The following is a 115,343-nucleotide window of genomic DNA, read 5'->3' on the forward strand; positions in this document are numbered from 1 at the left end:
GAGTGGAGTCTGGCGGGAGGTATGCCGATGGGCACGGGAAGCGTGGATGGGTGCGCTTCCCGGCCCGATTCTTATTAGCTGCCCTGCGGAAGTTTGTACAAGCCCGAGTCGCGAAGATTTCTCACTTCATCATGGGCCTGGCGGATCTGGGCTGATTGGGCAGCAATGGCGGACCGCACATCCACCGGCAACTCGGCAAAGTCCCGTTGAGCAGCCTCGAATGCGGCCTTCGCGGCATCCTCACCACGCTCCGCTTCCTCCAGGAGTGCCTGGTCGTCGTTGCTGGTAAGCGCAGTGCGGAGCCCTATCCAAGCCCGGTGCAAGCTGCCCGCGGCAGACCCGTTTCCATCCACCTCGGACTCGCCGAAACGGCGTTCCAGCTCCTGGAGTTGGGTCACAAATTCGTGTCGCTGGTGGCTGTAATTGGCGAACACCTGCTTCAGTTTCTCCGCGCGTGCGTGCTCTGCGGCCTGTTTGAAGCCTTCTTCACCATCCCGGCTGATGCCAATCAGATTGTGAAGGAGGGAGAGAATGTCTTCGATGGGCTTGATATCCTGGTTTGAATTCATGGTTTTTTGGGGTTCTCATTGTATCGTGAGGACGAGGTCTGCCCGTCCTGCTTCACCAAGGATCGCATCCCGCCAGCTAAATGCGTGCTGCTGAGAGCGCCGGAGAAACTCGACAAACTTTTTCCAACCACCCAACCGCTTGAAGGTCAGGCTTCGATTCTTAAAACTGGCTCCAAGCCTCCGTTGAATCAAAAACACCCTCTTGCCAGCCCAACCAAATGCTGATGACCGTCCCTCCCAAGACCATGGAACTGTTGGTGGTGAGTGCCGCAAATGGCGCAGAGGTAACAACCCAGGTGGCGGTGGCCGGTCGCGCTGTGTTTGGTGAAGCGGCCGTGCGCGAAGTGGGGGGGGGGGGCAACCTGCTGGAGGAGCCTGCGGTGCACCATGCCCAAATGGTTGTGCTTGTGGATCCAGATACAGGAACGGTCCGTGCTGCGGGAAGCGCTCTCGACTCCCAGCAGCTTCCACGTTGGGCAGTGATCGTATTGGATAACTCTGAGCTGATATCTTCAGGAGCGGGGTTGGCCCGGGCGCTTGGCGATGCCTGGAAGATTTATCAGGCAGAGCGGGAGTGTGCCCGCCTTCGCGGAGATCTCAAGGCGGTGGCGCGAAGGGTAAATCATGATCTGCGGTCTCCATTGGGAGGCATCACCACCACAGCCGAGTTGATCAAGGAACTGCTGGGCGAGTCTAATGCCGAACTGGCTGCCTTGACGGACCCTCTCTTTGATTCGGCCCAGTCCATGATCCGGTTGATGGACCGCATCAGCTTTATGGCCCGGGCGGTGGCTGACCCCCCCTCTGGCGCTCTGGTGGCGATGACGGAAGTGGTGTGGGCAGCGGAACAGCGTCTGCAGCGTCAACTCATGCGGAAAAAGATCACCATACGTCGTCCCGCGAGCTGGCCGGAGGTGTCGGGCGTAGCGGCCTGGCTGGAAGTGGTGTGGCTCAATCTGATGAGCAATGCCATCGAACACTCCGTGGCTGAAACGGAAGTGCAGCTTTTCTGGGAACTCGCGGGCACCCGGGCAGTGCGATTCGGTGTACGTGACACCGGAAAAGGAGTGCCTCCCGCCAAGCGGAGTCAGCTCTTCTATCCCTTCCACCTGCTCCAGCAGCCCAACAGCCCTCATGGCCTGGGCCTGCCGATTGTGCAACGGCTGGTGGAGATGCAGGGCGGAGAGGTGGCGTGCGACTTTCCTGAAACCGGAGGAAGTGTTTTTTCCTTTACTCTCCCGGTCTGAAATACAGAAGCCTCCGCAGGCGGGGCTGCGGAGGCTGTGCAAGACATTTGCCGAGGGGCGTTTAGAAGGCGAAGCGAACGCCTGCGCGAATCAGCGTGAAGTCACTGTCATCGCGTTCAACAAACGTGTAGCGGGCATCGGTGAAGATACCAAAGTTCGGGCTGAAGCGATACTCGATGCCGACTCCGACGTGGCCCTGAAGGAGGACGTCGTCGGAATCTTTAGGATCATCGTCGTCCTCAACGCGGTCTTGGAAGTCATCGAAGTCGTCGCTGTCAATGTCGTCCGCATTGAAGGTGATGCCGATGCCGGTAAAGCCATAAACTGCAAAGCCTGACTCTCCGAGCGGAGCGCGGAGAAAGACATTGAAGGTGGCGGTGCCCACGGTGTCTCCATCCGTGTCAAAGAGGGAGCCTTCACCACCAATGCCGAACCAGCGTGTGATGAAATAATTCACTCCCAGACCGCCGCCGAAAGCGTCATCACCGATGAGCCGCTCGTTGCCGGAACTGGTGACACCATATTGACCAAAGAGGTCAAACTGGAGTTCATGAGCGTTGTAAAGTGAGACAGGGGCTGGGGGAGGTGTGATCTCCGTGGGTGCCGGGGTGCCTGCCATGGCGGTGCTGCCAAGGCCGCCAATCGTGGCGAGGAGGAGGAGGAGGTTGCTCTTCATAATGAGGTTGCGGGGCTTCAGGTTGGAGTGGGGGTTGTTGTTTTTTCGTTCTTCCTGCCGTGTGAGGGTCAGGAAGGAAGGGGAACTTCAGAGCTGAAGGGGGCACGCATGCCCGCAGCGGCGTAGTGGATGAGGGAGCGAACCAGCTGCTCACCCGTGAGCCGGGCGGTGTGCGGCATGCCTGTCATGCTGGCGAACTGGCATGTCTCAAAGCTGCTCCAGGTATATAAGGCATGGTGCAGAGTGCCAAACATGAAGCTGGTGCGCCAGAACAGCTCTCCCGCAGGCAACCCAGGCAAGGCGCGAAGGAAATGCGGATTGAAGGAGGAAACTACCTCCGCGAACACTCCCACGAGGAATGTTTCCAGCTTGGGGTTGGGCTCTTGAAGGCAGCGCCCCATCAGGCGGAGAAAGTGGCTTGTGCAACCGCCGGTGCGAAGCTCGTCCACCGACGGGCGGATGAAGGCATCCAGGATGTCTTCCAAGGGGACGGGGGACTCGCCAGCATATTTGACAGCTGCCTCAAGCCGGGTCAACCGCCGATCATTAAGGGGGGCCAGCCGGCGGAAGAACACGGCCTCTACCAGGCCATCTTTGCCACCAAAGTGGTAGTTCACCGCAGAGACGTTCGCGGCAGCGGCTTTGGTAATGTCCCGTACCGAGGTGCCGTCAATGCCTCGCTCGGCGAAAAGTTGTTCAGCGGTGTCCAGGAGGGTGAGGCGGGTTATTGCGGACGGGACCTTCGCTACAGCGGTCGGGGCGCTCGTGGCAGAGAGGGTGAGCAGGGTGGACACGGTTTCAAACAAACGTTTGAAAAGCACTTTCGTCAACTGCCAACTGATGAAAAACCTGTTTGCCCGGTGCCGATAGGTCTCTAAGGGTGGATGGATGAAGCTGCTGGCAATCGCCTTCTGGACGGTACTGTTTGGGATGACAGGGTGGGCTCAGCAGCCGCCGCCTAAACTGCCGGACATAGGCACGATGGTGAAGCCCGCGGAACCGGTGGAGCCGGTGCTCCCAGATTTCTTCTCTCTGGCCCAAGTGGCGGAGCAGGCCCAAAACACGGATCTGGAGATGGAAGTGCTCCGGGCTGATGCAGAGGGCGTGAAGGTGGAAAGCGGAGTGACCGCCCGGCTTGGTAAACTGGCTGCCGAGATAACTGCACGAAACGCAGAGACGGCGGCCATCCTGGGTGCCTCTCCAGGCCTGGATGCGCTACAGTCACAGGAAGCTGTGTGGACAGAGATGCGACGCTTGCTTGGCACGTGGCAAAGTGAACTGGCTGCCCGGGCGGATCACCTGGAGAGGCGTGACCAGCGTCTGAGTAAACTGGCGGAGACCTGGCAGAAGACTTTGGATGAAGCAAAGAAGGCAGGGGCCATGCCGGAAGTTCTAAAGCGGATCAGTGCGGTGATGGATCAGATCCAAAAGACGCGCGTTGCGGGTCAAAAAGCCAGTGGCGGGATTGTGGCGTTGCAAACGAAAGTGAGCACTGAAGATGCCCGCGCCAGGGAGATGCAGGTCGCCATCACCCAGGCGCAGAGTCGGGCAATGCGGATGCTTCTACAGCCTGATGCACCGATGATCTGGAGGTCGGACGCGCTCCAGCGTTCGGCGGATGTGATGAGACTGGAGGCTGGCGAGGCCCTACCGGTACAGTGGTCAGCTCTGGGGGAGTACCTGCTGCGCCAACGGGGTGCCTTGGTATTGCACGCACTGATTGTCACCGCTTTTTTTCTGCTCATCACCTGGATGCGACGCCATGTGGGGCAATGGGCGGTGGGGGATGAATCCCTGCGTGGGGCAGCGGTGGTCTTTGGCGTGCCGAAGAGCACCGCGCTGGTTCTTTCCGTCCTGGTCAGCGGCTGGATCTATCCCCAGCCTCCCCGAATCCTCTGGGCGGTGGTGGGAGGCGTGGCGCTGGCGCCGACCCTTTATGTGCTGCACCATCTGGTGGCGGGATCGTTGCGGAAGCTCCTCTATGGCCTGACTGGTTTTTATCTCTTCGGTGTGATCTTGAACCTCGCTGCGCCCTGGCCGGTGATGACTCGTTTTCTTTTCCTGGGGGAAACGCTGGCGGGCGCCTTGTTTTGTCTTTGGTTTTTGCGTCGCGCTGCAAAGCCCGATGATGCCTCATCACGGCTCTGGTCCATTACCCTGCTGGCAGTGAGGATGGCCATGGCGGTGTTTGGCGTGGCGTTTGTGATGAATGCCCTGGGCTACGTCGGGTTGGCGAGATTCCTGACAGCCGGTCTGTTCAAAAGCACCTACCTGGCGCTCGTCCTCAACGCAGCGGTCAATGTGGTGGACGCGCTGGTAGGTTGTTTCCTCCACTTCCGGCCGGTGGCGAAACTGCGTGCCGTGCAGCGACACCGGCCCATGTTGCGTCGCCGCAGCAGCCGGCTGTTGCGCTGGCTCGCCGGGTTCTGGTGGGTCACCTCCACCCTGGAAGTGCTGTCCCTGAAGCGACCGGTGTTCGAAGCCATCGAGACCGCCCTGACGAGCAACTGGATTCTGGGATCTGCCACTCTTTCAATTGGCGGTGTCGTCACTTTTGGATTGATGGTGACGGGGGCGTTTCTGCTGTCCCGGATGCTGCGTTTCGTGCTGGAGGAGGACATCTATCCCCGGGTCCGTCTGGCACGAGGTGTTCCCTACGCGATCTCCACGATGCTGCACTATGTGATCCTGCTGGTGGGATTTGTGCTGGCGGTGGCGGCACTGGGGTATGACATGACAAAGTTCACCATCCTGGCCGGTGCGTTCGGCGTGGGGCTGGGTTTTGGGATGCAGAACATCGTGAACAATTTCGTCTCTGGCCTGATCCTGCTCTTTGAGCGTCCTGTGCAGGTAGGGGACATCATCCAACTGGAGGCCGTCACCGGAGTGGTGACGCATATCGGAATCCGGGCCAGCATCGTCAAGGTGGGGGATGGTTCTGAAGTCGTGGTCCCCAACGGCAAACTCATCGCAGACCGCTTTACGAACTGGACGCTAACTGACCGCAAAAGGCGCCTGGAAGTGGCGGTAACGGTTGGGAAGGATGCCGACCCCCAACGCGTGATGGAGGTTATCAACGGGGTAGCAGTGGGCCATCCGCTGGTGGCGACTGCTCCTGCACCGCAAACCTGCCTCACCGAGTTCGTGGCCGGGGGCATTAAGTTTGAGCTGCGAGTGTGGACAAACCGGTTCGAAGACGCCCGCCCCCTCTGTAGTGACTTGAATGTTGCAGTCCATAAAGCCCTCACGGAGCAGGGGATAGCGCTGCTTTAACAATAGCTAAAAATTTACCCTCAACGCTGGTCGTTCTGGCGATGTCCCATTGGATGACTCCCGAACTCCTGAATTGAGGTTCTTATGCATGCTAGTAGATGGGTGACATGTCTTCGTCCGGTCGCCGGATGGGCCGTTGTCGTAGCTTGCTGGTTCGGCCTGGGGCTGAGATGGGTTACGGCGGACCCGGTGGTTGAGCTGAAAGACCTTGAAGCGAAGGCTCTGGCTGGGGAGGGGGCAGCGCAGCTGGCTCTGGCGATTCGGTACGACGGTCGCGAGCGGTCCGATGATCATGATATGGGCAAAGCCTTTCATTGGTACAAAGAGGCTGCCGCCAAGGGCTATGCGGAGGCACAGGCAGCTTTGGGGCTCATCTACATGAAGGGTGAGGGTACCCCTGAAGATTATGCTGAGGGGGCGAAGTGGTTTCGCCAGGCCTCCGAGCAGGGGCATCCCGTGGCTCAAATGAACCTCGCAAGCTGCTATGCCAACGGACATGGGCTCCCCCGAGACCTCAAGGAGGCGGCCAGATGGTTCCGCGAATCGGCGGAGCGGAATGAGCCGATGGCTCAATATTATCTGGGAATATTGTATGGTCGGGGCGAGGGGGTGCCGCAGAGTTACATAGAGGCCTACAAGTGGCTCACTGCTTCCGCTGCGCAGGGGGTGAAAGAGGCTCGCGAAAGCTTGGAAACGCTGGACTCCGTGCTCAGTGCAACGGAGTTGGAAGCCGCAAGGAAAGCGGCGGCGAGCATGCGGCTCAGTCTTGTGGGGCGATAAGGGGCGCGAAGTGCCCGGTCGCAATCACGCTTGCCTCTATTGGGGCGTGGTCCTAGCATCAGGCCCATGAACGCATCCCGGTATCTCCGACCCCGCCTTCTGCATGGTGCCGTGGCCTGTCTGGCCGCAACCATCTCTTTCGCCAGCAGCCGACTTGCTGCTCAGGCTGCTGCTCCTCTCTCCACGGTGGAGACGGCTCTGGCTACTCCGGGCAAGCGCCCTGACCCCGCCAGGTTTGAAAAGGATCTGGCCAAGTTTGACGCCGAATTCAAGGCGAAGCCGGTCAAGGGAGGGATCGTCTTCACGGGCAGTTCTAGCATCCGTCTCTGGAAGACCGAGGAAGCGTTTCCCAATCTGCCGGTACTGAACCGTGGCTTTGGTGGATCGGTTGCGAATGACCTGGTGGTGCACGCGGAGCGTGTGGTGCTGCGGTACGAACCCAAGGTATTGGTAGTTTACACAGGCAGCAATGACTTGAATGCGAAGCTGAACCCCGAGGAGGTTCTGGCCGACTATACAGCCTTCCTGAACCTGGTGCACGAGAAGCTGCCTGACTGCCGGATCGTCATCAATTCGGTGAAGATCTCGGAGTTGCGTCTCAAACAAATTCCCGCCGTGAAGCAGCTCAACAGCCTTTTGCAGGCATGGTGCGAGGGCAAAAACTGGGTTCGGTGGCTGGAGTCGATGAACTACCTGATGGACGAGAAGGGGTTGCCCAAGAACGAGTTATTTCGCAAAGATAAGCTTCATCTCAACGAAGCCGGTTACGCGAAATGGAACGAGATCATCGAGCCTGTCATCAAAGAGGAGTGGACGAAGGCCGGAGGCAAGGCCTGATGAAGCGCGTCTTATTATTTGCGGCTGCCAACAACTGTTTACTGGAGTAAAAAGTTCAGTTCGATTGATTAATGTCTTGGCACGGACGATGCAGTTTCATAATAATGAGGCGTCCTGAAAAACTATCCTAAATTCCCCGGAATAAAGGATGGCTGAAAGGGCGAGCCAACTGATTTGTCAGGTGTCGAATGGTGTTGTGTTGTGTATGATGAAGGCGGTCCAGGTGGGCCGCCTTCATCATTTTTCACGCTTGGGTGAAGCGGGCCGCTGGAGTTCAAACACCCCATTGTCGATGTTGCAGCGGTAAGTTGCCTTGAACTCGGCTGGGGTGGCCTTCCCTTCATAGTGATAGACTCCGCCGACGAGGGCTCCAAGATCCTGCTGGCCCGTCACCCGGCCCCGGCGGTCCACCAGATGGCGTGCCGTGTAGCCGCCACTCAGCACTCTGGCCCACGTGGCGTGGTAGCGAAAATCGTAGGCAGTGTTCTTTCCTTGCTCCTCTACGGGGGTGACGATTGCCTTGAGCTTCCCATGATGCCCGTTGTGCCGGCTGTACCAGAGCCCTTCCCAGGCCCCAGTCAGATCCTTGGGCGGGTTTTGGGTATCACGGGCAGCAGCTTTGTTCCAATCACTCTGGTAGCCTAGGGAGCAGCTTGAAAGTAGGGACGCACTGAGAGCGAGGATCAGGAGTGTGAGGCGAGCAGGCATGGTGATAGGAAAGTGAAGCAGATGAAGCGCGATGAACCATGCACCGGAGGTCGCTGGTGGAACCAGCGTCTTGCCATGCCCCGGGCAGACCGCTACGCTGCATGCTGATGAATGGAGCAAGCGATGTCAAGGATCTGGTGGTGGTGGTGGTGGGTGGAACGACTGGCCTGGGGCTCTCAGCGGCCAAGGCGCTGTCGGTTGCCGGGGCGCGTCTGGTTGTCGTGGGGCGGTCTGGCGACAGTTTGGAATCGGCACTGCTTGTGCTGGGGAGTGGAGCGTGTGGCCTGGCGGGTGACGCCGTGCTTCCTGAGACATCTGAGCGTGCGGTGGAACTGGCAGTAAAGCAGTTTGGCCGGCTGGACGGGCTCTACCATGTTGCTGGAGGCAGCGGTCGTTCCAGAGGTGATGGGCCTCTCCATGAACTCACGGACGAGGGCTGGGACTACACACTCGACCTTAACCTTAAATCTTTGTTCAACTCCAATCGGGCAGCCGTGAGGCAGTTCCTAAAACAAGGGGGTGGGGGCGCAATCCTGAACATGGCAAGTGTGCTCGGGTGGTCGCCGTCGCCAAAGTATTTTGCCAGTCATGCCTATGCGGCAGCCAAGGCCGGGATCGCCGGTTTCAGCAAAGCCACTGCCGCGTACTATGCGCCTCACAACATCCGGATCAATGTGATCGCTCCCGCTCTGGTGGAGACACCAATGTCCCGCCGGGCAGTGGGAGATGAAGAAATTGTTCAGTTCGTTTCCAGCAAGCAACCTCTTGATGGGGGGCGGGTGGGAGTGCCGGGAGACTTGGATGGTGCTGCAGTCTTTTTGCTCTCCCGTCAGGCGCGGTATGTGACGGGTCAGGTACTTGCGGTTGACGGCGGATGGAGCGTCACGGAGGGTCAGCGCGGCGGGGCGTCCAACTGATCCCGGCCGTTATCGCAGCAGCTTCCCAGCATGGATCTCATTGGAATCGACATTGGCGGCACCAACATCAAGGCCGGACTTTTTGACAGTGAAACGGGTCAGTTTCTGGAGCGCGCCACCTTGCCCACGAATGATGGGATCATGGTGGACGGAGTGCCCGCCTGGGCTGAGGCCGTGAAGACTCTGATCGCAGGCTTCGAAGGTGCCAGAGGCCGCTCTGCGATACCGGTGGGAATCTCGGCGCCTGGACTGGCGGCCCGTAACGGGCAGACCATCCAGTGGATGCGAGGACGCATGGCGGGGCTGGAAGGCTTTACCTGGGCTGCTTTTCTGGGCCGGGAAGTGCAAGTGCTCAACGATGCGCATGCTGCCTTGTTGGGAGAGGTCTGGAAAGGGGCCGCAGAGGGATCACGCGATGTGGTGATGCTGACCCTGGGTACGGGCGTAGGGGGAGCGGTTATTTCAGATGGGCGACTGCTTCGCGGCCATCTAGGGAGGGCTGGTCATCTGGGACACATCACCGTCAACTTTATCGGGCCGGGCGACATTGTGGGGACGCCGGGCAGCCTGGAGGACGCTGTGGGGAATGCCACGGTCGCCCTGCGCACGCAAGGCGGCTACCAGAACACCCGCGAGCTGCTGGAAGCGGTGCAAAGGGGAGATGGCATGGCCAGGGCAGTTTGGGAAAAGTCCATGCACGCGCTGGCAGCTGGGATGGTCTCACTCATCAATGCCTTTGACCCGCGGGATATCATATTGGGTGGCGGGATCGCTGCGGGGGCTTGGGAGCTGGTGATGGCGGGTGTCCGGCCGCATCTAAACGCCTCGGAGTGGTGTCCGACCGGGGAGCGTGTCAGGATCGTCCAGGCAAAGCTGGGAGAGTGGGCGGGAGCTTACGGTGCGGCGAAGACTGCCAGGCTGGGGGGCGTTGCGCGTTCCGACCCATGACGCGCTGCCAGATAACGAAAGAGCCCTGCTCCCGGAATTGGGAAGCAGGGCTTGAAAGCACAGGCGCGACAAGCCTGATGGCGGATTAGACCGTCCCGTAGATGGTACGGCCGGTGCTGCGAAGGTCGTCGCAGGCCTGCTGGAGGCGCTTGGCGAGGCTGATCTCAGCCTTCTTCAGGTAACCACGGGGATCGTAGAGCTTCTTGTCACCCATTTCACCGTCGATCTTCAGGACGCCGTCGTAGTTTTTGAACATGTGTTCCGCGATGGGGCGGGTAAAGGCGTACTGGGTATCCGTGTCAATGTTCATCTTGATGACGCCGTAGTCGAGCGTCTCACGGATTTCTTCCAGCGGAGTGCCTGAACCACCGTGGAAGACGAGGTCCATCTCTGCTTGGGCACCGTACTTGGCCGTTACAGCGGCCTGGCCATCACGGAGGATGGTGGGTTTGAGCTTCACGGCACCAGGCTTGTAGGCACCATGAACGTTGCCAAATGTGGCGGCAAACATGAACTGGCCAATGCCGTTAAGGGCTTCGTACACCTGCACCATGTCTTCCGGAGTGGTGTAAAGTTTCTCATTGGGCTGATCACCGTGGTCCACGCCATCTTCCTCACCACCAACGACGCCGGCTTCGACTTCGAGGATGATTTCGTTGGCCACGCACTCCGCAAGGAGGGTCTTGGAAAGTTGCAGGTTCTCTTCAAGCGGCAGCTCGGAGGCGTCCAGCATGTGGGAGTTGAAGAGGTTGCCATTGCCTGCGGCACGACGGGCGGCGGTGGCGGCGATGAGGGGTTTGAGGAATGTATCCACCTTCTTGGGCTGGCAGTGGTCCGTGTGGAGGGCCACGAGCACATTGTAGCGCTCGGCCAGTCGATGGGCGGCTTCTGCGAGCACGATAGCCCCCAGGGCCATGTCTTTGACGGATGTGCCGGAGGCAAACTCGCCACCACCGGTGCTGACCTGGATGATGCCGTCGGACTTGGCGTCTGCAAATGCCTTGAGCGCGCCATTGATGGTCGTGATGGAGGTCACGTTGATGGCGGGATAGGCATAACCGCCTTCCTGGGCGGCAGCCAGCATGGCGCGATATTGTGCAGGTGTAGCAATAGGCATAGGCTAACCCTTAGAGCAGAATTCGGGCCGCCGCAACCCGCAAGACCCTTGACCAGAGCGCAACTTTTCCGATTGAGATGTGTTTCGTCCCCTTGTGAAGATGAAGTTGCCCTTGTCCAGCGTTGCGTTTTACACCAGCATGCTAATGGTCTTCTCCATGAGAAGAGCGGCAGCAGTAGCAGCCATTGGGATGGCCTTCATGTTGGGAGGTCCCGCTAACTTGCCTGCACAGGGGCCTCGTCCGCCTGAGGGGGGAGCAGAAGGGAGCGGGCCCGGACCTGGACCCCGGCCTCCCAAATCCGGAATGGACGGCAGGGACCGTGACAGGGATGGGCGCTCTGGATTTGGTCGTGGCGGCGATCGGGATCGCATGGATGTCTTCCGCACCATGACGGAGGAAGAACGCCAGCGGGTGCGAGACGCCTTTGAGAAGGCCTGGCAGAATCCTGCTGTCACCGCAGCCAGGGAGCGGTACCAAAAAGCGAACGATGAGTACCGAGAAACCTTACAGAAGGCGCTCAAGGAGGCTGATCCCGTCGCGGTGGAATTGCTTGAGAAGCACAAACCCAAGGGCGGCCCCTTTGGTATGATGCCCATGCCGGATCCGAATGATCCTGAATTTGTCAAAAAGGCGATCAACAGGCTCGGAATGGAGCTGCATGCCCTCTCCCGGGGGGAGAATCGGCGGTTCCCTACCAAAGAGATTGCAGAGAAAGTACAGGCCGACCCTGCTGTGAAAGCTGGGATTGAGGCGCTCGAGAAGGCCGCACCTGCCGGACGCTTGGAAGCTTGGGGCAAGCTGGTATCCATCCTACAGGAAGTGGCCCGTAAAGAAATGCCGGTCCAAGAGGGCGGTTGGCGCCCAGGGCCGGGACCGGGGGCACCTCCCGGTCCTCCGGGGCCACCGCCTTTTGAAGAGCATCGGCCAGATAAAAGACCGGAAGCGGGCTCTGACTCACGCCCGGGCCCTGGCGGGAAGTGATCTGCTTGCGTGTTGGAGAGCAGAGGGTCACGGCCAGCATGCATCCAGGATTTCCTCCTGGATGCGGTGCATCTCGGTCCTCTCCGCAGGCTCATAGTCGCTCCAGCCAGCCAGATGCAACAGGCCGTGTACCATATAACGGGCCACCTCGCGGTCGTAGCTCTCGTTGTGATCAGCGGCTTGCTTTTGCGCGGTGTCCAGGCTGATGAGAATCTCGCCGTGATGAAAGGTGATCACGTCCGTGGGGGTCGGATCATCAAGGAAATCACCGTGGACCTTGGCAATGGTCCGGTCTGAAACGAGGACGAAATCCACCTCGTTAAGCTGCGAAAGGGGTGACTCGGATTCGCGGGCCGCAGCCAGGCACTTCGGAACCGCCTGGAGAGCTGTGGTTTTCCAGCGGGCTGTCGCGGCGGGAGGGCGTCGGTAGCGGCGGTCAATGCGAATGCGCATCGGCAGAAGGTGCCCGGTCAGGCCGCGTGATTGACCTTGGTGGGCTGGGGTTTCGTGCTGCCGCTGGATCCTTCAGAATCTTTGGACTCCCTGGCCTCTTTCGCGTGTTTGCGTGCCACTTCAGAGGGCGTTTCCTCACGAGGCGCCTTGGGATAGTGAATACGGCTGTGAAGCATGCTCATGAGAGTCTTTACGAAGCTGGCCTTGATGTCGCCAAGTTCTGCCAGAGTGAGATCGCACTCGTCAAGTTGATGGTCGAGAATGCGGTTGCGCACGATCTCTTCCACAAGCTGCTCTACGCGGGTAAGTGAAGGTTTGGCCAAGGTTCGGCTGGCACTCTCCACCGCATCCGCCAGGGAAATGATGGCAGCCTCCTTGAACTGTGGGCGCGGGCCGGGATAGCGGAAACCATCTTCCGTCACTTCCGGCACATCGTCTTCGCGAGCCTTGTCCTCCTCCACCAGTCGCAGGATTTCCTTCTTCTGATCCAGAGCACGGCGATAGAAGAAATAGACGAGTGAGTTACCGTGATGCTGCTCAATGACGTCGATGATGCGGGAATTGAGGCCGTGTTTGATGGCAATGTCCACGCCGTCCTTTACATGGGCGATGAGGACCAGCGCACTCATGCGCGCGGTCAGGTCATCATGCGGATTGTCATCGGGATCCATATTCTCGATGAAATACTCCGGCTTGGTGAGCTTGCCGATGTCGTGAAAATAAGCACAGACGCGGCACATGCTGGCATTCGCCGCGATCGATTCTGCCGCTGCCTCAGCCAAGTTGGCTACCACCAAAGAGTGGTGATAAGTTCCCGGAGCCTCAATGCTGAGGCGCTTCATGAGCGGATGGTTCAGGTCTCCCAGTTCCAGCCAGGAGATCGTCGTGGTCATCTGGAACAAAGACTCAAGCGCAGGCAAAAGAGCGCCGGCCAGCATGGCGGTAAGAATGCCAGAAAGAAGGGGGGACAGGAAGAGCAGAGCCTGGTGGTCGCTGTTCAACGCCACGCTGGTCTGGCTGAAAAGAACCATGAAAATCGAGGCCGCAGCACCAATGTACAAACCGCTGGTGAGCAGGCGGCTCCGGCGGCGGATGCGCTGGGTGACATAAACGCCGACAAATCCGACGCTGAGGCCGGTCGCAATATACGGGAGAATGGTGTCAGGCGGCACGAGGCAGGAGCCGAGAAGCGTCGCATAAACGGCACCAAAAAGGGAGATACGCCGACCCGCCAGCATGCAAAGGATGACCGGGCCCAAGGCATGAGGCACCAGCAGGAGCGTGTACGAAGGGGGCCAACCACGATGATGGCCGTAACTCAGCACCACTCCCACGGCGGCCAGATGAAGCACGACTGCGCAGAAGACCAGCAGCACGTGGCCATTAGGGCGGACATCGGCAGGCAGACTGAGGTACCAGTGCACCGCTGCGGGTAGGAAGACCGCAGCGGTGAAAATGAAGCTGGCACCCGTAGCACCAGGGAGGTTTGCCCCAAGAATCTTCATCAGCACCGTGATGCCGATGAAGGCGGAGACAAACAGTCCGAGTCCAACCATCGGATTGCAACGCAGAGTCTCCCAGAACTCTCCCTGCAAATGCTTACGGCGAGTCTTGCCACAAGACAAACCTTTGCGCGTAAGCTGCGCCCGCTTGATGAAATCGAACATAGAGATGGCTTAGCCGGGGGGATTCTAAGGGATTCCCTTCCGAACACAACCTTTTACTTGCTATTCCCCAGTTCCCCGATGGATGCGATAGGCTTCGATGATCCTTTGAACGATCGGCAGACGTACCACATCTGTAGGTTCGAATCGGATAAACGACAGGCCCTCGACTCCCGAAAGAATGTGCATGGCTTCCGCCAGGCCTGAGCGAACCCCGCGCTTCAGATCCACCTGGGATGGATCCCCGGTGACGACGCAACGAGATCCTTCCCCCAGACGGGTCAGGAACATGAGCATCTGCTCGGTGGTGGTGTTTTGAGCCTCATCCAGAATGACAAACGAGTTTTTCAAGGTGCGACCACGCATGTAGGCGAGGGGGGCGATCTCTACGATGCCTCTTTCGATCATCTTCTCTGCCTCATCCGTCTCCAGCATCTCGTAAAGAGCGTCATAAAGGGGGCGAAGGTAGGGGAAGACTTTCTCATTCAGGTCGCCCGGCAGGAAGCCCAGAGCCTCGCCGGCCTCCACAGCAGGGCGGGTTAGCACCAGCCTCTGCACAGTTTTATCTCGCAGGGACTGGAGTGCCTGCGCCATGGCGAGGTAGGTTTTGCCCGTTCCAGCGGGTCCAATGCCGAAAACCACTTCGTTTTCCCGCATGGCCTTGAGGTAGTCAATCTGACCACGGGTCTTGGCCAGAACCGGAGGTTTTCTGGAGGATCCCAGCAGCTTGAGCTGCAAGATCTTTTCCGCTGGGGCTTCCGTCCAGGGTTGGCGGGTGTTGCTGATGACCATCTGGAGCATGCCAAGGCTGACCTCGGCCCCGCCACGGCGAACTTTCTCGAGTTCTGCCAGGACTTCCTGAGCGGCGGTGATGCGGTCTTCCGGGCCGTCGAGCTTGATCCAGCCATCGCGGGAGGTGACCTGGATGTCGAAGGCCTCAGCCAGTTTTCGAAGGCTGCTGATGTCGTTTCCTATGACTGAGTGGAGAAACTGCGGGGTTTCGTAAGTAAGAGTGACAGATGACATTTTGTCAGAATTGAAAGAAGCGGATTGGAGGAGGTGGCCACGATTTGATGCTCTGGACACAATGCCAGAATTCTACCAAGGCCACGAGGAAAACAGCAGGGACTGAACGTCAGTCTCCTGTCGAGTGCATCAAGATGGACATGGGGGGATCCTCAACGGTAGCCGTAGGCGAGTGCCCAGGTGACTCCGCGTTCTTTCTTGCTCTTTACGCTGAATACGACCGTGTAGGTGCCAGTGGCTGGCGGGTTCACACGCACAGAGCATGTAAACTTCCCAGTCTTGCGTTCCATGTGGACTGGCTGGCCCTTGGAATCGAAGACGGCGAGTTCAAGCTCGCAGTCTTCGTTGGCGGTACCAAGCCAGAAAGCATATTCATTGCCCTTGAAGAGTTGATGGCGGACGGCCAGTTTCTGACCGGACTCCACCTCGCCATTCCAGTAATCCTCACGAACGGTGTAGCCCTGCTCCACGTACGGCGTGGCGGCCTCCATGGCATAATCATGTGCCTCGTCCACAAAGGCGTAGGCACTGGTCAGGGCCACAAAGAAGAGGGCGCAGAGTACTGCGCACTGAAGCTTGAGCTTGTTCATTTGAGGTAGCGGGAAACTGGAGGACCGGATGATTACCGGGACTTTTTGACTTGAAGGATCAAAGTCAGCAGTTCTTCGCAGGTCGTGTGAATGGTGTTGATCTTCTCAGGCGTAAAACTGCCATCGGGCGAGTCCATGGACTTGCGGATGGTCACTAGACCCTTGGAGATCGCAGTCACAAGACGGTTGTTCTTGGCTGAGTCTGACATGCCATTCACCGACTTGGCGAAGTGATCCACCAGCATGGGCTGGTTGAGAAGCTCAGCCCGGTCATTGGTATAAGCTTTGGACACGACAGAGGTGGCAGAAGAGGTGCCACGCAACCAGCCGCCAAGGCTGACGCACTGGGCCAGATCATTATCACGCATGCGCTCCATTTCAGCGCGAACGGTGGCCTGAGTCTGGTCGAATTCCTTGCGGACAGCCTTCCAGTCATCCTTCTGCACTGCATCAAGAATGCTTTGCGCATGAGGGCGAACGGCCTTGGTCAAGCCGAGACTCTGAGCGATATTAATGACTTCCCGACCGATTTCCTCCACCGCCTGCTTGTCCTGGGCCTGCACAGCCACAAACCCCTCGGCGACGACGGTGCCAAACACCAACGAAAGCTCCATCCGGTCAGAGGAGTCGGGGGTGGAGAGCTTACGAAGTTCGTCTTTCCAGTTGGGATCCCCCAATTTGTCTAGAACGGCAAAGATCTCGCTGGGCACAGGCACCACCACTTCGTCCATGACGTAGCCAGGGAACTGGGCCGGGTCGAACTTCTGAGCGGTCCCCTGGGAGAAGGCGGAACCCGCCAGCATCAAGGAGGCAAAAAGATAAAAAGTCTTCACTTTCATGGTCATTCGGGCAATCTCAGACAGCGACATGCAAGAGGCTGTCATAACGAAGCGCAGAATAGTTGAGGTGCAACCGTTTTGCGGACGTTGATTCCATACTGCTTGAATCTCACAAGAACCGGACCTTGCGCGTAAATAAGATGGGAGGCGACATGAATGTACAGATCTTGCAGACGAGCCCCATATGGGAGGACAAGCTGGCGAGCCAGGCGGGAGTCATCGCGATGCTGGAACGCTGCCCTCCGGTCCCTGGGAGCCTTTTGGTGCTGCCGGAGATGTTTTCCACGGGTTTCAGCATGAACGTGGCGGTGACGGCCCAGACTGAGGCCCGGGAGGATGAGGCCTTTCTTTCCGGAGTGGCCATGAAACACCATTGTGCCGTGATGGGTGGGGTCGTTTCTCCCCTTGTGGAGGGCAAAGCGCAGAACGAATCCGTGACCTTCGGCCCGGATGGGGAGCTTTTGGCCCGCTACGCAAAACAACAGCTCTTTTGTCTCGGCGGCGAGGCTGACTGCCACACACCGGGTGAGGCGGTGATCGCCTTCCCCTTGCAAGGATTTATGGTAGCGCCCTTTGTCTGCTACGACCTCCGGTTCCCGGAGTTGTTCCGTGATGCAGCCATGGTGGGGGCGAATCTGCTGGTGGTGATCGCCAGTTGGCCGGTGAAAAGGTACCATCATTGGCTGACGCTTCTCCAGGCCCGCGCGATTGAGAACCAGGCCTATATGGTGGGAGTCAATCGGGCGGGGAGTGATCCTCACCTGCACTACAATGGCCGAAGCGTAGTGGTAAGCCCTCACGGGCACATCATTACTGATGCGGGAGAATCCGCCGGATCGGTTTCGGCCCGGTTGGACCTTGCTGATCTGCAGGAGTGGCGGGAAGTCTTTCCGGCTCTGCGAGATTCTCGATGGTAGGAGAGTGCTTGTTTCCAAATACTGCGGAGCTGGGCAGGGATGTTGCGTCGTTTTCTGCTGGGAAATGGGCGTGGATCTGCGTTTGATGAGGTGAATGCTCCGCCTCATGCGTCTTTACCCTCTCACTCTTGCCAGCACGGCCTTGCTGTCGCTAACCCTGATCCTCGGACGCGATGATGCTCGGGCTCAGAACGTGGATCCCGCCGAGGCGTTCGCGCCTCCCGCCGTGACGGAATATCTTGGGCGCACGGTGGCCCAGACCATGCATTGGAGCGGATCGGGCTGGCTCATCCGCCACAAACGGGAGAGGGAGGAGGCGGCGAGCCTGATGCGGGAAAAGCTGGAGCTGAAGCCCGGCATGGTGGTGTGCGACTTGGGCTGTGGGAACGGCTATCACACCTTCCCCATGGGTAGGGCAGTGGCTCCTGGCGGTAAAGTCTATGGCGTGGAGATTCAGGAACCATACCTGCGCATGCTTGAGGAGGGCGCGGTAAAGGCCGGAGTGACGAACTTTGTGCCGGTGTTGGGCAAACTCTACGATCCGGGGCTGCCAGATGCCACTTTTGACCTCATGCTGCTCGTGGATGTTTACCACGAGTTCTCGCACCCGGAGCAGATGCTGTCGGCCATGCACAAAGCATTAAAGCCGGACGGCGTGGTGGTGCTGGTCGAGTTCCGGGCGGAAGACGACACGGTGCCCATCAAGCCGGAGCACAAGATGACAAAGGCCCAGATCGACAAGGAGATGACTGCCAATGGCTACAAGCTGGTGAAGTCCTTCGACGGTCTGCCCTGGCAGCATATGCTCTGGTACGGGAAGGGGGAAAGCTCGGGCAATCCGAACAAATCGTGAAAGTTTCCGGTTGGAGAGGCTGATTAGGTGATCCTTCCCCCACAGCATCGACATTCTTCAACCACTGACCTTCATGCGCCGTTTTCCTCTGTTACAACTGACCGTCCTTCTTGGTGCGACTCTCTTGCAAGCCGCTGACCCCGTGACGCTCACGGTGGCCGACTTTACCGACGGCAAGGGCAACCCTGTGCCAGCGGGCTGGAAAACTGAAGACGATGGCTCGATTCATCGTGTGGAGAAAGCAGGCAACATCATCTCCAAGAAAGAGTATGCCAATTTCGAAGTGGAATGGGAATGGAAGCTGGCCGCAGGTGGCAACAGCGGCATCAAGTATTGGGTCAACGAGTTCCCCAAAGGAGGCTGGTTGGGTGTGGAATATCAGATGATCGATGATGCCAAGCATGCGGACGCAACCAAGGGGGCTGGCACCCACAGCACGGCTTCCTTCTATGACATCAAAGCGCCTGCCGCAGACAAGGCTGTAAAGCCCGCGGGTGAGTGGAACCACAGCAAGGTGGTGGTGAAGGACGGCAAGATTCAGCACTGGCTGAACGGCAAACTGGCAGGCGTAGTGGACACCAAGTCTGAAGAATGGAAGGCGGGCATCGCCAAGAGCAAATTCAAAGCTGTGGAAGGCTTTGCCCCCGGAAAAGGTCGCCTCATGCTGACCGACCACGGTGATGAGGTCTGGTGGAAGAACATCAAGGTCACGGAGCTCTGAGCGCCTGCGGCGCAGACAGAAGACTTTAAGACAAAAGACGAAAGACCTGAGAAGAGGTCTTTCGTCTTTTTGTAGCAGCTTGGAGAAGTCTGATCTGACTCAGGTCTTTTGTCTGGAGTCTTGTAGTCTTCTGTCTTCGTCTTCAGCATACCCCGCTGACCAGGCACACAATATCATCGGGCGTGGTCACAATCTCTGCGGCACCATTTTCGCGAAGTTCGGTCTCGCCGCGGAAGCCCCATTTGACACCGACGGCGAGCATGCCGGCATTCACCGCGAGTTGCATGTCGATCCCTGAGTCGCCGACGTAGGCGCATTCGGAAGGTTCTACACCGAGGGTCTTGCAGATCTCAAATGCGCCTGCGGGGTCTGGTTTCTTGGGCACGCCGGAACGGGCCCCCAGCACGATCTCGAAGGGTGTGTCCGGGAAGAAGTGTTTGCAGCAGAGAAGTGTGAAATCGTGGGGCTTGTTGGAGAGAACTGCGAGCTTCATGCCTCGTTCGTGCAGTCCCTGGAGGGCTTCTTCAATGCCCACGTAGGGGCGGGTTTCACTCTTCCAGGTGTCGTGGTAGTGCTTCTGGTACTCGTTGACACGGGCCTCTATGTCCTCGGTAGCGAGCATTTCTGGGGGTAGGGCGCGTTCTACGAGCGCCCGGACGCCGTCTCCGACGTATTTAGGGAAGACCCCGAGAGGTTGCCGTGGGTAGCCACGGGCCTCTAGCATGCGGTTGATGGCTTCTGCCAAGTCTGCCAGAGAATCAATGAGGGTGCCGTCCAGGTCGAAGATGAAAGCTTTCATGAGAGTCGGATTCCGTCACCAAGCGCAGACCGGGCAAAATGCCAACCGAAAAGGCTGGTGGGGGAGTGATGGGGATGAGAAGGTTGGCACGACTCTCGCTCAAAAGCTTCACATCTCTTGATAAAACCGTTGCAAAAGTCTCCTGTTACAAGCATCAATTAAACATCGTACAAATGGCTGCGCCTTTTCCAGATGTCCATTCTGCAAGTCAGGCGAAGGCCGAGACGGGCAGTAGTGTGCCTGCGGCTGAGGCGAAGGTCGTGCCGCCGGTGATTTACCGCCCTAACGTGGCGGCCATCATTCTCAACATGGACAATTCCATGCTTGTGGCTCAACGCTCCGGTCTCCGGAGCGCCTGGCAGTTCCCTCAAGGAGGGGTGGACCCCGGCGAAGGCCTGGAAGAGGCTCTCTTTCGTGAAGTGGAGGAGGAAGTGGGGATCCGACCGGAGAATATACAGCTCCTTGACCGTAAAGGGGGCTACCGCTACGATTTTCCCAAGGGGCGTCTCAAGTACGGAATCTACGGAGGGCAGGAGCAGGTTTATTACCTGTGTCGTTTCCTTGGTAAGGACCGGGACATCAATCTCGATACAGAACACCGCGAGTTTGACCGCTGGCGGTGGATCAAGCCGGAGAAGTTTGACATGGAGTGGGTGCCGCGCTTCAAGCGCGACGTCTATCTGCGTGTGTTTCGAGACTTTTTTGGAATGGAGAAGTAGCCCCCTCGATCGCAACCTTTAAGGGCCGGACCTTCGGACCCAGATTCAGGAGCAGGCGTTGGACTTGAACAAGAGCATACTTCGGACCTGGGGCACTCTGGCGGGTGTTTGGGAGCAGGTGAAGTCGTTCGCCTTGGATCACCCGCTGGATCCATTTCCCCTGCGTCACACCCTGCGCGGTTACAATACCGTCAAAGCCAAGGCTGACCTGAAGGCGGGAGTGACGGTGGCGCTGTTGGATCTGCCGCAGGGAATGGCCTATGCGGTGATAGCGGGCCTGCCCCTCTGGTATGGGGCCACGTGTTCTGCTGTGGCCGCACTGGTGGGGCCGCTGCTGGCCAGCTCCCGGCACACCATTCTGGGGCCGACGAACGCCACTGCCTTCATCACATTTTCCTACTTTGCATCGCACCCGAGCATCAATCAGCTCGCGTTGATGCCGATGCTGGTTTTCCTGGTGGGGGCGCTTTTGCTGCTGGGGGGCTATTTCCGCGTGGCCGATCTGGCGCAGTACATCAGCCGAACTGTGATTGTGGCTTATGTGACGGGTGCCGCGTTGTTGATCATGGTGAATCAGCTTCCGGCTCTGCTGGGGGTCACGATCCCGAAAGGGGGGGCATCGCGAACGCTGTTTGGCACCTTGGGGGCTCTCCTGGATCGGTTGGGAGAGGTGCAATGGACATCAATCGTTCTTACGAGTTCCACCATCGCACTGTTCGTTTTATTGAAGCGATGGCGTCCCCAATTGCCCACCTTTGTGATCGTGCTGGTGGCCATGTCCGGACTGGCCGCCTGGATGAAGTCATCCGGCTTCCCTGTTGTGACCTATGCGGATGCGAAGTTTACCATTTACGATTTGCTTCCGCCATTCCCGGACTTCCTTTCAAAGGATGTGGCCGTACAGTTCAGCCAGTTGTTTGGTCTGGCGGTGGCTATCGCTTTCGTGGCCACGCTGGAGCAGAGTGCGATGTCGAAGACCATCGCATCCCGCGGAAATTACCGGGTCGATGCCAACCAGGACATGTTGTCTCTCGGAACGGCGAACCTGGCGTGTGCCTATCTGAGCGGCATGCCTGCCAGCGGATCTCTGACTCGCTCGGCCTTGAACTTCGAGAGCGGGGCGAGGACGCCGCTTTCGAGCATGATCAACGGCTCAATCTGTCTGGTGGGTGCCCTTACCATAGGTCCACTGGTGGCGTACATCCCACGGGCAGTACTGGCCACCCTGGTAATCTGCATCGCGATATCACTCATTCACCGGCGTCAGATCCGCATTTCCCTCCGTGCCACCAAGTCGGACGCGTTGGTTTTCGTGGTCACCCTGGCGTCCACGCTGCTAGTGCCGCTGCATGTCGCCATCTTTACCGGCGTGGGCGTGTCCATCATGCTCTACCTGAGGAAGGCCAGCCAGCCCTCGCTGGTGGAGTATGAGTTCAACAAGGAGGGGAATCTGGCCGAGGCACAAGGCAAGGAGAGGCAGAACCCCTCCATATCCATCGTGCATGTAGAGGGTGACCTCTTCTTTGGGGCAGCTGAGCTCTTCCGTACGCAAATTCAGAGAACTTGTTCTGATCCCAATCTCAAGATCATCATCTTGCGGCTGAAGAATGCCCGGCACCTTGACGCGACCAGCGTGATGGCACTGGAGGAGTTGATCCGGGTCATGAAGCAGGCCAACAGACATCTCATCATCAGCGGAGCGATGCGGGATGTGGTGCGCGTGCTGAAAAACAGCGGCTTGATTGAGGTGCTCGGGAGGGAGAATCTTTTTATGGGAAATGCCTCCAATCCCAATCTTTCAACCCGGGATGCGCTGAAACGAGCCCAGGAAATTCTTGGCTTCCGGGAGGCCGATGTGCACATATATTACGATCCAAGACACAGTCGCAAGGGGGATGGCGGCGGTTCTGCGGGTTCGCCCGCAGGCTAGTCACTATTTTGTTGCGGCTGCCGCTGATCGGGTGAGGATGAATTTCCCATAGAATGAAACGATTCCGAGAGTACTTGCCGCTCCCTCTTCACATCAGCCTGCCGCTGAGTGTGCTGGTGTGCTGCATGATATTCATCGTGGTGAATACGCTGGTCTTGCTGCATCTGGGTGACAACAAGGAACTCCGGGATCAGGCGCTGTTGGGGGGGAAGCAGGTGGCCCGACTGGCCAGAGTGGCGGGCCGGGCCTCACTTGAGAATAAGGATCAGCTCAATTCGCACCTCGAGATCCTGGCGAGCTACAGCCGGGTGAAGTGGGCAGGGATTTGCGATGACCGAGGGGTGCTTGTCGCCTGCACGGACGGGGACATCGTGGGCAAGACGGTGACCGAGGCCGAGGGCCCTTCATCTGGAGCCGTGGTGATCAAGACTCTGAACACAGGATCACCCCACAAAGACAGAGTCTCTTCCACAGGTCTGGTCATGACCTATCCCGTAACGGCTCACAGTCCGGACGCCAAACAGATGCGTGTGGCGGTGCTGGAGCGCGACATGCGAGATGTACTGGCGGGCCAGCGGGAGAACACCATCTGGGAGGCTGGTGCGTCAGCGGGGGTCTTGCTGGTGGTGTGTGCGGTCTTCTGGTGGTGGTTGCGTAATTTTCTGCGGAAGCGCATGGACCGGGTGCTGGATCTCATCCGGAATCGTCAGGACAGTCTCACTCCAGTGAGCGTGCTGCCGGGTGCAGATGAGTTTTCCCGGCTTTCTGCCGCCCTGCAGGAGCAGGAGGCGCTCTTTCGCCAGATCGTGGACAACATTAATGAGGTGGTGTGGGTGCTGGATGGTAACCGTCAGGTGATCTACGTGAGTCCGGCTTACGAGCGCGTCTGGGGGCGCGAACGGGACGGGACCGTGAAAGGGAATCCACTATGGAACCAGTACATTCCGCAGGAACATCTACAGAAGCTGAAGGTGCTGTTCGAGACGCTCTACAGTGATGGCAAAGCGGTCCATTTCGAGTACCCGATCATTCGGAAGAGCGGGGAGCGTGGATGGATCGAGGCCAGTGCCTTTCCTGTAATGGCACCCGGGGGCGGCATCCATCGAGTTGTGGGCATCAGTCGCGATGTCACGGATCGCAAGGCGCTGGAGGAACAGTTTCTTAACATCAGTGAGCAGGAGCGCCGGCGCTTGGGGCATGACCTCCATGACGATGCCTGCCAGCGACTGGCGTCGCTCAAGATGCGGTGTGAGGTGCTCGTGGCCTCCCTTCGCAATGAGCACTCCTCCAGCCTGCCGCTCGCCCAGGAGTTGAAGACTCAGCTCACTGGGACCTCCGCCTTGCTGCGAGACATCGCCCGCGGCCTCTCTCCGGTGGAAATGGATGGGGAGGGGTTGATGCTGGCGCTGCGCAAGCTGGCAGATCTTGCAGAGACGATCTACGAGGTGCCGTGTTTCTTTGAGTGCGAACACACTGTGCTGGTCAGCAACACGGATGCGGCGAACCACATCTACCGAATCGCACAGGAGTTTATCAACAACGCGGCCCGGCATGGCCACCCGACCCGGATCGACATGACGCTGGAGACTGACTGGGAGTCGGTGAGTCTGACGGTCACCAACGATGGTGTACCTTTCACGGAGCCGGAGAATGCACCGGGCATGGGGCTGAAGATCATTCGCTACCGCGCGAATGCCATCGGGGCATTTGTGAGCATCCGGCCTCGTAATCATCCTGAGGGCGGCACCATTGCCGAGTGCATTGTGTCCCAAAACGTGTGCAATCCAGATGATGGGAAAGTGGCTGAGGCGATGCGGGCGGCTGTTGCAAGGGATGTGGCCCTTTGAGAGGTGAGGGAGAGGGCTTGTCAATGCCCTGCGGTGTTTTTAAGGGAATTATAGTTGTTTTCAAACCCAGGTTCCTTCCTAGGTTCGCGACCCCATGTCGATCAAGATTCGTTTTAACTCCGCCGTCGCCACCGGTCTGGTGCTTGCCAAGGTAGGCAATCCCCAGCGTGATGAGCCATTGCAGACGTCCAAGGAGGTTTTTCACATTGAAGAGGGCGACCAGGCCACGCTCACCGGCATTTTCCTCAAGCCCTTCAAGAACCTGATTCCGCATCGTTTCACGCATCATTCGTCGCTCGACCAGCACGAGATGAACACGATCGCGAAGGCGATCTTTGCCTCCAGTGACGGGTTGCTGGAGAAGGGGTGCGACATTGCCAAACGTTTGTACTCGAAATCCTACCACCCGAACATCAAGGAGGGGGACTTGTGCATCTCCTTGATCAAGGACATTGAGATGGAGAGCAGCAAGGTGCAGGCCATTTGCATCCTCAAGTCTGAGAGCGTGGTGCCCTTCCTGAGCATCTCCACACGTGATGGTGATCTGAAGCTGTCCACGGAGCATGGCATCAATCCCGAGAAAATCGACAAAGGCTGCCTGATTGTGGATTTTTCCTCAGAGGATGGCTACTATGTGCTCACCTTTGACCGGACAGGCACGGACTCACGCTTTTGGGTGCGGGACTTCCTTGGGTTGCAGGCGGTGACGGATGCGGCCTTCCTGACCAAGTCCTATGCCGACATGGCGGTGGCCTTTCTCAAACAGGAGGTGCCCACGGAGACCGAGGCGGCGGAATCCAAAACGACGGCGGCCCATGACGCGATCAGCTTCTTTGAGACCCGCGAGACGTTTGACCTCAAGGAGTTCGAGGAAGAAGTGCTGAAAAAGCCGGATGTGGTGGCGAAGTTTGCCGAGCATCGCGCCAAGGTGGAGGAGGAACAGGGGCAGCCACTGGAGAAGTCCTTTGCGATTGCGAAGAAGCAGGTGTCTAAAGCGAAGAAGAAGATCGGCAGCGTGCTCAAGCTGGATGCCGGTATTGAGGTGCACCTCAAGCCTGCCTTCGGGGCCAAGGAGAATAACCCTTTGCTTGAGCGTGGCTTTGATGAGGACAAGGGCATGAAGTTCATCAAGGTGTACTTCCACAAGGAAGAAGCCGGATCGTAGTCCCTGGTTCTTCAAGGATGCCCGGACAATCTGAGGGGGGGCGGCTTCTCAAGGCCGATCCCGCTCCGTTTGGTGCCGGATGGTGAGGCACGATATCATGTTGACGGACTGCAGCCTCATTTGATGACGGGGCAAATTGGGTGTACGGTTTCCTCCCAACCGCATCTTTAGCAGCCACAATGAAGAGCCAGAAGCAACGAAACCGATCACCTCGCCCCTTCAAAAATGGCAGATCTGATGGGCGATGGGGGGGCAATCAAGGGGGTGGCTTCATCCCTTCGTCGAACCCCACCTCAAAGCCTTTTGTCAAAGGGAGGACGAAAGAGGTGGGCGGAGCGCCCAATCCGGACGGGGCGACAGAGGAATCATCTCCGCCTCCCGAGGCAGCGGCGTAGCAAGCACGATGGAGTCTTGCCTCGCAGGAGTCGTTCGGAGAGTCGGACTACGGATCAGGCGGGTGGGGGTGTTGGCAAATGCTTCTGCAGGGTCTTTGCAAACTCAGGGCCGACGCAGTTCTCCTCGTGTTTGAAGTAGGTATATGCTTCGGACCAGGTATTTGCCTGTAGCTGCTCCTGTGTGAACTCGGCGCATTGCTTGATCTGCGAGGGTTTGTAATCTTCCCGCCTTGGGCGTAGATAGCCGAAACTGGCGGTCGCTACACGAGGTGTCTCGAACTCTTCGGAGTCGGCCAGGCAGAGTGCGGCATTGTGCTCGGAGAGGATGCCGTACACATCATCGGTGAACCAGGAGTCGTGGCGAAACTCGAACGCGAGTCTTCTGCCAGCGGGGGTGCTTTTCGAGCGTACCGGTTTCTTCGCCGGTGAGACAGTAGCGAGAAACGTCTTCAACCGTTCCGCATCGACTTTGAAGGTGGGTGGCAGTTGAAACAACACCGGACCAAGTTTGTCGCCCAGTCCGCCAACCGAGTGGAAGAAGTCTTCCATGGTGTCGCCGCAGTCCTTGAGCTTGGAAAAGTGGGTGACTCGCTGTGGGGCCTTCAGGCTGTAGCGGAAATTCGCTGGAGTTTCATTGAACCAACGCAAGATCGTGTTTGCGGAAGGAATGCTCCGGAAGGTGTAGTTGATTTCCGTGGAGTTGAACTGGGACGCATAGTAGGTCAGCATTTTTGCCTTCGACAGGTCCTCAGGATAGAACTTGCCCTTCCATTCCGGGTACTGAAAGCCTGAGGTGCCGATCCAAGTGTTGCCAGCAATCATAGGGAACGAATACGTCAGAAGGATAAACGATGCGATCTCCAAGATGAACGATTCGGGAGATCTGCCATGGACAGGACTCGGTGAGTATCTTGGGGAAAGTGGCCCGAAATTCATCTTTGAGGGTTGGGCGATGGGGGTGAAATTTCGTTTGCGTCCTCTCCATTCAAGGTTTGCGTGCGCTCATGTCCTCCGCCGAAACATCTGCTCCCTCGCCGGGTCTCTTTTTTGAGACGATCAATGCGTATCAGAGAACGGCTGCGTTGAAGGCGGGGGTGGAGCTCGGCGTTTTCACGGTTCTTGCATCGGGCGTGGCCACTGCGGAGGGAGTGGCAGAGCGTTGCCAGTGCCCCGTGCGGGGCGTTCGCATTCTCTGCGACTCGCTGGCCATCTTTGGCCTTTTGACCAAGGTGGATGGGAGGTATTTCCTCACGCAGGATTCAGCATTGTTTCTGGACCAGAACTCGCCGGCCTATCTCGGCGGAATGCTTCAGTTTATGCTCGCTCCCAGCATCATAGAGGCGTTCAGTGACCTGGCGTCCACAGTCCGCAGTGGCCGGGTGCACACCACCAAGGACGGGACCACGGCACCGGATCACCCGGTGTGGGTCGAGTTCGCCAAGGTGATGAGGCCCATGATGCAAGGAGCCGCCCAAGCGGTGGCGGGACTGGTCCCACCAGTGCAGGTGGATGCGACCCGCCAGGCCAAGGTGCTGGACATCTCCGCCAGTCATGGTGCCTTTGGCATTGCCTTTGCTCAGCAGCATCCTGGAGTGCATCTCGTCGCGCTGGATTGGGAGGCTGTTCTGGCAGTGACGGAAGCCAACGCGAAGTCCGCGGGATTGGCGGATCGTTTTAGCAAGTTGGTTGGAGACGCCTTTACGGTCGATTTGGGCACTGACTATGACGTGGTGCTGGTGCCCAATTTCCTGCATCATTTCAATATCGCCGACTGTACGCGCTTTCTGAAGCGGGTGAAGGCGGCGCTCCGTCCCGGAGGGCGGGTCGTCATTGTGGAGTTTGTGCCTAACGAAGATCGCATCACCCCGCCACCGTCAGCATCCTTCAGCCTGGTCATGCTGGGCACCACGCCAGAAGGGGACGCCTATACGTTTGGTGAATACCAGGGAATGCTTGCGGGTGCCGGCTTTCGTGACGCTGTGCTCCACCCCTTGCTGCCTACGGCGCAGAGTGCGGTGATCGCAGTGGCGTAGCGTTTCTCGCAGCTATCGGTTGCATACGGCCGGTGCCTTCCCTCAGACTTGTGAGTTCGTTCACCCAAAATCCCTGAATCATGAGCACCGAAATCCAGCAACTCGAAGAGCAGATCTACGAACTGACCAAGAAGCTGACGGAGCTGCGCAAGCAGTCTGGAGGCGAAGGCACAGTGGTGCCGAACTACACGTTCGACACCGTTACGGGATCAGTGGATCTAGCATCGTTGTTCTGTGGTAAGAATCTGCTCTTTGCGATCCATAACATGGGGCAGGCCTGCCGGTATTGCACCCTCTGGGCAGATGGCCTGAACGCCTTCCTGCCGCATCTGGAAGACCGTTTTGCAGTGGTGCTCCTTTCCAAGGACAGGCCGGAAGTACAGCAACGGATTGCGCACTCCCGGCAGTGGCGCTTCCGTATGGCTTCGCATGGCGGAGGCCGTTATCTCAAGGAGCAAACCGTGCTCCCTGGAGAGGACAACATGCCAGGAATGGTGTGCTACGAGCGCGGGGAGGATGGACGCATCTTCCGGAGGAGTTCAGCCATCTTTGGCCCGGGCGACCTCTATTGCAGTATCTGGCATGTGCTGTCTCTTGCAGGGATAAGCGATGGTGAATGGACTCCCCAGTACAGCTACTGGAAGCGGCCTTCAGCTGAGGCTATGGAGGATGGTGGGGAGAATTTAGATGGTGGGTGTTGTGGGTAGTTGATTGTGGGCTGGATTCTGGGACGGGCGGTTGCAGGCCCGATAGCGTCGACGGCTGATCAAAATCGGTGCCGCGGTGCTGAGAAGTCGAGGACGTTGCGTATTGAATGAGGTTCACTCGATGGCTATTCCTCGTGAACCCGAGATAGGCTTGTGTCTCGGAAACCTTGGAGTTGAATCTTGTTTGTTTCAGATTCGACCATTGATGAACCCGAATCGGCGTGCGTTGAGCATCCTGATGTACCCGGACGCCAACTGGACTTCACGATAAGTGTGTAAAAGAGAGGCGTGGGAAGGCGATTGGACGTCCTTCCATTCTGGGCGCACCCATATACGGCTGAAGATGGTGGTGGTTCAACTTTGGAGTGCTCAGTTCGCAATGCCATGAATCGCGAGGAGTCTTTTCTTGTGAATCAATCATCGTGACAGGTTGCGCCTTGATGCATCGTTACCCTGCTACGATCTCCCTCTCTATGACGAATGAATTTCCCAGCGGGCCCTGGACGGGCTACTATCAACATCCGACCGGCCAGCGCGGAACGCAGGATCTTGTGTTGACGTTTGAGGACGGGCGCATGTCTGGTGCTGGCGCTGATGAATTGGGTGTGTTTCGCATTGAGGGAAGCTACAACGAGGCCAGCCACGAGGCTGACTGCTCAAGAGTTACCCTAGTGGGCACCGCGTCCAGTACCGTGGATTCAGAGAGGGCCCGGTCCCTGGAATCTGGGGGACGTGGAAGATCCAGGGCAGCTGGTCGGGGGGCTTTCACATTTGGCCAGTGTCGTCTGGGAGCAGTGCCACCAAGGACGAACGGACGGCTGAGCCGATGAAGATCCCTCAGAGAGTGTTGCATGGTGCGGGTGCTGAAGACTGAGTTGTGGGGCTTGTGTGCAATACCTTTGTGACTAGGGGCGTAGCCTTGGGAGCATTCTTTCCATCCATGACACCCGCTCCATCTTCCCGCCGTTTGTTTCTGAAATCCTCTGCCACTGCAGTGACGTGCGCTTTGCTGCCGATCCAGCTGCCAGCGGTTGACGGAAAGGGAAACGTGGGGGGGAAACTCATCGCTTATGTAGGCACGTTCAGCTCGCCATTGCAGAATATGAAGGCCACCCAAGTGGATCTGCCTCCGGGGAATGGCAGGGGCATCCATCTGTTTCAGGTGGATCGCACCACGGGAGCGCTGACTGCTGCGGGGATCCATGAAATGGGCACCAGTCCGTCCTGTCTGGTGCTGAATCGTGCGGGGACGCACCTCTACTCGGCGAACGAAACCGACAGAGTGGGTGCCAATGAAGCTGGCACGGTCAGCAGCTTCACGGTGAGTCCTGAGAACGGCAGTTTGACGCTGCTCAACTCCGTTAACTCTGGTGGCAAAGGGCCTACCTACGTCAGCCTGCATCCTTCGGGCAAGCACCTCTTTGTGGCCAACTACTTTGGCGGCACCGTGGCAGTATTACCGGTGCTGCAGGATGGCCGACTGGGGGAGGCGTCCGATGTGAAAAAGGACGAAGGCATCGTCGGCCCACGTCAGGCCACGAATGCACCTCCCGGCAGTTTTGCATTCAGTGGGCACGACCAGACCCATTGCCACATGATCGCTGCCGATCCTTCGGGCCGGTATGTGCTCCACGTGGATCTGGGCCTCGATCAGATCCATGTCTGGAAGTTTGATGCCGACAAGGGCACGCTGAGCCCAAATGATCCGCCGCATGTCTCCCTGCCTCCGGGAGATGGGCCGCGTCACTTTGCCTTTCATCCGGAGGGGCGCTGGCTCTACTCCCTTCAAGAGGAGGGCTCCACCATCGTGCTTTTTGACTACGATGGCGGAGCAGGGAAACTCACGGCCCGGCAGACCCTTTCCAGCCTGCCACCAGGCTATACGGGGAGCAATTTTTGTTCGGGGATCCATGTCTCCCCAGACGGTCGGTACGTTTATGCAGGGAACCGGCTGCATGATGGCATCAGTATCTTCGCTGTGGGCACGGACGGTACGCTCACTTACGTGACAGAAGAGTGGACTCGTGGAAACTACCCACGCAGTTTCAACTTCGATCCCTCCGGGAAGTTTCTGTACTGCTGCAATCAACGGGCGGACAATGTGACTGTCTTTCGGGTGGACCAGCCATCTGGTGAATTGAAGTTCACTGGTCACTACACTCCGGTGGGCAATCCTTCTTGTGTGGTGTTTGCAGAACTGGCTGGTTAGTGTGGAGGACGCTCCTGCGACACGAGGCCCCGTGGGCTCACTTGCAAGTCGAAGTCATTTTTTGGGGGACTGCCCGCATCGCGGCGGATGAGACTCGTGTCTGAGCGGCGAACGCGCCCCTCCTGCCCAGCTATGCAGGGTATCTTCCAAAAAAACCTGGAGCGGCTTCTGGCTTGCTCTGTCCGTGAGTCCTGCACCGCTTTTGCAAACTCAGGCTGCTGAGTACCAGTGGTGGCAAGTCACTCCCGGGAGGGTGGATTCGTGAGAGCGGGGGAGTGTTGCGCCGGACGTTGTTGCATCATGTCGCCTTGGGTTTGGAATGGCCTTTTCTGCGTGCTGATCCGTTGGGAGGGAGGAGTTCGCGAGAAAGTTCGGATTTTTGTCCTTGTGCCGCAGGCTCCTTCGTCATGAGACTGAGCGCCGGGAGCCCTGCCTGATCACTCACCCCAGACCAAACTGAACTGAACTTAAACCTGCTGCCTTATGTCCCCCGAAACCAACACCCCCGCGACCAACACGATCAAGCTGCACCGTGTGCTGCGTGCCACGCCCGAGCGCGTGTACCGTGCTTTCATCGATCCTGACGCCATGGTGAAATGGCTGCCACCCTATGGGTTCACCGGCAAGGTCCAGCACATGGACGCCACAGTGGGCGGGTCATACAAGATGTCTTTCACCAACTTCTCCACGGGATCGAGCCATTCGTTCGGCGGGAAGTACCTTGAACTCAAGCCCAATGAGCTCCTTCGCTACACCGACGTGTTCGACGATCCGAACCTTCCCGGTGAGATGATCACGACGGTGACCCTCAAGAAGGTGTTCTGCGGCACGGAGATCACAGCCGTGCAGGAGGGTGTGCCAGGCATCATTCCCGCGGAGGCCTGCTACATGGGCTGGCAGGAATCTCTGGAGCAGCTTGCGAAGCTGGTTGATCCGGAGATACCGGACCAGGGCTAACAGCCATGGGAGCCATTTATTTCTCGAGTGATGATGGACGGGGGGCCGGTTGATCGCCGGTTCCCCGCTGTCTTTGCAGCATTGTGGTTGGTCTGCGTGACGGTGTAGTAGTTCGGCGTCTTCGGACCGACCGCTGCAAACGTCTCAGATTACCCTCAAAGGTACGAGGAGCCTGCGTGGGGCCGCGAAAGCGGCGCTTCACGCACGTAGTCCAGAGTCCCGCAAGCGGTACCAGGCTTTGCGAGTCTTCAGTAAGATGACTCACCACCAGCTCCCCGGGCACGTTTACCCTCGATAGCCAAAAAACCGCCGACTGGTGATGACGTCCGCGACTGCCTGCGGCACCATCTGCCGCCAGGACTCATCGCCCGCCGCGATCTTGGCCAGGGCATCTCGGGAAAAGAAGCGGAGGTAGTCGGGGTTGTAGTTGTCCAGTTCCACGAAGCTGCCGCGGTCTGCCAGATAGCCGTAGAGCTTCTTCAACTCGGGTGCAACCTCCAGTGTTTGCACCGTTGTCAATCCAGATGAGGACGCCCCTTGCAACGGATAGACATAGAGCTTGAGATCGTTTTTGAAGAGACGACCGAAGGACTCCAGAATGCCACCTGGAAGCTGGGTGTAGTAGCGCTCGTCGAACAGCTCCACCAGACTCGGGACGCCCATGACGATGCCGATGCGCTCTTTGGTGCGCCAGGAGAGGTAGGCGGCGAGGCGGTAGTACTCAAAGTAGTCCGAGATGAGCACCGTGACTCCGCAAGCCGCGAGGACATCCGCCCGCGCCAGAAAGTCGCGTCGATCCAGCTCGTTGCCGCCTGCCATGAGGTTTCGCATGGTGAGCTCGAAGATGGGAAGCACCTCCTTGCCCTGAACGGCGGGGTCTTGGCGAAACTTGTCCAGAGCGCACTCCAGCATGTTCAAGTTAACATGTGTAGGAGGGCGGAAGCTGCCGCGCTCGACCATGACGGCCTTCTTGTAGAGCACGTCGGAAGGTTGCAGGATCTCTCCAGTGGCACCAAACATGGCGGCGCCGCTAAGGCCCAGTTGGACCAGTTTGAGGCTGATCAAACGGTTGTCCACCGAGCGGAACTCAATGCCCTTGAACTCGATCGCATCGATCTCAATCCGGCCTGTGGTTAGCTTGTCCAGCAAGCTCTCCACAAGCTTGTCAGGATCGTGATGCAGGAAAAAGGCTCCGTAGAGCAGGTTTACGCCCACCACCCCCAATGCCTCCTGCTGGAGAGCGGCCTCAGAGTCTAGCATGCGGACATGCAGCAGGATCTGGCTGGGCTCATCGCGGGGGCGGGACTGGAACTTCACGCCCATCCAGCCGTGACACTCATTCCCACCTTTGAAACTACGGGCCACGACGGTGTCGGCAAAGGCGAAGAATGCGGTGCTGTCCCCGCGTTTTTCGCTGAGGCGGTCCACGTTCAGCTGAAATTCATAGTCAAGCATCGACTGGAGCCGGGAGCGGGAGACATACCGTTCCGTGCCGCCGTAGATGGCATCGCTCACCACCATGTCGTACGCGGAGATGCTCTTCGCCACCGTGCCTGCGGCTCCGCCGACACGAAAAAACCATCGTACCACTTCCTGCCCGGCTCCAATCTCTGCCATCGTTCCGTACCAGCGGCGGTCCAGGTTGATCTTCAGCGCCTTCTGATGGGTATCCAGTTCCTCGTCCTTCATAGATTCATGCACAGCCGTCCCACAGCGAAACAAAAAGGTGACTGGCGGCCTACCCCACACAGGGTAGGCCTGAGATGAAATTCAAACCAGCCAAAGTCATTGGAAGCGTTCTGGGGCAGCTTTGCAAGCTCATTCCCGGGCACTTGGTCGCGAACCTCTGCGCTCAACACCACCACGGCAGCCAGCCGCGCACCTTCAGTTCCTGGAGTCACGTGGTCAGCCTGCTCTACGCGCAACTGACACACTCCATCAGTCTCAACGATGTGTGCGACAGCTTGAGGCATCATGCCGGGGCCCTCGCTGCCATCCGCGGAGCGACACCGCCAGCCCGCAACACCCTGTCCCATGCCAATAAGAATCGGGACAGCGACCTGATGGAGACCCTCTTTTGGAAGATGTTGGATCATCTCCAGCATCGGCACCCCGGGTTTGGCCTGCGCTATGAAGGACTGCCCCGGCGGTTTAGACGGGCCATCTACGCCATCGACTCCAGCACCATCGCCCTGGTGGCCAACTGTATGAGTTGGGCCAAGCACCGGCAGCGCAAGGCGGCGGCCAAGCTCCATTTGCGTCTCAACCTGCAAACCTTCCTGCCAGCCTTTGCCATCATCGAAGAAGCCTCTCATCATGATGACTCGCGCTCCCGCGCGCTTTGTGCCAGCCTCAAAGACGGGGAAATTGCCTTGTTTGACAAGGCTTACATCAACTTTGCCCACCTCTGGGAGTTGACCGGGCGGGGCATCTTCTGGGTCACCCGTGCCAAGGACAACATGAGCTACCGGGTGACGCGCAAGCTCCAGGCACGGCCGCAAGGCAAGGTGCTGCGCGATGACCTCATTGTGCTCAAAGGAGCCAGGAGCCTTTCGCAACATCCCGGCCCGCTGCGCCGGGTGGAGATGCTCGTGGAGCTTGACGGCAAGGAAGTGCGCATGGCCTTTATCACCAACCAGACAGAATGGGCCGCCAGCACGGTAGGAGAACTCTACCAGAGCCGCTGGGGCATTGAAGTGTTCTTCAAGCAGATCAAGCAAACGCTCTGCATCTGTGATTTTTTGGGACATAGCAAAAACGCGATCCGCTGGCAGCTCTGGGCGGCCCTGTTGCTCTATGTGCTGCTGCGGTTCCTGGCACAAGTATCGGGCTGGCCGCACAGCTTCACCCGCCTCTTCACGATGATCCGAGGGGTGACTTGGAGCCGGGTGGATCTGCTCAGATTGCTGGCGTTCTATGGGACAGCAGGCGGTCCATGGAAGATGCGAGCCAGCCCGCAAAGCGTGTATCTGCCTGGGCTGGAGCCCCCCGTCTATGGGACAGCAGGCGTCGCATAACGGAGCAGGACCGCCCCGTTTGAGAAATCACTTTCGCAAAAGGCACTTCAAAACATCACCAACTCAAGCCTCTGGCGCTGCTTTTGCAGGGCTATGGGATGACTGTGAGATTCATGATGTGAGCACAACCGCCGGGGGTACAGTTAAAGGGAACGCCTGTGCGGGCTGTGGTCGATCAAATTCTGTGGGATCAACGCTGAATTCACACAAGGGGGCGAGGGCTGAGCATCGTTTAGTGAGCGCTTGGGGCGTTTGTGCTTGTCCCTGGTGGCCTTTTCCGGGACGATCTCGACATCCCTTATGAAGCCCAAGTCGAAGAGCGCTGACACATCTGAATGGGAGACATGGCTGGCGGCGCATCAGGCAGACGCGGGTGAAGTGTGGCTGTTGATTGCCAAAAAGAGCTATCGCGGACCGGGGCTCTCCATCAGTGATGCGCTGGACGTGGCGCTCTGCTTCGGCTGGATCGAAAGCCATCGCAAGGGGTATGATGAAACCCATTTGAAGTCTTGACCGATGCGGGACGGATGCAGGAGGCAGGGTTTAAGGAAATCGAGCTGGCGAAATCCGATGGCCGCGGGGCGGAGGCGTACGAGTCGCAGAGCGAGGCCGCGATCCCGGCCGACATGGCTCCCGCCCTGGCTGCCAGTCGGTCAGCGGCAAAGGCCGTTGAGGCGCTCTCCAAAAGCGCCCGCTACGGCCTCATCCTGCCCGTGCTGAAGGCAACCACGTCCCAGGTCCGCTCCCGTTGGCGGGGCAGAAAATGGGGCCAGCCCGGCAGGGTGAGGCTGGTGTTCTGTTGGGGAATGGCACGTACAGCCAAATTATGGTTGCAGTTTTGCTCGAGTTTCTATCACAATAGTGGCATGAATCTCCTCCAAAAAAGGGCTCTCATCTTCTGCGCCATCGTGCCCTGCATCTCCCAGGCCTGCCTTTGGGACAGCGATACACTGGCCACGGAAAGTGCACGTTTTCCCAATGTGGCAGGGATTATGAGCGGGGTTTTTCCGAGGCACTCGAAGGAGTATCACACCTGGCGGATCCAGCAGAAACAGCCTCTGGTGGAGTCAGGAAAAGCGGGCGCGGCTGACTATGACGATTTGGCGGTTTCGCAGCACAAGCTCGGTGACCACAAAGCCGCCATCGCCACCATGTTGGCCAAGGAGCAGAGGGTGTCAGGGTTGTACGAGACCTATTCGAACCTGGGCACTTTTTACATCTACGCAGGCGAGCTGAACGTTGCTCAGAAATGGATCGAGAAAGCGCTGGCCATCAATCCGAATGCGCACTTTGGTCGCGAGAAGTACCAGCGTTGGCTGGTGATGTGGCTGCGGGAGAGGCGCAGTAAAGTCTTGACCGAGGATGAGCAGAAGATGGCCTCGCGCGACTACCGAGGGGAGGTTCCCAGTGGGTTCGCCGCGTTTGTTGCGCGCCAGCAAATGGGAACGGTCACCGGGGACCCTGAATTTATCAAATTCACGGAAGTGCAGCAGGATGCAGCCATAGGCGGCGTGATTGGGATGATGTACTTTGCTGAATTTGACAATCCGATCCTTCAGGAGGCCCTCGGCGATCTGCTCTCGTACGGCAAGATGGATGGAAATGCCTCCCAGCTCGCAGGGTTGTGCTATCTTCACGCTTCAGAGAAGGTGACCGATCCCGAGGACAAGGCCAAGTTGAAAGCCCTCATGCACAAGGCGGTCAGTGCATCCCACTTGCGCGAGGAGAAGGAACTGAAAAAGGCACTGGATAGTGCTCTGCTGAAAGGTGAGAACCTCAACAAAACTGTGAGGGCCGACGAAGTCGCCTGGATCGCTGCTGGCAAAGATGCTGCAGCGGAATTTCAGGCGAAGTACCTGCAAGCGCGCAAGTGACTGGCGGGTGTTTCTGCCTTGTGATATGCAAAAAGCTGGGGGGCGTCACCAGGTCGCCCGGTGTCTGGCAGGGGCGGTGAGTCCTTCGCCCAACACTTCCGTGCGGGTGGACCAGATGGGGGCCTGCATGCTTTGTTTCAGTCCATGCTGACCTGCCTGGTGAGGGTCGAGAAGCCCCCTTGAGACGGCACCTGCTGGAGCAGTCCCGGGCTCCGGCTGCTGCCCCAAGATTGGACATCGACTTTCAGGAGCAAGACGCCGAGAGTCGATTGGCGATGATTTGGGTTGCGAGGTCTGTTGAACTAGGCCTCACGCCTGGTCGTTTGTGCGCCCGTCCAGGCAAGTTTGAGTCGCACAATCCGGTTGTTTTTTGTGCCAGCCTACTGTAGCAGGGCGTTCTGCCCAGCCTAGGGAGCTGGGCTGGACGGTAGGGCCACCATCCATTTAGATGCGCATACCGGCGAGCGGTGGGTCGTTTTGGACCGGCCGGTCAAGGGACGGTTCTGTGCCAGGAACTTTCTCACTGAACCGCGAATGCCACTTGATGGCGAGTTCAAGGAATGTGCCAAGGCTGTCTTCGAAACTGAGCGCGTCCAGCGAGGTCAGCGGCTGGCCGAAATTCAACCATACGGTCTCGTCGACTGGGTCGATGGCGAAGCTGGCTCCGCCTGTGTGCTGCAAGGCTAGATTGTGGGAGAGCAATGCGGCATAGAAGGCCTCCCGGGCATTGTCTGGTATGGGGCAAATCTCCGCTGTGAAGAAGAGGTTCGGGGAGTCGGCGGGCAAGTGCACCGCGCAACGATGATCTTGTTCTAAGACAAGCTGCCATTGACCAAATTCGTCGAGCTTGCCAGCTCCAAGAGCATGGTTTTCACAGAGCCTGGTGATCCAGGTGTTTACGAGGTCTGTCATGATATGGCGATGGGTGTTGGTGAGGTGAATCCTCAGTTGAGCTCGGCTCTAATTTCCCCAGAAAAGAAGTCGGCCCCTGGTGTGGTGCGGCAGAGTGCCGCGAAACCTGAACCCAGTGCAAGAAGGTACTCACGATACCCATCATCGTCGGTGTGGAGGCGGGTGAAGACGCTTTGAATGGTCGCCAGACCGTTGTCGACGAAGAAGTCCTGATTGCCCTCTTCAATGTTCACAAGAATGGCGTTCACTTCATCGACGCTGTGATGGTGCAGCAACTCGCGGTGGTCGCCTCCCAATACTCTGGTGAAGTAGGCTACGTCTCCAACACAGATGTCGGACACCATCGCATCGCGGATACGTGTAGCCACCAGTTGGTCAGAGTGGGGAATGCCATTGAGACGGGCTGCCCTGGTTTGCCCCCCAGCGGCCATCTGGTTAAGGCTGGCGTCCAATCGTCCCTCCAGAAATTGATCTCGAGCCTGAGCATCGTCCCTGAGGTGGTCGGCGATGAAATCCTGTCGTGTGGTAAGCTGTAGGGGCGTCGAGAGGGGATGGTAGCGCAGGTGAATCCCGGCCAGATCGTCGATGTAAGCAGTGATGAGGTGCTGGATGTCGTCCTGAGCCAGCGCGTTGATGACTTCGTGGAAACCTTGTTCGAACGCGTTGGCACCAAATTGCTGGGCGGAGCCCAATCCATCATCCGAGGGGGGCATCGCGTTGTCGATGTCCAGGTGCTGCTGCTGGTGCATTCCCTGAATCCAGACAAAGCTCTCCCATGCAATTTCAGATCGGGTGCCTGCGGTTTCGTGCAGTCGGTCCGTGGTGCCGTTCACGGTGAACTTGGTTGTCCTGACGGTTTCCCCTCGATTGAGAAGGCCGCCCTGTAGTTGCATCGCTTGGGCAAGGGCTCTGGACTGCTGTCTGGCTTGATTGATGTCGCACTGACCGCCTTCCAAGGGAGGGTGCGTGATGAAGTCCAGGCATTGAGGATCAACGGTCAGTTCCAGGTCGGTGAAAAAGGGCCTGCGATTGCTGACATAGATGTTTGTCTGGTGCAGATCGCGCGCGCCCATGAGCATGAACATGGCAGCCTGACGGCCATACTCCCTGTAGAAGGTCTCAGCTTCAGGGGGCGTCATCTGGAAGTGCTCGATACCTGCATGAGGCAGATACTCAACGTAGCCGTACTCATCTGGACCTTCGGGACCCTCAAGAAAATTGTAGGTGGGTATCGCATCGTTCCCCAGTTGGGCGTTGACGATCTCGGCGAGGCTGGTGCTTTCTCCATGGAACGCTCTGCTGCCCACCAGCAGGGCATCGATACGCACATCCCTGGGTTTATAGACAAGCAGTCGATCATCTCCTTCCTGGTCGGTTGGACCGAAGTTGAGTATCAACACACGCTCTCCTCCCTTGTGTGGATCACTGCCGGTGATGGTGAGGCCGGTGAGGCCGGGAGTAAGATCATCACCCCCAAAGAAGCGGGTTCCAACTGGGTTGCCCTGACGACGAAGATCCTGATGGAGATGATTGAATGTTCTGTTCAGGAAAGCCATGCCATTGTCCGCTGCTCTTTGCAGCAAATGTCCCAAGATGGGGTAAGTGACTGTTTTGATCTGTTCAAGAGTCCCACCTCCAGAATCTACTATGTTGCTAACGGTCTCCCCATAGGAAAACCTGCCTCTTCCGGTGATGCGCCAGTCTGTTCCGAGCATCTCCAAGATCTTGTCATCAAATTCCTTTGATGCCATTTGTCCGGCCACACTGGTTAGCAGGCTGTTGTCCTCAGTCCCATCTACCGTGTAGGTGGCCAGAGCGATCTCTTGGAGCATATGAAGCATCTCCTCCCGATACAATTCAGCTCGCTCAGCATCTGGGAAGCTGCCAGACTGAGCTGCAAGATTGTAGGCTTTGAGCGCGGCCTGAACTCTTGCGTAGGCGGCAATATTTTCATTGGGATCCTCCATGTGATGGAGTGTTGCCGCGGCATGTTGAAGCTCCCGTGCCGCGGCTATCGTTGCCTGCATCAATTGATAGGTGAGGGGGAGGACGTTGTCCTCTTGAGGAATTTGGAGATGGGCAGCTAAGACATTCTCGGCAATCTCCTCGCCAAACTCCCGTGCCAGCAGATTGCGGTAGGAGTTGGTTAGTTCACGATTGTTCTGGTTGTCATCGGGGAGTCCCAGGTTCCCGGTAATGATGCCAGCTTGCTCGATATCCTGGCGCACCTGTCTGGCAAAGCGAGATGCCAGGCCTGGATCGGCTCCAGGATTCTGTTGCTCGATCTCGACCAGCGCGAGCAGGCATTGACCCATGCCAACGTTGTGGGAGCCTATCACGGCGAGACGGTTGATTACGGCGGTGGATGCTTCGTGGTGCCTCAGTTCGTCCAGGGAATGGATGAAGTTTTGGGCAAGCAGAGGCTCTTCTTGATGGTCGAGAAGGTGGATGAGCCTGCATGCAGCAGTTGGTAGATTGACTGCAAGTTCGAAAATCAGGTCGGCGGACTCCTGTTGAGGGTGTTGGCCCAAAGCGATCCGGGTTGAAAAGTCGGCGAGCTGAAGGAGTTCATCCACGTACCCCGGATAAGCTTCCATCAGAGGGGGCACAGCTAGCGGATAGTGGTCGAAGATTCTGGCAAGTCCTTCAGCCACTTGGATCCCTTGCGCTTGATCGGCACCCTCGCGGGCAGCTTTGTCCGCGAGGGAGACTGCGGCTGGCAGATCCTTTACGGCAAGACGGGCGATGGCCTCAGATACCCCTGCAGAGAGGTTAGGATGGTCCAGCAGATCCATCAGGACCCGTGTGCGAGTTGGATTCTGAAGGGCAACCATCAGCAGCTGACTGGTGATCTTTGGGGCGTCCTGGATCTCTTCATTTTCAGCTTGGGCATAGATCCGCTCTGCGAGGTCATAGTTTTCGGAAGCCATCAACCTTGCCAGGTGAACCTGATCCCGGTCGGTCATCAAGTGGACGTCCGCCATGTCGGCCGATGCGAGAATAGCCCGCGCAGTGTGCATCACTTGAGGAAGGATATAGCCGCCGTTGTCATCTGCTTCCCGGAGATTGCGAAGGCGTTTCTTGGAAACTCCGGTCGCGATGAAGTCTCTTGCGTCCAGATTTTCGTTGCCTCTCCTGTGCACTGCAAGCTGCTTGTCTTCGGTGGTTGCGATGCGGACCTTGTTCCAGACGCCCGTCGCTCCCTCAGCGTGCCTTTCTTGCCGAATGGTCGCACCTTGATCAACCGAGTTAGCGACGAATACTGCTCCAAAGCGGTCGATTTTCATGTATTGGCTTTTGTGTGCGAGGTTGGGCGGTGGATTCTGGTCGAATCCGGTGACGGGATGCATGTGCTCGCAGGTACATCAGCCTTTCTCCGTGGAGTTGTTACACCACGAAGTGAAGTTTTGGTGTAGGGTGACTGGATGCAACCACAGCTTCTCCATAGGGAGGTCAGAATGGACTCACATTCAGGCTCGTAGTGCCGAAGTCGGTTGACCAGCCAGAAGTGATTGCCCGCTCTGGAGATGCGAATGCGAGCGTGCTCCTTATCCCTCTTCCCTTAAACCTTATCCCTTTCCCGTCCCTCTCTCTTCCTCAACTGCCCGCATGCGGCATCGATGTCCGGTCCGCGAGCCCTACGCAAATGAGCCACGGCTCCGCATTCCCGCAGGGTAGCCAGGAAAGACTCCGTTTGCTCCATACTGCTGGGGGCATAGGTCCGGCCTTTGAGACTTAGTCCTGTGGGATTGTAGCGCAGCAGATTGATGTGCATGCGCCGGTCCTTCATCAGGTTTGCCAGATCCCGGGCTTGATTCAGGGAATCATTTACGCCTTCCAGCAGACAGTACTGGATGGTGGTGATACGTCCGCTTTTCTCCTGGTAGCGGTCAGCGGCCTCCAGGATGTCCTGCACGGGGAACCGTCGCCCCATGGGGAGAATGGCGGTACGGGTTTCGTCATCCGGAGCATGCAAAGACACGGCCAGATGCACCCCCAGATTGGCCTCGGTGAGTTCCTCGATCCCGGGGACAATCCCCACCGTGGAGATCGTGACCTGCCGCCAGCCCAGTGCACCCAGCCGGGGATCGGCCATCCTTTCCACGGCGGGCAGGACATGTCGCAGGTTCAGCATCGGCTCGCCCATGCCCATGAAGACGACGGTCCGCAGTGCGCGCCCTGCCCCCCGGGCCTCCCGTCGCAGATGAATGAACTGCTCCACAATCTCTCCTGAAGTGAGGTTCCTTTCGAACCCCGTCTGCGTGGTCGCACAGAAGTCGCACCCCATGGCGCAGCCCACCTGGCTGGAGATGCAGCCTGCCGCCCGCTCGGGGTGGTAGTCTGGCATGAGGACGGACTCTACGGTGCGGCCGTCTGGCAGCCGCAGGAGCAGCTTGCAGGTGCCGTCTTCTGACACCTGCCGCTGTGCCAGTGTGGCCACGGTAGCGGGGAAGGTGGAGTGTATGTGTTGAACCAGATTGGCCGGCAGCCGGTCCTTCGGCTGGAGCGCTGCGCCCCTGGTGCCATACACGTCCCGGAGCACGGGCAGGGTGTGGGCGGGCTTGTACCCGTGCTCCACCATCCAGGCCGACAGCTCCTCTGTGGAGAGGTCGAGGAGCGGGCGCGGAGCAGGGGAGAGAGGGGGCATGGCGAGCCAGTAGGTTAGCATCTCCCAGGCAGGTTCCAACCCGGGAAAACCTCCGATCGAGGATCTGGGAGAAGTTGAAAGGCTGCACCAGACGGTTTGCCGTTTGGATTTAGTGCAGCTTCGTTCGTGAGAACGCGCAGGGTCACAGAGCCGGGCATGACCCGTTTACCCGTCGCATTCTCCGGCTGCTCGTGCTTCCGGATCCGCCTTCCCATCTAGGTGGATAGGCGCCACGAAAGTCCGTCGTTGCTCTCCCGGGTGCCTCCACGCTACCATCCGCCAACTGGTCAAAGGCCGCTTGCTCCGGCTTGCTGCCATAGTGTCCTCCTATGAGTGGCATAGGGACAATCAATAGGACTTTCAGTTTCAACTTCTTAACTTGGGGTGCGGTTCTTGGTGGTGTATTGCCGGAATGGCAATTGCAAGCCAGGAACCTTGTCTGAGATTGCGCTGCGGCGCGTATATCTTGACTCACGACATCGCCATCTTTTCAACGCCGTCGTATTCCCACTCCTCACGAAATCAATTCCATGAGTACCGAAGCCAAATGCCCTGTTCTCCACGCCACCTCGGGTGGCGGCACGACCAACCGCGACTGGTGGCCCAATCAGTTGCGCGTGGATCTTCTCAGTCAGCACTCTTCCAAGTCCAACCCCATGGACAAGGACTTCAATTACGCTGAGGAATTCAAGAGCCTTGACCTCGCCGCAGTGAAGGCGGATCTCGCGGCACTCATGACGGATTCACAGGACTGGTGGCCAGCCGACTTCGGCCACTATGGCCCCCTCTTTATCCGCATGGCCTGGCACAGCGCCGGCACCTATCGCACAGGCGACGGGCGTGGGGGTGGTGGTCGTGGGCAGCAGCGCTTTGCGCCGCTCAACAGCTGGCCGGATAACGTCAGCCTCGACAAGGCCCGCCGGCTTCTCTGGCCCATCAAGCAGAAATACGGACGCAAGATCTCCTGGGCGGATCTTATGATCCTCACCGGCAACGTGGCGCTGGAGACCATGGGCTTCAAGACCTTCGGCTTTGCCGGTGGACGTGAAGACACCTGGGAGCCCGACAACGATGTGTACTGGGGCCGTGAGACCACCTGGCTGGGCGGCGATGTGCGCTACAAGCATGGCTCTCCCGGCGTGGTGGAAGACCATGGCGTGCTGGTTTCTGATGACACGGCGGATGGCAAGATTCACAGCCGGAACCTTGAGAATCCCCTCGCCGCCGTGCAGATGGGCCTTATTTACGTGAACCCGGAGGGTCCCGATGGTAATCCTGACCCTGTGCTGGCTGCCAAGGATATCCGCGACACCTTTGGCCGCATGGCCATGAACGACGAGGAAACCGTCGCGCTCATCGCGGGTGGCCACACCTTTGGCAAGACGCACGGTGCCGGCCCGGCGGACAACGTGGGTGCCGATGTGGAAGCAGCTCCTCTGGAGCAGCAGGGGCTGGGCTGGAGCAACAGCTTCGGGTCCGGCAAGGGCGGCGACACCATCACCAGCGGTCTGGAAGTCACCTGGACCAGCACGCCCACCAAGTGGAGCAACAACTTCTTCTGGAACCTCTTCAGCTTCGAGTGGGAACTGACGAAGAGCCCAGCCGGGGCTCACCAGTGGCGTCCCAAGAATGGGGCTGGCGAAGGCACCGTGCCGCATGCGCATGACAAGACCAAGCGCATTGCTCCCTCCATGCTCACGACCGACCTCGCCCTTCGATTCGACCCTGAGTATGAGAAGATCTCCCGTCGTTTCCTGGAGAACCCCGACCAGTTCGCTGATGCCTTTGCCCGTGCCTGGTTCAAGCTGACCCACCGCGACATGGGGCCGCGGGCCCGTTACCTTGGGCCGGAAGTGCCCGCTGAGGAGCTCATCTGGCAGGATCCGATTCCCGCGGTGGACCACGCCTTGGTGGATGATGCCGATGTCGGCGCTCTGAAGGCCAAGGTGCTCGCCTCCGGCCTTACCGTGTCCGAGCTCGTCGGTACCGCCTGGGCCTCCGCCTCCACGTTCCGTGGCTCCGACAAGCGCGGTGGTGCCAACGGTGCCCGCATCCGCTTCGCCCCGCAGAAGGACTGGGAGGTGAACAATCCCGCCCAGCTCGCCAAGGTGCTGGAGAAGCTGGAAGGCATCCAGAACGAGTTCAACAGCGCCCAGACGGGTGGCAAGAAGATCTCCCTGGCGGACCTCATCGTCCTCGCTGGTTCTGCCGGTGTGGAGCAGGCAGCGAGAAACGCTGGCAAGGACGTCACCGTGCCCTTCACCCCGGGCCGCGCGGATGCCTCCATCGAGCAGACCGATGTGGAGTCCTTCGCTGCGCTCGAACCCATCGCCGATGGTTTCCGCAACTATCTCAAGGGTCGCTATACGGTCCCTGCGGAAGCCCTTCTCATCGACAAGGCGCAACTGCTCACCCTCACCGCTCCCGAGCTGACGGTGCTGCTCGGCGGTCTGCGAGTCTTGAACATCAACACCGGTGGTGCCCAGCATGGCGTCCTCACCGAGCGCCCTGAGGCTCTGACCAACGACTTCTTTGTGAACCTGCTCAGCATGGAGACCGAGTGGAAGCAGGTCTCGCCCTGTGGCAACGCCTTCGCCGCGATTGATCGCAAGACCAGTCAACCCAAGTGGAGCGGCACTCGCAACGACCTCGTCTTCGGCTCCAACTCCATCCTCCGTGCCTTGGCGGAAGTCTATGCGACGGCTGACTCCGAAGAGAAGTTCCTGAGCGACTTCGTCTCTGCCTGGACCAAGGTCATGAACCTTGACCGGTTCGACTTGGCGTGAGCCTGAAAAAATTGCGTCCGCTTTAATGCGGATGTTGTGAGAAAGCACCCCGGGTCTCCATGAGGTCCGGGGTGTTTTTTGGTGTTTGTTGCCAGGCAGCTCGTGGCTGCACTTGTGAAAGTGCGGAAAGGTGGCGCGGCCGTGCGGGGACAAGAGCAGCAGATGGGCCGCAAGTGGCCTGACCAGGTTCTCACGAACCCAGCCACGACTGAAGGCGGGCTGCCGGGCAGCTTGTGGCTGCACTTGTGAAAGTGCGGAAAGGTGGCGCGGCCGTGCGGGGACAAGAGCAGCCGATGGGCAAGCAAGTGGCCTGACCAGGTTCTCACGAACCCAGCCACGACTGAAGGCGGGCTGTAGGGCAGTTTGTAGCTGCACTTGTGAAAGTGCGGAAAGGTGGCGCGGCCGTGCGGGGACAAGAGCAGCCGATGGGCAAGCAAGTGGCCTGACCAGGTTCTCACGAACCCAGCCACGACTGAAGGGGGGCTGCCGGGCAGCTTGTGGCTGCACTTGTGAAAGTGCGGAAAGGTGGCGCGACCGTGTGGGGGCAAGAGCAGCCGGTGGGGAGTAGCGGCCTGACCAGGTTCTCACGAACCCAGCCACGACTGAAGGCGGGCTGTAGGGCAGTTTGTAGCTGCACTTGTGAAAGTGCGGAAAGGTGGCGCGGCTGTGAGGGGGTGAGAGCAGCCGATGGGCCGCGAGTGGCCTGACCAGGTTCTCACGAACCCAGCCACGACTGAAGGGGGGCTGCCGGGCAGCTTGTGGCTGCACTTGTGAAAGTGCGGAAAGGTGGCGCGGCCGTGCGGGGACAAGAGCAGCCGATGGGCAAGCAAGTGGCCTGACCAGGTTCTCACGAACCCAGCCACGACTGAAGGCGGGCTGTAGGGCAGTTTGTAGCTGCACTTGTGAAAGTGCGGAAAGGTGGCGCGGCCGTGTGGGGGCAAGAGCAGCCGGTGGGGAGTAGCGGCCTGACCAGGTTCTTACGAACCCAGCCACGACTGAAGGCGGGCTGCAGGGCAGCTCGTGGCTGCACTTGTGAAAGTGCGGAAAGGTGGGGCTGTGCGGGGGTGAGAGAAGCCGATGGGCCGCAAGTGGCCTGACCAGGTTCTCATGAACCCAGCCACGACTGAGGGGGGGCTACAGGGCGACCGGTGTGACAATACGGGAGCTGGCCTACTTGCTGAAGACCACATGCATCGCTGACTCGCTGTTCACATGCTCGCTGCACTTGTAGCCGAGTTGCCGGAGATCAATACCCGCCAGCAAGCTCTCCCCATGGCCCAGAGCAACGGGAGCGATGGCGAGATGCATCTCATCCACCAGACCTGCCTCCAGATACTGGCGGATCGTGGCCGCCCCACCTCCTATGCGTACGTCCTTGTCACCTGCCGCCGCTTTCGCACGCGCCAGCGCAGCGTGGATGCCATCGGTCACGAAGTGGAAGGTGGTCCCTCCTTCCATCTCGATGGAGGGGCGGGCGTGGTGGGTGAGGATGAAGACGGGCACGTGATACGGCGGGTTCTCGCCCCACCAGCCTTTCCAACCATCATCCACCCAGGGTCCTCGGGAATGGGCGAACATGTTGCGTCCTAGAATCCACGCGCCGATGTTCGTCATGCCCCGTTGGGCAAAGTCGTTGTCGATTCCGGTGGTGCCGTCACCGTCCCCATGCATCTGCTGAAAGGTGCGGGTAGGGAAGAACCACTGGTGGAGATCAAAGCCACCGACTCCCAGGGGATTCTCGAAGCTCTGATCGGGGCCGGCTCCAAAACCGTCGAGGGACATTCCAAAACTGTGTACACGAAGCTTGGACATATGGGTGTCGTGGGTGTGTGATGGGAGTTCGTTGCAGAGTAGTGCGGGCCTCAGGCATCGGCGCGGCGTTCTTCACTCTGCTGCACCATGCCGCTGAGATCTGCGGCGGGGCGGATCTCGAACGGGCCCGCCTTCACACCGGGGTGTTTGGACATGAGCTGGATGGCATGATTCAGGTCTCGCGCCTCCAGGATGAGGATGCCGCCGATTTGCTCCTTCGTTTCGGCATAGGGCCCATCGGTCACAGCCACCTTGCCGTTCTCCCAGCGCAGGGTGGCAGCGGACTGCGGACCCTGGAGGGCCTCGCCACCGGCGAAGTGGCCGTTGCGGCGCAGCTCATCGTCGTAAGAGAAGCACTCGTCCATCATGGCGTTGCGCTCACTTTCCGTCATGGATTCAAGCTTGTTGGGTTCGATGTATCCGAGGCAGATGTATTTCATTAGGGATAAGGGATAAGGGGCGAGGTGTGAGCATTCGCGGCGCGTTGATCGGCCGTTTCAAGAGCCAGTCGATTGGCGGTTCGGGAATTCGACAGCGGGTTCAACTTTTATCTGAAACGCTGCACAAGGGTTGGATGAACGCCTTTTCAGAATTGGCGCGGTGGGGCGAGGTGAGGCGGGAGAGTTCGGGTGGAAATCGCTGAATACTTCGCGGTGGATGGCGCGTTGATCCCTCCACAACTCTTCCTCCCATGGTATCCCTTCGTCAGATCGTCTGTACCGGCCTGGTGGCCGTCTCCCTTCCGGCTGTCAGCCAGCAGCCCCAGTCCCCACCTCAAACTCCGCCTCCAGCCCCGGCCAAGAAGCCCGAACGTCCCCAACCGCCGACCCGGCCGTTCGATGCGCCCAGCGCGCCCAAGTTCACCCGGCTGGATGGCAAGCCGGGGGTGAATCCGCCAGTGGATGTGAATGGAGATTTCGTCATTGGTCCAGATTACACGCCAGCCCCGGAGTCCAAGGCGGTGGAAGGGGTTCCTCAGGGGAAGGTTCAGCAATTCCAGATGGATTCCCGGGAGTGCAAACTTTTCAATCCCGGTATCGCCCGCGATGAGTTTGGCACGGTGGATCCGAACAATCCCAAGACTCTGATCGTCAAGACTCGCCCCATTGACTACAAGCGGACCATCACCGTGTACGTCCCGGCCCAATACAAGGCTGGCACCGCAGCGCCGTTCATCGTCACGCACGATGGACCCGGCATGGGCAAGCCGGACATGAACCTGGTCCGCACGCTGGACAACCTCATCGCCCAGAAGCGGGTGCCTGCCATGATCGCCATCATGATCTCCAGCGGCGGGGGCGATGCCCAAGGCCACGAGCGGGGCAGGGAATATGACACCATGTCCAGGCTCTATGCTGAGTTCATCGAGACTGAGGTGCTGCCTCTGGTGGAAAAGAACTACGGCGTGAAACTGACCAAAGACCCCGAAGGCCGCGCCACCATGGGCAACAGTTCCGGCGGCTCCGCCGCCCTCGCTATGGCCTGGTACCGGACCGACCTTTACCATCGAGTCATCACCACCTCGGGCACCTTTGTGAACCAGCAGTGGCCCTTCAATCCCGAGACTCCCGGTGGTGCCTGGGATTTTCATGACAAACTCATTCCCGCGAGCCCCGTCAAGCCGCTCCGCATCTGGATGGCTGTGGGGGATCGTGATCTCTTGAACCCCAACGTCATGCGCGACAACATGCACGACTGGGTGGAGGCCAATCACCGCATGGCCAAGGTGCTCAAGGCCAAAGGGTACCCGTATCAATATGTCTATTGCCTAAACACCGGCCACAGCGTCGGACCAGCCAAAGCGCAGTTTTTACCTCAGGCGCTGGAGTGGTTGTGGCAGGGGTATCCGGTGGAGAAGTAGAGGGGTGGGGTATGGGCAGGCTGGCAAGAGCGCCGAATGGGAGCAATCCTATTCGGAAGCTCTTTGGTCACAACTTTGGTTGCGATAGACAAACATTTCTTGAAGATTGCCTTTAAGCCAATGAAACTCCGTCCCACATCCCTGTCACCTGTCTCCACTCTTTTGCTCGGTGCCATCATGGCGCTAAGCAGTGTCACCCCTGGCCACGCCCAAGCCCCTGCCGACAAACCCACCGTCAGCGGCACCTTCTTGGGCGATGGCAAGGACGGGAAGATCCAGTACCTCGTGGTCCAGACCCGCGAGCCGTTCAGCGACAAGCCCGCGATCCGGTTGGTGTTCACGGAGAAGAACCCCTCCGCCTCCAAGAAACCGGACTTCGACGCCGGCTTCAAAAAACTGGGCAGCGCCCTGGTGATCAGCGTGTTCAAGGACGGAGGCATCTTCGGGTGCGAGGTCGCCCACAGCTCACATTCCAAGTCGCCCTTCTCCTCCGTCGGCGCCATCAAGATGGAAGGTTTCACCGTCACGGACACGCAGGTCTCCGGTCGCTTGACCACTGGCAAGGAACTGGAGTTTTTCGGCCAGACGTGGAACGTCGATCTCAACTTCTCCGCTCCGCTGCCCAAGGGAGCCTTCGCCGCCGAGTCCCCATCCACAGCCAAGAAGATGGAGAAGGAGAAAGAAAAAGAGGTATCCGAACCGGTCGCCACTGGCCCGAAACTTCCGATCGCTGACCTCCCGCTGCCCGCGGGCGCTCGTGACATCGAGTACAAGTCCGTCGTCGGTCACATCCTCTTCAAGGCTGATGGCTCCGTGAGCACGGTGGCCAACGACTTCTCCAAGAAGCTCAAGGCCCAGGGCTGGCAGGACGGGGCAGGGAGCTTGATCGGCAAGAACAACGCCATCCTCAAGCGCAAGCTCAACGGTGCAGATCTCACCATCATGATCCAGCCCGAAGGCACCGGCAGCAACGTCAAGGTCTTCACCCAAGGCCTCGACTGGTCCAAGACTCCCGCTTCCTCAGTGGGAGCTGGCTCCGCTCCTGGCACCAAGCCCGCGACGCCCACAAGTGCTGAAGACATCGAAAAAGCAGCCAACAAGGCCCTGCAAGATGCACTGAAGGGGATTCCGGGGATTAAGTTGTGAGGTGGGGGAGGAGTTGGTTAGGAGTTAAGAGTTAAGAGTTAGAGGTTTTGGGTGTTCAGGCTCTTGACCTCCAACGTCTAACTCCTAACATCCAATTTCCGCAGGCTGAAGCCTGTACTCCGTACAGTTTCAAGCCCAACACCTTGGTCACTGACGCACCGACGTACTGACGCACCGGCCTCCTTCCGGAGGGACGCCGGAAAGGGGGGCGCTTGGTTGAACGTTATCAATGATCCACTGGCCCAGGTCCCTGACATCCGCAGGCTGAAATGTGTGCTCCTACAATTTCACCTCCAACACCTTGACCACTGCCAACTGCCAACTGCCAACTGACTCATGCGCTTCCTCCTCACCCTCCTCGCCGCCGCCTCCTTCGCACTCCCAACGCACGCCGATGACGCCCTGAAAAAGGTGGCCGCGGAACTCGACGGCTACCGCTTTGAATTCCCGTGCCAGGACCCGATGCCGGAAAATCCCAAAGCCGGGGCGGATGGCATTTCCGCCCGTAAAACGGATGACCCGGCGACGAATGACAAGTTCACCGACACCAAGAAGTTCGGGGGTGAGCCGGGCAAACGCTACAAGGTCACCCTGCGGGTGCGTGGCGTGGTCGAGCCTATGATGTACAAGGACGGTCAGCAGGTGGGCGAGCGTTTCTACATCGGTGGCAGCCCGAACAACGCCACTTACAACATCTACCAGCTCACCGTTTCCTCGCCCGCCTCACACTTCTTCTTCAACCGCGATGACAAGGTCGGCCACCGCATCTTCACCATCGACTACACGGCCACGATCGAGATCGAAGGCGGCGCGACGCTGACCCTTCATGGCAACGGCCAGAACGGCCGCATGATCACCAACTTCTCCAAACTGGTCGTCCCCGACATCGCCCCGGCTCCGCAGCCCTACAACGGCCAGTTCATCCAGCTCAATGTAGTGGATGTCGTGGAGGTGAAGTAAGCAAGTCCTCCTTGAGTGCGATGGGGCGCGGGTCGCATCGCACAGCAGTTAGAATTCGCGCAGTCACTGGTTTCCCGGCTGTATCGAAGCTCTTGTCAGTTTTGACCCGAGATTGCGCTTTCCGGCATCGCGGACGACTTCATCAGTTCCCGCTCTTCCCAGGGAGACAACCCGCGCCAGGAGCGGGGTGATGTGTCTGCGTTGGGGTTCGATGTCCGAATCTGTTGCAGCAATTCGCCCCAGCGGACATGCTGGGGAGCGGTCAGGTGTCTCCACATCGTGGTGGGGCTTGACCATCGATTCATCAGTCGAACGGCAGGGCCGAACACATCCACAGGGCCTTCGCAATCCAACACCCCGTCCGAACTGAACTGCGGCGGCGCATGGAACAGTCGCGAGACCATCGCAACTTCATGGTCCCGCCATTTCAGTGGAAAATTGTTTCTGTGGGCCTCACGCTCTCCCTCGGCAAAGTCGCGAATAGCGAGATAGGCTCTCACCAAAGGCAGCTCGACAAGAGACAGGCAAAGAATGGCCAAGACAGCTCCTAAGCAACGCAATGTTGGTTGAAGCGTGGCAGACAGGCCCGTTGCACATGCCCTGGCGTAGGGTCGCATGCACCACCAGCCCACGATCGCGAGTGCTGGCTGAACAATTAGGACGGCATTCACCATCGATTCCGCCTCCAGGCGTTCCGGACCGCCGGCAGGCCAGACAAAACCATGGACCGCCCACGAGACCATCAAGAATGGGGAAGCCACCAGAGCAAGCCCCTGTAGATGGAGGCCTGTAGCCAGAGAATAGTAAACGGGGGCGATCAGGGCTGGCCACCGCAGGAGGTTGGCAGGGTAGAGGAGCCAATTGGATTGCCAACGGGCCCCCGTAAGCGCAAAGACATGGGCCAGCGGTACCACGACGAGAGCCAGGAGATGCGCCGGTGAGGGTATCGGATCAAATAAACAACCACTCAGACAGTGAGTCTTGTATTCCAGGACGACATACAGCACCGGTGCTGCGATTCCCAACAGCACGCCCGTCACGCTGCGGATCCAGCCAGCATGTCCGCAAGATGATTTAATTGACCTATCCATGAGGTTATCATCCCATGATCCTGTCTGCTGGATATAGGGTCTTAGATGCGCGATGTCGGGCAAGCGGGATGAGGCCGCAACTACAGCAACCTCGATGCACTCCCTTCTTCACCCATTAGCGCAAACAAGCGTCCATTAGCGGTTCCCCATCTGCTTTTCCTCTGCCCATTGAACTCCCTTAGTGTCAATGAGTGGTTTCAATTAACCTTGAGCAGCTCCACCTGGAAGATCAAATCGCTGTTCGCCGGGATCTTTCCACCCACGGCGCGGTTGCCATAGGCCAGTTGGGAGGGGATGTAGAGCAGCCACTTGTCTCCCGGCTTCATGAGCTGCAGAGCCTCGGTCCAGCCCGGGATCACCTGGCCCACGCCAAAGCTGGCGGGCTGGCCGCGATCCAGTGAGCTGTCGAACACCGTGCCGTTCGTGAGCGTGCCCTTGTAGTGCACCGTCACCATGTCCAACGTGCCGGGAGACTGCCCCGTCCCAGGGCCCGAGGCCAGCACTTGGTAGCGGAGCCCGCTGGAGGTGGTCACCCAGCCCGAAGCATCGACCGAGGCGGTGGAGCCAAAGGGGCTTTGGCCGGAGGTTGAGCCGGAGGCTGCGCTCGGTGCCGCCGGGGCACCGCTGCTGTCAGGTTCGGACTGGCACCCAGTGACGAGCAGGGTCAAGGCGGAAGAAAGGGAGAGAGCAAGAGGTGCGAGTTTCATCGTGGGGTGCGAGTCGATAGGAGGGGGATGGCGAGCGCGCGTGCGCGTGTTTGATGGTTTGGGAATTGAGGGAGAACAGGATGGGGTGCAACTGTTGTTTGAGGCGTTCCTGAGAGACTCGCTCGCCACGAGTGTCCGCCAGAAATGGCAACCGAAGCGGTCGCCCTACAGCGTCAATAACCGATTAAAATCGGAACAGTCTTCCAGGGAAGTTGAGATGCCGGAGGCGACGTCGCTGGCATCCACTCCGGGATGCAATACTAAATCTGATCTTCCGGAGGTATCAGTCGCTACGCTCCTTCAACCGTCCGGCGTCTAACCCGACTTGGCGGACTCGCGGTCGATTTGGGCTATTTTCGGCCGCTTGACGCGCTGCAACCCTTGATTTTGCGAGGGTCCGTTTCCAAAACGGCTTGTAGTGAAGACCTTGGTGGTTGCACTGTCGTTTTGCTGGCTACCTTCTTGGGCCATCATGTTCCTGCGTTGCACCAAACGGCTCAAGGATGGCAAAGAACACCTTTACTGGAGCATCGTCGAAAGCAGGCGTGTCAGCCCGCGTCAGGTGGTCCAGAGGCATGTGCTTTATCTGGGCGAACTCAACGGCCGCCAGGAGGCTTCCTGGCGCAAGACCATCGAACTCTTCGGCCAGGATGAAGGGGCCCCTCAGCAGGTGGCTCTCTTTGCCGAGGAACATGCCCCCAAGCATGTCGGCGTCGATGAGTTCCCCGTGGTGCAACTGCGCCTTCATGCCATGCGCCTGGAACGTCCCCGCCAGTGGGGAGCCTGCTGGCTGGCCTGCCAGCTGTGGGAGCAGTTGCTCCTGGCGGACTTCTGGCAGGAGCGTCTGCCGCCCAGCCGAGAAGGCACCCGCTGGGATCTGGTGCTCCAGACCCTCGTGCTCTACCGGCTCATCGAACCGGGCAGTGAATGGCGGCTGCACCGCCATTGGTTTGACCAGACGGCCATCGCCGACCTGCTGGACGCAGACTTTGCCCTGGCTGAGATCCACCGTCTCTACGAGTGCCATGACAAGATCCTGGCTCACAAACGGTCCTTGTTTGATCATCTGACTCAACGCTGGCGCGACCTCTTTGGCGTCCGGTACGAGGTGCTGCTCTACGACCTCACCAGCACTTATTTTGAGTGCGCCCCCCCTGACAACCCCACGGGCCTGCGCCGCTTTGGCTACAGCCGTGACAAGCGCAGCGACTGTGTGCAGGTGGTCATTGCCCTCATTGTCACCCCCGAGGGCTTTCCCCTGGCCTATGAAGTGCTGCCGGGTAACACGGCGGACAAGACCACGCTCAAAGCCTTCCTGGCAAAGATCGAAGACCAGTACGGCCAGGCCGATCGCATCTGGGTCATGGACCGGGGCATCCCCACCGAAGAGACCCTTGAGCAGATGCGTCAGAGCACGCCACCGGTGAGCTATCTGGTGGGGACTCCCAAAGGACGCTTGAGCAAGCTGGAGGAGTCCCTGGCCCAGCAGCCCTGGCAGCAAGCCCGACCCCAGGTGCGCGTCAAACTGCTGCCTCATGAAGGGGAGACTTATGTGCTGGCCCAGAGTGAGGACCGCGTGGCCAAAGAACGCTCCATGCGCCGCCGCCGGTTGCGCAAGTACCTTGATGCCCTCCAAGGGTTGCGCCAGCGCAAGCGTCCCCTCACGCGCGACGCCATGCATGAAGCGTTGGGAGCCGCCAAAAAAGAAGCGGGACGCGATGCTCGCTTTGTCAAAGTCAGCGTACAGTTGCAGCCCGCCAAAGAAGAGGGCAAAGCCAAAGCCAAAGCCAAAGCCAAAGCCAAAGGCAAGAGCAAGCAACTGGCGACTTTGAGCTGGCAGCTGGACCGCAAAACATTGCGCGAAGCGTGGCGGCGGGAGGGAAGGTATCTGCTGCGCACCAATCTGACGGCCACCGATCCTGCGCGACTCTGGGAGTATTACCTGCAACTGGTGGAAGTGGAGCAGGCGTTCAAAGAGCTGAAGCATGACTTGGGGATCCGTCCGGTGCATCACCAGCACGATCATCGCATCGAGGCGCACATCTTCGTGTCATTCCTGGCGTACTGCCTGCAGGTGACGCTCAAGGCGCGCTTGAAGCTGACGGCCAGCGGGCTGACACCGCGCAGTGTGCTGGAGAAGTTTGCGACGGTGCAGATGCTTGATGTGCATCTGCCCACGACCGATGGGCGGGAGGTGGTGATGAGCCGCTACACGCAGCCCTCCAAAGAGATGCAGCTGTTGCTCGACCAGCTCAAGATGACGCTGCCTGAGCAGGCTCCGCCTAAAATCACTGGTTGATACCCAATGAAGAAAGGTCGCGAAATGGCCTCAGATGTAGTGAAGACCTTTTGAGGTCAATGTCGCAAAATCAAGGGTTGGAGGATCACTGGACCCGCCAGTCCGCTAAGTCGGGCTAATGGCTTTGATGCCTCCGGCATCGGGCAATCCGGGCTGGGACACCATCAGATCGTCAAAGTGGACAAGCCAACTTCCCGATGAGCGCAGATGATTTGGGAACGGGGTTTCCAAGCCACCGTACGAGACGTCTGGTTCGGACCAGGACAAAGGAGTCCTTCGCGCTGCCGCTCCGGTTGGCCCCCGTTATCCCTCTTCCCTGACACCTCCACCCTCCAACTGCCGCTTCCTCTCCGCTTCCAGCGCGGCTTTCTCCGCTGCCATGGCGGCGAGGGAGGCGGCGCGACGGACCTTTTCTTTGGCTTCCTGTTCGGCGCGGATCTTGGCGGCGGCGGCTTCGCGCTTGGCGCGAGCTTCTTCCTCCACCAGACGCGTGGCTTCGGCCTCGGCGGCCTGCTTGGCTTTCAGGGCAGCGGTGGCGGCTTTGAGGGCCTCCACTTCCAGACGGGCCTGCTCGCGCTCGGCCTCGCGGGCGGCTTCGCGTTCCGCCTTGGCCTTTTCTGCCGCTTCCTGTTTGGCAATACGTTCGGCTTCCCGCTCTGCCAGCAGTCGGGCTTTTTCGGCGGCGGCGGCTTCTTTGGCTGCCTGCTTCTCGGCTTGAAGGCGGGCCTTCTCCTCCGCGGCGGCGGCGTCCGCCTGCTCTTTGGCGAGACGTGCGGCTTCCTTCTCCTCCAGGAGGCGGATACGCTCCGCAGCCTTCTCGGCATCGGCCTGTTCTTTGGCCAGCTTGGCGGCGGCCTTCTCAGCTTCCGCCCGCTCCTTGGCCACTTGCTTCTCCGCCGCGATGCGGGCTTTCTCTTCCGCTGCCGCGGCGGCCGCCTGTTCCTTGGCAAGTCGAGCCGCTTCCTTCTCTTCCTGGATCCTCGCCTTCTCAGCTTCCCGCTCGGCTGCGGCTTGCTCTTTGGCGGCGATCATTTCCGCGAGGCGGCGCGCCCGCTCTGCGGCCATCTCGGCGGCAGCCTGCTCTTTGGCGATCCGTTCGGCCTCTTTCGCCGCTTGGAAGAGGGCTCTTTCGGCGAGGAGTTCGGCAATGGCCTGCTCCTTGGCCAGTTTCGCCGCTTCCTTCTCGGCCTGGATGCGGGCTTTCTCAGCCTCCTTCTCCGCCGCGGCTTGGGCTTTGGCTGCTTCCCGCTCGGCGGCAAGACGGGCCTTCTCGGCCGCTGCGGCTGCAGCCGCCTCTTCCTTGGCGATCCGGGCGGCTTCCTTCTCAGCCAGCAGACGCGCTTTCTCTGCTTCGCGGGCTGCGGCCTCTTCCTCCTTCGCCTGCAAAGCCGCCACCTTGGCTGCCAGGTCCGCCGAGATCTTGGCCTCCTGGGCCTGCACCAGGGTCGTGGCGAACTCACGGAGCTGGCGGGCCAGATCGACTGCCTTTTCCTGCAGGACAGGGACCTCGTCGGTCAGTACCCGAGGCCAGATCTCCAGCGTTTCCAGCTTGGCTGCGGTGTCAGTGAGAAGGGTGGTAAATTTCGGGTCGAGTCGGGTCGTCATCGGAAGGGGGCGGCATTTAACCATGACTGGAGCCGGAATGCACGTTTTAAGCTGTTTTGGAGACAGCCGGGCGACCGCGCCTGGGGGGCCTTGGCAGCAGTGTGCTGCAAAGGGTTGCTGCCTGAATCTGGCCCAGGCCGACACTCAAAAACAGGGCGAACGGAACTGCGCCAGCTATGGGCGCTCCGCGGAAGGTGAGCGCTGGTTCAACTGCGCCTGAAGGGAAGCCACGAGATCTTCCTTGCGCTTCAGTTCTTTGGACAAATTCTGAATCAAAAGGAGTCGCTCGTCGCAGACGGCATGAAGGTTGGCGGCCTCCCTTCGCAGCTCTTTGAGGCACTCCATGAAACGGGGGACCTGACCGAGGTGCGCCCGCGTGAAATTGCCCAGGACGACCGCCAGCAGTTTAAGCTTCTCTTTGGCTGGAGCGCTGACCCGCAGAGCGATCTTGACCAGCGTCAGCCTCATTTTAAAAGCCAGGCAAAAGTGATCGAACTTGGAGAACCGCTCCATGTCCCGGCAGGCGGCAGAGGTCGCCACTGAGCGCGAATTCCGCAAGGGCTGCGGCAGGGCCACGATCCGCCCAAACCGGCACAAGCTGGCAAGGATGGGGTATTCCATGTCTGTGGCCACGGGCTGCCCACGGTGCTGCCGGCCGTCCAAGGGTACTTTGAGGAGGATGTCCCGCCGATACACGCCGTAGAGGACAAAGTGGATCTCAGGTTGCGGCCAGCGAAAAAAAGCGAGTCGGGCCTCTCTCCAGTCCTGGTGGGGAAGGATGGGGCTCAGCTCACGGTCATCCGGCTTGCCAGGATTCTCCTGGTCAAAGACCCTCATGGTGCAACCGCACAGGACCACGTCGGGATGCTGCTCAAGATACCGGACGTGCTCGGAGAGATAAGCGGGGCTGGCGAATGAATCGTCATGGGCCAGCCAGGTGAAGTAGGTACCTTGGGCCAGTTTTACCACCTTCTTGAAATTCTGGCTTAGTCCCAGGTTCTTGGAATTTCTGTGATAACGGATGCGAGAATCCCTTTGGGCGAAGGCTTCACAAATGCTGCGGGTGGCATCTGTTGATGCGTTGTCTGAGATCACCAGTTCGAAGTCTTGCAGATCCTGCATCAGGACAGACTCGACCGCCTCACGAAGGAATTTCTCCGCATTGAACACAGGCATGCCGATGCTCACCCGAGGGTGGGGACGGACGAATGTCGGAGAGTCTTCAGCCTGCATGGAGGTGCCTTGGAACGGGGACACTCTCGCACTTTTCTCCCAGGGCGATGGCCCTGCAAGCAAAGTTTTGTCCATCCGTTTTTCCATCCCCAATTGAAGGGGGCATCCTGGCATACATCTTGTGCCGGAAGCCCACGACCACTCTGGCTTGACTCCGGAAGAAAACCAAGCGATGCACGTGCTTAGAACAACCCATATCCCTGTCCAGGCTCACGTGCAGCAAATGCCGACATCTTTTGCAGTGATCTTCCACCACAATCGGGTGCAAGCCGCCATTCTCTCAGGATGCAAAGGCTGCCGGATGCCGATACGGTCCCGAGTCAGGTTTTCCTCTGCCTCCAGTTGGGAAACCATCGACATACAGAGGGTGGATGCCCCCAATCCACTTGTGGGCCAGGGGTTTGATTGACCGCCATGCAGGTGAAACTGTGTTGCCGATCTTGCGGCTCATCGAGCCTTCTGCCGGTCATTGACCTCGGGCTCCAGCCCCTGGCCAACAACCTCCTTCCTCCAGCCGGGGCTTGCGCGGATCAACCCGCTGCCCGTCTGAAGGATGAACGGATGGCGTCTGACGCGGTTGTTGGAAACAATATTCTGGTGCCAAAAGGGTTGTGACCTTTGGCGTGTGATCGAAGAACTATGCAATCGAAAAATTCATGATTTTCACTCCCTCCACCATCCCTGAGGTGATGATTGTCGAACCTGAGCCGCATCATGATGCGCGGGGTTTTCTTGCACGCACCTATTGTGAGGGCGAGTTTGCCTGCCGGGGGCTGAACACCCGCTGGCCACAGCAAAACCATACTCTGACCAAGGGGCGGGGCAGCGTCCGGGGCCTTCATTGGCAGGCAGATCCGGCCTCGGAAATCAAGCTGGTCCGCTGTCTCGCCGGCTGCGCATTGGACGTGGTCGTGGACGTGCGTCCGGACTCTCCCACCTTTGGCACATGGGAGCTGCATGAACTTTCCGCCGCCAGCCGGCGGGCCATTTACATCCCAGCGGGATTCGCGCACGGCTTTCAATGCCTGACCGACGAGTGCGAACTGTTTTACCTGATGTCGGAACGCCATGCCCCGGCGCTGGCACGGGGGCTGAACGCCAGCGATCCCACCCTGGCCATTCCCTGGCCCCTCCCGGTGGTGAACCGCTCCGAGAGGGATGTGAATCTTCCGCTGTGGTCGGATTTTGCGAAGCCGGCAGTCGGGTAGTAGCAGCGGCCCCGCCGTAACAAGGCCGCACTGCCCGGGAGTGCGATGAGTCAACGCTGCAGCGCCGGCTGCGGCTTGATCAGCAGGCCCTGCCCGGTGGGGAGGCAGAGGATGGGCACTCCCGCGCGGGCGGCAAACTCGTCCATGGCGGCGCGCTGCTCCTCGTGCCGGCCCCAGCCATAGTCATCCAGCACCACCACGGCACCGGGGGTGAGCAGGGGCCAGAAGTGTTCCATGGCGGCCCGCTCGGGAAGGGCGATGTTGAGGTCCACAGACAGGAAGCTGACGGCGCGCACCGGTGCGCGGGGCAGGGAATCGGGGATCGTCCCTTGCACCAGGCGGGCGCGGGGCCATGGGGAAAAATGGTTTTTCACCATTTCAAAGCAGTCGCTGTAGTAGGCTGCGCTCATCTCGGCACGGCCCTCGGCTTTTTCCTGGTCCGTCATCTGTTCGGTCGGGATGCCGCAAAACGTGTCGAAGAGCCAGAAGTCCTTGTCGAGCTGGTTGAAATCGAGGAAATCACAAATGGCCAGCGAGTAAACGCCGGTGTTGACACCGCACTCCACGAAGTCACCCGCCAGGCCTGCGCCATGCCGGGCCGCCCAGAGCACCACATGGGTGCGCCACTCGATGTGGATGTCCGCATCGCTCCCGCGAGGGCGGGCCATGTGGTGGCCGGACTGCATGCCACGGTGGTAGGCGCGGAGGAACTGCGGATCCTCCATGAAGGCAGGATGCTTGGCCCAGACCGCCAGGTTGTCGGCATAGAACGTGGGGGGCTCGCCCTCGGGCCACCGGTTGCCAGGTGGTACGGTAAATCCTGGCGGAAAGGCTGGAACGGCGGCGGCGCGTGCGGCCGCGAGGCTGGTTGCCATCTCCTCCAGGCGGACTCGCCGTTGCTCGGACAGCGCCTTTTGTTTGTCCCGCTGGCGACGCGCTTCGTCCCGCTCCGCAGTGACTTTTTGGAGCCTCTCGGAAAACAACCGCGATTTCTTTCCCGTGAAATCGAACATATATATGGACGACTTGCCCCGAAATGCGGATCACGTCAACGGGCCAGTGGGGCGGAGTTCACGGAGGGACCTGCCATAGGGCGGTGCCCCTCAGCCCGGAGGAGGCTGGAGGGATGCCCACAGGCGCGCGAGCCCCTCCTTCAAGGGCACCTTTGGCTCCCAGCCGGTGGACCGGAGTTTGGCACTCTGAGCGATGGCCACGGGCATGATGTCTTCAGCCGGAGGATGGAGCGCCTGCACGAGGGCAGGATCGGCCCCGACCGCCTGCGCAATCCCCAGGGCGAGATCGTACACGGTGACTCCCGCCCCGGTGCCGAGGTTCACTGCTCCGGTGAGAGGCTGCTCCAGAGCCAGGAGCATGCCCAGAGCCACATCTGACACATGCACATAGTCCCGCAAGCTGGCGGGAGTTTTCACCACGGCAGGCTGACCTGCCGCGAGTTTGAGCATCGTCGCGGTGATCATCCGGGCCGGTGCCTCGCCTTCGCCGTAGGCATTGAACACCCGGAACCATGACCACCCCACGCCCCGCTCGCCCGCGGTCTTTTGCAATCGACGTAACGTCTCAGCCTTGGCGCTGGCGTAGGGATTGAGCGGTGCCAGTGGAGAGCGGTCTTCTACCAAGGGCTCGGGAGAGGTGGCGTACTCGATAAAGGTCCCTGTGCCCGCGAGATGCCTCACGCCGCGCTCCGCGAGTCCTTCGAACAAGGCGGCGCTCTGCTCGACCAGGAGCGCATTCTCCGGCGAGTGGAAGTTGACGCCGGGGGTGGCGGTCCACGCCAGGTGGAGGGCTGCGTCGGGGCGGAATTTTTCCACCCGATGCCATGGCACATCGTGAAGGGAGCCCATGGCGATGTCGCCCAACTCGGGTGAGGCATGCTCCAACCGACGGGCCAGGCCAAGCACCTCATGCCCGCGCGCGATGGCGAGGCGGCAGACGGCGGAACCAATGAACCCCCGGGCACCGGTGACGATTAATCTCATGCGCGCCGAGCATGGCGCGGCGGGGGTAACGCGTCAACCTGGGACGGGACCGGGTGGAGGAGTGGAGGAGTGGAGGAGTGATGGAGTGGTGGAGTGGTGGAGTGGTGGAGGGGTGGAGGGGTGGAGGGGTGGAGGGGTGGAGGGGTGGAGGGGTGGAAGGGTGGGACCTATTGCGGTGCCGCGGGCAGGTCTTTGGGCTCCCAGATTTCGCGGAGCTCAATGACATCGCCCTCGAGCGCCGGGCAGCGCTGGGCCCACTCCAGGGCCTCCTGCTTGGATTTCACCTGGATGATCCAGAAGCCGCCGAGGACTTCCTTGGTCTCAATGAAAGGTCCGTCCGTCACCGTGGCCTTGCCCTTGGCGAACGCCACGCGCGCTCCTCTGGACAGGGGATGCAGGCCGTTTACCGTGAGAAGGATTCCAGCCGCTTCCATCTCGTCGTTGAACTGCCCCATGGGTGCCATCTCCTCCGCCGTCGGCTCGTAGCCGTCTTCCTGTTTTTCGGAAGCCGGGGTATCGGGTTGGTAACCGCGGGGAATCTTCATCATCAGGAATCTCATGGGGTAGGGGGGGAGGATTTTGGATTTTAGATTGTCGCTGGGCCTTCCATTCAGAAGGCCCGCCTCACCCCATTGACGAAGGAGTCCCCTGCAACTCGACACTGTTCCTCAGATTAGCGTTAGATGAGCGTCAGTCAGCGGTTCCTTTCTCATCTCATTCCCTACTTCCTCTCCGCAGCTCTCATTTTCAGTCCTTCAAAATGAGTGAAGATCAGTGTCAATGAGTGGTTCCTCATGCCTTGCTCGTCTGTCGCAGGTGAGTCAACACGGGCACCCCGGCCACGCCCAGGCTGACGCCGCCGTAGAGGAGGAGCACGAAAAGCACCCCGGCCCCGTACTCGGCGTGCTGGCCCTCCAGGCCGAAGAGGGAGGCGGAGATGAGCACGGCGAGGTTGGTGTTCTTCATGCTCGACTCGATGCCCAGGGCCATGGCATCCCGGGCGGAGAATCCCAGGAGGTACTGGGAGCCTCGTAGCATGATGATCTGGATAATGAGGCAGTAGAGCAAGACGGCCACGGGGATCCGGGCGGAGTAGCGGCTGAAATCGATGCGACCGCTCCCCAGCGACCCCACCACGAGGATGGCGAGAAAGAGCAGACTCAGGCGCACGACCCACTTGGACCCCAAGTGGGCGATTCCATCATTCTTGAACAGACGCGCCAACGACATCCCCACGCCGAAGGGGATCAAAAGAAAGAGGAAGATCTCCCGCATCACCACGCCCACCGGCATGGTGATTTCCGGGGGCAGGTGATCGCCTGCCAGGAGCCTCATGATGAGCGGCGCGGTCACGAGGGCGAGGAGGGTGGTGACTCCGGAGAGGGCCACCGAAAGGGCCACATTCCCCCGGCCCAGATGGGTGTAGATGTTCGACAACGACCCTCCCGGCATGGCCGCGATGATGATGAACCCCACCACCACCTCCGGCGGGAATTTCACCAGGAACACCATCGCCGCCGTCAGCAGCGGGATGCCCACGACTTGGTAGAGGACGCCCGCGATCATCGGCTTCGGCTCCAACACCAACTCCACAAAGTCCCGTGTCTTCGTCACTATGCCCATGCCCAGCATGGCCAGCACCAGTTGCGCCGAGGCCACGAAGTGGTGGTAGTGCGGGTATTGGTCGAAGAGGTCTTTGAGCATGGGGCGGCGGGTAGAGTGGGGTAGGGGAGGTGGCTGGGGAACTCGCGCACGGAGCGGGGATGCTGACGCCTCACCTAACATTCGGCCCCCTCCGCCGCTCCGGTTCCTCTGGGGACTGATAAACCGGGAGATGGTGGCGGTCGCGTGGGGCGGGTCAGATCATCCGTTCTTGCTGCATTTTGTCCAACGTCATGCTGGCATCCTTGCGCGGCATCTGCTCTATTCTTCGCTCCATGGAGAAATCGTACGTCTATCGTTCTGTCGAGGGCTTGAAGGTGGCGCTCATCGTCCTGCTGGCGCTGGACATGGTGCTCAATGTGCTCTCCGGCGGATCGAGCTGGATGACGATTGAGCTGCTCCAGCGTGACTACACGGTTGAAGAGGCGGACATGAACGACCTCCGCGAGGGGGTGATCGGCTTGGTCCAGTTGAGCCTCTTTATCGTCACGGTCATTGTCTTCGGGGTGTGGATCGTCCGATCTCACAGGAACGTCCGGGCCTTCGGCGACTACCTGGAGATCTCCCCCGGCTGGGCTGTGGGGTGGTTCTGCATTCCCTTCGCCAACCTCTGGAAACCCTACCAAGCCATGAAGCAGCTTTGGCAATCCAGCATGCCCGACCGCTCCCACGCCCCGCTGCTGCCGATCTGGTGGACGCTCTGGGTCCTTTCCGCCTTCATCGGCCGGATCAGTTTCAAGACCTCCATGAAGGCCAGTTCATCTTATCCTTGCGCAAGCTCATACAGTGCTTCTTCCTAACCATTGTAAGTTACATTTTCTATCCAGAAGAAGTGATTGAGAAAACGTCGCAATCAGTGCCGGAAATTTGGCCCCCACTTCGTCCCGAGCGACTTGGATATGACTTCTGGAACTCATCAAAGGTACGAGAGTTTGCTTTGCCGCACTCAGAACGAAAATGCGTGCATAAAACAATTGCCAATCGAATGTTGGCGATCTAGAAAAGAATGCCATGAGACTCGTTCGCGTAAAAGTAGGGCCATTTCGCTCGATAAACACAACTCAAACGGTCGAGATTGATGAAGCTGTTACTGTGCTTGTGGGAATGAATGAGGCTGGGAAAACGGTCCTACTTAAAGCGTTGGAAAAGTCTGCGGATGCCCTTTCGTTAGAAGAATTCGATCCAGTTGAAGATTATCCGCGCAAGGAGCTTTCCGCGTACTTGAAGAGACAAGTGGAGAATCCGGACGTGGCAACAGAGCTTACTTATCAATTGACGCCTAGAGAATTGGCGGTCGTAAATGCCATGTGTCACGTTGAACTAGGGAAGGATTTTGAGTTTACAGTCGCACATTTATACAACAACAAGACTCGGACCCAGATTGAACTGGATGAGAAGCCCGCTCTTCGAGCGCTAGTATCTAGTGTCGGCCTAAGCACAGACGCAAAAACCGCGATCAGTGCTGCAACTGCGGTGAGGGAAGTTCCCGAAGCGTTGTCCGGAGTTGAACTGACAGACGTGGATTCAGAAGTTCTAAGTCAGTTGAAAGAGCGTATCAATAAGTCGGAGCGTGTTTCTGTAGTCGAGCACGAGGTTTGGCAATGGCTGGAAAGGCGCCTGCCCCAATTCCTCTACTTTGGTGACTACGATTTGCTTCCAAGCAAGATTAATCTACAAGACTTGAAAAGTCGCAATGCGAAGGCTGTGAGTAACCCTGATCATCTTACTCCGGGACATCGCGCAGTTCTGGCATTGATTCGGATGGCCGACATATCCATCGACGATTTTGCCGATGCAAGTGGATATGAACCCCTGAAGGCAAAGTTGGAAGCCGTGTCCATCTCGCTTACGGACCAGATAATGGAATTCTGGAAGCAGAACGAGGATCTTGAAGTTGAAGTTGACATCAAATCGGACGCAGCTGATGAGGCACCTTTCAACAACGGACCAAACCTTTACCTAAGAATCAAGAACCGCAGACATAGAGGCGTGAGCACACCGTTTGGGCAACGCAGCCGAGGATTTATTTGGTTCTTCAGCTTTCTGGTTTGGTTTGACAGCGTAAAACACCAAATTAATGGCAGGTTCAGAGAGGATTCTAGCTTGATCCTGCTGCTAGACGAACCGGGGTTGGCTCTTCACGCCCTCGCTCAAAGCGATTTCCTTAGATATATTGACGAATTATCGACGAAGCATCAGGTCCTTTACACGACCCATTCGCCATTTATGGTCCATTCTGACAGATTGCATCAGGTGCGAGTGGTCGAAGATAGAGACAGGATTGGAACTATCGTAACTGGGAATATATTAGATTCAAGCTCGAGGACTATCTTTCCTCTTCAAGCGGCGCTGGGGTGGACGCTTGCGCAAAATCTGTTCATTGGCGCAAAAAATCTCTTGGTTGAAGGACCCTCTGAGTTGTTGTACTTGAAGATCGCGTCCACCATTTTAGAAAGTATGATGCTAACAGGATTGCAAAATGACATCACCATCGTACCTGTAGGTGGACTGGACAAAGTGGCAACCTTCGTGGCCCTATTGGCGGCTAACGACCTAAAGCTGGCAGTGCTGCATGACTATGCGGGAAATCCAGATCAACGACTCAGCGATTTAAGTAGACAGAAGTTGATCCTAGAGAAGGCAATACTCAATGTGTCGCAGTTTCGAGATGCAAACAAGGTTGGTGTAAACAGTATACCTTCTGATATTGAGGATCTGTTTGAAAGTAAACTTTACCTGGAGCTGTTTAGCAAGACGTTTGAGAAGCAGTTGGCTGGGAAGATGCCTGTCGAAGCTGACCTGCCGCCCGGTGATCGTATTGTTTGCCGATTGGAGCGCTGGCTGATCGACAACGATCTGAAGCTTCGCCCTAGCGGCGGATTCAATCACTATCTTGTTGCTTTGACGCTCGCATCAAAGCCGCCAAAAACTCTTCATGGGGATTCTTTGAAAAGGTTCGATGCTCTGTTCAGAACTTTAAATGGCATTTATGGATCATAATATGGTCTAAAATGGCGTCGATTAGATATTGTTAGATGGCTCGCTACAATGAGGTGAAGTGCCATGGCTGCAAATGCTTACATTAAACTCAAACGCTGCTTAGGAAAGCAAGACGCTCTTATTGAGCTTCAGGAGATAGCGTTGAGAGAGCTAGATTGGCAAGCTAGCCAGAGGCCTGACCCAGATGACTATCTTCAAGAAGTATGCGGGCGCAATGGCATAAAGGTGGATGTCTTGGATGCGGAGGGTGCTACCCTAGATATTTCTCGTTTGCGAGTTCTATTAGCGATAGGGGCCTTGGAAAGCTACATGCACGATCTCAATGTTGAGAGTCAGAAGCTAGGTGTTGGCCCCCTATTCCAAGTAGGGGTGACGATGGATGATATTTTACAACAGTTTCGCTCGAAGATGGCTTCGTCTCAATCCGACAACTTGGCGCAGCTTTTGGTGCGGTACTACCTAGCTGTTCGCAATGAAGCTGCTCACCCATTTGACTCCAATCAGCATCTAGGGCAAGTACGGGCCGCAGCGGATGCCATCAGATCATCTGATCTGGGTGAGTTACTGGCGAAGCAATATGGTGTGGACAATCTGCCTGATCGCTCAACGGAACTGACGTTCGAATACTACATCGTGTGTAGTCGCGCCTGCAAGAATTACGCATTGGCTTTGTGGGAGAAGTTGCCTCACATCTCGGATAGGATGCTTGAAATTGTGGCGAGCGGAAAATTCGCGCGCCTCGCGCAGAATCCATCGAGGCGGAGAGCGGCATGGGTTTCTTATATAAGAACCGAGTTTAGACTTGACGCAGATGATGCTTTGGCGATTGTGGAGCGTGTGTTGAAGCTCTAGTTTAGCGGTTAAAACGCCCCCCTCCATCAGCCTTCGCAAGAAGAGGGTTGGTGAAGGCGGTCAGCTTGGTTCGAATCCAAGGTGCTTCATTTACGCTCGTTTGTCGCCTCCGCGTAAAAGCCCTCGATGGAGATGTTGGCCGCCACTACGGATTCCATTGGTACATGTGCGTGCCATTTTTGAGGGGTATGTCCAGGCTGACTCCGAACTCCATGCCGGGTTTCAGTTCGAGGGTTGAGTGTGAGTCTCTACCGATCTGGAGTGACAGTACAGTTGCATCGCTAATGGATTTCTTTCCCGCGTAAATCCGTTGACCGATTGTGAGTTTAGAATTGCTACGGGCTGATGCGCCGTAAATTCCCCCTGTGTAGACGTGGAGGATTTCGGCAACATCTTGAGTTTGGCCTGTCATTGTCCCTCGTTTCAAAATGTCAGAACGGAGCAATATCGCAAATGCATTGAAGAGTTCACAAAGGAAGTCGGCGTAGTCAATAATCTGTTTTGCGCTTGCGATTGTCGAGATGTTTCCATGAGATGATTCGTTCCGGGTGCGCACAAACAAGTCTAAGTAACTTTCCAGTGTTTCAGTGCTGGAGAGTCTGGTCTCAATGAATTGCCGTACTCCTTCGTACTTTCGTGCGAAGGATATTGCATCATCAAATCCTAGATCGCTGAATAGACGGCCTAAGGCAGTGGAGCGGAAGTTCTCCGGACTAACTAAGAATGCATCTGCGAGAAGGTGGTAGGGCTTTCCTCGTAACCCATCGGCAAATCCGGCCGCAATGGATTCTTCCCTGATTGAGGAGTATAATGGTTTGTCGGGCCCCCATTTTGTTAGAATCGTTCCAATTCCTATCCGGAGTTGGTTTCGCGACCGGTCGCACAAGTCTGAAAACTTTGGTACAACTGTGGGGAGTAATCCGGTGTATTCAGTCACTAGGTCACAAATGGTTTGTTCGAATAAGGCGTAAAGCCGAGACACCGCGGCGCAATGATCGAAGATCTGCCAGGCCAACTTCTGTGGGGGCTTGGTGTTCAGTAGGGATAACGAGGTGTTTGCTTGAGCATGTTCGGCTCCGAGTGCCCCATGTACCAACTGCCTCAAGTCCTCCTGCCAACCAACTACGCTTTTGACATCGTTGATGGAGTCGCGAAATTGTGTGGACAACACACTAAACATGTCGTTCAGGCTTTGAAGATAAGAAGGTTTCCAACATTTTAGAATAGACGTTGATGCGCTCCAGTACTGCGTCCTTTGTGTTTCGTTGCCCCGTAAACGTGCCTGCGGGACTGTCTACAACAAGCTGTTTTGACGCGCTAATAAGTTCTTCGCGATGCTGTATGAGTCTATCTCGGTCCTCTATGTGCGAGCTTAAGCCTACCATGACTGCATCCGCATATGCCAGTTGAGGTTGATTGGCCCACGATCGTTTCTTATCGTTCCACGGGCGAAATAGAAGTTTGCCGAAAATGCTCTCCGCAAGCTCAATAGTTGATACAAAGAGTTGTGCAAGATGAGTTATGTCGACTCCAGTGAATCGCCTGCTTCTTACCATGTATTGATCAAGAAAGGTCTGCATGCCACCCCTGTAGTGCTTCGCGTGACGCAATGCGAAGAAGCGAAGCACAAATTCGGCATCCCGCATTTTTGTGTATTGAGGTGTCTTAAGCAGTATGGGTGATGGGTTGGTTTCTTCGTCAGCAGAGTACAAAGGGAGCTTCCAGGCTCGTCGCATTGCAGGGTGTTGACACAGCTCAATGATGAGTTTGTCGAAGTCATTATGATAAATGCAATGTCTAATCTCTTGGCTTTCCAATTCAACCCCTCCGGTATTCAGTCTTTCAAACACCTGTTGGCGAAGGATCATTTCGTCATCGCTGCTTGAAGCGGATTCTCGAAGGAGTACTACATAGGAAATGGAGCGTCTGTCCAAGCCCCGCTTTATCTCTGATGGTAGGTTGTCGTAGATGCGACCGTTGAGCTCTGGCCATTGTTCCAAACCTTTGAGTCTAAAGCGATTCGTATAAAAGTCCCAAATTGCAGAGATTCTTTGCTGGCCATCCATTACTTCATATCTCGCAAAGTCGGACTCATACAAGAAACACGGGGGGACAGGTACATTCATGATGAATGACTCGATTAACTTCGATTTCCTTTCATCGCTCCATCGCTGTCGGCGCTGATAGAAGGGCTGAAGTTTCATCCACCCAGTGCGCTCAAGTGCTGCAACAAAGTTCGGCAGTTGTTCCCGGTTCGTTTCCGTGACAATCCTCAACTCGCGCTTTGCATATTTTGCGTTAATTTGAGAATCGCTGGATTCGCCTGAATCTGACGCCGGTAAATCTTGCCACATTGTGACTTCTGTTGGGGAGAACTCTTTCATCATAATAAATGAATGGCGGAACTGTTCTTTTTGCGGTCTTTGAGTGCTCTCTAGGGTGTTCGGCGTTGCGAGTTTGGTGCAATTTATCGTGGGGGGGGCTGTAATGTTCTCAATAGCAGAGGTTTTGAGGATTGGAAGGGTCTCGGAAAATGCGTATTGATTTCTTGGGTTTCCATATGGTCGCATTTGATTGCATGGTCACTGTATTGCATCGAGTAAGCTTCGACAAACTTTTTCACGTGAGTGGCTGCCTGGTGAGGTGCGCTTTCGAGTCTTTCTTGGGCTTATCTCTTCAAGCTCAATCGTGTCCTAACCCGCTCGGTGGACATCGTCGATTAGTCGCTTTTGGCGCGTCTTTCGTAGACAGTTCATCCTAGAACTTGAGGGTGCTAGTTGGCGGCAAGACTGAGGTTGCGCTGGTGTTTGCAACGGCATGGCGATCTCTCCGGCTTGCCGGGAGATCGCCATGCGGGCTGGCGTTCCGCCAATTTTTCTCGGCACTTGCCGATTGGCTCTTTTTGATCGGCAGTCGAAGCTATGCCGGATTATAAACCTCTGCACCGGCCTCCACAAACTCCTTCGACTTCTTCGCCATCCCCACCTTTAGCGCCTCTTCCTCGGCCAAGCCCTGTTCTGCCGCGTACTTGCGCACGTCTTCGGTGATCTTCATGCTGCAGAAATGCGGGCCGCACATGGAGCAGAAGTGGGCGGTTTTGGCGCCTTCCTGGGGGAGGGTTTCGTCGTGGAACTCGCGGGCGGTGGTGGGGTCGAGGCTCAAGTTGAACTGGTCTTCCCAGCGGAACTCGAAGCGGGCCTTGCTGAGGGCGTTGTCGCGGTACTGGGCCCCGGGGTGGCCTTTGGCGAGGTCGGCGGCGTGGGCGGCGATCTTGTAGGTGATGACGCCGTCCTTGACGTCCTTCTTATTGGGGAGGCCGAGGTGCTCCTTGGGGGTGACGTAGCAGAGCATGGCGCAGCCGTACCAGCCGATCATGGCGGCACCGATGCCGCTGGTGATGTGGTCGTAGCCGGGGGCGATGTCGGTGGTGAGGGGCCCGAGGGTGTAGAAGGGGGCCTCGTGGCACCACTCAAGCTGCTTGGCCATGTTCTCCTCGATCATGTGCATGGGCACGTGGCCGGGGCCTTCGTTCATGACCTGGACGCCCTTGGCCCAGGCGCGCTTCGTGAGCTCGCCCTGAACTTCGAGTTCGCCAAACTGGGCCTTGTCATTGGCGTCCGCGATGGAGCCGGGGCGGAGGCCGTCGCCGATGCTGAAGCTGACGTCATAGGCGGCCATGATGTCGCAGATGTCATCCCAGTGGGTGTAGAGGAAATTCTCCTTGTGATGGGCGAGGCACCACTTGGCCATGATGCTCCCGCCGCGGCTGACGATGCCGGTCATGCGGCTGGCCGTCATGGGCACGAACCGCAGGAGGACGCCGGCATGGATGGTGAAGTAGTCCACACCTTGCTCGGCCTGCTCGATGAGGGTATCCCGGAAGAGCTCCCAGGTGAGGTCTTCAGCCTTGCCGTTGACCTTCTCCAGCGCCTGGTAGATGGGCACGGTGCCGATCGGTACGGGGCTGTTGCGCAGGATCCACTCGCGCGTGGCGTGGATGTTCTTGCCAGTGGACAGGTCCATGACCGTGTCTGCGCCCCACTTGGTGGCCCAGCGCATCTTTTCCACCTCCTCCTCAATGCTGGAGGCTACGGCGGAGTTGCCGATGTTGGCGTTGATCTTCACCAGGAAGTTGCGCCCGATGATCATGGGCTCGAGTTCCGGGTGGTTGATGTTGGCCGGGATGATGGCGCGACCGGAGGCGACTTCCTCGCGGACGAACTCAGGGGTGATTTCGGTGGGGATGCGCTGCGGGAAGCGGCCGAAAATCGACGGCGTATACGGGTTGCCGGTGCCAAGCTGGGTGGAGCCCGCATGCTGCTTGTGGAGGTCGTTGCGCAGGATGTCGTCCTTCTGGTCTGCGATGCGCAGGCTGGAAGCCTGCTGACCACACTGGCTGGAAGCCAGTGCCACTTTCATGTTCTCACGGATGGCGATGTACTCCATCTCGGGCGTGATGATGCCCTGCCTGGCATACCAGAGCTGGGTAACGGGGTGGCCGGCGCTGGCGCGGAGGGGCTTGCGGCGCTCGCCATGGAGGCCGGGGAACTCGATCAAGCGGTTGCGCTCCGCCTTGCTGGCGTACTCGGCATGCTTGCCGGAAAGGTAGCCGTTGTCCTGGGGCTTCACCTCGCGGCCATCGTACTCCTCGACGTCCTGGCGGTCCGCAATCCACTTGGCGCGAAGGGCGGGCAGGCCTTCTTCGGCGGTGCCGGTGAAGGCAGGGTCACCCCAAGGGCCGGAGCAGTCATACACGCGCACCGCGGCGTTCTCCTCGATCTTCCCGCTGAAGGTCTTCGTGGGCGATACCGCGATCTCCCGCATGGGCACGCGGACATCCGGGTGCAACTGGCCTTCGACGTAAACGCGGGTGCTGTTGGGCAGTTGTTCGCTGCTGTGGGGCTCGAAGGAGTTCTTGGTAGCAATCATTTTCTGGAAGGGGAGAGGGTCAAGGGATAAGGGAAAAGGGGAGGGTGGGGCGAAGCGGGTGGGAGAAGTGAAAAGTTAAGAGTGAAAAGTGAAAAGTAGGAATTTGGCGCTTCGCGCGACTAGGAATTTGAAGAAGGGTAAAGGGGAAGTTTGGCGCTTTGCGCTGGAGTGGGAAATGAAAAAGCCATGCGGCTGGGCAGCGGCATGGCGGAGAAAATGGCGAACTTGAACCGTGTCGGACTTTGCTCCCTGCGGCGACATTACTCGCATCAGGTTCAAAGGGTTCCTTTGTTGCCAAAAGTCTCAGCCGACCGTGGTCAGCGCCCCTGCTTGCGCATGCTAAGGGGGCTTTGGGGTAGAGGCAAGGGGAAAGGCGGGGTGGGGCGTGCCAGTAGGCAGTGGTCAGTTGGCAGTGGTCAGTTGGCAGTGGTCAGTTGGCGGTGGTCAAGGTGTTGGGCGTGGTGGCGTGAGCGGGTGATGGTTGAGCTTTCGGGGGTGTGGGGTTTGAGAGGGGTGCGGCAGGCGGTTGGGGGGCGGAATCGTTGGCGTGACTTGGGGCTTCGTTCACCAGTGGGACCGGAGATCCCGCCTCCTTTACTCTGCGGCGGAGATGTTGGGGGATTGGAGTTTGAAGTTTGAAGTTTGGCCTCGTCTGACGTCTCCCGGCGGAGCCGGGCTACTTTTCACTCGCTCCTTTTCACTGTTTTCACTGAACCCTGAAAGGCTTCTGCCTTCCCACTGCGTTGTTTACGAATGAAATGAATGCGGCCGGGGCACGCCGGCTTTGCATTCCGGGTCAACTGCTTGCATCTTCGCTTCCTCAAACTCATGCGTTCTCGTTCCCATACCCTTTTCCCTGCTCGTCTGACTCTTTCCCGACGTCTGTTTTTGCCTTTTGCCGGGGCGGCTGCGATGGCGGCGCTGGGCCTGGGGGGGGCGGTGCCGACGGTTTCGGCCAAGGACAAGACGAAGATCGTGATCCTGGCCGGGGAGAAGAGCCATCCGAGCGGTCAGCATGAGTTTGCCGCCGGGGCGAAGCTCTTGGCGAAGGCGCTCAATGAGCAGAGTGGTCTGGATGTCGAGGCCGTGGTGGTGACGAACGGCTGGCCGAAGGACGAGTCGGTTTTCAACGGGGCCAAGGCGGTGGTCTGCTACGCGGACGGCGGTGGCAAGCACCCATTTGTGGCGCATCTCCCGGCGGTGGAGGCCTTGTCCCAGAAGGGCGTGGGCATCATGTGCATGCACTATGCGGTGGAAGTGGTGCCAGGCCAGGCAGGCGAGCCTTTCAAGAAGTGGATCGGCGGATTTTACGAAGGCCAGTACTCGGTGAACCCACACTGGGACGCCGATACGGAGGCGAACAAGGAGCACCCGGTGAGCCGTGGGGTGAAGCCTGTGAAGGTGCACGACGAGTGGTACTTCCGCATGCGGTTCGCTGAGCCTTCGACGGCAACCTCGCTGTTGACGGCGACGCCGACGCGCGAGCGGATCAAGCGGTACATTCACTGGAATCCCGGTGCTGACGGCGAGTTGGGCAAACCGCAGACGCTCATGTGGGGCGTGCAGCGTCCCGATGGCGGTCGCGGTGTGGGCTTCACTGGCGGTCACTGGCACCGCAACTGGGCGCTGGATGACTTCCGCAAGCTGGTGCTGAACGGGATCGTCTGGACGGCTGGCCTGGAAGTGCCCGAAGGCGGGGTGAAATCCAACCCTGTGACCGAGGCGCAGTTGAACGAGAATCTGGATGCCAAGGAGCCGATGGTGCATGTGAAGCTGCCGGCGGCGGAGGATTTTAATCTGCCGATGGCGGTTCCAAAGCAGTGAAAAGTAGTAAGTAAGAAGTGAAAAGTGGGCTCCGACAGGTGAGGGGAGGAGTGGTGGAGTGGTGGAGTGGTGGAGTGGTGGAGTGGTGGAGTGGTGGAGTGGTGGAGTGGTGGAGTGGTGGAGTGGTGGAGTGGTGGAGTGGTGGAGTGGAGGAGTGGAGGAGTGGTGGAGTGATGGAGTGATGGAGTGATGTTTTTGGGCGGGCTGCGGTCTTGGGATCGTGGCCCGCTTTTTTGTTTGGGGCGGGTGTGATTGTGGGGCGGCCGCTTCGGTCGCCGGGGATTTGAGGGAGGAGTCGATGAGCCGGGCGGGACGCCTGGGGAACGCACAGCCAGGATGGCTGTGTCACTCACTTTTCCGTGCTGTTCTTGTTGCACAAAACGTCAGGAGGGCTTTAATGGCTTCCCTGCTCCGAGCTGCTTTGTGGTGAGGACAGTGTTCTTCCAGGAAAAGAGATCAAAGGCCGGCGTGGCGAAATTGGTAGACGCGCTAGACTCAAAATCTTGTTCCCAAAAGGAGTGTCGGTTCGAGTCCGACCGCCGGTACTTTCCCGAATCCTTTTCCTGTGTTGTATGGAGCTGAGGCGACCAGGGAGTCGCGTTTGGGGATCCAAGCGATGTCTTGGGACGAGTGGTGCCTGATGCCGATTGCCAATCAGCGCTCCGGTGTTGCGTCTTGGGTTATCGGACGACCCGCTTCGATTGCGGGGATCGGTCAGGCAAGGTGGAAGAACCCGACCCGCTTCGCGGGAGACGCCAGACTGGAAGACACAAGACGCAAGACTTGAATGCGGCGGTTTGGACGCGCACAACGGGAATTCACTTGAAGGACGTGCGACTGGACGGGTCTGGGAACCCCCGCGCCATTAAGTTTCATCGGCCCTTTGTGCCTTCGTGCCTTTGTGTGAGATAAGCGCTTTGTTTTGGTGCCTGATGCCGATTGCCAATCGGCGGCACAGCAGACTGCCAGTCTGCGCTACTGTCCCGCTCCGCGGGAGACACCAGACTGGAAGACACAAGACGCAAGACTTGAATGCTGGCGCTGGTATTGGGCGCGCGCAGTGGGATCCACTCTGAAGAACGTGCGACTGAGCGGGGCTGGGAACCCCCGCCTCCTTTTTTGGATTTCTCAGACCTTTGTGCCTTCGTGCCTTTGTGTGAGATAAGCGCTTTGTTTTGGTCCCTGATGCCGATTGCCAATCGGCGGCACAGCAGACTACCAGTCTGCGCTACGGTGCGGCGGGCTTGGAGGCACCGATTTTGGCGACGTTGATGAACTCCTGGTCTTCTTTCGTGAGGCGGGTGAGGGGGAGTTCGTAGGGCTGGTTGTTGACGAGGAGACGCACCTTGCCATCGCGGATGACGGTGGGAGGTGAGGGAAGGGTGACCGGGGCGGGAGTGGGGGGCTCGGGAGTGCCTTTGACGGTTTCGACTACGTGTTCTTCGAACGCAATGAGTTTGCCGACGAGGGCTTTGCCATCGGCGCTGGTCCATTGGCGGGAATCCGACAGGGAGTAATAGGTGACCGTGCGGATGATGGTGGGCGGTGTCGGGGCCGGGATGACGTTGACGTTCGCGGTGTTAAACGCATCTCCCACGCCGCGTTTCTGGAAGCTCTTGGGCGTGGTGGGGACGACCTGGGCGTTTGCGGTGGTGGCGGTCGTGCCGATGAGGGCCGTCATGAGGACGGTGAACAGGAGAAGGGTGGCGCGGCACGTCTTCGTCGGTTTCATGAGGGACAGTTTATCGGAAGGTGAAGGAGGTGGGAATGGGGAAGTTTGATTTTGGAATTTGGATTTGTGATTTTGGATTGGGGAGAGGCCCGGGGGCGGTTCGTGGGCTTCGGAGTGGGTAGCTACTCACTAAGGGCTCGTCCAACGTTGGGCGGTGTTAGAGATCCCCGCTGGGGATCAGTTTCGAAACCGGGGCGTTGGTGGGAGTGGATGGGGGCGAGCAGACCACAAGGGGCGCGAAAGCGGTGATGCTCACCGCAGTCCCAAAAGCGCTGCGCGCTCAGGTGTTGGAAGTGGTGGAATGGTTTGGTCGCAATTGAGGCCTTTGACATTGAAGGCAAGGTGGTCGACATCCGATAAATAAAAAGGCCTCTCCGGGGTGGAGAGGCCTTTGGGGAAGAGGCTCAGGTCTGATGTCTGGCGTCTGGCAGTCTGATGTCTTATTTGATGTCGTCAGACTTCAGGTAGGCGACGATGTCGGCGAGGGCCTGGGCGTTGAGGCCCATCATGTCGGCAGTGAACATGAGGGAGTGTTTCATGCCGGTGGTGGACTTGATGAGGCGCTTGGGCACGGCCTGGATGACGCCGCCCATGGACTTGATCTGCACGGGGTCGTCGTTGCTGAGGACCATGCCGTCGATGGTGACGCCGTCCTTGGTGACGATGCGCTTGCCTTCATAACCATGGGCAATGTCGCCGGAGGGGTTGATGATGGCGTTGAGCAGCACTTCGCGGGTCTGGGTCTTGCCGAAGACGGTGAGGTCAGGGCCAAAGTCCACGCCGGGTTCGCCGATCTTGTGGCAGGTGTAGCAGGTGGCCACGGCGGTCTTGCCACGGGTGGCATCGCCTCGCAGCTTCAGGATCTCCTCCACGGGAGGCAGGGCTGAGGGGGTGGTGGGCAGCTCGGGGGAGATGAAGGGGGTGAGCGCCACGTTGGCATCGGCATCATAAATGCCGCGCTCCTTCAGGGCATCGGTAAGGCCGTAGTCCTTCCAGAGGCTGGCGCGGCGGTTGAAGAGCCACCAGATGGTGTCGCCTTTGAGCGTGGTGTCCGGGGCTTCGGCCACCTCGACCATCGCCAGGGCGGCGAAGGGAGATTTGATGAAGGCGAGGGAATCGAGGGCGAGCTTGCGCTGCTCTCGGCTAAGCTTGGTGGAAAGAATGCGGGTCTTGAGCGCAGGGACGGCCTCGGGGGCATTGAGACGCCAGGTCAGCCAGGCAAAGGCATCGCTCCAGGCTTCGGGCTGCGCCTTGCCATCGGGCAGGGCTTCTCTGATCGCGGCATAGAGGGCGCGGGTGTTGCCTTCGGCAGCGAGACCGAGGGCCTCAAGATAGCTGCGGTCCTTGCCATCGAAACGTCTGGCCACTTCCACCAGTATCGGGCCGCTCTGGGCGAACGGCACATCCCGCAGGCTGAGGGCCACCTCACGACGCACGGCGGCGGAGCTGTCGGACGCCATCTTCTGAGCCATGGCGACCACCTGGTGATTGGCTCGGCGCAGGGCGCGGTAGGCGATGACGCGGGTTTGTTCGTCCTTGGCACCCAGCAGGGGCTCCACCTTGGCGATACCGGCAGGGCCCATCTGCGCGAGCAGCCAGATGGCGCGGGCGGCGATGAAGGAGTTCTTGTCCTGCAGCAGGGCTGCCACGGCGGGTACGGCCTTTTCACCCTGGGCCTTCAGGCGGGTGAAGCCGGCGTAGCGCACGTTGGGAGCAGGGCTTTTCAGTGCGGCGATCTGGCCCTCGGTGGTATTCAGATCGAACTGGGGCACGACGGACTTGAAGCCCTTGGGCGCGATGCGGTAGATCGTGCCGGAGGTGGAGTTATCAAGGTCGGCATGACCACCGACGCGGGCGTCGAACCAGTCGGCCACATAGAGGGCACCATCGGGACCCACCGTCACGTCGCTGGGGCGGAAGAGAGTCTTGAGCTCTGACGTCACGCTATTGGTGCCGCCGAGGAAGTCCGAGCCGGCAAATTTGCCCTCTTTGTTGGAGGTGATGAAGTCGAAGCGCTCCAGCTTGAAGCCGGCACCATCGGGTTTCGGGAGATAACCAAAGATCACGTTGCGGCCGGCCTCGCAGGCCAGGAGGAGGCCCTGCCACTGGTCGCCCAGGGCGCCGTTCTCATAGAACGCCACGCCGGTGGGCGAGCCGCCGCCATACACATCACCCACGGGCATGGTGCCGGGGTCATCCTGACGCCACTCTGCGGTGGGAATCTTCTGCCCTGGTCGGCGGTCGGCGGCCCAGGCGCGCTGGCCATCGGCGGAGGCAAAGCCTGCATTGCCGAACTCCAGCACGGGAGTGACGCGGCAGGCTGGCGGATCGTCGTTGTCGCTCTGGTAGATATCGCCAAAGGAGTTCACCGCCTGCTCATAGCTGTTGCGGAAGTTGTGACCGATGACGTTGACGTTGGAGCCGTCCGGATTCATGCGGGCGAGGAAACCACCGATCCACACGCGGCCGTCATCACTCTTCTGGCCCGCGATGGTGCTGGGGTCCACCACCTGCTTGCCATTCTGGTGCACATAGGGGCTGCCCAGGCGGAAGGTCTTGCCGGATTTGTCTGTAAAGAGGGCGCCGGTGTTGCCCTGGTTGAAATACCACTGGCCATCCGGACCGGCAGTGACGGAGTGCAGGCTGTGATCGTGGCTGCGGCCGTTGAATCCGGTGAGCAGCACATCGCGCTTGTCCACGGCGGGGTCGAACCTGCCATCACGATTTACATCCGTGTACACCAGCAGATCCGGGGGCTGGGAGACGATGACCTGGTTGTCCAGCACGGCCACGCCGAGCGGTGCGAGGAAACCTGCTTCCTGGATGAAGGTCTCCGATTTGTCCGCTTTGCCGTCACCATCGGTGTCCTGCAGGACGGCGATGCGGTCGCCTTCCTTTTTGCGGCCGCTATGGCTGCGGTAGTTGACTCCTTCTGCGACCCAGAGGCGGCCATCCTTGTCGAAGTCGATGTTGGTGGGGTTGTTCAGCAGCGGAGTCGTGGCCCAGACCGTGACCTCCAGCCCGTCGGGCACAGTAAAGAGGTCCGTCGGGACGATGGTCGGCGCGGGCGGGGCCGGTGGAGGGGTAGGCGCGGGGGCAATCGCTGGTGCCGTGGCAGGGGCACCGGCCGTCGTCTGCCCGGGGAGGGCGACGCTCAGCGAGGACGAAAGCAGGGAGGTGGCGAGGGTGGCACGAACAGCCGGGCGGAAGAATCTGGGAAGCATGGCGGAAAAACGATGCTTCTAACGCCAATCTATTCTATGCACAATCGGACATTTGTTCATGATAAACCCAAGCCCATCCTGCAAGAATGGGGCGCTGATGTGCGTGGGTATCCCGAATCCGCTCTGCTGAGGCTACTCCTGCCCTTCCAAGGCTTTGCAGGGGCCCAAGACCTCACGCAGGATGAAGGCCTGCTTGTAGCCGTGGGTGGTCTTGAGCATATCTGTCAGCGGATGGGGGCGCCTGGCCGCGACGACGGTGGCCAGAACGGGCCGGTCTGGCGAGTCGAGGGCGTTCTGGGCCGCCATGGCCCGAGACATGCGAGGGACTGGGGCGCCGGGGGCTGATGGACTGGCCGCACGGCTGGTGTTGGGAAGCGATGGCGGGCGGGAGGGAGGGACTGGGGCTGAAGGGGCCGCAGCAGGGCGAGGGGAGCTTACGTCGTCAATGCTGCGGCGCAGTGTGTCCATGAGATCGGCCAAAGATCCGGGTGTGGTGGAGGTGGGCGCTGGACGGGCTGGGGGAGCGGGAGGGGGAGTGGAGCGCGGCAACTGCGGAGGTGCAGGGCTGCGGAGGGGTGGGGTTTGTGGAGGGTGGGCATTCTCCACGGGACGCGTCTGCTCCTCCCATGCGCGGCGACGGGCCTCCTGCTCCTCGGCGGAAACCGGGGTCTGCCTCTCCCGTTCGGCTGCCTCTTTGTTTTTCTTGAGCAGGCTGAACAGCCACTGCAGGAAGCCCACCACGAGAAAGACGATGACGAACACGATCTCCTGCAGATCCGCCGCAGCCAGGAGAGGGGAGTTGGGGGGCAGGATGTTCATGAAACGGACAGCGTCTTGGGGGTGGGAACGAACAGGGCGAACTGAAAACAAGCAGGGAGCGCTGGACCTCCCGCAGAGCCGGTGAAGGCTCCGCGAGCGGCGGGGCGATGACGGTTACTTCTTCTCGCTCGTGGCCGGGGTCTCACCGGCGATGCTCTGGCGCATTTCCGTATCGGCGAGGACGTTGCGATACTTCGCGTAGTCCATGATGCCGAGGTTGCCCTTGCGGAAGGCTTCTGCGATGGCCATGGGGACCTGGGACTCGGCCTCGACCACCTTGGCGCGCATTTCCTGGGTGCGGGCAGCCATTTCCTGCTCGACAGCGACGGCGGCGGCACGGCGGACTTCTGCGTTGGCCTGGGCGATCTTTTTGTCCGTCTCGGCCTGGGCGGCCTGGAGCTGGGCACCGATGTTCTCACCGACATCCACGTCGGCGATATCGATGGAGATGATCTCAAACGCCGTGCCGACATCCACGCCCTTCTGGAGCACCACCTTGGAGATGCTGTCCGGGTTCTCGAGCACGTCTTTATAGCTGGCGGCAGACCCAATGCAGGTCACGATGCCTTCACCCACGCGGGCGACGACGGTCTCTTCCGTGGCACCACCAATGAAGCGGTCGAGGTTGGTTCGCACCGTCACACGGGCGCGGACGCGGAGGGAGATGCCATCCCGGGCCACGGCGTCGATCTTGCCGCCCTTGCCCATGTCGGCACCAGGGCAGTCGATGACCTTCGGGTTGATGCTGGTGCGGACGGCTTCGATGACGGTCTTGCTGGTGCCTTTGACGGCGAGGTCGATGGCGCAGGCGCGATTGAAGTCGAGCTCAATGCCGGCCTTGGCAGCGGCGATGAGGGACAGGACGACCTGGGTGACGTTGCCCCCGGCCAGATAGTGGGCTTCCAGTTCATCCGTGCCGACGCGGAGGCCCGCTTTCACGGCGGTGATGCGGCTGTCCACGATGAGGGCATTGGGCACACCGCGGAACCACATGGCCAGCAAGGTGGGAATGCCGACTGGCGCATTGGATACAAGGGCGCGGAGCCAGAGATTGAAAAACTTCAGAAGAATGAGCAGGAAGACGAAGCCGACGATGACGGCGATGCCGATGCCAATGTAGGGGAGCATATCCATGATGCGTGAGGTGTGGGGTGCAGTGGGGGTTCGTTCAACAAAAGTGTCCGTGAAACCGCGCCAGGGACGGAAGCCTTTTACTCCGGGTGGTGTGCGGAATCAACCCCTGCATCACCCGACAACTTTGAGCGACATCTGTTTGATTTCTTTTTCACGACGGGATGGCTTTTCTGACAGGTTTGCTATTGAGTCCGGAGAGGAATGTGCCTTACCATTTTGGGAAAACATGATGCGAATCATTACCCTCTCTGTCGTGGTCTTCTGGGTGGCCATGACGGGGCTGTTGGTGCGGATGGTTTATTTCCCAGGCCACTCCCGCTTTGTCGAGGTGCCACCCCGGCTGGTGCTCAGAGGCTTTCTAGAAGGCGGGGCCACGATCAACACGCTGCATGTGTACAAGAAGGATCAGAAGGTGGGCCATGCCTCTGTGAACACGAGACGGGTCTGGGCAGGCGGGGTGAATCAATACCGGGTGTACTTCTCCGGCGTGCTGGACAAGGGAGCGATCGAGATGGTGGACGCACCCATGAACTGGAGGCTGGAACTCCTGCTGGAGGATCTGGAGACCTGGGCTGGGGCCAAGGGGCAGATCCGTCTGGGGGAGACTAATACGGTGCTGGACTTTGAATGGGTCAAGGATGAGCGGATGCCGCGCTTCACCCTGAAGCAAAAGGGCCAGGTGGTGGCGGATGACAACAGCATTCAGCCCATGCTGGGTGCCTTCATGGGACCGCAGGCGGCCGGGGCGGACCCGGTACTGCCTGAAGGGCTGGGCCTGGCCCCTGGGGCGGATGTGGCGACCCTGTTCCACCTAAAGACTTTGCAGGGCGTGATGATGCTGGCAGGACAGGAGCGGCAGGCCTTCCTGATGGAGCTCACTGCCATGGAGCACTGGAAGGCGAAGGCCTTCTTCACCGAGGCTGGCGAGCTGGCGCTCATGGACCTGCCGGAAGGCTGGAGGCTGGTGGAGCCGGTGATCTACGGTCTGGTGCCGGAGTATCCGGAGGACGAGGACATTCCCGTGCCGCCCATGGAGCAGCCTGCGGTGGTGCCGGAGCCTCCGCCGCAGGATGGTTTGGCCGTGCCTGACACTGCGGGAGGCGGCAAGATCTGAGGACCAGGCTTTGCAGACGGTCGAATGCAGATGGGGAGGATGCAGGGAGACACTTGCAGCGTAGGTGGGACCGCGATAGAAAAGAGTGGGGCCAGCAGGCGGCGCGAATCAAAGGGCATCAACCATTCATCACCACAGAGGCAACACACGGGCGGGAAAAACAGGGGAGACAACGGCACATGATTGAAATCAAAGACCTCACGATGGACTATGGGAGCTTTCGTGCTCTGGACGGACTCACGCTGACCATCCCCCAAGGGGAGTTTTTCGCTTTTCTGGGACCGAACGGAGCGGGGAAGACCACCGCCATCAAACTGCTGACCGGGCTGATGAAGCCGGTCAAAGGGACGGTGCATCTGGGCGGATTTGACATGCAGGAGCAGCCGCTCCTGGCGAAGGCGCTGCTGGGCTATGTGCCGGATGTGGCTGTCTTCTATGAGAAACTCACCCCGCTGGAGTTCATGCGGTTCATCGCCGACATCTTTGAGATGGATGAGGTGAAGGCGGAGAAGACCGGGGCGGAGTTGTTTCAGAAGTTCTCCCTGTCCCCCTACGCGCACCAGCGAATTGAGAACTTGAGCCACGGCACCCGGCAGCGTCTGGCCATCGCGGCGGCCTTGCTTCATGAGCCGAAAGTCTTCATTATCGACGAGCCGATGGTGGGGCTGGACCCCATCCATGCCCGGACGGTGAAGCGCGAGCTCAAGGAGCGCAGCCGCGCGGGCATGACGGTGCTGATGAGCACGCACCTGCTGAACATCGCGGAGGAGCTGGCAGACCGCATCGGCATCCTGCACAAGGGGCGTCTCATCGCCCTGGGCACGATGGATGAGATCCACCAGGTGCGCTCCACCACGGGCAAGCGACTTGAGGAAGTCTTCCTGGAGATGGTGTCCGAGGAGACGGAGCAAAACGGGAACGCAGCAGCAGAAATCTAAGCAGACAGAATGAGCAGACCAGGAACTTTCATCATCATGGGCGTGTCGGGCTCTGGCAAGAGCCTCATCGGCGGCAAGCTGGCAGAGGCGCTGGGGGCAGACTTTGAAGACGGGGATGATTTCCACCCCGCGGCGAACAAGGCGAAGATGTCCGAAAAAATCCCGCTGACAGACGAGGACCGGTGGCCCTGGCTGCGGGCGATGCGGGCTAGGATCGAGGAAAAACAAACGGCCGGGCGCAGCTATGTGCTGGCCTGCTCAGCATTGAAGGCGGTGTACCGGGAACTGCTGTCGGGCGGGGATCCGCGATCAGTGGTGGAGTTTGTGTTCCTGAAGGGATCACCCGAACTCATTGCGGGACGCATGGCGGCGAGGAAGGGGCACTTTTTCCAGGGGGTCTCCACGACCGCCCAGGCGGCGGGGGGAAAGGCGGCGCCGACGCTGCTGGATAGCCAGTTCGCCACGCTGGAGGAGCCGAAGGCGGAGGGGGCCATGATCGTGAACGTGGACCAGACACCCGATGAAATCGTGGGCGACATCCTGCGCAATCTGGGCTAGTGACGGTGCAACGTTCAACACATGGCAGGTGCAAAACTGACTTTCTGGGGCTGGGACTCACCGGTGCTGCACAAGGCTGTGGCCGAGCTTTCATGCGGGTGGACCAGCGGGGCGCTAGACCTGAGCGACACGCTCATCATCGTGCCCACGGCGGAAACGGTGCGGCGGCTGCGTGAGGCGCTGGCGGTGGAGGCCGGGGCCCGGGACAGTGTGGTGACGGCTCCGCATCTATGGCACGCTGCCCTGGTGTTCCAGCCCAAGGCCACCACCATGCCACTGGCATCGCCTCTCCAGGAGCGGGCCGCCTGGACAGAGGTGCTGGCGAAGGTGCCGCTCGGGGAGATGACCGCTCTGTTTCCCGCAGCCCCGGAATCGCAAGATCTGACCTGGGCCTCTGCGGTGGCGGAAACGGTCGGTACCTTGAGGAAAACGCTGGGGGCCGGGGGCTACACGCTGGCAGCGGGGGCAGAAGCCCTGGCTGGGCTGGATGACCCTGCCCGGTGGAGCCAGCTTGCGCGGCTGGAGGAACTGTACTTGGAGACGCTGGAAGCCTGGGGGTTGGCCGATGGTGAATCCGCAAAACAAGGAGCGGCCAGAGAGGCGACGCTGCCAGAGGGAGTGAAGCAGGTGAAGGTCTTCGCCGTGGCGGATGCGCCACCGCTCTTTGGGGTGTGGCTCCGGCATGTGTCTGAAAAGGTGCCCTCGGGCATCTTTGTACAGGCTCCGGCCGAGGGGAGGGCTGGGTTCGATGAAATCGGGATGCCCCGCATCTTGAGCTGGGGGGATGACGCGGGGCTGGAGTGCCCGCTGCCGCATGATCGCATGCATCGTGTGCCCGGCGCGGAGGATCAGGCCCGCCTGTCGGTACGACTCCTGGGGGAGCTCGCGGCCACCGGGCAGGAGGTGGCGGTGGGGGCCTGTGATCCGGCGTTGAACAGTGTGCTGGAGGGGACCCTGACCTCGCAGGGAGTGCGGGTGTACAATCCGGCGGGTCGTTCGGCCAGGCAGCATGGTCTGGTGCAGGTGTTGCGGGCAGGCTGGCGCGCAGCGCGCAGTGCGTCATGGCGGGACTGGCTGCCCTTTCTGCGGCTGGACGATGTGTCCCGCGCCCTGTGTGCGGAGACGGGCATGCTGGTCACCAAGTACTATGAGCAGTTGGACGAATTCGACGCGACGCATCTGCCGCCAACGGTCCGGGATGCGCAGTCGCTGGCAGGGTTGCATGAAGCTTGGGCGGAGCTCGGCCAGGTGCTGAGTGCGGTGGTGCGCCATGCCGAGGGCTGGGCGGCGGAGACTTGTGAGGGGGCGGTGCGAAACTTCCTGCTCTGGCTGTACGGTGAGACGGAGTTCGACAGCGGCAGGGAGCATCAGAAGCATCATGGTGAACTTTTCGGCCAGGTGGTGCGGCTGGCCATGCAGATGGACGAAGGGCGGGCGGCGGCGGGGGCTTCGTCCTCGCCAGCGGAGGCTGCGGCATGGCTGGGCCTGGTGTTTGATGCGCTGGAGGAAGGGCAGCTCACCGACCTGCGGGGTGAGGCGGACCTCGTGCTGCATGGCTGGCTGGAACTGCTGTGGGAGCCGGCTCCGGGGCTGGTCATCACGGGGTTCAATGACGAACATGTGCCCGGCACGCTGACGGCAGATCCCTTCCTGCCTGACAAGGCCAAGGCGGCGCTGGGGCTGCCCTGCCAGGCGACGCGGCGGGCGCGTGATGCTTATTTCCTGAAAGCGATGGCGGAACAGCGGTCAGGAAGCCGCACGCTGCACATCGTGCTGGGGCGGCACACGGCGGAAGGCGATGCGTTGCGCCCCTCCCGATTGTTGCTGGATGCCTCAGACGACGATCTCCCGTTGCGGGTGAAGCACCTGTTTCCTGCGGAGGATGAGGTGCAGGCTCCGCCACGCCCCTTGCGGACGCAGGCCTTCCAGCTGACGCCCCCCCTGCGGAAATGGACGCGGAGTGCCATTTCCCCGACGGCACTGCGGCGGTATCTGCAATGTCCGTTCCGCTTCTATCTCACCGATGTGCTGGGGATGGAGTCGGTAAGCACAGGGCTGCGGGAGCTTTCACCCGCCACGGTGGGAGATCTGATTCACCAGGTGTTCAAGGCCTTTGCGGATGAGACGGCGGTGGCGGAGAGCCGGGATGCGGGAATCATCGCGGCGTGGCTGGAGGCCGAGCTCGACAGGCGGGCGGCATTGTACTTTGGCGCGGAGCCGCTGTTTTCCGTAACCCTGCAGGTGGAATCGCTGCGGCAACGTCTGGCCGCTTTTGCCGAGAAGCAGGCGGAGCTGCGCGAGCAGGGGTGGCGCATCCTGCGTGCCGAGGAGAAGATCCAGGCTGACTGGGGAGTGGACCTGGGCGGGGTGATCCTCTCGGGCAAGATCGACCGCATCGACAGGAATGACAAGACGGGCATGCTGAGGGTCATCGACTACAAGACCTCTCGGAAGAAACCCGAGGAAGCGCACCATCGCTCAGCGCGCAAGGAACTGCTCGCCGACGAGAACCAATCGTGGAAGTGCTTTGATGACGCCAGGGGCAAGGCCCGCTGCTGGACGGATCTGCAACTGCCACTGTATGCGAGGGCAGTCTCCGCAAAACTTGCAGACGGGGCACCTGTGGAGGCAGCTTATTTCCTGCTTCCCGCCACGGTGAGTGAGGTGAAGACCCATGTCTGGGAGGGGCTGGATGCGGACCTGATGGACGCTGCCGGGGACTGTGCCTGCGAAGCGGTGCGGCGCATTCGGGATGGGGTGTTCTGGCCTCCGGTGGAGGATTTGCGCTTTGACGACTTTGCGGAGTTGTTTCAAGGGGATGTGATGAAGGCGGTGGCCCCGCCAGAAAGCTGGCTGGTGGAAAAGGTGGCGGAGGAACTGGCACTATGACGGAACTCAAGAACGAGCTCATCCGCGCCTCCGCAGGGACGGGAAAGACACACTCCCTGGTGCAACGCTATCTCTGGCTGCTGGAGCATGGGGCGGAGCCGGAGCGCATTGCGGCCATGACGTTCACGCGCAAGGCAGCAGGTGAGTTCTTTGAGCGCATCCTCCAGGAGTTGGCCACCCGCAGCATGAAGGCGGGTGGCGGGCTGCCCCTCACCCTGTTGCGGAAGGTGGTGCGGCGTATGGACCAGTTGCGCCTGGGCACGATCGACAGCTTCTTTGCCACGATGACACAGTGCCTCCCCTTTGAGCTGGGGCTGACGGGCAAGGCGGCACTCATGAGCGAGGCCGAAGCCACCCGGGCGGAGGAAGAGGTGATGGACTCTCTGCTGCTGGCGATCGGAAGAATGAACGACGCGGCTGCTCTGGATGAACTGCGGGAAGCGTGGAAGGCGGCCAGCCACGGGAACGAGCAGGGGCGTCCGGCGGAGGCTCTCGCTACGTGGTGCGGACGATTGCACCAACTGCTCATCGAATGTCCTGATCCGATAAAGTGGGGTGGTGCGGAGGCGATCTGGGATGCGGGCTCTCCGGCATTCCCAATCGCTGCCGCCGGGTGGGATCTGGCCGCTGCGGTGGATCGTTTGGAGGGGGCGCTGGACTACAGCAAGTTCGACAAGCGCGCGCCTCAAAAGTGGGATGATTTCTTTCAGGCGGCGCGTGAGTACGATGGCTTCAAGAAGTTCGACAAGCCCATCGTGTACATGCTGGATTCGGACCGCGGGGATCACTCCCGTCTGCGGCTGGGCGGGGTGGAGTGGAAAATATGGAAGGCGGTGCCGCTGGATCGCCAGGCGGGCAATGCGCTGGCGGATGTGCTGGAGATCCTGGTGGCGAGGGCGCTGCTGGTGCACCTGCGGCGGACACGCTCCCAGCGGGAGATCGTGCGGATCTATGAAACCACCTATCACCGGCAGGTGAGGTCACGGGGCAGGCTGGTCTTCAGCGATCTGGCTTGGCTGCTGTGTGGCAGGGTGCAGACCACCGCGATGGCAGAGCATGACTGGGAGGCCATGCGGACGGCGCTGGAGTTCCGCATGGATGCGAAATACGATCACTGGCTGCTGGACGAGTTTCAGGACACCAGCGAGCGGCAGTGGGAGGTGATGTCGCCCCTGCTGGAAGAAGCACGGCAGGATCCGGAAGAGCGGCGCAGCGTCTTCCTGGTGGGGGATGTGAAGCAGAGTATCTACCTCTGGCGTCAGGCGGAGCCGGAGCTCTTCCACCATGTGGAGACGGCGTGGAGCGGGCATCGCCTGCAGACGACGCCACTGAACGAGAGCTACCGCTCCTGCCCGCAAGTGCTGGGGATGGTGAATGGAGTGTTCCTGAATGCGGAACGGGAGCTGGAGGCTCTTTTTCCAGGGTTGGGGCGGCTGTGGAAGTTCGAGGAACATCGCTGCTCGGCCCGGGTGGCGTGGCTCGCGGGACATGCCGCGCTGGTTCACGTGGCTGCCTTGGACGAGGAAACTACGGAGGAGGACGGGCCCATCACCCTGGGAGCTGCCAATCTCATCCGGGAGATCAATCCCATTGGCCGGGGGCTGACGTGTGCGGTGCTCGTGCGCAGCAACCGGACAGCGCGTGCGCTCTCGGATGCCTTGCGCCGTCTGCTCGGGATGGAGGTGATTTGTGAATCCCAGGAAAACGTGGTGGTGGACAATCCCTCCACCCTGGCGCTGCTGAGCCTACTGCAGGTGGCGGTGCACCCCGGGGACTCTACGGCGTGGGAACATCTTCTCATGTCGCCCCTGCGGGAGGCCATCAACACCCAGCGTTTGACCCGACCTGCGCTGACCGCGAGGGTGCGGGCGGACCTTTCGAACGAGGGGTTCCTCCCTGTGCTGCAAAAATGGGCTGAAATCCTGCGCCGGGCGCTGCCCGCGCAGGATGCCTTCACGTCCCGGCGTCTGGCCCAGTTGCTGGATCTGGCGGCGGATTTTGACGAATCAGGCAGCCGCGATGTGGGGGAATTCCTTTCCACAGCGCGTGATCACTCGGTGCGTGAGGACAGTGCGTCGGCACAGGCCATCCAGGTGATGACGGTGCACCAGAGCAAGGGGCTGCAGTTTGACGTAGTGATCCTGCCGGAGCTACAGGGGGAGGCGCTGGATGCGGTGCAACGCAACCGACTCTTCGTGGCGAGGAAGGAGCGGGGGGCGGTGAGTTGGATGCTGGACAAGCCGGAGAAGGTGGTCGTGGAGCGGGATGAGGTGTTGCTCACCGAGCAGCGGCGCGAGAAGGCCCGGCAGGCTTTTGAAGGACTGTGCCGTTTCTACGTTGCCATGACGCGGGCCAAGCTGGGGCTGTATGTGCTGCTGGATCCCAAGAAGGTGAGAGCCAGCAACAATGAGGGCCGAATTTTGGCGATGCGGCTGGAGCCGGGCTTTGACCCAGTACCCTATGAACTGGTGGGTGTAGGAGGTCTGGCCACCTGGGAGAATGGGGACCGCAACTGGTACATGGCGCATGAGGTGACCAAGGTGCAGGCACCGGTGGCCAGCATTGCAGTACCGGATGCCAATCTGGGCACGCTGATACGGGCCGTGAACAAGCCGCTGGAGCGCCGTGCGCCATCTGGCGAGGAATCATTCGTCCTGCGGGGTGGGGAACTGCTCTCCACGGCACGAGAGGTGAAGCGCCAGCACGGAACGCGCGTGCACGAACTTTTCTCCGCGATCGCCTGGCTGGAAGAAGTGCCTGAGCCCGTGGCTCTATGGAAGACCAAGGGCTGGGTGGCTGCGGATGTGGCGTCTGACGGTTCAGGTGATGCGGCTGCGGAAGAGGTGTTGAGGGTGATCTCTTCCCCAGAGGTGCAGCCTTGGTTCCGAAAGGGAGGGCAACAACGCACGGCCTGGACGGAGCGACGCTTTGACTACATCGAAAAGGGCGGCTGGGTCAGCGGGATCGTGGACCGGGTGGTGGTGGAATGGGATGCAAGCGGCAAAGCCAGTCGGGCGACCATTCTGGACTTTAAGACGGACGCCGTGGTGACGGAAGACGACATGGCGGCACGGGCGGCGGGCTACGCCCCGCAGCTGGCGCTCTACGTGCCTGCCGTAATGAGGATGACCGGGCTAAAAGCGGTGGCCATAGGCAAGGCGCTGATTTTTACCGTCATGGGCAAGGTTGTGCCGGTGTGACCCGTCGCGTGGGACGGGAGTGTGGTGGAGTCGCGTGCGTGGATGACATGGCTGGGGGGCGCAGGAAATCAGCCGACCACCGGGGAAATGAATGGAAGCCGGGAGTTCCAAGGATTAGCTTCTTCCTAATTGTGGACTCTGTGGACTCGGGATCTCGCAGCAGTGTCGGGGCTGGCGGAAGAGCTGCTGCCCACCCTGAGTTGCCTGCGTTCCGAACCCTGAGCTATGAGAGTCCTCTTCACCAACCATGGTCTGAATCTGCGGGCAGGCACCGAGCTCTATGTGCGGGACATCGCCGTCGCCCTTCTCAAGCGGGGGCATGAGCCCTGGTGCTGGTCCACCGAGCTGGGTGCGGTGGCTGATGAACTGCGCGCTGAGGGGGTTCTTGTGGTGTCGTCGCTGGCCGACCTGCCCGGCCAGCCGGATCTGATTCATGGGCATCATCGTCTGGAAACGACGGCAGCGGGCATGTACTTCCCTGATGTGCCGGTAATTTCCTATTGCCACGGCCCCAGGGCTTGGCAGGAAAGGCCCTGCCGGCTTGGGAATGTGGCATTCTGGATCGCGGTGGATGAGGCCTGCCGGGAGAGGCTGGTCATGGAGGAGGGGCTTGAACCCTCACGTGTCCGGGTCCTGCTGAACTTTGTGGATACGGAGCGCTTTCCGCAGCGGGGGCCGTTGCCGCCCCGCCCGGAGCGGGCGCTGGTTTTCAGCAATCACGCCTCCCGCGATACCCATGTGCCGGTGCTGCGTCAGGTCTGCGAGGCAGCGGGCATCCAGCTGGATGTTGCAGGAGTGGCGAGCGGACAGGTGGTTGATAATCCGGGGGAATTGCTGCCGCGGTACGATCTGGTGTTTGCCAAGGCGCGTGCCGCTATTGAGTCCATGGCAGCGGGTTGTGCGGTGGTGCAGTGTGATTCCTTTGGGGCGGGCCGGATGGTCACGCCGGATAATTTCCATGAACTGCGTGGGCGCAACTTTGGCTTCACCACCATGAAGATGCCGCTGACCGTGGATCATCTGGCTGGGCAGGTGCGGCTGTATGATCCCGCAGCCAGCCGGGCATTGAGTGATCGTGTCCGGGAGGAGTGTTCCCTGGATCACGCAGTGGAGCAGTTGCTGGAGCACTACGAGGACGCGCTCCAATGGGGGCGGGCCCCATCAGTGGGTGCTGAAGATGCAAAGCGCGCGGCACTCTTTCTGGAGACAGAGATTCCTCATGCCCGGGCGGGCAGGGAGGTGGTGGACCTGAGGCGGGAACTGGACAAACTTCGGGGTGAACTGGAGCGAGTTCGCGGGGAACGCGACACCGCCAAGGCGTCGCTGACGATGGCAAAGGACCGGCTGAAGGAGGCCAAGGCACTGTTGGGACGGGTTCAAATGCGTCGCTCTTGGTGGGATCGTTTGACGGGCGGTCGACAGTAGGGGGCGGCAGATGCGGCTGGGGCAGTTTGGTCAAATCTGGCCCAAAAATGCAAAAAAGGAGAAAGAACGGTCCGCCGTCCACGTTTCCGCGGCGACAAGGGACTTTTGATCCTTCACCGCTCTGGCTATGAAACCGCTTTTTTCTTTCCTGGCTCTTCTGGCAGCCCCCGCGCTCATCTCCGCCGCTTCTCTCCCGGAGGCGCAAAAGATTGACGCCATCCTCGCCAAGGACTGGCAAAAGAACAACCTGACTCCCAACCCGGCCGCCCCGGACGCGGTGCTGGTGCGTCGCCTCTACCTCGACATAGCGGGAAGGATCCCCACCGCCGAGGAGACGCAGGACTTCATGAAGTCTCAAGATCCGCAGAAGCGCATGAAGCTGATCGACCGGTTGCTGGCTTCCGACGGGTACACGAGCAACATGTTTAACTACTGGGCGGACATCCTGCGCCTCACGGACAATGTGAAGGGCAGAGTAACTGCGCAGGCGTATGAGGAGTGGCTCAAGCAGCAACTCAAAGCGAACAAGCCCTATGACCAGTTCGTCCGTGATCTGCTGACTACGGACGGCGGGGTGTGGGACAGCGGTTCAATCGGCTTCTACCAGCGCGATGAGAACAAGCTGGATCATCTGGCTTACACGGTGCAGGTCTTTCTGGGCACACAGATTGTCTGTGCCCAGTGCCACAACCACCCTTTCGACAAGTGGTCCCAGATGGACTACTACGGCATGGCTGCCTTCACCTATGGAATGGACACCAAGGGAGGAGGACTGGATTTTAAAGCAATGGCCAAGACGGCGGGCAAGCCCCAGGGGGACCGCGCCGCTCTGAAGAACATGACGCCCAAGGAGCGCAAGGCCTACATGGCGGAGCAGCGCAAAGAAGGCGGGAACGGGGCTGGAGCCACGATAAGCCGTGCGGAAATGCAGGAGGTGCGAAAGACGCTGCAGGATGTGATGAAACCGCTGCGCTACACCTCCATCCAGTGGAATGACAACAAGCTGCCCAAGCTGCCGAATGACTACAAGTACCCGGATGCCAAGCCGGGTGCCGAAGTGGCTCCTAAGGTGCTGTTTGGTCATGATGCCGTCTCCAACGGTGTGGAGACCCGGCTTCAGGCTTTTGCGGACTGGATGACATCACCAGACAACCCGCGCTTCACCACAGTCATCGCCAATCGCATGTGGAAAAAGGCGTTTGGAATCGGCCTCATCGAGCCGGTGGATGAAATGATGGACTCCACGGTTCCGTCCAACAACGAGCTCATGGAGTACCTCAATGAGCTCATGGTGGAGAAGAAGTATTCACTCAAGTCCTTCCTGCGTGTGCTCTACAACACCGAGGCCTATCAGCGCATGTCCACGCGGGAGGAAGTGCCGCTGGGTGAGCTGTACTACTTCACCGGGCCGGTGCTGCGCCGCATGTCGGCCGAGCAGATTTGGGACAGCTTTGTGACCCTGGCGCGCGGCAGCGTGGATGGGGCGGTGGGAGAAAAGGATGAGCGCATGCACCAGTACCTGGGTGACTTGAAGTACCTCATCGACACCGTGAAGGACAAAGGTCCGGAAGGACTCGTCGAAGTCGCCCGCAAAGGGGCCGAAGACCGGGAGGCGACCCATGCCAAACTGGAATCCCTCCGCAAGGAGATGGAGGCTGCGCAGGCCAGCGGCAATGCCGGGTCGGCGAGTCAGCTTGCCAAAGAAGCCAACCGCCTGCGCCGGGAAAACTCCAATGGCATGCTGGAAGCCATTGTGGGCGAAGACCGCGCTGAAGATCTGCGCCGGGGTTACAATCCTGACAAGAAGGCCGGGAAGAACGCCGTGCCAGCCGGGTTGACCCGCGAACAACTGGCCGCGATGTCCAAGGAACAGCGCCGCGATGCGATCAAGATGGGGAACAGCCTCAATCTGACGGCTCGTGCTTCGGAGATCGCCTCGCCCGCGCGACCGGGGCATCTGCTGCGCACGTTTGGGCAGTCTGATCGTGAGCAGATCCAGAATGCCAGTGATGATGCCACAGTTCCACAGGCGCTGGCTCTCCTCAATGGTCCCACCTCCGAGGTGCTGAACAGCCCCGTCAGCAGATTGCGCCAGGATGTGGAGAAGGCCACTTCCCCACAAGCCAAGATGGATACCATCTACCTGGCATGTCTAAGCCGTCTGCCCAGCAACAATGAACGGACCATGCTCAATGATGTGATCCACGAGCGCGGAGATCGCGCCTATGGCGACGTCATTCAGGCGCTCCTCACCGGCAGCCAGTTTGTCTTTGTGCAGTAAACAACCCGTTTCTTCAGTTCTCGATTCCACCACCTCACGATCATGAAAAGTCTCCTCCATAAAGCAGACGAGATCACCCGCCGCGACTTTGTGATGCGCGCCGCCAAGACCTGTCTCGGGGTCTCCGTGCTGGACGTGCTGGCTGGGACGCATGCCCAAGGGGCCTTTGAAGGGGCTGCGAAGGTCCGCCAGGTCCCCACGGCCAAGAACGTGATCTATCTGTATATGAGCGGGGGGATGAGCCACCTGGACACCTTTGGCGTCGTGCCCGGTGCTGAGGAAATGGGGGCTACCAAAGCCATTGCGACCTCTGCCGACGGCGTGCAGATCAGTGAATACCTTCCCACGGTGGCAAAGTCCATGCATCATGGCGTGGTGCTCAAGTCGCTCACCTCCACCCAGGGGGCACATGCTCAAGGAAATTACTTCGTTCACACCAGCTACACCATGCGGGGTGCCACGCGGCATCCTTCCATGGGGGCCTGGATGACCGCTTTTCAAGGGCGGAACAACCCAGCGCTCCCCGGGAGCGTGATCATCACTGGCGACAGCAAGCACCCGGGAGGGGGATTTTTTGACGCCTCCATTGCTCCCCTGGTGCTCAACAACCCGGCCGGTGGCCTGGCCAACAGCAGCCGGCTGGCTTCGCTCACGGAAGGGGACTTTGACTACCGTCTGGGCCTCTCGGCCCGCTTGGACGCGGGCTTTCAGAATGCCTACAGCTACAAGGGTGTGAAGGCCTATGCTGATGTGTACCGTGATGCGGTGCGAGTCATGAAGAGTGAAGACCTGACGGCTTTTGACCTGAGCAAGGAGCCCGAGTCGGCCCATGAAGCTTATGGGAGTGACAATTTCGGCCAGGGGTGTCTGCTGGCGCGCCGTCTCGTGGAACACGGGGTGCGCTTTGTGGAAGTGAACCTTGGGGGCTGGGACACGCACCAGGACAACTTCATTCGCGTGCCGGAGAAGTGCGCTACGCTGGATCAGGCCCTGGGAGCGTTGCTGCCGGACCTGGATCGTCGTGGGCTCCTCAATGAAACGCTCGTGGTGCTGACCACCGAATTCGGCCGCACGCCCAAGGTGAATCAGAACGACGGGCGTGATCACTATCCCAAGGCCTTCTGCTCCGCGATGTGGGGTGGGGGTCTCAAGGGCGGCCAGGTGTACGGCAAGACGGATCGTGGCATCGAAGTGGTAGAGGACAAGATCGGGGTGCCCGATCTCAATGCGACCATTGGCTATGCCGTCGGTCTGCCGCTTGACCAGGTCATCTACTCGCCCACGAAGCGTCCCTTCACGGTGGCAGATCATGGCCAGCCGCTGACGCAGTTGTTTGCGTAGTGGTGCGGTAGGGCTCGGGAGAATTCAGTCCAACCACAGAGGTTCAGAGAACACAGAGGTTCAGAGGAACCAAGTTCCTGATGTGCCCATGTGGTTGAACCGAGGGATGTTTTAGCCGGAATTCACTTCAGAAGTTCGCAGATCCAGCGGCTTCTTGCCGTCTGTCGCAAGGGGCGGAGAACTCAGGGCTTGCGTTTTGGGTGACTATCTATCAGACTTTCAAGTTCTGCTCTGGCATTGCAAGTGTCAACACTTCGCTGAAGCCCCATGATGCTCACTCCGCTTCCTCTTCTTTTGCGCGAAACGATGTCGGAACTTGGCATGGGGGCGGTGGATCGATGGTGGGACGATCTCGATGAATCGGGCCGTCGTGATGTCATTGAACTTTGGCAGGAAACAGCCTCGGCTGGTCCCGTGGAGGTCCGGGTCTTAGGGGTATTCGTAGATCAGGGCGAGCCTGGCGACGACTCAGGGTTCTGGCACAACGACTTCTATGAGTATCTCGTCAACAATGAGATCTACCTGCTCGATCCAATCCAGGCGCACGTCTGCACAAGACATCCGCTAGCACGGGCGGCTGTTCAGAGGGGGCTGATCTCGGAGGATTTTGAGTGCCCGTTTTTGGATAGCGATTGCCCAATGCAACGCCTTCTTGGGCGTGAACCGGGCAAATCGATTCGGTTGAGCTTCACGTTTGAGAGCAAGGTGGCAAATACGTGGCACTCACTTGAAAGGGACCGCAGGAACACGCTTTGTTCTCACGAAACGGCCCCTGCGACCACTTTGGCAAGCTGCACAATCTCCGGCCCGTCCGCTAGTCCCTCAACAAAGCGTGCCGGGATGCCGCTCAAGCCCACTTGAGCGCCGAGCAAAGCACCGGCCAGGCAGGCGCGGGACATGTTTTGCCCGCCACCATTGATGGCGTGGAGCACGGCACTCTCAAAATCATCAGGGAAGCGGGCGGCGAGGTGATAGGCCGCGGGCAGCACGAACTGAATGGCGCATGACAGCCCATATACTTGCGAGACCTTCCATGCTGGTTCGACCCGGGTGTCGGGATCGGAGGCAGACTTTGCGACCCAGGAAGGCAGCAGCAGGGCATCTGGCGAAGCAAAGCCAAACCCTGCCGTAGCGGAGGGAGATGATGAGGCGATGGATGAAGGGACGACAAACGGAATCTCTCCGTTGCGGACCCTGTCCATGAGTTTGCCGGAGAGGTCCTCGTCAAACGCTTCACCCCGGATGAGAAGGGAAAGCACGCAGGCGTAGCCGACCGACTGCTGCACCACCAAAGAGTCGGTCTGGGAGAGATGGGTGTTTTCCCAGGCGTGGCGGGCGGCAAGCCCGGGTGTCATGGCATAGCGGGCGGCCAGCAGGGTGACTCGTTCGGCGGCTTCCGATGTATCTGCATTGCCGCCGGTCTGGCCCCAAGGTTTCCCTTCCTTGACTCGGGCCTGCCAGACTTGGCGGATGGAGTGGTTGGTGTATCCGCCGGGACCGACATAAGGTGTGCCGTCAAGCAGCGGGAGGAACTGCTCGTCGAGCCGACGGGTGAAGTCGGACTCGTTGTAGCCACCCCGATCGGCAAGGGAGCGAAGCAGATGGAGCATGATGATGCCGGTCTGCGACAAATCGCCGCCCTTCATCCCCGCGTGATATTTGGCGTGCGGTTTGGGGTCGGTGTAGCCGCTGATCCAGGGTCCGAAATCCCTCCGCAGTTCGTCCAGATCATAGTACCAGTGGGGACCGAGGCCCAGCGCATCCCCGATGAAGGCGCCAACAATAGCTCCCGCGGCGCGATCTGCAGACGGTTCAAGTGAAGGAGGAGAAAGGGGTGCAGGGGTGGGGGCGGTCATAGTTGGAGGGTGCAGGAATCGGGACGGTGCAGGGATTACGTCTGCGAACCCCGTCCCAGGGCTTACGCATGAACAGAGTGAGAAAACTTAACATCTCTTAACGATATGATTTTTCTACAGGGCACCGCTGTTTAAGCTGGGAGAGTGACCCACTCCCTTCCTCCTCAAGGCACTTTGGAAGCCCTCCGGGCCAAGTTTGCCCAGATTCATGATCCCCGCCAGGCTGGCAAAGTACGTCATCGCATTGATGAGGTGCTCATCATCGCTTTCTGTTCGACTCTCTGCGATGGCGAAAGCTATTTGGATATGGGGGATTTTGCCCAGAGCCAGCTGTCGTGGCTGCAAAGCTTTCTTCCTCTGAAGCATGGGGCTCCGTCCCACGACGTGTTTCGCAATGTGCTCATGGCCATACAACCGCAGGCCCTGCTTGAGGTGCTCACGGGCTGGTGTGGCGACCTTGAGGGCAGACATATTGCCATAGATGGCAAAGCTCTGCGCGGCACTCACAACGCTGAAACCGGCAGGCACTTGGTCCATTTACTACGGGCCTGGGTGGACGACTACCACCTCAGCGCCGGGCAGATCACCTGCCATGAGAAGAGCAACGAAATTGAGGCCATTCCCCGTCTGCTGGAAAGCCTGCAACTCAAAGGGGCCACCGTCACCATTGATGCCATGGGCACCCAAGCTCACATTGCCGAGCAAATCACCGGGGCAGGGGCCGATTATGTCCTGGCACTCAAGGCCAACCACCCAAGGGCTCATGAGACTGTAAGAAAGCACTTCACGGAAGCCGAGCGCCTGGACCTCAGCCCCTCCCACCATCGCAAAAGCGTGACGCTGGAACTCTCCCACGGGCGCTGTGAAAGACGTGAGTACACCATCACTGAGGAACTTGACTGGTACCACAAGAGCTGGAAATGGGCCGGACTGCAAAGCGTGGCACAGGTGCGCCGCCAGGTGCAGCGCAGCCACGATGGGCCGCCGTTGGAAGAGGTGCACTACTTCCTGTGCAGCTTCAAAGCCGATGTGGAACGCCTTGCCAAACTGGTGCGCGGACACTGGAGTGTTGAAAACCGCTGCCACTGGGTGCTGGATGTGACCTTCAATGAGGACCACTGCCAGGTGAGGGACCGCAACGCGGCCCACAACCTCACCATCCTGCGCGAAATGGTCATCCCCACCCTGCACCGGCACCCAGCAAAAGTCAGCCTGCGCAGGAAGCGCAAACTCGCCACCATGGACCCGGCCTTCAGGCTCCAAATGCTAGGCCTCCTTCATGCGTAAGCCCTGACCCCGTCCGGGGTGGCAACGTTTTTGGGCGCATGCCGGTCATGAGGTGCGTAGAGGGAGTGTGAGCTTGCAACCCATCGCAGAAAATATCTGGCTGCAGCACTTCCCGTTGTCGGTGCTGGGAACACAGCACGGACGCAATGTGACGATCATCCGCCTGTCATCTGGGAAGGTCGTGGTGCATTCCATGGCGCCGTTTACGGCCGATGATGTGGAGGGAATTCGGGCACTGGGACCGACGGAATGGCTGGTGGAGGCCATGCTGCTGCATGACACCTACGCCAGGGAAGGCCGTGCGGTATTTCCCGGTGTAAGTTTCTTGGGCCCTCCAGGATTTGAACCGGTGGTGGGCTTCCCAGTGAGTCCTCTCAGTCCGGCTCCCGACGAATGGGCAGGGGAACTGCTGGTGTTCCCGCTGGAGGGGGCTCCAAAGCTGGAGGAGCAAGTCATGCTGCATGTGCCCTCCCGAACGCTTATTGTTGCGGATCTGGTGTTCAACTTTGACCCGCACGAGAAAGGATGGGATCGCTTCTTCCATCGCTATCTTGCGGGCTTCAAGCGATACCCCGGCATGAGCCGGATCTTTCGTCTGTTTGTGAAAGACAAGGATCGTTTCCTCCAATCTTTGAGGCCGATCATCGCCGCCGATTTTGACCGGTTGGTGGTGGGGCACGGCACGTTGATCGAAACGGGGGCCAAGCAGAAGCTTGTGGAGGCGCTCCGGGATGCTGGCTTTGCGGTGGATTGAAGTTGTACTTGAACGTGCTGGTTGCTGATGCGAGAGCCTTTGCCCTCCTTTTCCGGAGGGGCCACCTCTCATCTCTTTAGCTCGTGTCATTGTCATCCCCTGGACCACGTTTCTCACCCATCGCACTCGCGGCCCTTGTTCGCTGGTTTCGCGCCTTGTGGTCTCGACTGAGCTGGCAGTTTAAGGGGGGCCCATTGGCAGGGCTGTTCGGACGCGGCGGGGGTGGGCAGTATCGAATGCCCCTCCGACATGACCAGACCGTCTCTGGAATCAGTGCGTATCCTCTGGCCGTTGAGATTGCGAAGGTAGGGACGTATCCGGCGCTGGTGAAGTCTGGTGCGGGCTACTTTTACGATGACGTGCTGGAGTATCGGGTCTGGATGCATCCCGAGCGTGGGGCTTCGTCGCTGGACGAGGAGGGGGGAGATTACTTCGTGGCCTTTGCCCAGCATGAGAAGGCGCTGGCATTCTCCAAGGCCAGCTCCGGCGCAGAGGAACCCTTGGTCTTGGTGCGGCAGATGGAATACATCGATGAATCTGAGGACGGCGTGTATGAAGCTGCCGTGGGCGAGCGGCTGACCGAATGGCGGGTGGAGTGGCTGGAGGGCTCCAGAAGGGCGGCTGACTCCATTGAAAAGTTTCTGCGGGACCATCGAAAGTGAGGGACTGCCCCGGAAGAGGCATCCATCCGCATCTGACGCCGGATCAGATGCTCCGCTGTAGAGGACTCAAACCACAGGGCGAGCCTTGAACTCCAACCAGCGTAAAACGTCGCTGGATCCGCACAAAATGGGTTGGGGTTCGAGTTGTTAAAAACGCCTGAAGGCAGAAAAAAGCGTGAACCGGAGGTCCGGTTCACGCTGAAGCGGTGTGCTGGAAGGAATCCAGCCGGTGGGACTACTCGACCAGACCGGCGAGGTTTTCTTTGCACCACTGGCCGTTTTGGCGGGTCACGCCGTCCGGATCACCGATGGCTTCATGGCACTCATCTTCACAGATGATCCAGCCTTCGAACTTACGGACCACGAGCCATTCCGTGATCTTGTGGAAGTCGAGCTTGCCGGTGCCCATCTTGGCCCAGGGCTCAGGACCGTTGCCGGAGAAGTCCTTGTAGTGGATGTGGTCCACGAGGTGGCTCCACTTGTCCAGCGTAGCGATGACGTCCATACCACCGCGGGCGATGTGGCCCACGTCCGGTGTCCAGCCGGTCACGGTGGGGTCCAGGCTGTTGATGATGACGTCATAGTCTTCCTGGGTGCGCACCACGGAGGAAGGGGGGCTGTTCGGGTGGAAGGAGCAGGAGATGCCCTGCTCGACGGCGCGACGGCTCACGGCATTGACATTCTTCACAAGGTTCAGACGACGCTCGTGGATGTTCTTCCGATTCGTCGGAAGGGGCACCGTGCAGAGTTTGGCACCGGGGAAATTCTTGAGAATGGCGATGGTGTCGTCCGCCTGCTTGCGCTCGTCGGCGGTTTCCGTCGCCTCATTCCAGCCGCAAACCAGGGCAATGCCGGCCAGTTCGACATTGTTCTTTTCCAGATGTTCCTTGAGCTTGGCGGGATCGGCCAGGTCGCCCATCCAGAAGTGCATGGGCTCGATGCCGGCAAATCCGCTCTCACCCGCCACCTTGATCATGTGGTCGAGCTTGTTGTTGTAGGCTTGTCCGGAGCCCTGCATGAACCAGGTGTAGACTTCGGAGCCGAACTTGATTTTGGCCATAAGGTCGTGTGCTGTTTGGTTAGGATGTTGGTGGCTGAGAAAGGTGAAAAAATTCCGCAGCGGAGAGCCTCTTGGCTAGCGGAATCCGGTCGCGAAGTCCAGCGGGAACTTGCCGTGTGTTTCAGTATGAAGCGGGCAGAAGGGGATCATTCAGCCGCTTTCTCAAAAAACAGGGTCAACTCGTGCCGGTTGTAGGTGAGGTGGGTCTGGGCAAAGAGCTTCAGCCCGGCGGCGTCCGCCTTGGCGACGATTTCGTCCCGCAACTGGAGCGGAGCGTCCACGGTCTCGACTTTGGGCAGCTTGAGGGTGAAGACGATGATGCCCTTCCTGCGGAGCTGGCGGGAGAGGCGAATGACCTGCCTGATGGATTCCTCAGGCTCACCGTTCATGTCATCGAGGATGGCGTCGTAGCGGTCATCTCGGGCAGGGCGGAACTCGGCCACGTCCATCTGGTGGAATACCAATGCGGGATTCTGAAACAAACGCCGGTCCAGAGGGGAGCGGTCCAGCGCTGTCACGCGAAACTCACGTACGAGCAGTTCGGAGGTCATCCCGCCAGGGCAAGCCCCGAGTTCGAGCCAGTGGCTGCCAGCAGGGAGCGGGGGGCGGTATAGCTTCAGATAGTGCAGGGCCTCGGCGATCTTGGCTCCGGCCCGGCTGATGGTGTCCGGGGTGTCCTTGGCGACATAGAGGCTGCCGCCGGCATAAAAGCCGTTCGCAGATTGCGGGGTGGAGATGCCGCAGAAGAGCCCCTCCTTGCCCACCAGGCAGAAAAGAGTGGGGGCCTGGCTGTCCTGATCCTCCACGCTCTTCGCTCTCATCGCCGGGAAAAGCTGGAGGGCGCGACCGCGGAGGTTCGAGGCCAGACTCTTGTAGTAGGGATCAGGAGAACCGGGGTTGAGCTGGCCGATGAGCAACTGCTGGGGGCTGCGGGGCCCGAATTTCTTGACGAGAGTCTGGGCCGCCTTTTCCACGAACCCTTCCATCTTGGCAGGGTGGCAGGGCCAGGAGTGTTCCAGCGGAATGTTCCAGCGGGCGAGCACGGATGCAGGACTCTGCCGGATCGCCTCAGGCGTGGCGGTCTTGATGGAGTAGAAATCTGCGCCCAGCCGGGTGTGGGTGTTGGCTCCGAAACGCGCCAGGACCTGCTCTGCCACGGGGGCAAACACTTCTGAAATCCGCACCAGCCACGGTTGTGAGGTGGCGGCAGGAGTGAGAGCGGAGTTGGCAGCGGAATCAACAGGAGACATGGGCAGGGGTGACGATGCCGATGGGTGGGGGGGTGGTCAATGTCAAACGGGTGGGCCGTGAGGCTGGGCTGAAGGCCCAAACTTAAATCAGCCCCCACAGCGGGTCTGACGCGATTGACCAAAAAGGTGAAATCCAATTCGACACCGGGGGCCCGTCTGGGTAGCTTGCCGGGCAATTCCGCCATCTTCCGCCCATGTTGCGATGCTTAGCCCTTGCGGTACTCCTGGCACTGCCAATCTCTTTGGGAAGTTGTGCGTCCTCCGGCCACTCGCGGGAACTCACCAATAAGGAAGCGCAGACCTTCCTCAAGCATGTGCAGATCTGGGTGATGTCTCCCAAGCAAGGGCGGGTCTCCATCCTGCGCCCCCCTGCGGGAGCGGAAGTGGATGCTTCACTGGCGGTACCGATCAGCAGCGATGGGTATCTGCTGGCGACGGCCCACGGGATACCTGCCCACGGGGTGGTGCTGACACTTCGCGATGGGGAAAACCGGCCTGTGTACATTTCTCTTCTGGATGGCAGGGGGCCTGCCGAATTTCAGGTGCTGATCGCGGGTAATGACGTGGCCGGGGCAGCGGCGTCAACGCGTACCATGGCGGTGAAGCTCAAGGAAAAACGTCTGCGGGTGGTGAAGCGATTCTACGCCAGCGACCTCGTCCTGTTGAAGGCGCCGTTTAGGACTCCCTCGTATGTGAAGGTTCTTTCATCGGTCCCGGTGCCGGATGAGCCGGTGTATTTTCCCTCGAACCCCGTGCTGGGAGAGGCCAATGCTCTCGTTCTTTGCCCACTGGACCGCGTGGCCATCACAAGTGTCAGCTCCTGGTTTATTGCCGTGGAGCATGCCGCCCGCCAAGGCTACAGCGGCACGCCGATGATGAATCAGGATGGGGAGCTGATTGCGCTGGGGGTGAAGAGCTCGCTTTCCAGCAAACATCCGGTGCTATGGGGTTCCGGGATCTCGAAAGAGACGCTGGATGAAGCGATGGCGGCTGACCGGCGTCATTCGCGGGGGTGAGGGGGCGATAGTGCCCTCTGAAAAACGACAAGCACGCCAAGAACAACGTCCCTGGCGTGCCAGCGTAAGGTTTCGAGCTGGCGTTACTCGCGGGACCAGGCCAGCAAGTCGAGAGCAGCCTTCTTGATCTCGGCCTGCTTGGCAGAGTCCAGGTCTGCCAGCAAGGGCAACTGAGGCCCGGTGGCGGCAATGCCCGCGAGGTCCACCGCGTGATGAAGCACCTGGATGGGGTTGTAACCGTTGCGGAGGTCTTCCAGCGCGAGGAAGCCCTTGCGAATGGTCTCCGCCTTTTCAATGTCGCCCGCCTTCAGGGCCTCCAGCATCTGCTGGGAGCGGTTCGGAGCGACGCAGACGCAGCCGGCGGTGTAGGCGTGCACGCCGAACTTGGTCCAGTGAATGATGGCTGGCTGCTCCCCGATGCCGCTGACCAGGAGTTCGCGAGGCACCTCATTGGAGATGGCCTCAAGGAGGGGATCTACGGCGGGGTTGTCACGCACCACGGCGTACTTGATCCAGGAGATCGCTCCGGCTTCCACGAGGGACTTCACCACATCCACGGTCACGTAGCCTTCGTCCTTCACGTAGAGCACGGCCGGGCGGCCAAATTTTTCCACGAACCGCAGAACTGCGGCGCGCACGCCATCGGGCTTGGAGACGGCGGTGGTGGGGAGGATCATCGCGGTGGGGAACTGCTTGCGCGCCAGGATGGCGGCCTGATCCATCATGGTGCCAAAGTAGGGCCCCACAGCGGGGATGATGAGGGAGTTGGCTCCAGCAACCTCGGCCAGCTGGTCGAGCACTTCCTCGTATTCGCCCAGAGAGATGTTGTAGAAGTTGGCGTTGCCGCCATACAGAAAGATATCCACGCCGCCGTTCTCGATGTGGCGGATGAGTTTGGTGTTCTCGGCTGCGCTCACTTTGAAGTTGGCGTCCCGACAGAGCGGGGGCACGGAGATGACGGAGCGCTGAAGGTCAGAAGGCGTGAACGTGGTTTGCATGGGAAAGAAACAGGGGTGCTAGGTTGGAGATGATTGCGGTGGGGCGCAATGAGCAAAAGTGGACTGCTAGTGGATGCGGGGCTCCGGGGTCGGCGTGCCCGTGTGGTGGAGGAAACGGAAGTCGCAGCCTTCGTTGGCCTGGGTCACCTCGTTGAGGAAGAGGTGGAGGTACCCTCGATCCACCTTGCGCTTCGGTGCCTGCCATTCTGCTCGGCGGGCGGCCAGTTCCTCATCGCTCACCTCCAGGGTCAGGGTGCGATCAGGCACGTTCAGGGAGATGATGTCCCCGTCCCGCACGAAGGCTAATGGACCGCCCACGGCGCTCTCTGGGGCGACATGGAGGATGCAAGCACCGTAGCTGGTGCCACTCATGCGGGCATCGCTGAGGCGCAGCACATCGCGTACGCCTGCCTCGAGCAATTTTTTGGGCAGCGGGAGCATGCCCCACTCCGGCATGCCGGGTGCGCCCACCGGGCCGGCGCTCTGGAGCACCATCACGGAATCGGCGGTGATGGGCAGGTCGGGATCGTCCAACCGGGCGGCGAGGTCTTCGTAGTCCTTGAACACGACCGCCGGTCCGGAGTGCGTCCAGAAGCGTTGCTCCATGGCGCTGTGTTTGATCACGGCTCCATCAGGGCAGAGATTCCCGGTAAGCACAGCGGTTCCGCCCTCGGGTGACAGGGCCTGATCACGTGGCCTGATCACCTCTGTATTGTGGATCACGGCATCGGCCACGTTTTCCCCCAGCGTCTTGCCATTTACTGTGAGGCACCCTGGATTCAGGATGTCGGTGAGCTGGTTTAACAGGGCGGGCAGGCCCCCAGCAAAGTAGAAATCCTCCATGAGGAAGCGGCCGGCCGGCCGCAGGTCGGCCAGACGCGGGGTGATGCGGGAGACGGCATCGAATTCACTCAGCGGCAGCTTGATGCCGGCGCGACCGGCCATGGCGATGAGATGCACGATGGCATTGGTGCTCCCTCCCACGGCCATATCCGCCACGATGGCGTTGTGGAAGGCTTCCTTGGTCAGGAACTTGGCGGGGTTGAGGTCGTTCCAGGCGTTCTCCACGATCTGGCGCCCGGAGGCGGCGGCCATGCGCCAGTGGCGGGCGTCGCTGGCGGGGATGCTGGAGGCTCCTGGCAGGGAGAGTCCAAGGGTCTCGGTGATGGCCGTCATGGTGGCGGCGGTGCCCATGGTCATGCAGTGACCGTGGGAACGGGCGATGCCGTCTTCGATCTCACACCAGTCGTCCTGGGTAATGTTGCCCGCACGCAGCTCGGCCCAGTACTTCCAGGCATCGGTGCCGCTGCCCAGAGTCTGATCGCGCCATTGGCCGCGCAGCATGGGGCCACCCGGCACGAAAATAAAGGGCATGTCAGCACTGAGCGCTCCCATGATGAGGGCGGGGGTCGTCTTGTCACAGGCACCCAGGAGCACGGCCCCGTCCACCGGATGGCAGCGCAGCACCTCCTCTGCTTCCATCGCCAGGAGGTTGCGATAGAGCATGGTGGTGGGCTTCATGAAGTTCTCGCTGAGCGAGAGCACGGGAATCTCGATCGGCATGCCGCCAGCCTGGAGGACCCCCTTTTTGACGTTTTCTGCCAGCACCTTGAAGTGCAAATGGCAGGGATTGATCTCCGACCAGGTATTGAGGATGGCGATCACCGGCTTGCCCTGCCAGTCTTCCGGTCCCAATCCGAGCTGTCTGGCCCGGGAGCGGTGGCCAAAGGAGCGGAGATCATTGGGGCCAAACCAACGGTAGGAGCGGAGCTGATCAGGAGTACGACGGGTGGGCATGGGGATGGAGGATGGCGGGAACGGCGGGCGAGTCAAACGACCGGAAAAACCAAACGCTGACTGACGCTTCAAGCTTGCCACGATCCTTCCGCTGCATGTAAACAGGGCCGCATGGTACTGGAGTCAAAGTCATGTGTGGTCACCGGAGCGGCGCGAGGCATCGGTCTGGCTCTGTGCAAGGCGCTGGTGGAAAAAGGGGCCAAGGTGGTGATGGCGGATATGGATGCCGCCGCACTGGAGTTGGCCGCTGCCAATCTGGGGGCAGCGGTGCTTCCCGTGGTGTGTGATGTGAGGCAGGCGGAGTCTGTGGCGGAGGCCGGGAGAAGGGCACAGTTGGCGTACGGTGCCGTGGATGTGTGGATCAACAATGCTGGCCTGGCCCGGCATCGGTGGATCACTGACTACACTGAGGCCGAAATCGACCTCATGCTGGATGTGAACCTGAAGGGCACGATCCTGGGCTCCCAGGAGGCTCTGCGGCGGATGATTCCGGCGCGGCGGGGGCACATCGTGAATATCATCTCGACTGCCAGCTTGCGCGGCATCCCCTCTGAGACCGTGTACTGCGCCGCAAAGTGGGGCGTACGTGGCTTCACCCAAGGTATGCAGGAGGAGGCCGGTGCTCACGGCATTCGGGTAACGGCTCTGCTGCCCGGCGGTGTGGATACCGCATTTTGGGACGGGGCCTCAGATCGCAAGGCCCCCGTGGAGAAGTTCCTGAGCCCCGCTCAGGTGGCGGAGGCTACCCTCAAGATGCTGGAAATGGATGACTGGTGCGTGCCGCGGGAACTCGTGCTGCGGGCGATGGCGGATTCGGACTTTTCAGTTCAGCCCTAGGTTCGAGATTTTTAACTGCATGCAGCATGCAACATTAAAGGTGCGAGGTAATATCTAACCCTTTCGCCTGTAGATTCTGCTCATTGAGCCGCAGCCGGGCGAATATTCCTAATTGAGAGCGGAAGCTCTGCTAGGGAGGCGGCAGAATCGCATGACCGCACCCTCCCCATTTCGCACCGTGGAGTTCTCAGACCCGGCTTTCACCGGCCCGGGGCTGCGCTTTGCCACTGTGAAAAGCAACGCTCTAAAACGACGTGCGGATGTGGCCCTCTTTACCCCACAGGGGTACATGCCCAAGAGCCTCCCTCTCGTGATTCTGCTGCATGGCGTGTATGGCAGTCATTGGGCCTGGGCGCTGAAGGGCGGGGCCCACCGGGTGCTCCAGAGGCTGGTGAGCCGGGATGAGGTGCCACCCATGATGCTCGCCATGCCCTCAGATGGACTCTGGGGCGATGGCTCAGGCTATCTGGCGCACCAGGAGGCGGACTATGCCTCCTGGATCGTCGATGAGGTGCCAGCGGTGGCCGCCCTGTTGGCACCTCAGGTGGAGGGGGCGCCTCAGTTCATCGCGGGACTCTCCATGGGTGGCTACGGAGCGATGCGGCTGGGGGCCCTGAATTCCAAAAGGTTTCGTGGAATAAGTGCACACAGCAGCATCACCGACTATCGGCAGACGCAGGAGTTTGTGGAAGAGCCATTGCACGAGGTCAAGCTGAAGCCGGGTGAGGTGACTTGTGTGGCGGAAGCGATCCGGATGAACCGGGCTCACCTGCCCGCGTTGCGCTTTGACTGTGGCACGGACGACCCTTTGATCTCGCACAACCGGAAACTTCATGAGACCCTGCGGGACGAGGGCATCCCGCACCACTACCAGGAGTATCCCGGTGGACACACCTGGCGGTACTGGAGCACCCATCTGGCGGAGACGCTGCGTTTTTTTGGCGGTTTGGTCAGGTGAAAAGTTCCAGTTGCACCTAGATCCCGACCTCAAGTGAGGCGGTTCGAATCTCTTCTGGTGAGCTCTCCGGTCGGTTGAGCACTTGGATCAGATTCCGCACCTCAGGGCTGCCGATCCCGGGTTCCTTAAACAGAGGGTGCTGAAGGAGATCGGTGATGGAGGGGCGCAGCTGGGGATCGGGATGGAGCATCTGGTTGATGAGCCGGTCCAACGTGCCGACACCCAGACCGAGAAGATTGCCCGAGCCATCGGTGCCCAGGGGGCGGGCGGTATGGTCAGAATCGGTGCCGAACTGCAAAACTTCATTGTACACCTGCTGCTGATAGTTGGGGTCCTCCTTGCTCAAGGTCGCAAAGAGGTGCTGATTGCCATGGAAGAGCTGGAAAGCGGTGATGCCCAGAGCCCAGGTGTCAGACTTTCCGGTGACCACGAAGCCTTCCTCCTCGCCGGGCAAGGGTGCTCCGGACTCAATGGCACGGGACGACGCTAGGACCTCCGGTGCCAGGTGCAGGGTGTTATCGATGGGCTTCCCCTGGAATCGCTGCGAGGTGCCCTGGAGGGAGAATCCGAAGTCGGCCACCTTGGCGCGACCGTCCTCACCCACCAGGAAGTTTTCCGGCTTGATGTCGAGGTGCAGCATGCCTCGGGTCTCCTGAACGTGTTGCATGCCTTGCAGCATGTCGCGCAGCAGGGTCAACCGGGCGAGGTTGGCGGACTCTGGGGTGATGTGGCCGCGGTCCTCGGCCTCCGTGATGCGGGTGCCGACCTTGGCGACGTCTCCCCCGGGGGCCAGTTCCATGGCCAGGAAGACAAGCCCGTTGGGGGAGAGAAAGGCTCCTTTGTACCCCACAATGTTGGGATGGCCCGCACCATGGGCGAGCTGGTGGCTGCGCGCCTCCCGGGCGGAGATCTCAAAGAAGGGCTGGGCGGTCTCCTCATCCAGCATCGGCATGTTCGCGATGGTGGGGTACTTCAGCACGATGCGTTCTGTCTTCTCCACCTCCTTCCCGTCCTCGACTTCCGTCCAGCGGGCTTCGTAGAGGTCCACGATGCCGAGGTCCCCGTGGTTCAAGTAGTCAACGCGATGATAAATGCGGCCGTTGAGCACGCAAGTCTCCGGATCCACCATGTGATTGGAGAGCTGGCTCACCGCGGCTGTGTAGGCCTTGTTGATGAAGAGCTGCACCCGATATGGGGCCGTGTCAAATGAGGCTCCCAGAGCATCCCGCCCGTCGCCAAGGGTGGTGGCGAGCGCGCGGTGCAGGTCTTGTTTGAAGGTGGGTCCTTTGGAGGTGATGAAGCCGAGTTGCTGATCCTCCGTCAGCTGACGAAGGTCCCGGGCCATGAGTTCACCCAGCGTCTTGGAGAGATGTTCAAGTGCGTCATCGTCGCGATTGGCGACGGCTTCCTGAAGGAGTCGTCCCAGGCTCTGGAAGGTGTCCGACTGAAGGGTCTCCCGTGAAACATGCTTGAAGCTGGATTCTTCCAATAGGGGAGGCGCGTCCTGGCCAAGCACCACATCAGTGTGCGGTGTCACTTGATGTGATTGCTGGCGGAAGGCCTCTGCGGCGGAGTCAAAACCGGTGCGCTCGTGTGTGGTGACGTGCTTGAGCCGGTCGCGAGAGAAGCTCTGGATCTCCTGGTTGATTCCGCCCTGGGCGTTCATGCGGTCAGGATCCTCACCGAGTTTTGCAAAGAAGATCTCCTGCTTGGCCGTGGCAAACTCATCGCCCCTTTCCACATGCGTGGGTCGAAGGCGGCCACCCGCATCCTGGAGTTGCTTGTCCAGAGGTTGGTAGTTCTCCAACGGCACGAGTTGCCGGTGGGCCTCGGCTAGGCGGAGGTTGAGCTCGTTGTTGGTGCCCTGAGGATTGGCGCCCTCCAGGTGCAGCTTCAGGGAGCGGAGGGTTTCCACCCTGTGCTCAACGGGGGCACCTTCATGCTCCTGTTCTTGCAACATCACGGCAAGCCGGTCAGCCTCTTCGAGGTGCCTGCAGGGCAGGGTCTGGATCTCACTTTCCACGAACCGGATCATCTCCGCGACGGGGCCGGCATCGCCATGACCTTCGCCCCCGCGATGCTGTTGAATGATCTCCAACTTGACCTTTAGCTGGTTCAATACTGGAAGAAGCTCCGTGTCTGGAGCGCCCTGGGACTTGAGCTGGTGGTATTGTTCCCCCAGTCGGATGGCGGCCTTGTGATTGCTGCCGATCGCAGGATCTGGGGCGAGATGGTTGTTGATCCGGAGGGCCAGGCGCAGTACCCCGTCCTTGAGATTCGCATAGCGGGAGGCCCGGCCGATCGCGGTCTTGATGCCCACGCGGCTCAGCAGATTTTCGGTGGAGACTCGGTCCCCGCCCAGGCGGGTGTTGATGCTGTCCACTACGGTCTGCTGGGAGGCGCGGGCCGTGCCATTAGGGCTGATCTTGATGCCGCCCGGCTGGTCCTGCTGGGGGGCATGGCCTGGATTGAGATGCTGCTGCGACTGGGTTCGGGTGACGTTCATAGCGATGGCAGTGGGTGAAGGCGCGTGTGTCTTCTACTCAGCCTTTGTGGCTATGGCGGTTACACCGTGGAGGATTTGCTGGACTTGCTGGTGGGGGCGGGTGTTAGCACCTGACGAAGAAATCTCCCGGTGGGGCTGGCCTTGTTGGCGGCCAGCTTTTCCGGGGTGCCTTCAGCCACGATCATGCCGCCCTCACTGCCCCCACCGGGGCCGAGGTCGATGACCCAGTCGGCACACTTGATGACGTCCAGATTGTGCTCGATGACGATGAGGGTGTTGCCCGCGTCGCGGAGTTTTGTGAGCACTCCCAGCAGCGTCTGAATATCCGCAAAGTGGAGTCCAGTGGTGGGCTCATCCAGCAGGTAGAGGGTGCGCCCGGTGGCTTTTTTCGCCAGTTCTGCGGCGAGTTTCACGCGCTGGGCTTCGCCGCCAGAGAGGGTGGCCCCGCTCTGGCCGAGCTTCACATAGCCCAGACCGACCTGTTCCAGCGCATGCAGCTTGGGGAAGATGTTGGGCTGACGGTCAAAGAAGCGGCAGGCCTCGGCCACGGTCATCTCCAGCACCTCGGAGATGCTGCGCCCTTTGTAGGTGATCTCCAGGGTCTCTGCATTGTAACGGCGGCCCTGACACTGATCGCACGTGACCTGCACGTCGCTGAGGAAGTGCATGTCAATCGTGAGCACACCATCTCCGCCACACTTCTCACAACGGCCCCCGGCGACGTTGAAGCTGAAGCGGCTGGAGTCATACCCGCGAACCCGGGCGGAGGGGAGCTGGGCAAAGAGATCCCGGATGGGCGTGAAGGCCCCGGCATAGGTGGCGGGGTTGGAGCGCGGACTGCGGCCGATGGGAGACTGGTCGATGACCACCACCTTGTCCACGCCATGCAGCCCGGAGAGATGGTCATGCTCACCGGGCTCGTCCTTGGCGTTGTAGAAGTGCCGCATGAGGGCGCGCCGCAGAATGGCATCTACCAGGGAGGACTTCCCGCTGCCGGAGGGGCCGGTCACGCAAACGAAACTGCCGAGGGGGAAGGAGACGGTGACGTTCCGCAGATTGTGCTCCCGGGCACCGTGGATGGTGATGCAGTCTGGCTCGTCCCGATGGGAGGCGGATTCATCCACGAGGAGTTGTTTCTGCGATCCGCGCCAGGGGATGCGGGTGCGGGGCACCGGAATGGAGATGCGGTGGTCCAGATAGGCTCCTGTGGTGGAGTGCTCATTCCGCATGACCTGGGCGGGGGTGCCCTCTGCGATGATACGGCCTCCCAGCGGCCCGGCACCGGGACCCAGCTCGATGATCCAGTCCGCGGCCCGCATGGTGTCCTCATCATGCTCGACAACGAGCACGGAGTTGCCCAGATCCCGCAGACGCTTGAGCGTGCCGATGAGGCGCTCGTTGTCGGCCGGGTGGAGGCCGATGCTGGGCTCATCCAACACATAGAGGACGCCCGCGAGACCGGCCCCTATCTGAGTGGCCAGGCGGATGCGCTGGGCCTCGCCGCCGGAGAGGCTGCCGCTCTCCCGATCCAGTGAAAGATAGCCGAGGCCCACTTGATCCAGGAAGTCCAGACGCTTGAGGATCTCCTTTTGAAGTTCCTCGCAGTAGGTGCGCTGTAGATCGGTCAGCACCAGTTCTCTCACCCAGGGGATCGCATCGCGGATGGCCAAGCGGGTGATGTCATGAATGTTGAGCTGGGGCCGCGGTGTCGTGGCTGCGGTACCCAGCAGTACGGCCAGCACCTCCGGGCGCAGGCGGCGGCCTTGACAGGTCTTGCACGGCAGCGGGTTCATGAAACGAGCCAGCATGGACCGCAGCTTGTCCGTCCTGGTCTCTGCGTACATGCGCTCCACCTGCGGTACCAGGCCTTCAAAAGGTTTGGCCAGACTGCGTTTGTTCCCATCGAGCTTCCAGCCAGTGGGTACGGCTGTTTTGCCCGTACCCTGGAAGAGGGCTTCCTTGAAGGCAGCCGGTAGTTTTTTAAACGGCGTGTTCATATCGGCGCCGAAGTGTCCGGCCAGGCCCTCCACGGCGCGGTCATGCAGGGCTTTCAGACGCGGTTGCCGCGTCCACCATGTCTTCACCGCCCCTTCCGCCAGGGTTTTGGACTCGTCTGGCACGAGCAGATGCGGGTCCGCCGCCATGAGGGCTCCCACACCTTCACAGGCGGGACAGGCTCCCAGGTGGGTGTTGAACGAGAAGTGCTTGGGGGTGAAGTCTTCCAGCACCAGCCCCGTCTCGGGGTTGGCATAGGCGGTGGTGAAGGTGCGGACCTCCCCGGCCTCGCCTGGACCGGTGAGAAAGCGCACCTCTCGCGGGTTCCATTTGAGCGCTGTTTCGAGCGCCTCCATGAGGCGGGTGCGTACGCCTTCCCGGATGACGAGCCGATCCACCACGATCTCGATGGAATGGGGCTCGGCCCGGGGTGTGCGGAGTTTCTCATCCAGCTCCAGGATCTCGCCATCCAGCCGCACACGGACGAATCCCTGGCGCTGTAGTTTCTCAAAGAGGCCGCGGAAGTCGCCTTTCTCGTGATCGACGGCGGGTGCCAGGACGATGGCCCGGGTTCCTTCAGGCAGGGTCAGGATCTCCTCGGCGATCTCGGCGGAGGTCATTTTCCGCAGGCGCACGCCCGTGGTGGGATCGTGCGGCTGCCCGGCGGCTGCGTAGAGGACGCGCAGGTAGTCGTAGATTTCAGTGACGGTCGCGATCGTGGAGCGGGGATTGTGCGCCACGGTGCGCTGCTCGATGGCCACGGCAGGTGACAGGCCGTCAATGAAGTCCACATCCGGCTTGTCGAGCTGGTCCAGGAACTGCCGTGCATAGGCGGAGAGGCTCTGCACATAGCGGCGCTGGCCCTCGGCGTAGAGTGTATCGAACGCCAGGGAGGACTTGCCGGAACCGCTGACTCCGGTGAGCACCACAAGCTGGCCTCGGGGGATGTCCACATCCACATTGCGCAGGTTGTGCTGCCGGGCACCCCGCACGCGGATGATGTTTTCTGCTACAGGGCGGGAATTCATGGGGCAGGGGATTGTCAACATCCACCGGAAGGGGGGCGGCATCAAGGCACAGTGCCGGGCGGGAGGTCAAAAAGTTCTGAAATATCGGCGCAACCTTCTCAAACACCGTGTGTTTACGATGTCCATGTCCACCCTGACCTTGCGAACCGTCCCAGCCTTACTAGCTTGGAACATGCCGGAATGGACTCCGACACCCGCAACACCCCAACCTGCCGTGGATGCCTCCGCGGACGAGGAGAGTGTGCGACTGATGCTCAGGGTGAAGGAAGGAGACATGCGGGCTTTTGAACAACTGGTGGAGATGCATCAGCGTGCCGTGATCGGCACCGTGGCCCGGATGCTGAACAACATGGACGATGCGCACGACATCGCGCAGCAGGTCTTTGTGCGAGTGTGGCGCTCCGCCGCCCGCTACGAGCCCAGTGCGAAATTCACCACCTGGCTCTTTACGATTGCGCGGAATCTCGTCTTCAATGAGATGCGGCGTCGTGGGCGGAAGAAGGAGGTCTCCATGGAGGAGGATCAGGAGGAACACCATCGGGAGCATGCCACCTCACCCAGGCAGAATCCTGACAATGTGGTCGCCCAGGGGGAAATGGAGACCGCAATCGACCGTGCCATCCAAAGCCTGCCGGAAAAGCAACGCCTGGCAGTGAGCCTGCGCAAAGATGCGGACATGCCCTATGAAGAGATCTGCGAGATCCTCGGCATGTCTCTCTCGGCCGTGAAGAGCCTGCTCTTCCGCGCAAGAAACGAACTCAAGGAGAAGCTGTCAGCCTTTCTGGACGAGTCCTGAACGGCAAATTTCACCAGCTCTCTGTCGGGTGACGTGACTGGATCGTGACACGCGGTGGCTGCTGGGGGGAATAATTCTGTTGGCAACCTGTCCGTGCGTGTGGCACCTCAGAAGTGATGCCCACGTCCCCCCTGCCAAGCATCCCGGCGGCCTCTGAGTCTGCTGACGCCCAACCCAAGAAGCATCCGGCACTGTCGGAGCAGATCGGGGCGGTCTTGTTGTCGATGGGGGAGCGGTCCATCCGCCTGCGGGACATCATTGAGGTGCTGCATGGCGGCACCTATCTGATGCTGCTGATCCTGCTGGCACTGCCTTTCTGCATGCCCATACCTCTGCTAGGGCTCTCTACGCCCTTTGGCGCGGTCATTGCCATCATTGGCCTGCGTCTGGCGCTGAGGAAAGAACCGTGGCTGCCAGACCGGGTGTTGAATGTGGAGCTCTCCCCGAAGATGGCGGGTCGCATCCTCGGGGCCAGTCAGAAGGCGGTGCGTGGCCTGGAGAAGATGCTCCGTGTGCGGTGGTCGGTGCTGGTGGATCCACCGGTGTTCCAGCACTTGTACGGTGCCATCATCTTCGCGTGTGGGTGTCTGCTCCTGCTGCCGCTGCCCATTCCCTTTAGCAATGTGCTGCCAGCCGTCCCTGTGATCCTTCTCTCCGGAGCCTTGCTGGAAAGGGATGGCAAATTCGCCGTCGGTGGTCTCGCCATGTTTCTGATCAACCTGGCCTTCTTTGGTGCGATCTTCCTGGGCGGCGGCGTGGTGATCAGCTGGCTGGAATCCTGGTTCAGCGGCATCTACGATCCCGAGGAACCTCTCACGCCTGCCTTGGAAGAGATTCTGGAGCAGGGGGTTGCCCCCTAGAACCGGAGTGGCAGATCGACTGGTGCGTCTCGAAACGCGCCAGCGTCTTGGAGTACGGTGGCTCGACACCGTTTTCGCGAGCTTGTGGCACTTGGTCCTTCCAAGTGGCCTTCTTCAGCCGGTGGTGTCGATCCGTCAGAGGCAGTGGGCGTGAGGATGACATCCCTGGGGTAATGGTCCACCCTGACACACTGCCTCCAGGTGATGTGGATCGTTTGTTGAACTCCCTTGGAGTTCTATTGAGTTTGCATCGCTACCCCGGGGTGGCGACGGCTTCGCGGTCTGACCCCGGGGCATTTTGTCTCACGCCGTTGGCGTGAATCTTCTATCAACAGCTGCAAACGCCAGCTGCCAAGCCGAGGAGCGACCTTTTTCGACCAGTTACACCCCCACCCATGTCTGCTTCTCACTGCTCTGCAGGATGGCCTCGCAGAGCTTCACCTCATGGTGGCCGTCATCGGCGGTGGCGTAGAGCACCGGAGTGGTCTTGCCACTGGCAATGTGCTCGTACACGGCGCGGTAGTGCATTTTGTGCCCATCCGGGAAGCCCTCGGCATGGCCGCCAGGGTTGTCGGTGAAGTTCGCCACATCTTTGTCGAATCCGGCGGTGTTACGGGTGAGAACCTGATTGGGTTGGTCGCGATACCCGGCCTGGATTTCGTTGGGCTGCTGGAACTCCCACTGCACGCTGCCTTTGGTGCCGTAGATGCCCATGTAGAGGCTGCACTTCCAGCCCGCGGCCACCTGGGAGATGGCGCAGTTCGCATGCGTGCCGGACACATGACCATGATCAGCGTCGCCGAACTTCAGCAGCACGCTGCCGAAGTCCTCGGTATCCACTTCATACGGGACCATATTGGCGGGATCGACCTGGGAGGTGAAGGTCTGCACCTCGCCGGTGGGCCGGTAGCGCGTTTTGTGAAAGGTTTCCAGTGTGGCAAAGACGGACTCCGCCCGGGCCCCGAGGATAAAGGAAACGGCGTCGATCCAGTGCGTGCCGATGTCGCCCACGGCCCGCAGTTTGCCGCCCTCGCTGGAGAGCACACGCCAGTTGTAGTCCGTCTCCTTGAGCAGCCAGTCCTGAAAGAAATGCCCCTGCACGTGGATAATGCGGCCGAGCTCACCGCGCTGCACCATGGCGCGCATCTGGAGGATGGCCGGGTAGAAGCGGCAGAGATAGTTCACGGCAAAGACGCGATCGCTGGCGGCTGCGGCGGCCACCACTTTGGCGGTCTCCTCCGTGGTCATGCCGAGGGGTTTCTCACACACCACATGCTTGCCCGCGGCGAGAGCTGCCAGCGACTGCTCCACATGCACGCGGTTGGGAGAGGTGATGTGCACGACGTCCACATTGGGGGAGTGGATCAGGCTCTGGTAGTCGTAGTCACCGTACACCTCGGGGACACCCCATTGATCCGCCAGAGCCCGGGTGCCCTTGGTGGAGCCGCTGATCGCGGTGATCTGGACGCCCAGGCGTTTCAGGGCCTCGATATGGACGGGGGCGATGAAACCGGTGCCAATGATGCCAGCGCGGAGGTGATGCAGAGGAAGGGGCATGGGTGGAAGGGAGCGAGGAAAAAAGTGAGGGACAGTCGGGAGGCGGGGATTCAATCGGATTCAGGGACTCCGGGCAAGCTCCAAGCGCTTATGGCCGGGGCGGGGTCTCTGGGACGGGAAGAAACTGGACGGCATCTGCCACCACCACCTTGGTGGGATCGGTGCCCTCG

General features: G+C 59.7%; 91 protein-coding genes, 2 tRNA genes and 1 riboswitch (1 of these 94 only partly in view). Of the genes, 51 read left to right on the forward strand and 42 right to left on the reverse strand.

Annotated features, from left to right (window positions below; all coding sequences use genetic code 11):
- Positions 1 to 74: 74 nt before the first annotated feature.
- Complete coding sequence (locus VSP_RS15300; protein ID WP_009961713.1) at positions 75 to 569, reverse strand: ferritin-like domain-containing protein; 495 nt, start codon at positions 567 to 569, stop codon at positions 75 to 77.
- A 224-nt stretch (positions 570 to 793) separates the two neighbouring features.
- On the opposite strand from VSP_RS15300, the gene VSP_RS15305 reads away from it, so the two are divergent.
- Positions 794 to 1,816: a sensor histidine kinase gene (locus tag VSP_RS15305; protein ID WP_157210917.1), complete on the forward strand. Its 1,023-nt coding sequence runs from the start codon at positions 794 to 796 to the stop codon at positions 1,814 to 1,816.
- Positions 1,817 to 1,877: 61 nt separating this feature from the next.
- Here VSP_RS15305 and VSP_RS15310 read toward each other — a convergent pair whose 3' ends face one another.
- Together VSP_RS15310 and VSP_RS35605 are read right to left on the reverse strand one after the other, a co-directional pair.
- On the reverse strand, positions 1,878 to 2,492 hold the full coding sequence (locus tag VSP_RS15310; RefSeq protein WP_009961718.1) for an outer membrane beta-barrel protein: 615 nt from the start codon (positions 2,490 to 2,492) through the stop codon (positions 1,878 to 1,880).
- A 68-nt stretch (positions 2,493 to 2,560) separates the two neighbouring features.
- Positions 2,561 to 3,286 carry a TetR/AcrR family transcriptional regulator gene (locus VSP_RS35605; RefSeq protein ID WP_157210918.1) on the reverse strand — a complete coding sequence of 242 codons (726 nt, stop codon included), beginning with the start codon at positions 3,284 to 3,286 and terminating at the stop codon, positions 2,561 to 2,563.
- Between the two features lie 94 nt (positions 3,287 to 3,380).
- Here VSP_RS35605 and VSP_RS15320 point away from each other — a divergent pair, with 94 nt between their 5' ends.
- The 3 genes from VSP_RS15320 to VSP_RS35615 all read left to right on the forward strand — a co-directional run bounded on the left by VSP_RS15320 (position 3,381) and on the right by VSP_RS35615 (position 7,382).
- Positions 3,381 to 5,765: a mechanosensitive ion channel family protein gene (locus VSP_RS15320; protein ID WP_009961722.1), complete on the forward strand. Its 2,385-nt coding sequence runs from the start codon at positions 3,381 to 3,383 to the stop codon at positions 5,763 to 5,765.
- Positions 5,766 to 5,867: 102 nt separating this feature from the next.
- On the forward strand, positions 5,868 to 6,545 hold the full coding sequence (locus VSP_RS35610) for a tetratricopeptide repeat protein (RefSeq protein ID WP_198141397.1): 678 nt from the start codon (positions 5,868 to 5,870) through the stop codon (positions 6,543 to 6,545).
- A gap of 66 nt (positions 6,546 to 6,611) precedes the next feature.
- A complete protein-coding gene (locus VSP_RS35615) occupies positions 6,612 to 7,382 on the forward strand; it encodes a GDSL-type esterase/lipase family protein (protein WP_009961726.1) in 771 nt (256 codons plus the stop codon).
- Positions 7,383 to 7,619: 237 nt separating this feature from the next.
- On the opposite strand, the gene VSP_RS15335 is transcribed toward VSP_RS35615, so the two are convergent.
- The gene (locus tag VSP_RS15335) at positions 7,620 to 8,090 is read right to left on the reverse strand and encodes a hypothetical protein (protein ID WP_009961728.1); all 471 of its coding nucleotides are present in this window, start codon (positions 8,088 to 8,090) and stop codon (positions 7,620 to 7,622) included.
- Positions 8,091 to 8,191: 101 nt separating this feature from the next.
- Between VSP_RS15335 and VSP_RS15340 the strand changes: the two genes are divergently transcribed.
- Positions 8,192 to 9,007, forward strand: a complete 816-nt coding sequence (locus VSP_RS15340; RefSeq protein ID WP_009961729.1) for an SDR family NAD(P)-dependent oxidoreductase — start codon at positions 8,192 to 8,194, stop codon at positions 9,005 to 9,007.
- A gap of 30 nt (positions 9,008 to 9,037) precedes the next feature.
- Positions 9,038 to 9,955 carry an ROK family protein gene (locus tag VSP_RS15345; protein ID WP_009961731.1) on the forward strand — a complete coding sequence of 306 codons (918 nt, stop codon included), beginning with the start codon at positions 9,038 to 9,040 and terminating at the stop codon, positions 9,953 to 9,955.
- Positions 9,956 to 10,040: 85 nt separating this feature from the next.
- Here VSP_RS15345 and fbaA read toward each other — a convergent pair whose 3' ends face one another.
- Positions 10,041 to 11,072: a class II fructose-bisphosphate aldolase gene (fbaA, locus tag VSP_RS15350; RefSeq protein ID WP_029190477.1), complete on the reverse strand. Its 1,032-nt coding sequence runs from the start codon at positions 11,070 to 11,072 to the stop codon at positions 10,041 to 10,043.
- Between the two features lie 304 nt (positions 11,073 to 11,376).
- On the opposite strand from fbaA, the gene VSP_RS15355 reads away from it, so the two are divergent.
- Positions 11,377 to 12,054, forward strand: coding sequence for a hypothetical protein (locus VSP_RS15355; RefSeq protein WP_009961736.1), 678 nt, complete (start codon positions 11,377 to 11,379; stop codon positions 12,052 to 12,054).
- 27 nt (positions 12,055 to 12,081) lie between these two features.
- Here the strand turns inward: VSP_RS15355 and ybeY are convergent, their stop codons facing one another.
- The 5 genes from ybeY to VSP_RS15380 all read right to left on the reverse strand — a co-directional run bounded on the left by ybeY (position 12,082) and on the right by VSP_RS15380 (position 16,626).
- A complete protein-coding gene (ybeY, locus tag VSP_RS35620; protein WP_009961738.1) occupies positions 12,082 to 12,507 on the reverse strand; it encodes an rRNA maturation RNase YbeY in 426 nt (141 codons plus the stop codon).
- A 17-nt stretch (positions 12,508 to 12,524) separates the two neighbouring features.
- On the reverse strand, positions 12,525 to 14,063 hold the full coding sequence (locus VSP_RS35625) for an HD family phosphohydrolase (RefSeq protein WP_053332343.1): 1,539 nt from the start codon (positions 14,061 to 14,063) through the stop codon (positions 12,525 to 12,527).
- A gap of 171 nt (positions 14,064 to 14,234) precedes the next feature.
- The gene (locus tag VSP_RS15370) at positions 14,235 to 15,197 is read right to left on the reverse strand and encodes a PhoH family protein (RefSeq protein WP_009961742.1); all 963 of its coding nucleotides are present in this window, start codon (positions 15,195 to 15,197) and stop codon (positions 14,235 to 14,237) included.
- Between the two features lie 152 nt (positions 15,198 to 15,349).
- Positions 15,350 to 15,787 carry a hypothetical protein gene (locus VSP_RS15375; RefSeq protein ID WP_009961744.1) on the reverse strand — a complete coding sequence of 146 codons (438 nt, stop codon included), beginning with the start codon at positions 15,785 to 15,787 and terminating at the stop codon, positions 15,350 to 15,352.
- A gap of 32 nt (positions 15,788 to 15,819) precedes the next feature.
- Entirely contained in the window at positions 15,820 to 16,626 is an 807-nt protein-coding gene (locus tag VSP_RS15380) for a hypothetical protein (protein ID WP_156345372.1), read from the reverse strand.
- 152 nt (positions 16,627 to 16,778) lie between these two features.
- Between VSP_RS15380 and VSP_RS15385 the strand changes: the two genes are divergently transcribed.
- The 3 genes from VSP_RS15385 to VSP_RS15395 all read left to right on the forward strand — a co-directional run bounded on the left by VSP_RS15385 (position 16,779) and on the right by VSP_RS15395 (position 19,117).
- Complete coding sequence (locus tag VSP_RS15385) at positions 16,779 to 17,543, forward strand: nitrilase-related carbon-nitrogen hydrolase (protein WP_157210919.1); 765 nt, start codon at positions 16,779 to 16,781, stop codon at positions 17,541 to 17,543.
- Positions 17,544 to 17,649: 106 nt separating this feature from the next.
- Complete coding sequence (locus tag VSP_RS15390) at positions 17,650 to 18,396, forward strand: class I SAM-dependent methyltransferase (RefSeq protein WP_157210920.1); 747 nt, start codon at positions 17,650 to 17,652, stop codon at positions 18,394 to 18,396.
- 73 nt (positions 18,397 to 18,469) lie between these two features.
- The gene (locus VSP_RS15395) at positions 18,470 to 19,117 is read left to right on the forward strand and encodes a 3-keto-disaccharide hydrolase (protein ID WP_009961752.1); all 648 of its coding nucleotides are present in this window, start codon (positions 18,470 to 18,472) and stop codon (positions 19,115 to 19,117) included.
- Between the two features lie 142 nt (positions 19,118 to 19,259).
- Here the strand turns inward: VSP_RS15395 and VSP_RS15400 are convergent, their stop codons facing one another.
- Positions 19,260 to 19,916, reverse strand: coding sequence for an HAD family hydrolase (locus tag VSP_RS15400; RefSeq protein WP_009961754.1), 657 nt, complete (start codon positions 19,914 to 19,916; stop codon positions 19,260 to 19,262).
- A 173-nt stretch (positions 19,917 to 20,089) separates the two neighbouring features.
- On the opposite strand from VSP_RS15400, the gene VSP_RS15405 reads away from it, so the two are divergent.
- From VSP_RS15405 to VSP_RS15420, 4 genes are all read left to right on the forward strand, one after another.
- Positions 20,090 to 20,635 (forward strand): RNA pyrophosphohydrolase, encoded by a 546-nt coding sequence (locus VSP_RS15405; RefSeq protein ID WP_009961756.1) that lies wholly within the window; start codon positions 20,090 to 20,092, stop codon positions 20,633 to 20,635.
- Between the two features lie 64 nt (positions 20,636 to 20,699).
- Positions 20,700 to 22,565 (forward strand): SulP family inorganic anion transporter, encoded by a 1,866-nt coding sequence (locus tag VSP_RS35630; RefSeq protein WP_157210921.1) that lies wholly within the window; start codon positions 20,700 to 20,702, stop codon positions 22,563 to 22,565.
- A 53-nt stretch (positions 22,566 to 22,618) separates the two neighbouring features.
- Positions 22,619 to 24,412, forward strand: a complete 1,794-nt coding sequence (locus tag VSP_RS15415; protein WP_009961759.1) for a PAS domain-containing sensor histidine kinase — start codon at positions 22,619 to 22,621, stop codon at positions 24,410 to 24,412.
- Between the two features lie 94 nt (positions 24,413 to 24,506).
- Complete coding sequence (locus VSP_RS15420; RefSeq protein ID WP_009961761.1) at positions 24,507 to 25,577, forward strand: nucleoid-associated protein; 1,071 nt, start codon at positions 24,507 to 24,509, stop codon at positions 25,575 to 25,577.
- Positions 25,578 to 26,026: 449 nt separating this feature from the next.
- Here VSP_RS15420 and VSP_RS15425 read toward each other — a convergent pair whose 3' ends face one another.
- On the reverse strand, positions 26,027 to 26,794 hold the full coding sequence (locus VSP_RS15425; protein ID WP_009961762.1) for a DUF72 domain-containing protein: 768 nt from the start codon (positions 26,792 to 26,794) through the stop codon (positions 26,027 to 26,029).
- Between the two features lie 182 nt (positions 26,795 to 26,976).
- Here VSP_RS15425 and VSP_RS15430 point away from each other — a divergent pair, with 182 nt between their 5' ends.
- The 4 genes from VSP_RS15430 (at position 26,977) to VSP_RS15445 (ending at position 31,878) form a co-directional block, all read left to right on the forward strand.
- Complete coding sequence (locus tag VSP_RS15430) at positions 26,977 to 28,005, forward strand: methyltransferase (RefSeq protein WP_009961763.1); 1,029 nt, start codon at positions 26,977 to 26,979, stop codon at positions 28,003 to 28,005.
- 80 nt (positions 28,006 to 28,085) lie between these two features.
- Positions 28,086 to 28,712: a DUF899 family protein gene (locus VSP_RS15435; RefSeq protein ID WP_009961764.1), complete on the forward strand. Its 627-nt coding sequence runs from the start codon at positions 28,086 to 28,088 to the stop codon at positions 28,710 to 28,712.
- A gap of 940 nt (positions 28,713 to 29,652) precedes the next feature.
- Positions 29,653 to 30,921, forward strand: coding sequence for a lactonase family protein (locus VSP_RS15440; protein ID WP_029190480.1), 1,269 nt, complete (start codon positions 29,653 to 29,655; stop codon positions 30,919 to 30,921).
- 483 nt (positions 30,922 to 31,404) lie between these two features.
- A complete protein-coding gene (locus VSP_RS15445) occupies positions 31,405 to 31,878 on the forward strand; it encodes an SRPBCC family protein (protein WP_009961766.1) in 474 nt (157 codons plus the stop codon).
- A gap of 285 nt (positions 31,879 to 32,163) precedes the next feature.
- On the opposite strand, the gene VSP_RS15450 is transcribed toward VSP_RS15445, so the two are convergent.
- Complete coding sequence (locus VSP_RS15450; RefSeq protein WP_009961767.1) at positions 32,164 to 33,567, reverse strand: hypothetical protein; 1,404 nt, start codon at positions 33,565 to 33,567, stop codon at positions 32,164 to 32,166.
- A gap of 74 nt (positions 33,568 to 33,641) precedes the next feature.
- Between VSP_RS15450 and VSP_RS15455 the strand changes: the two genes are divergently transcribed.
- The 3 genes from VSP_RS15455 (at position 33,642) to VSP_RS43070 (ending at position 36,769) form a co-directional block, all read left to right on the forward strand.
- Entirely contained in the window at positions 33,642 to 34,895 is a 1,254-nt protein-coding gene (locus tag VSP_RS15455) for an IS4-like element ISVsp5 family transposase (RefSeq protein ID WP_009960198.1), read from the forward strand.
- A gap of 300 nt (positions 34,896 to 35,195) precedes the next feature.
- Positions 35,196 to 35,408, forward strand: coding sequence for a YdeI/OmpD-associated family protein (locus tag VSP_RS43065; protein ID WP_009961768.1), 213 nt, complete (start codon positions 35,196 to 35,198; stop codon positions 35,406 to 35,408).
- Positions 35,405 to 36,769, forward strand: a complete 1,365-nt coding sequence (locus VSP_RS43070; RefSeq protein WP_198141399.1) for a hypothetical protein — start codon at positions 35,405 to 35,407, stop codon at positions 36,767 to 36,769. The genes VSP_RS43065 and VSP_RS43070 overlap by 4 nt, the downstream gene beginning before the upstream one ends.
- 444 nt (positions 36,770 to 37,213) lie before the next feature.
- Here VSP_RS43070 and VSP_RS15470 read toward each other — a convergent pair whose 3' ends face one another.
- The 3 genes from VSP_RS15470 to rlmN form a co-directional block, all read right to left on the reverse strand.
- Entirely contained in the window at positions 37,214 to 37,681 is a 468-nt protein-coding gene (locus VSP_RS15470; RefSeq protein WP_009961770.1) for a type III secretion system chaperone, read from the reverse strand.
- A gap of 32 nt (positions 37,682 to 37,713) precedes the next feature.
- Complete coding sequence (locus VSP_RS15475; protein ID WP_009961771.1) at positions 37,714 to 41,031, reverse strand: DUF4135 domain-containing protein; 3,318 nt, start codon at positions 41,029 to 41,031, stop codon at positions 37,714 to 37,716.
- 212 nt (positions 41,032 to 41,243) lie between these two features.
- Positions 41,244 to 42,329, reverse strand: a complete 1,086-nt coding sequence (gene rlmN / locus VSP_RS15480) for a dual-specificity RNA methyltransferase RlmN (protein WP_029190481.1) — start codon at positions 42,327 to 42,329, stop codon at positions 41,244 to 41,246.
- Positions 42,330 to 42,859: 530 nt separating this feature from the next.
- Between rlmN and katG the strand changes: the two genes are divergently transcribed.
- Positions 42,860 to 45,115 carry a catalase/peroxidase HPI gene (gene katG / locus VSP_RS15485; protein ID WP_009961773.1) on the forward strand — a complete coding sequence of 752 codons (2,256 nt, stop codon included), beginning with the start codon at positions 42,860 to 42,862 and terminating at the stop codon, positions 45,113 to 45,115.
- Positions 45,116 to 46,285: 1,170 nt separating this feature from the next.
- Here the strand turns inward: katG and VSP_RS15495 are convergent.
- Entirely contained in the window at positions 46,286 to 46,927 is a 642-nt protein-coding gene (locus tag VSP_RS15495; protein WP_029190482.1) for a dihydrofolate reductase family protein, read from the reverse strand.
- A gap of 50 nt (positions 46,928 to 46,977) precedes the next feature.
- Positions 46,978 to 47,367: a YciI family protein gene (locus tag VSP_RS15500; protein WP_009961777.1), complete on the reverse strand. Its 390-nt coding sequence runs from the start codon at positions 47,365 to 47,367 to the stop codon at positions 46,978 to 46,980.
- A 251-nt stretch (positions 47,368 to 47,618) separates the two neighbouring features.
- Between VSP_RS15500 and VSP_RS15505 the strand changes: the two genes are divergently transcribed.
- The 3 genes from VSP_RS15505 to VSP_RS15515 all read left to right on the forward strand — a co-directional run bounded on the left by VSP_RS15505 (position 47,619) and on the right by VSP_RS15515 (position 50,894).
- Positions 47,619 to 48,788 carry an alpha/beta hydrolase gene (locus VSP_RS15505; RefSeq protein WP_009961778.1) on the forward strand — a complete coding sequence of 390 codons (1,170 nt, stop codon included), beginning with the start codon at positions 47,619 to 47,621 and terminating at the stop codon, positions 48,786 to 48,788.
- Positions 48,789 to 48,908: 120 nt separating this feature from the next.
- Entirely contained in the window at positions 48,909 to 49,934 is a 1,026-nt protein-coding gene (locus tag VSP_RS15510) for a hypothetical protein (RefSeq protein WP_009961780.1), read from the forward strand.
- Positions 49,935 to 50,270: 336 nt separating this feature from the next.
- A complete protein-coding gene (locus tag VSP_RS15515; RefSeq protein WP_009961782.1) occupies positions 50,271 to 50,894 on the forward strand; it encodes a hypothetical protein in 624 nt (207 codons plus the stop codon).
- Positions 50,895 to 50,989: 95 nt separating this feature from the next.
- Here the strand turns inward: VSP_RS15515 and VSP_RS15520 are convergent, their stop codons facing one another.
- The gene (locus VSP_RS15520; protein ID WP_157210923.1) at positions 50,990 to 52,048 is read right to left on the reverse strand and encodes a hypothetical protein; all 1,059 of its coding nucleotides are present in this window, start codon (positions 52,046 to 52,048) and stop codon (positions 50,990 to 50,992) included.
- A 134-nt stretch (positions 52,049 to 52,182) separates the two neighbouring features.
- Positions 52,183 to 52,692 (reverse strand): BamJ family beta-barrel-assembly machinery protein, encoded by a 510-nt coding sequence (gene bamJ, locus VSP_RS35645; RefSeq protein ID WP_009961786.1) that lies wholly within the window; start codon positions 52,690 to 52,692, stop codon positions 52,183 to 52,185.
- A gap of 472 nt (positions 52,693 to 53,164) precedes the next feature.
- On the opposite strand from bamJ, the gene VSP_RS15535 reads away from it, so the two are divergent.
- Positions 53,165 to 54,991, forward strand: a complete 1,827-nt coding sequence (locus tag VSP_RS15535) for an IS1634-like element ISVsp2 family transposase (RefSeq protein WP_009961787.1) — start codon at positions 53,165 to 53,167, stop codon at positions 54,989 to 54,991.
- 303 nt (positions 54,992 to 55,294) lie between these two features.
- On the opposite strand, the gene VSP_RS39515 is transcribed toward VSP_RS15535, so the two are convergent.
- Positions 55,295 to 56,596: a hypothetical protein gene (locus tag VSP_RS39515; RefSeq protein WP_009961789.1), complete on the reverse strand. Its 1,302-nt coding sequence runs from the start codon at positions 56,594 to 56,596 to the stop codon at positions 55,295 to 55,297.
- 174 nt (positions 56,597 to 56,770) lie between these two features.
- A complete protein-coding gene (locus VSP_RS39520; protein ID WP_198141400.1) occupies positions 56,771 to 57,829 on the reverse strand; it encodes a glycosyltransferase family 2 protein in 1,059 nt (352 codons plus the stop codon).
- 414 nt (positions 57,830 to 58,243) lie between these two features.
- Here VSP_RS39520 and VSP_RS43980 point away from each other — a divergent pair, with 414 nt between their 5' ends.
- Both VSP_RS43980 and VSP_RS15550 read left to right on the forward strand, forming a co-directional pair.
- Complete coding sequence (locus VSP_RS43980; RefSeq protein ID WP_075090573.1) at positions 58,244 to 58,444, forward strand: hypothetical protein; 201 nt, start codon at positions 58,244 to 58,246, stop codon at positions 58,442 to 58,444.
- Positions 58,445 to 58,485: 41 nt separating this feature from the next.
- Positions 58,486 to 59,037, forward strand: a complete 552-nt coding sequence (locus tag VSP_RS15550; protein ID WP_009961793.1) for a dTDP-4-dehydrorhamnose 3,5-epimerase family protein — start codon at positions 58,486 to 58,488, stop codon at positions 59,035 to 59,037.
- A gap of 50 nt (positions 59,038 to 59,087) precedes the next feature.
- Here the strand turns inward: VSP_RS15550 and VSP_RS35660 are convergent, their stop codons facing one another.
- From VSP_RS35660 to VSP_RS15570, 4 genes are all read right to left on the reverse strand, one after another.
- Positions 59,088 to 60,050, reverse strand: coding sequence for a TylF/MycF/NovP-related O-methyltransferase (locus tag VSP_RS35660; protein WP_009961794.1), 963 nt, complete (start codon positions 60,048 to 60,050; stop codon positions 59,088 to 59,090).
- A 90-nt stretch (positions 60,051 to 60,140) separates the two neighbouring features.
- Complete coding sequence (locus VSP_RS15560) at positions 60,141 to 61,034, reverse strand: NAD-dependent epimerase/dehydratase family protein (RefSeq protein ID WP_009961796.1); 894 nt, start codon at positions 61,032 to 61,034, stop codon at positions 60,141 to 60,143.
- A gap of 167 nt (positions 61,035 to 61,201) precedes the next feature.
- Complete coding sequence (locus VSP_RS35665) at positions 61,202 to 61,582, reverse strand: YciI family protein (protein WP_009961797.1); 381 nt, start codon at positions 61,580 to 61,582, stop codon at positions 61,202 to 61,204.
- Positions 61,583 to 61,826: 244 nt separating this feature from the next.
- Positions 61,827 to 62,738, reverse strand: coding sequence for a bile acid:sodium symporter family protein (locus VSP_RS15570; RefSeq protein ID WP_009961798.1), 912 nt, complete (start codon positions 62,736 to 62,738; stop codon positions 61,827 to 61,829).
- A gap of 233 nt (positions 62,739 to 62,971) precedes the next feature.
- Between VSP_RS15570 and VSP_RS39525 the strand changes: the two genes are divergently transcribed.
- The 4 genes from VSP_RS39525 to VSP_RS42320 all read left to right on the forward strand — a co-directional run bounded on the left by VSP_RS39525 (position 62,972) and on the right by VSP_RS42320 (position 66,637).
- Positions 62,972 to 63,496, forward strand: coding sequence for a DUF4328 domain-containing protein (locus VSP_RS39525; RefSeq protein ID WP_009961800.1), 525 nt, complete (start codon positions 62,972 to 62,974; stop codon positions 63,494 to 63,496).
- Positions 63,497 to 63,707: 211 nt separating this feature from the next.
- Positions 63,708 to 65,696 carry an AAA family ATPase gene (locus tag VSP_RS15585; RefSeq protein ID WP_044133563.1) on the forward strand — a complete coding sequence of 663 codons (1,989 nt, stop codon included), beginning with the start codon at positions 63,708 to 63,710 and terminating at the stop codon, positions 65,694 to 65,696.
- A 63-nt stretch (positions 65,697 to 65,759) separates the two neighbouring features.
- Entirely contained in the window at positions 65,760 to 66,548 is a 789-nt protein-coding gene (locus tag VSP_RS15590) for a hypothetical protein (protein ID WP_009961802.1), read from the forward strand.
- Positions 66,539 to 66,637, forward strand: a tRNA-OTHER gene (locus tag VSP_RS42320). Before VSP_RS15590 ends, VSP_RS42320 begins: the two co-directional genes overlap by 10 nt.
- Positions 66,638 to 66,693: 56 nt before the next feature.
- On the opposite strand, the gene VSP_RS15595 is transcribed toward VSP_RS42320, so the two are convergent.
- The 3 genes from VSP_RS15595 to thiC all read right to left on the reverse strand — a co-directional run bounded on the left by VSP_RS15595 (position 66,694) and on the right by thiC (position 71,477).
- Complete coding sequence (locus VSP_RS15595) at positions 66,694 to 67,728, reverse strand: MAE_28990/MAE_18760 family HEPN-like nuclease (protein ID WP_009961803.1); 1,035 nt, start codon at positions 67,726 to 67,728, stop codon at positions 66,694 to 66,696.
- The gene (locus VSP_RS15600) at positions 67,721 to 68,935 is read right to left on the reverse strand and encodes a DUF262 domain-containing protein (protein ID WP_009961805.1); all 1,215 of its coding nucleotides are present in this window, start codon (positions 68,933 to 68,935) and stop codon (positions 67,721 to 67,723) included. Before VSP_RS15600 ends, VSP_RS15595 begins: the two co-directional genes overlap by 8 nt.
- Before the next feature lie 532 nt (positions 68,936 to 69,467).
- Positions 69,468 to 71,477: a phosphomethylpyrimidine synthase ThiC gene (gene thiC, locus VSP_RS15605; protein ID WP_009961806.1), complete on the reverse strand. Its 2,010-nt coding sequence runs from the start codon at positions 71,475 to 71,477 to the stop codon at positions 69,468 to 69,470.
- A 229-nt stretch (positions 71,478 to 71,706) separates the two neighbouring features.
- Positions 71,707 to 71,815, reverse strand: a riboswitch (TPP riboswitch).
- Positions 71,816 to 72,305: 490 nt separating this feature from the next.
- Between thiC and VSP_RS35675 the strand changes: the two genes are divergently transcribed.
- From VSP_RS35675 to VSP_RS15615, 3 genes are all read left to right on the forward strand, one after another.
- Positions 72,306 to 73,301 (forward strand): ThuA domain-containing protein, encoded by a 996-nt coding sequence (locus VSP_RS35675; protein WP_156346411.1) that lies wholly within the window; start codon positions 72,306 to 72,308, stop codon positions 73,299 to 73,301.
- A gap of 17 nt (positions 73,302 to 73,318) precedes the next feature.
- Complete coding sequence (locus VSP_RS42325) at positions 73,319 to 73,483, forward strand: hypothetical protein (protein ID WP_157210926.1); 165 nt, start codon at positions 73,319 to 73,321, stop codon at positions 73,481 to 73,483.
- A gap of 280 nt (positions 73,484 to 73,763) precedes the next feature.
- A tRNA-Leu gene (locus VSP_RS15615) sits at positions 73,764 to 73,846 on the forward strand.
- Between the two features lie 683 nt (positions 73,847 to 74,529).
- Here VSP_RS15615 and VSP_RS15620 read toward each other — a convergent pair.
- From VSP_RS15620 to floA, 4 genes are all read right to left on the reverse strand, one after another.
- Complete coding sequence (locus VSP_RS15620) at positions 74,530 to 75,033, reverse strand: hypothetical protein (RefSeq protein WP_009961809.1); 504 nt, start codon at positions 75,031 to 75,033, stop codon at positions 74,530 to 74,532.
- A 440-nt stretch (positions 75,034 to 75,473) separates the two neighbouring features.
- Positions 75,474 to 78,257 carry a PVC-type heme-binding CxxCH protein gene (locus VSP_RS15630; RefSeq protein WP_009961812.1) on the reverse strand — a complete coding sequence of 928 codons (2,784 nt, stop codon included), beginning with the start codon at positions 78,255 to 78,257 and terminating at the stop codon, positions 75,474 to 75,476.
- A gap of 132 nt (positions 78,258 to 78,389) precedes the next feature.
- Positions 78,390 to 79,076: a hypothetical protein gene (locus VSP_RS15635; protein WP_009961814.1), complete on the reverse strand. Its 687-nt coding sequence runs from the start codon at positions 79,074 to 79,076 to the stop codon at positions 78,390 to 78,392.
- A gap of 114 nt (positions 79,077 to 79,190) precedes the next feature.
- Positions 79,191 to 80,210, reverse strand: coding sequence for a flotillin-like protein FloA (gene floA, locus VSP_RS15640; protein WP_009961815.1), 1,020 nt, complete (start codon positions 80,208 to 80,210; stop codon positions 79,191 to 79,193).
- A gap of 226 nt (positions 80,211 to 80,436) precedes the next feature.
- Here floA and VSP_RS15645 point away from each other — a divergent pair, with 226 nt between their 5' ends.
- From VSP_RS15645 to VSP_RS15680, 8 genes are all read left to right on the forward strand, one after another.
- Positions 80,437 to 81,324 (forward strand): hypothetical protein, encoded by an 888-nt coding sequence (locus VSP_RS15645; protein ID WP_009961816.1) that lies wholly within the window; start codon positions 80,437 to 80,439, stop codon positions 81,322 to 81,324.
- A 179-nt stretch (positions 81,325 to 81,503) separates the two neighbouring features.
- Positions 81,504 to 82,262 carry an ABC transporter ATP-binding protein gene (locus VSP_RS15650; RefSeq protein WP_009961817.1) on the forward strand — a complete coding sequence of 253 codons (759 nt, stop codon included), beginning with the start codon at positions 81,504 to 81,506 and terminating at the stop codon, positions 82,260 to 82,262.
- 9 nt (positions 82,263 to 82,271) lie between these two features.
- Positions 82,272 to 82,820, forward strand: a complete 549-nt coding sequence (locus tag VSP_RS15655; protein WP_044133564.1) for a gluconokinase — start codon at positions 82,272 to 82,274, stop codon at positions 82,818 to 82,820.
- Positions 82,821 to 82,841: 21 nt separating this feature from the next.
- The gene (locus VSP_RS15660) at positions 82,842 to 85,709 is read left to right on the forward strand and encodes a PD-(D/E)XK nuclease family protein (RefSeq protein ID WP_009961819.1); all 2,868 of its coding nucleotides are present in this window, start codon (positions 82,842 to 82,844) and stop codon (positions 85,707 to 85,709) included.
- Positions 85,706 to 88,909: a UvrD-helicase domain-containing protein gene (locus VSP_RS35685; protein ID WP_009961820.1), complete on the forward strand. Its 3,204-nt coding sequence runs from the start codon at positions 85,706 to 85,708 to the stop codon at positions 88,907 to 88,909. The genes VSP_RS15660 and VSP_RS35685 overlap by 4 nt, the downstream gene beginning before the upstream one ends.
- A gap of 225 nt (positions 88,910 to 89,134) precedes the next feature.
- Positions 89,135 to 90,334: a glycosyltransferase gene (locus tag VSP_RS35690; protein ID WP_009961821.1), complete on the forward strand. Its 1,200-nt coding sequence runs from the start codon at positions 89,135 to 89,137 to the stop codon at positions 90,332 to 90,334.
- Positions 90,335 to 90,461: 127 nt separating this feature from the next.
- On the forward strand, positions 90,462 to 92,615 hold the full coding sequence (locus tag VSP_RS39530) for a DUF1549 domain-containing protein (RefSeq protein WP_009961822.1): 2,154 nt from the start codon (positions 90,462 to 90,464) through the stop codon (positions 92,613 to 92,615).
- Positions 92,616 to 92,657: 42 nt separating this feature from the next.
- Positions 92,658 to 93,956 carry a DUF1501 domain-containing protein gene (locus VSP_RS15680; protein ID WP_009961823.1) on the forward strand — a complete coding sequence of 433 codons (1,299 nt, stop codon included), beginning with the start codon at positions 92,658 to 92,660 and terminating at the stop codon, positions 93,954 to 93,956.
- Positions 93,957 to 94,714: 758 nt separating this feature from the next.
- On the opposite strand, the gene VSP_RS15685 is transcribed toward VSP_RS15680, so the two are convergent.
- Positions 94,715 to 95,812 (reverse strand): ADP-ribosylglycohydrolase family protein, encoded by a 1,098-nt coding sequence (locus VSP_RS15685; RefSeq protein ID WP_009961824.1) that lies wholly within the window; start codon positions 95,810 to 95,812, stop codon positions 94,715 to 94,717.
- Positions 95,813 to 95,956: 144 nt separating this feature from the next.
- Between VSP_RS15685 and VSP_RS15690 the strand changes: the two genes are divergently transcribed.
- From VSP_RS15690 to VSP_RS15700, 3 genes are all read left to right on the forward strand, one after another.
- Positions 95,957 to 97,099, forward strand: coding sequence for an ISAs1-like element ISVsp7 family transposase (locus VSP_RS15690; RefSeq protein ID WP_053332344.1), 1,143 nt, complete (start codon positions 95,957 to 95,959; stop codon positions 97,097 to 97,099).
- Positions 97,100 to 97,172: 73 nt separating this feature from the next.
- On the forward strand, positions 97,173 to 97,853 hold the full coding sequence (locus tag VSP_RS15695; RefSeq protein ID WP_156346184.1) for an MBL fold metallo-hydrolase: 681 nt from the start codon (positions 97,173 to 97,175) through the stop codon (positions 97,851 to 97,853).
- Positions 97,854 to 98,089: 236 nt separating this feature from the next.
- Positions 98,090 to 98,515 carry a hypothetical protein gene (locus VSP_RS15700; RefSeq protein WP_009961828.1) on the forward strand — a complete coding sequence of 142 codons (426 nt, stop codon included), beginning with the start codon at positions 98,090 to 98,092 and terminating at the stop codon, positions 98,513 to 98,515.
- Between the two features lie 235 nt (positions 98,516 to 98,750).
- Here VSP_RS15700 and VSP_RS15705 read toward each other — a convergent pair whose 3' ends face one another.
- Positions 98,751 to 99,575 carry a sugar phosphate isomerase/epimerase family protein gene (locus VSP_RS15705; RefSeq protein ID WP_009961829.1) on the reverse strand — a complete coding sequence of 275 codons (825 nt, stop codon included), beginning with the start codon at positions 99,573 to 99,575 and terminating at the stop codon, positions 98,751 to 98,753.
- A gap of 146 nt (positions 99,576 to 99,721) precedes the next feature.
- Complete coding sequence (locus tag VSP_RS15710) at positions 99,722 to 100,825, reverse strand: SAM-dependent methyltransferase (protein WP_009961830.1); 1,104 nt, start codon at positions 100,823 to 100,825, stop codon at positions 99,722 to 99,724.
- A 194-nt stretch (positions 100,826 to 101,019) separates the two neighbouring features.
- Between VSP_RS15710 and VSP_RS15715 the strand changes: the two genes are divergently transcribed.
- Entirely contained in the window at positions 101,020 to 101,841 is an 822-nt protein-coding gene (locus VSP_RS15715) for a S1 family serine peptidase (RefSeq protein WP_044133566.1), read from the forward strand.
- 83 nt (positions 101,842 to 101,924) lie between these two features.
- Here VSP_RS15715 and VSP_RS15720 read toward each other — a convergent pair whose 3' ends face one another.
- Both VSP_RS15720 and araD read right to left on the reverse strand, forming a co-directional pair.
- The gene (locus VSP_RS15720) at positions 101,925 to 102,839 is read right to left on the reverse strand and encodes a dihydrodipicolinate synthase family protein (RefSeq protein WP_009961832.1); all 915 of its coding nucleotides are present in this window, start codon (positions 102,837 to 102,839) and stop codon (positions 101,925 to 101,927) included.
- 66 nt (positions 102,840 to 102,905) lie between these two features.
- Complete coding sequence (gene araD / locus VSP_RS15725) at positions 102,906 to 104,636, reverse strand: L-arabinonate dehydratase (RefSeq protein WP_009961833.1); 1,731 nt, start codon at positions 104,634 to 104,636, stop codon at positions 102,906 to 102,908.
- 111 nt (positions 104,637 to 104,747) lie between these two features.
- Between araD and VSP_RS35700 the strand changes: the two genes are divergently transcribed.
- Positions 104,748 to 105,473: an SDR family oxidoreductase gene (locus VSP_RS35700; protein WP_009961834.1), complete on the forward strand. Its 726-nt coding sequence runs from the start codon at positions 104,748 to 104,750 to the stop codon at positions 105,471 to 105,473.
- A gap of 151 nt (positions 105,474 to 105,624) precedes the next feature.
- The gene (locus tag VSP_RS15735; protein ID WP_009961835.1) at positions 105,625 to 106,431 is read left to right on the forward strand and encodes an alpha/beta hydrolase; all 807 of its coding nucleotides are present in this window, start codon (positions 105,625 to 105,627) and stop codon (positions 106,429 to 106,431) included.
- 16 nt (positions 106,432 to 106,447) lie between these two features.
- Here VSP_RS15735 and VSP_RS15740 read toward each other — a convergent pair whose 3' ends face one another.
- Both VSP_RS15740 and uvrA read right to left on the reverse strand, forming a co-directional pair.
- Complete coding sequence (locus VSP_RS15740; RefSeq protein ID WP_009961836.1) at positions 106,448 to 108,937, reverse strand: protein kinase domain-containing protein; 2,490 nt, start codon at positions 108,935 to 108,937, stop codon at positions 106,448 to 106,450.
- Between the two features lie 59 nt (positions 108,938 to 108,996).
- Entirely contained in the window at positions 108,997 to 111,960 is a 2,964-nt protein-coding gene (gene uvrA / locus VSP_RS15745; RefSeq protein WP_009961838.1) for an excinuclease ABC subunit UvrA, read from the reverse strand.
- 124 nt (positions 111,961 to 112,084) lie between these two features.
- On the opposite strand from uvrA, the gene VSP_RS15750 reads away from it, so the two are divergent.
- Together VSP_RS15750 and VSP_RS35705 are read left to right on the forward strand one after the other, a co-directional pair.
- On the forward strand, positions 112,085 to 112,756 hold the full coding sequence (locus VSP_RS15750) for an RNA polymerase sigma factor (protein ID WP_232289571.1): 672 nt from the start codon (positions 112,085 to 112,087) through the stop codon (positions 112,754 to 112,756).
- 116 nt (positions 112,757 to 112,872) lie between these two features.
- On the forward strand, positions 112,873 to 113,616 hold the full coding sequence (locus tag VSP_RS35705) for an exopolysaccharide biosynthesis protein (RefSeq protein WP_009961840.1): 744 nt from the start codon (positions 112,873 to 112,875) through the stop codon (positions 113,614 to 113,616).
- Between the two features lie 381 nt (positions 113,617 to 113,997).
- Here the strand turns inward: VSP_RS35705 and VSP_RS15760 are convergent, their stop codons facing one another.
- Together VSP_RS15760 and VSP_RS15765 are read right to left on the reverse strand one after the other, a co-directional pair.
- The gene (locus tag VSP_RS15760) at positions 113,998 to 115,173 is read right to left on the reverse strand and encodes a Gfo/Idh/MocA family protein (RefSeq protein WP_009961841.1); all 1,176 of its coding nucleotides are present in this window, start codon (positions 115,171 to 115,173) and stop codon (positions 113,998 to 114,000) included.
- Between the two features lie 88 nt (positions 115,174 to 115,261).
- Positions 115,262 to 115,343, reverse strand: partial view of a golvesin C-terminal-like domain-containing protein gene (locus VSP_RS15765; protein WP_009961842.1) — the 3' end only. The gene runs 575 nt beyond the window's last position; 82 of the gene's 657 nt are visible here — the last part of the coding sequence; the start codon falls outside the window, past its right edge; its stop codon occupies positions 115,262 to 115,264.

Source organism: Verrucomicrobium spinosum DSM 4136 = JCM 18804 (genome assembly GCF_000172155.1).
Classification (GTDB): Bacteria; Verrucomicrobiota; Verrucomicrobiia; order Verrucomicrobiales; family Verrucomicrobiaceae; genus Verrucomicrobium; species Verrucomicrobium spinosum.

Bases quoted from the DNA above. Each gene is read 5' to 3' on its own strand.
- VSP_RS15435 (WP_009961764.1), top strand. From the start codon at position 28,086: ATGAGCACCGAAATCCAGCAACTCGAAGAGCAGATCTACGAACTGACC.
- VSP_RS15385 (WP_157210919.1), top strand. From the start codon at position 16,779: ATGAATGTACAGATCTTGCAGACGAGCCCCATATGGGAGGACAAGCTG.
- VSP_RS15440 (WP_029190480.1), top strand. From the start codon at position 29,653: ATGACACCCGCTCCATCTTCCCGCCGTTTGTTTCTGAAATCCTCTGCC.
- VSP_RS35700 (WP_009961834.1), top strand. From the start codon at position 104,748: ATGGTACTGGAGTCAAAGTCATGTGTGGTCACCGGAGCGGCGCGAGGC.
- VSP_RS39530 (WP_009961822.1), top strand. From the start codon at position 90,462: ATGAAACCGCTTTTTTCTTTCCTGGCTCTTCTGGCAGCCCCCGCGCTC.
- VSP_RS15450 (WP_009961767.1), bottom strand. From the start codon at position 33,567: ATGAAGGACGAGGAACTGGATACCCATCAGAAGGCGCTGAAGATCAAC.
- floA (WP_009961815.1), bottom strand. From the start codon at position 80,210: ATGGATATGCTCCCCTACATTGGCATCGGCATCGCCGTCATCGTCGGC.
- VSP_RS15560 (WP_009961796.1), bottom strand. From the start codon at position 61,034: ATGAGATTAATCGTCACCGGTGCCCGGGGGTTCATTGGTTCCGCCGTC.
- VSP_RS15390 (WP_157210920.1), top strand. From the start codon at position 17,650: ATGCGTCTTTACCCTCTCACTCTTGCCAGCACGGCCTTGCTGTCGCTA.
- VSP_RS35690 (WP_009961821.1), top strand. From the start codon at position 89,135: ATGAGAGTCCTCTTCACCAACCATGGTCTGAATCTGCGGGCAGGCACC.
- VSP_RS15470 (WP_009961770.1), bottom strand. From the start codon at position 37,681: ATGACAGACCTCGTAAACACCTGGATCACCAGGCTCTGTGAAAACCAT.
- VSP_RS15300 (WP_009961713.1), bottom strand. From the start codon at position 569: ATGAATTCAAACCAGGATATCAAGCCCATCGAAGACATTCTCTCCCTC.
- VSP_RS15415 (WP_009961759.1), top strand. From the start codon at position 22,619: ATGAAACGATTCCGAGAGTACTTGCCGCTCCCTCTTCACATCAGCCTG.
- VSP_RS15655 (WP_044133564.1), top strand. From the start codon at position 82,272: ATGAGCAGACCAGGAACTTTCATCATCATGGGCGTGTCGGGCTCTGGC.
- VSP_RS35625 (WP_053332343.1), bottom strand. From the start codon at position 14,063: ATGGTTGGACTCGGACTGTTTGTCTCCGCCTTCATCGGCATCACGGTG.
- VSP_RS15635 (WP_009961814.1), bottom strand. From the start codon at position 79,076: ATGAACATCCTGCCCCCCAACTCCCCTCTCCTGGCTGCGGCGGATCTG.
- VSP_RS43980 (WP_075090573.1), top strand. From the start codon at position 58,244: ATGCAGGTGAAACTGTGTTGCCGATCTTGCGGCTCATCGAGCCTTCTG.
- VSP_RS15630 (WP_009961812.1), bottom strand. From the start codon at position 78,257: ATGCTTCCCAGATTCTTCCGCCCGGCTGTTCGTGCCACCCTCGCCACC.
- VSP_RS15535 (WP_009961787.1), top strand. From the start codon at position 53,165: ATGTTCCTGCGTTGCACCAAACGGCTCAAGGATGGCAAAGAACACCTT.
- VSP_RS15700 (WP_009961828.1), top strand. From the start codon at position 98,090: ATGCCCCTCCGACATGACCAGACCGTCTCTGGAATCAGTGCGTATCCT.
- VSP_RS15715 (WP_044133566.1), top strand. From the start codon at position 101,020: ATGTTGCGATGCTTAGCCCTTGCGGTACTCCTGGCACTGCCAATCTCT.
- VSP_RS15620 (WP_009961809.1), bottom strand. From the start codon at position 75,033: ATGAAACCGACGAAGACGTGCCGCGCCACCCTTCTCCTGTTCACCGTC.
- VSP_RS15595 (WP_009961803.1), bottom strand. From the start codon at position 67,728: ATGTTTAGTGTGTTGTCCACACAATTTCGCGACTCCATCAACGATGTC.
- VSP_RS35660 (WP_009961794.1), bottom strand. From the start codon at position 60,050: ATGTTCGATTTCACGGGAAAGAAATCGCGGTTGTTTTCCGAGAGGCTC.
- VSP_RS15680 (WP_009961823.1), top strand. From the start codon at position 92,658: ATGAAAAGTCTCCTCCATAAAGCAGACGAGATCACCCGCCGCGACTTT.
- VSP_RS35675 (WP_156346411.1), top strand. From the start codon at position 72,306: ATGCGTTCTCGTTCCCATACCCTTTTCCCTGCTCGTCTGACTCTTTCC.
- thiC (WP_009961806.1), bottom strand. From the start codon at position 71,477: ATGATTGCTACCAAGAACTCCTTCGAGCCCCACAGCAGCGAACAACTG.
- VSP_RS15425 (WP_009961762.1), bottom strand. From the start codon at position 26,794: ATGATTGCTGGCAACACTTGGATCGGCACCTCAGGCTTTCAGTACCCG.
- VSP_RS15370 (WP_009961742.1), bottom strand. From the start codon at position 15,197: ATGTCATCTGTCACTCTTACTTACGAAACCCCGCAGTTTCTCCACTCA.
- VSP_RS35685 (WP_009961820.1), top strand. From the start codon at position 85,706: ATGACGGAACTCAAGAACGAGCTCATCCGCGCCTCCGCAGGGACGGGA.
- VSP_RS15585 (WP_044133563.1), top strand. From the start codon at position 63,708: ATGAGACTCGTTCGCGTAAAAGTAGGGCCATTTCGCTCGATAAACACA.
- VSP_RS15720 (WP_009961832.1), bottom strand. From the start codon at position 102,839: ATGCAAACCACGTTCACGCCTTCTGACCTTCAGCGCTCCGTCATCTCC.
- VSP_RS15445 (WP_009961766.1), top strand. From the start codon at position 31,405: ATGTCCCCCGAAACCAACACCCCCGCGACCAACACGATCAAGCTGCAC.
- VSP_RS15645 (WP_009961816.1), top strand. From the start codon at position 80,437: ATGATGCGAATCATTACCCTCTCTGTCGTGGTCTTCTGGGTGGCCATG.
- VSP_RS15305 (WP_157210917.1), top strand. From the start codon at position 794: ATGACCGTCCCTCCCAAGACCATGGAACTGTTGGTGGTGAGTGCCGCA.
- VSP_RS15420 (WP_009961761.1), top strand. From the start codon at position 24,507: ATGTCGATCAAGATTCGTTTTAACTCCGCCGTCGCCACCGGTCTGGTG.
- araD (WP_009961833.1), bottom strand. From the start codon at position 104,636: ATGCCCACCCGTCGTACTCCTGATCAGCTCCGCTCCTACCGTTGGTTT.
- uvrA (WP_009961838.1), bottom strand. From the start codon at position 111,960: ATGAATTCCCGCCCTGTAGCAGAAAACATCATCCGCGTGCGGGGTGCC.
- VSP_RS15570 (WP_009961798.1), bottom strand. From the start codon at position 62,738: ATGCTCAAAGACCTCTTCGACCAATACCCGCACTACCACCACTTCGTG.
- VSP_RS15660 (WP_009961819.1), top strand. From the start codon at position 82,842: ATGGCAGGTGCAAAACTGACTTTCTGGGGCTGGGACTCACCGGTGCTG.
- VSP_RS15500 (WP_009961777.1), bottom strand. From the start codon at position 47,367: ATGAAATACATCTGCCTCGGATACATCGAACCCAACAAGCTTGAATCC.
- VSP_RS35665 (WP_009961797.1), bottom strand. From the start codon at position 61,582: ATGATGAAGATTCCCCGCGGTTACCAACCCGATACCCCGGCTTCCGAA.
- VSP_RS15310 (WP_009961718.1), bottom strand. From the start codon at position 2,492: ATGAAGAGCAACCTCCTCCTCCTCCTCGCCACGATTGGCGGCCTTGGC.
- VSP_RS15430 (WP_009961763.1), top strand. From the start codon at position 26,977: ATGTCCTCCGCCGAAACATCTGCTCCCTCGCCGGGTCTCTTTTTTGAG.
- VSP_RS43065 (WP_009961768.1), top strand. From the start codon at position 35,196: ATGAAGCCCAAGTCGAAGAGCGCTGACACATCTGAATGGGAGACATGG.
- rlmN (WP_029190481.1), bottom strand. From the start codon at position 42,329: ATGCCCCCTCTCTCCCCTGCTCCGCGCCCGCTCCTCGACCTCTCCACA.
- VSP_RS15710 (WP_009961830.1), bottom strand. From the start codon at position 100,825: ATGTCTCCTGTTGATTCCGCTGCCAACTCCGCTCTCACTCCTGCCGCC.
- VSP_RS15590 (WP_009961802.1), top strand. From the start codon at position 65,760: ATGGCTGCAAATGCTTACATTAAACTCAAACGCTGCTTAGGAAAGCAA.
- ybeY (WP_009961738.1), bottom strand. From the start codon at position 12,507: ATGCGCATTCGCATTGACCGCCGCTACCGACGCCCTCCCGCCGCGACA.
- VSP_RS15600 (WP_009961805.1), bottom strand. From the start codon at position 68,935: ATGATGAAAGAGTTCTCCCCAACAGAAGTCACAATGTGGCAAGATTTA.
- VSP_RS35615 (WP_009961726.1), top strand. From the start codon at position 6,612: ATGAACGCATCCCGGTATCTCCGACCCCGCCTTCTGCATGGTGCCGTG.
- VSP_RS15510 (WP_009961780.1), top strand. From the start codon at position 48,909: ATGAAACTCCGTCCCACATCCCTGTCACCTGTCTCCACTCTTTTGCTC.
- VSP_RS15550 (WP_009961793.1), top strand. From the start codon at position 58,486: ATGATTTTCACTCCCTCCACCATCCCTGAGGTGATGATTGTCGAACCT.
- VSP_RS15750 (WP_232289571.1), top strand. From the start codon at position 112,085: ATGTCCACCCTGACCTTGCGAACCGTCCCAGCCTTACTAGCTTGGAAC.
- bamJ (WP_009961786.1), bottom strand. From the start codon at position 52,692: ATGAAACTCGCACCTCTTGCTCTCTCCCTTTCTTCCGCCTTGACCCTG.
- VSP_RS15380 (WP_156345372.1), bottom strand. From the start codon at position 16,626: ATGAAAGTGAAGACTTTTTATCTTTTTGCCTCCTTGATGCTGGCGGGT.
- VSP_RS15740 (WP_009961836.1), bottom strand. From the start codon at position 108,937: ATGAACGTCACCCGAACCCAGTCGCAGCAGCATCTCAATCCAGGCCAT.
- VSP_RS15345 (WP_009961731.1), top strand. From the start codon at position 9,038: ATGGATCTCATTGGAATCGACATTGGCGGCACCAACATCAAGGCCGGA.
- VSP_RS15705 (WP_009961829.1), bottom strand. From the start codon at position 99,575: ATGGCCAAAATCAAGTTCGGCTCCGAAGTCTACACCTGGTTCATGCAG.
- VSP_RS15375 (WP_009961744.1), bottom strand. From the start codon at position 15,787: ATGAACAAGCTCAAGCTTCAGTGCGCAGTACTCTGCGCCCTCTTCTTT.
- VSP_RS15475 (WP_009961771.1), bottom strand. From the start codon at position 41,031: ATGCATCCCGTCACCGGATTCGACCAGAATCCACCGCCCAACCTCGCA.
- VSP_RS39525 (WP_009961800.1), top strand. From the start codon at position 62,972: ATGGAGAAATCGTACGTCTATCGTTCTGTCGAGGGCTTGAAGGTGGCG.
- VSP_RS15515 (WP_009961782.1), top strand. From the start codon at position 50,271: ATGCGCTTCCTCCTCACCCTCCTCGCCGCCGCCTCCTTCGCACTCCCA.
- VSP_RS15395 (WP_009961752.1), top strand. From the start codon at position 18,470: ATGCGCCGTTTTCCTCTGTTACAACTGACCGTCCTTCTTGGTGCGACT.
- VSP_RS15650 (WP_009961817.1), top strand. From the start codon at position 81,504: ATGATTGAAATCAAAGACCTCACGATGGACTATGGGAGCTTTCGTGCT.
- VSP_RS39515 (WP_009961789.1), bottom strand. From the start codon at position 56,596: ATGACGACCCGACTCGACCCGAAATTTACCACCCTTCTCACTGACACC.
- VSP_RS15405 (WP_009961756.1), top strand. From the start codon at position 20,090: ATGGCTGCGCCTTTTCCAGATGTCCATTCTGCAAGTCAGGCGAAGGCC.
- VSP_RS15355 (WP_009961736.1), top strand. From the start codon at position 11,377: ATGGACGGCAGGGACCGTGACAGGGATGGGCGCTCTGGATTTGGTCGT.
- VSP_RS15685 (WP_009961824.1), bottom strand. From the start codon at position 95,812: ATGACCGCCCCCACCCCTGCACCCCTTTCTCCTCCTTCACTTGAACCG.
- VSP_RS15455 (WP_009960198.1), top strand. From the start codon at position 33,642: ATGAAATTCAAACCAGCCAAAGTCATTGGAAGCGTTCTGGGGCAGCTT.
- katG (WP_009961773.1), top strand. From the start codon at position 42,860: ATGAGTACCGAAGCCAAATGCCCTGTTCTCCACGCCACCTCGGGTGGC.
- VSP_RS35705 (WP_009961840.1), top strand. From the start codon at position 112,873: ATGCCCACGTCCCCCCTGCCAAGCATCCCGGCGGCCTCTGAGTCTGCT.
- VSP_RS15335 (WP_009961728.1), bottom strand. From the start codon at position 8,090: ATGCCTGCTCGCCTCACACTCCTGATCCTCGCTCTCAGTGCGTCCCTA.
- VSP_RS15400 (WP_009961754.1), bottom strand. From the start codon at position 19,916: ATGAAAGCTTTCATCTTCGACCTGGACGGCACCCTCATTGATTCTCTG.
- VSP_RS15340 (WP_009961729.1), top strand. From the start codon at position 8,192: ATGCTGATGAATGGAGCAAGCGATGTCAAGGATCTGGTGGTGGTGGTG.
- VSP_RS15505 (WP_009961778.1), top strand. From the start codon at position 47,619: ATGGTATCCCTTCGTCAGATCGTCTGTACCGGCCTGGTGGCCGTCTCC.
- VSP_RS39520 (WP_198141400.1), bottom strand. From the start codon at position 57,829: ATGCAGGCTGAAGACTCTCCGACATTCGTCCGTCCCCACCCTCGGGTG.
- VSP_RS15760 (WP_009961841.1), bottom strand. From the start codon at position 115,173: ATGCCCCTTCCTCTGCATCACCTCCGCGCTGGCATCATTGGCACCGGT.
- VSP_RS15320 (WP_009961722.1), top strand. From the start codon at position 3,381: ATGAAGCTGCTGGCAATCGCCTTCTGGACGGTACTGTTTGGGATGACA.
- VSP_RS15735 (WP_009961835.1), top strand. From the start codon at position 105,625: ATGACCGCACCCTCCCCATTTCGCACCGTGGAGTTCTCAGACCCGGCT.
- VSP_RS15495 (WP_029190482.1), bottom strand. From the start codon at position 46,927: ATGTCCAAGCTTCGTGTACACAGTTTTGGAATGTCCCTCGACGGTTTT.
- fbaA (WP_029190477.1), bottom strand. From the start codon at position 11,072: ATGCCTATTGCTACACCTGCACAATATCGCGCCATGCTGGCTGCCGCC.